The organism is Rhodococcus globerulus (genome assembly GCF_019334125.1).
Lineage (GTDB): Bacteria > Actinomycetota > Actinomycetes > Mycobacteriales > Mycobacteriaceae > Rhodococcus_F > Rhodococcus_F globerula.
Window position 1 is genome coordinate 1 of the sequence record NZ_CP079698.1, and the last position, 115,343, is coordinate 115,343.

Below are 115,343 nucleotides of genomic sequence, written 5' to 3' on the forward strand. Positions count from 1 at the left end.
AGTACTCTTTTCTAATTGGTGACTTTCGGGAGCGGGCTGTCGAGATGATCAGCCGCGATCAGTCGGTCGCCCACGAGTGAGAGAACCCAGGTGCTGCCCTTGCGGTTGCGCGCTGAGGGCAGTGTTACACCCGCTGATTCGCTCCACCAGGCCATCAGATCCGGAATGACGCCTCCTTGGCTGCATATGACCGGTGTGCCGCCTGCAGAGGCAATCTCGAGTACCCGCGCACGGGCAGCTTCTGGATCTTCCGCGTATCCTTCTTCGCTCAGAAGTGGTTCGATCCCGATCTCCACTCCGAGAGCCTCGGCGAGCGGCATCACAGTTTCGATGCAGCGAGTTCGGTCGGCAGAATAGACGGTGTCCGCACCGAAAATGCGTAACTGCGACGCCAAGGCCGCAGCCTGTTCCTTGCCTTTGGCCTCGAGGGGGCGAAGTGTGTCGTCGCCCTTGTACCGCTTGCGACTTCCCGCTTTTGCGTGACGGACCAGCAGCACGGTTCGGGTATCGGGTGGTGCGGAGACAAAGCGGCGCAGGATCATCCGATCCATCGGATACGAGAGATGGTCAGGGACTTCGTCGATCGGAAGCCAGTGCAGAACGTCCACTTCGCTGTTCGGACCAAAATCTCCGTCGACGGCTTCTGCGGCCCAATACTCGACGCGCTTGAGTTTGCGGTGCCCAGGAACCGGATAGGTGACACCACCGAGGTGACGTCCGAAGCGGCCGGTGATCGACGTTTCTTCCTGCACTTCACGCACAGCGGCCGTCAGGAATGTTTCACCCGGGTCGAGTTTGCCTTTGGGAAAAGACCAGTCGTCGTATTTAGGGCGATGAACAACGGCGATTTCGACGGCCTCCGGATTATCGGGAGCCTTTCGCCATAACACTGCGCCGGCGGCAAAGATATTCGCTTTGACAGGTTTGTCAGCCATGGCAGCGACCGTCAGGATCCGCTGGATGTGCGACTGCGCATCAACGCATGTTGATGCTCGCGTACATCTTCGCCGTGTTCGGGGGAGGCGACCCAACTTCCGTCGGGATGGAGTACCCAGCAACGGGTGCGTGGGTCGAGCGCGGAATCGAAGATGTCGCCCAACTGCTTCGCCAACTTGGGATCCGTAACCTGAACCATCACCTCCACTCGGCGATCGAGGTTGCGGTGCATCATGTCTGCGCTGCCGATCCAGAATTCGTCGGCGGCCCGGAAATGGAACATGCGTGAGTGCTCGAGGAATCGTCCGAGAATGGAACGTACTTCGATGTTGTCGCTCAGTCCCGGTACACCCGGCTTGAGCGCGCAGATTCCGCGAACCACGATCTCCACGGGCACGCCGGCCTTGGATGCCCGGTACAGCGCGTCGATAACCTGTTCGTCGACAAGTGCATTCGCCTTCATGCGGATGGCAGCGTCACGCCCGGCCAGCTTGTGCTCGATCTCGGCTTCGATACGTTCGACGATTCCGCGGCGCACGCCGTACGGCGCGACCAGAAGGTTGCGGTAGTTGGTCTTGCGGGAGTAGCCGGTCAGCGAATTGAAGAGGTCCGTGAGGTCGGCGCCGACCTCCGGTGCGGCTGTGAACAATCCGACGTCCTCGTACAACCTCGCAGTCTTGGGGTTGTAGTTGCCGGTACCGATGTGGCAGTACCTCCGGATAGTCGAGCCTTCACGCCGAACCACGAGGCATGTCTTGCAATGAGTCTTGAGTCCGACCAGGCCGTAGACGACGTGCACGCCGGCCTGTTCGAGTTTGCGAGCCCACTTGATGTTGGCCTGCTCGTCGAAGCGAGCCTTGATCTCGACGAGAGCGACAACTTGCTTGCCGGCTTCAGCGGCGTCGATGAGCGCGTTGACGATCGGTGAATCACCGGACGTTCGGTAGAGGGTTTGCTTGATCGCGAGAACCTGCGGGTCGGCGGCCGCCTGTTCGATGAATCGCTGAACACTGGTGGAGAACGAGTCGTACGGATGATGGACGAGTACGTCGCCGTCGCGCAGAGTGGAGAACACACTCTTGGGTGTTTCGCGTTCACCGAACGCCGGGTGCGTCGCCGGAACGAAAGGTGCGTCCTTGAGTGCCGGGCGGTCGACGGCGTAAACCTGCCAGAGGCAGGACAAGTCGAGCAGACCGGAAACCTCGATCACGTCGGCGGGGTCGACGTCGAGTTCACGAAGCAACAAGTCGAGCATGTGTTCGGTCATGTCGTCGGCAACTTCGAGACGGACCGGTGATCCGAAACGACGACGGGCAAGTTCACGCTCCAGCGCCTGCAGGAGGTCCTCGTCGCGATCCTCCTCGACCTCGAAGTCGGCGTTGCGTGTGATCCGGAAGGCGTGGTGCTCCACGATTTCCATTCCGGGGAACAGAACATCGAGGTGCGCCGAGATCAGCTCTTCCAACGGGATGAACGAGTCGATCGACGAGGTGGTGCTCTTGACGCGAACGAAGCGGCCGACGTTGTCGGGAACCTTCACTCGGGCGAAGTGCTCACCGCCCGTCAAGGAATCCTTCACCGTCACTGCGAGGTTGAGACTCAGCCCGCTGATGTACGGGAAGGGGTGCGCGTGGTCGACGGCGAGTGGAGTCAGAACGGGGAACACCTGTTCGGTGAAATGCACCGAGAGGCGTTCGTGATCGTCGTCGCTGAGGTCGGACCAGCGAACGATCGAGATTCCTTCTGCCGCTAGGGCAGGGCGAACGGAATCGAGAAAGACGTGTGCGTGCTTGTCGGCAAGTTCCTGTGTCCGCTGCGCGATGAGAGCCAACTGTTCGCGCGGTGAGAGTCCGTCGGCAGAGCGGACGGACAGACCGGTTTCGTCGCGGCGCTTGAGACCGGCAACACGAACCATGAAGAACTCGTCGAGGTTGGACGCGAAGATAGCGAGGAACTTTGCGCGTTCGAGGAGGGGGAGTGACTCGTCGGCTGCCAACGCGAGAACGCGGGCGTTGAAGTCGAGCCAACTGAGTTCACGGTTGAGGTAGCGGTCTTCGGGTAAGCCACCGAGAAGGACTGCGGGAATTGCCTTCGTGGCTGCCGGCGGCGCACTCGGTATGTGCGTCGGCGATCCACTGACCGGTGGTCGCGCCGAAGGCTGCGGTGTCGAAGGCTGCTGCCCGTCACCGGTTTTTGCGGTGTTGGTGTCGCCAAGTTCTGGCGGTGTGGTCTCTACGTTGTTTGCGGACTTGCGGTGCTCGAGTGCTTCGCCGTTGCTCACCTGTCGATCATCCCCCACAATTGCGCGCTTCGACAATTGATGATCGAAAAAGGTCAATGCGTTTTGGACGTGGCGCGATGGAAGCGTGTCAGCGACGCGAGTGTTGCCGGTCCGACGCCGAGTGCGCGGGCGGTGTCGAGATCTGTTGCGGTGTCGACGTCGGTGCGAAGGCCCGGCCACTCTCCGGTGAGACGCCTGGCGCCGGAATCCGTGTGGCCACGCGCGGATTCGGGGCCGAATCGTGGATCGAGCGGCAGATCGGGATCACACGAGAACAGGGCCGCGGTCCCGGTTCCGTGGTGATCGACGACGATGGAACGGCCACCGGCGCGGGCGGCGTCGAGGGCTTCGAGCAGTTCGTCTGGTTGGAGCGACGGAAGATCCGCTTGGATGACAACAAGATCCACAGTGCCATGTTCGGTGCGGATGTGCGTGGCCGCTGCGTCGAGGGCAGAGTTGAGTGAATTCTCGGTGGACCTACTCGAATCTGGATCGGCGTACACGTTTACTCCCGCGGCGTACGCGAGTGCGGCGACTGTCGGATCCGGAGTCACGACAGTGACGCCGTCGATGGCAGGTACACCCGTAACTGTGGTGAGAGTGTCGTGAAGCATCGCGAGAACAAGATCGGCACGGGCGTCGACGTCGAGTTCGGCGGCCAGCCTGGACTTCGCGGATCGGAGGTCCTTCACCGCGACAATGGCATGCATCGGGCGCGGACGTTCCGATCTGGTTGCGCTCGGCCTCGCACTGGTCATCCTTCGATCTTGCCAGTCGGTCGCCGACATGTCTGTCTCTGCCTGTCTCACCGGGGCGTCTGGCGACTCGAGTTCGGTCCGGGCGATAGTCTGTGCAGGCGATTTCATTGCCGGGTCGCAACACAACCGGCGTCTTGGCGAACGTCACGAGGGGTAGACGAGGTGACTGTGTGAGTAAGGCAGCAGTATTGGGTGCAGGCTCATGGGGAACGGCGCTGGCGAAGGTCATGGCCGAGGCCGGCACCGAGGTGACGATGTGGGCTCGCCGGAAGGAAGTCGCCGACAGGATCAACGCGACGCACGAGAACAGGGACTACCTACCCGGTATCGCGCTGCCCGAGTCGCTTCGTGCGACGGATCGTCACGAGGAAGCGATGGAGGGAGCAGACTTCGTCGTTCTGGCGGTCCCGTCGCAGTCGCTGCGGGGGAACCTCGAGCAGTGGAAGGATTCGATAGGTCCGAATGCCACCCTGTTGAGTCTGGCCAAGGGCATCGAAACCGGCACCTTGATGCGGATGAGCCAGGTGATCGTGTCGGTTACCGGCGTCGAACCCGGCCGTGTCGCCGTGCTGTCCGGACCCAATCTCGCGCGTGAGATCGCGAGCCGTCAACCGGCGGCGACGGTCATCGCCTGCACCGATTCTTCCCGTGCCTTGGCGCTTCAAGATGCTTGTGCCACAGGATATTTCAGGCCGTACACTAATTCCGACGTGATTGGCTGTGAAATCGGTGGCGCGTGCAAGAACGTGATCGCGTTGGCATGCGGCATGGCGGCAGGCAGCGGTTTCGGGGACAACACTGTTGCCAGCATCATCACGCGTGGGTTGGCCGAGACGATCCGGCTGGGCGTCGCGCTCGGTGGCCAGGCATCCACGTTTTCGGGGTTGGCCGGCGTCGGCGATCTCGTTGCGACGTGCACGTCGGAGCTGTCACGAAACCGGACGTTCGGTGAGCACCTCGGCCGCGGCGGCTCCATGGAATCGGCGCAGCAGGCCACAAACGGTCAGGTAGCCGAGGGCGTGAAATCGTGCACGTCCGTGCGCGCACTCGCTGCCGGATACGACGTCGAAATGCCGTTGACCGATGCCGTCCACCGCGTCTGCCACGAGGGGATAGCGGTCAGCGAGGCGATCGGTCAACTGCTCGGCCGGCGGACCAAGCCGGAATGACGTCAGCAGACGGCTACGGCGATTCCACCCGGTGCGTGAGCAGCGTCGGGAGTGCGCACAGCCCTGGTCAGCCCATGCAGTTGGGTCCGGTATTTGCTGCGCCGTACCAGCTTTCGGAGGACGAGGGGAGCGAGAGCGACACGTACGCCCGGGCATCGAATCCGGGGTGGCGTGGCCTCGAGGCGGCGCTCGGCATCCTTGAAGGCGCAGATCACGTCGTTGTCACGGGGTCAGGAATGTCGGCCGTCACGGTGACGTTGCGCAGCCTACTTCAGGCCGGCGATACCGTCGTCGTTCCGTCGGACGGCTATTACCAGGTGCGTCGTTACGCGGAGGAAGCCCTGGCTCTACTGGGCATCGGCGTTCGCGAGGTGTCGACGACGGGCATGGGTGATGCGAGTTTCGCGGAGTTGCTGTCTGGGTTGCCGGGCCGCGTTGTCGTTGTCGCCGAGACACCGTCCAATCCGATGCTCGACGTTGTCGATCTTCGGGCGTTGGCCGTGGTGTGCCACCGCGTCGGAGCAATCCTTGTGGTGGACAACACGACCCCGACTCCGCTCGGTCAACGTCCCCTGGAACTGGGAGCGGACGTCGTGGTGGCCAGCGGAACAAAAGCGCTGAGCGGGCACAGCGATCTGTTGATGGGTTACATCGCCACGTCCGACGCGGACATAGCCGCAAAGGTCGAGCGCGAGCGTCTGCTGTCCGGGACGGTGCTCGGTCCGTTCGAAACATGGCTGGCGCATCGCAGTCTCGGAACGGCCGGCCTGCGATTCGGCCGACACTGTGACAATGCTCAGGCGCTCGCCGACATGTTGTCCGGCCATCCGGCTGTCATGTCCGTCCGTTACCCGGGGCTGCACACCGATCCGTCGTACGTCGTTGCGTCGGAGCAGATGCACAGGTTCGGCGGTCTGGTGAGCATCGAATTGGAATCCGCGGCGGCTTTCCATTCCTTTGTCTCGGCAAGTGAACTTGTCACTTCTGCGACCAGTTTCGGTGGCATCCACACCACAGCTGATCGGCGAGCTCGGTGGGGAGATCAGGTCAGCGAAGGGTTTGTCCGGATCTCGTGCGGCATCGAGGACACCGAAGATTTGTTGACGGATATACAGCGCGCCCTCGGTGGACTGACGTCCGGTCGGTAAATTATCCACTGGCCCGAGCGCGTGCCGAAGTCGATTCGACGGTACGGTTTGACGCGTGAATAACAGCCGCACCCGGGTAGCCGTGATCTTCGGTGGCCGGAGCAATGAACATTCCGTGTCGTGCGTATCCGCCGGGAGCGTCCTCGCGCACCTCGATCCGGAACGCTACGACGTCGTGCCGATCGGCATCACCGCCGACGGGGCCTGGGTTCTCGGTTCCACCGATCCGGAATCGCTGGCCATCAACGGTCGCGAGTTGCCCACAGTCGACAAGGACGGGACGGCGCTGACACTGACTGCTGATCCGACGCGTTCCGGTGCGCTGCTGGCGCTCGACGGAACCGACGTGGGTTCTGTCCTGGCAACTGTCGACGTCGTATTTCCCGTCCTGCACGGTGCTTACGGCGAGGACGGCACCATCCAGGGTCTCCTGGAAATGGCCGGAATTCCCTACGTCGGTCCCGGTGTGCTGGCTAGCGCCGCCGGTATGGACAAGGAATTCACCAAGAAACTGCTTGCCGCCGAGGGGTTGCCGGTCGGTACGCAGGTGGTCCTGCGCCCGGGAACGGCGACACTGACCGACGAGCAGAAGGAGCAGTTGGGTCTACCGGTTTTCGTGAAGCCGGCTCGCGGTGGATCGTCGATCGGCATCACGCGAGTCACCGGGTGGGACGGCCTCGAGGGCGCGATCGCTCATGCTCGCCTGCACGATCCGAAGGTGATCATCGAGGGCGCGATCATCGGGCGGGAAGTCGAATGCGGTGTGCTCGAATTCCCCAGTGGTGACGTCAAGGCGAGTGTGGTCGCAGAGATCCGGATGCCCGCCGACGACGGTGACTCGGACGCGTTCTACGACTTCGACACCAAGTATCTCGACGACGTCTGCGAATTCGACGTCCCCGCACATGTGGACGCGGCTGTCAGCGATCAGATTCGCGAGTTGGCCGTGCGCGCGTTCACCGCACTCGATTGCCAGGGGCTCTCACGCGTGGACTTCTTTGTCACCGAGGACGGGCCGGTGATCAACGAGATCAACACGATGCCAGGATTCACGTCCATCTCGATGTATCCGAAGATGTGGAAAGCAACCGGAATCGATTACGGCACTTTGCTTTCGACGTTGGTCGACACTGCGCTCGCCCGCGGGACCGGATTGCGCTGACGGACGTGTTGCGCTGACGGACAGGGGCCGGGATTACCGGCCCCTCGTGTCACATCAGGGAACCGGGATCGGCGCCGGGTCGAGTGGCTGCTGCGGGATTGTCGCAGAGATGGTGTCCGAGATTTCCTGAATCGGAGTGGGGCCGGTGCCGTCGGGAACGGTGATCCCGATGTACTCGCCGCGGTCGACGGCAAACCAGGTGCTGGCCGCCAGGCCGATGTCGGTACCCGAGATCTGGAACCACTGGACGCCGTTGACTACCTGAAGTGCCGCGGCCTGATCGAATTCGGCGGGGCGGTCGAGTCCGCAGCGCAGGACGATCGGTTCACCCTCGCTGCGCTGCCACGCAACGGCGCCGGCGGGTGCGGGTTCGACAAGTTCGGCCTTGGTGAAGTCGCCGATGTCCTCGGGGAGAGCATCAAGCAGCGAAACGCACGTCTCGGACTCCGCGTTGGGTGCCGGAACCGGGCCGAGTGCCACCGGTTCGAGCGTCGGGTTCTTTCCGGCGACCACGGCGGCGATCACCAACCCGACGATCAGGGCCACTGGCAGTGCGATGGCGGTGGCAATCAATGCCGGGCTACGACGCTCGACCTCGTCGAGGTCGTTATCGCCATGGTCGTTCGTCTCGGGGGACGTGTTCTCAGACATGCTCAGTTCTTCGTTCGGTTCCGGGTTCGGTTGTTGCTGGGGAGCTCGCGTGCGCATCGGTAGAATTGCCACTGCTTTGACGGTACCGCAGGACGCTTTTGGTCCGATCTGCGCTGAGAAAAAAGGGAGTGCTCATCTCGTCATCAGGATCGACCTCGAACGAACAGGCATCTTCATCGCCCCGCACGGTTGCGCAGGTGGGGGAGTTCGACGTGATTGCCCGCTCCCTTGTCGGTCGTATTCAACCGCTGACGACGGAGTTGGGTCCCGGTGACGACGCGGCGATCGTCACCGCACCCGACGGCCGGGTTGTCATTTCCTCGGACATGCTGGTCGAGGGAAGGCATTTTCGGCTGGACTGGTCGCCGCCGCGCGACGTGGGACGTAAAGCGGTGGCACAGAATGCTGCCGACATCGTGTCGATGGGTGCGCGGCCGAGCGCCTTCACCGTGTCATTGGGCTGCCCACCGTCGACTCCGATCGACGTCATGGACGAAATCTCCGCCGGAATCTGGGATGCCGCAACGGATCTGGGTGCGGGCATTGTCGGCGGGGATCTGGTGCAGTCGCAGGACATTGTTGTCTCCGTGACGGTACTCGGAGATCTGGGTGGGCGGCGGGCAGTCACGCGGGCCGGCGCCCAGGTGGGCGACCGTGTTGCCGTCGCCGGATTGTTCGGTTGTTCGGCAGCGGGTTTGGCGCTGCTGCTCGCCGGCGATCGATCGTTCCCGGATCTTCTCGCCCTCCATCGTGTTCCGGTCCCGCCGTACGAGTCCGCATGGGCAGCGGCCGATACTGCTCACTCCATGACCGACATCTCGGACGGGGTTGTCGCTGATCTTCGCCACCTCGCGTCTGCGTCAGGAGTCCAGGTCCGCATCGATTCGGGTGCTGTGCCGACGTCGGCCGACGTACCGAAAGCTGCAGCCGCTCTGAAACTCGATCCGCTGGAGTGGATTCTCTCCGGTGGCGAAGATCACGGTTTTGCCGCGACCTTTGCAGCCGGTGAAGACCTGCCGTCGGGGTGGACGGCCATTGGGGAGGTCGTTGCCGGCGCCGGAGTTGTTGTGGATGGAGAACTGCGTGAATCCGGCGGCGGCTGGCACAGCTTTTCGGCCACGGGCACCACCGCGGTATAGGTTCTCCTCATGGCTGTTTATGCACTAGGAGACAAGGTTCCGGATATTCATCCGGACGCGTACGTACACCCGGACGCGGTGGTGATCGGCAACGTGAGCCTCGCTGCGGGAACGTCGATCTGGCCGCAGGCCGTACTGCGTGGTGACTACGGGACCATCTCGGTGGGTGTTGGATCGAACATTCAGGACGGCACCGTGATTCATTGCACGGTTACCGAACCCACGATTATCGGTGCGGGCTGTGTTGTGGGTCATAACGCGCATATCGAGGGTTCCACGATCGAAGAAGGGTGCTTGATCGCATCCGGGTCGATCGTGCTCAACGGTTCGGTGATCGGGGCTGGGTCGATAGTCGGAGCCGGCGCCGTGATCGCGCGCGGATTCGTAGTGCCACCGCGCAGCATGGCTTTGGGGGTGCCCGCCAAGATTCGCGAAGGCTACGAAGTTCCGCTCGGTCATCTCGAAGCGAATGTCGCGAACTACTCCGCCAATGCCGCGCACTACCGTGACGCGCTTCGCAGGCTCGACTGATGGACACCCACATCGAATCCGGCTGGGCCACAGCGCTGGAACCGGTTTCGGAGCAGATCGCTCTGATGCAGCAGTTTCTCGACAACGAGATCGCAGCAGGCCGCGAGTTTCTGCCTGCGCGCGAGAATGTGCTGCGCGCATTCACGAATCCGTTCGAGGACGTCAAAGTGCTTATCGTCGGACAGGATCCGTATCCGACCCCCGGTCATGCGGTGGGTCTGAGCTTTTCGGTTGCCCCTGATGTTCGACCCGTTCCCCGCAGTCTGGTCAACATCTACAAGGAATATCACCAAGATCTCGGTTTGCCGATTCCCGATGACGGTGACCTGACACCGTGGTCGAATCAAGGTGTGTTGCTGCTCAATCGGGTACTGACCGTAGCGCCAGGGGCAGCGGCGTCACATCGGAAAAAGGGTTGGGAACCTGTGACCGAACAGGCAATTCGCGCTCTGGTGGCTCGATCTGCCCCGATGGTTGCCATTCTGTGGGGTCGCGACGCCGCGACGCTGACCCCGCTACTAGGGGATACCCCCATCATCGAATCTGCGCACCCGTCACCACTTTCGGCGTCGCGTGGGTTCTTCGGTTCACGTCCGTTCAGCCGGGCAAACCAACTTCTGACGGACATGGGGGCCACGCCGGTCGACTGGGATCTGGGATCAACCGCGAGCGTGACCGAACCACTCTGGTGAGAGCGGTTCGGTCACGCGAGCCGAATCAAGCCTGCTTGGCAGCTACAAAATCGGGGCGTCGCTTCTCGACAAACGCGTCGACGCCCTCCCGGCCGACGGGACTATTGGCGGCAGTCTTGATGGACGCTGCTTCGGCGTCGAGTTGTTCGGAGAGCGTGTTGGTTCGTGACGAGCGCAACAGTGCCTTGATGCCGGCGTACGACGAACTCGGTCCGTGCGCAAGCGTGCGAGCGAGACGGGCCGCCTCTTCCTGAACCTCGTCGTCACCGACGAGGCGGGTGAGAATGCCGAGGCGAACAGCTTCGTCGCCGCCGATAACGGAATCGCTCAGAAGGATTTCGCGAGCCCGTCCCGCGCCGACGATGCGGGGGAGTGACCAGGACATCCCACCGTCCGGCGTGAATCCGATGGAAGGGTACGCGGGGCGAAGTTTGGTGCTGGTGCCGCCGATGGCGATGTCGGCAAGGCAGACCAGGCTCATGCCGGCCCCCGCTGCCCAACCGTGAATTCCGGCGACCACGGGAACCGATGCCGCATCCAGAGCACGCACGAAGGTGTGGAGATTCTGGGCAACTCCTTCGACGTACTCGCCGCGATCCGGCGCTGACGCGAAGGCCCGGACGTTACCGCCCGCACAGAAGTTGGGGCCTTCACCGACCAGGAGAATGCTGCCGATGTCGTCGCCGAACGATTCCAGGGCCACTGCACCCTGGATCATCCCTTCGTCGTCGAGGGAGGTGCCGTTGGCGGCGGTGGAAATGGTGATGCGGAGTACGCCTTCTTCGAGCGTTACTTTGCTGAGGTCATCGATGGAAGTCACCTCACGCACATTACGGGTCAGGTGTCCGGGTCGTCACAGGAGGGACCCCGGCACAGGCACAACAAAAGGCACGACAAAAACAGCTCTGCCCCCGACACCGAAGTGTCGGGGGCAGAGCTTGCAATCGTTGTGCTCGGGCAATCAGCCCCGAGCGACCTTGCCTGCCTTCAGGCAGGAGGTGCACACGTTGACCTTACGGGTGTTACCCGGGGCAACCTCGGTACGAACAGACTGAATGTTCGGGTTCCAGCGACGATTGGTACGCCGGTGCGAGTGCGAGACCGACTTACCGAAGCCGGGCCCCTTGGCGCATACGTCGCAGACGGCAGCCATAGTCGCGAACTCCTTGTTAGAAATGAATATTGAAGTGGTCACCCTACACAGTAGGACGGCCAGAATGACAATTCGAATATACGCTGTGGATCTTGCGATACCGAATCGGTCTCCGACCGCTTACGGTGCAGTCGAGCGTGACAACACAGAACACTGTTGTAGACGATGCACCGGAGTGCACTGTTTGCAGCAATATTTGGTGTAGCCCGTTCGAGGCAACCGTGTAACAGTAACTGTTGACCGGTGGATTGACCAAACCGGCCTGCAAACCGGTGATTACGGAGTGTGCCCGACTACCCTCGACAGCATTCGTTTCCGTCCCCGAGGAGGGGACGTTTCCGCAGAGGGGAATTGCCAGTGGGGGACGCGCACCACCAGAGAACGGACGGGACGGCCGACGGTCTCCTGCTGCGCCGGTGGGCGCGACGCTCGGTCGATTGCCTCGAGGAGCGGCGCGGAGAGATCAACAGCCTCAACGTCTTTCCCATCCCTGATTCCGACACCGGCACAAATCTGCTGTTCACGATGCGTGCCGCGCTCGATTCGGCCGAAGCGCTCGGCGGCGACGTCACCAGCGCTACCCGCACCGCCAATGCGCTGGCGCGGGGCGCCGTGGCAGGAGCCCGCGGCAATTCCGGCGTCATCCTGTCCCAGGTGATTCGTGGGATTGCCGAGACGGTGCGCGGTGAGCGGATCAACGGACTCGATCTTGCGGAAGCGCTGCAGACGGGTACCGAGCTTGCGTCGCGCGCGGTGACGGACTTGGTCGAGGGCACCATCGTGACCGTTCTCCGAGCGTCCGGTGAAGCGGCGGCGCAGTGCGTCGGCGTTGACCTCCAGTCTGTTGCGCTCGCCGCGGCAGATGCGGCCGCGAGGGCCCTGGTCAAGACACCGCAGCAACTCGACGTGCTGGCCTCGGCGGGCGTCGTGGATGCGGGCGGACTGGGCTTGCTGGTGATTTTGGACGCTCTGGTCGAGTCCGTGTCCGGGCACTCACCGGATCGGGCGGAACTGGGTGCCGGACGAAGCCGCGGTCTCATTGCGGAGGTCAGCAGACGCGACCATGACTGGGACCGGAAATCGGGTCCGCTCGAATGTGGCGACGATTCGGCGCAGGACTTCGAGGTGATGTACCTCGTCGACGAATCGGATGAGGATCTGATGGCGGCGCTCCGCACCCGGTTGGCGGTGCTCGGCGACTCGATAGTGATCGTCAGTGACGGATTCGGTGGCTGGTCGGTTCACGTGCATTGCTGTGATGCGGGCGCCGCAGTCGAGGCCGGCCTCGAAGCCGGCCGCGTGCACGGGATTCGGATCAGCAGTTTCCTCGTCGACGAACGTGATCAGTTGGTCGCCCGTCAGGAGATGCAGTTTCAGGGCCACGATGCGCGTGGTGTACTCGCCGTTGTGGCGGGGGACGGCGCCGCGGCACTGTTCGAGAGTGAAGGTGCCTCGGTACTGCGGTGCGACGAAGCGCCGGTGACCCGCGCACAGTTGCTCGGCCATATCCGCACCATGGATCGCACCGAGGTGCTGGTGCTGCCGAACGGCGCGCTGAGCGCTCAGGAATTGGTTGCGGTCAGTGCCGCGGCCCGAGATCCCCTGCATCAGGTGCTGCTGCTCTCGACATCCTCGATGGTTCAGGGGTTGGCAGCACTCGCGGTCCACGACGGAAGTCGCAACGTCGCCGACGACGGGTTCACCATGTCCGAGTCGGCTGCGGCAACTCGGTGGGGGTCTCTGCGGATCGCGGTGGAACGGTCGCTGACGTTTGTCGGAACCTGCGACCCGGGCGACGCCATCGGATTGATGGGCCACGAGGTGGTGGTCATCGGACCGGACGTCGAGGCGTCGGCAGCGCGGTTGATCGATCTTGCGCTGGGATCTGGTGGCGAATTGGTCACACTTCTCATGGGCGCCGACGCCGCCGACGGCTTGGCCGAGCGGATGGAAGCACATGTCATCAGCACCTACCCAGGCGTCGACGTGCTGATCTATCAGGGCGGTCAGCCGGGGGATCTGTTTCAGCTGGGCGTTGAGTGAGCGGTCGCCGGGGTGATCGTGTCGGGAGTTTTTGTGTCGGCGGCTACTGATATACGAATAGCTGTGCTTTTCGATCTGCTGCTTTTCGATCTGCGAGGAAACTGACATGGCAACGCTCGCCGACAACTTGGATCGGCTTCTGGGAAAGAAGACCGCGGACGCGTTGGCCGAGGCCTTCGAGATACGCACGGTCGAGGATCTCCTGCGCCACTATCCTCACCGGTACGCGTCGGCCGGTAAGGAACTTGCCGACAAAGAGCCCCCGGAGGGCGAGCACATCACGATCATTGCGCGGGTGGCGTCCGCGAGCGTGGTGAATATGAAGTCCCGGACGGGGCAGATGCTCAAGGTCTCGCTCACGACGGACACACAGACCGTCGACGTCACCTTCTTCAATCCGTACAAGGTGAAGCACGCCATCAAGCCCGGCGTGCGGGCGATGTTCTCGGGCACAGTCAAGTACTTCCGGAACAAGTGGAGTTTGACGCACCCCAGTTATCTGATCCTTCCGGAACCCCGTGCCGGGGAAGAAGATTCGGTGGTTCCTTTGAAAGCCGTCAAAGGGGCCGGCGATCTCGCGGGGCTGGCCCGTGCCAGTTCGGGGCCGGGCGCCGAACTCGACTACTCGATTTTCGAGCGTGAGTTCATCCCGCTGTATCCGGCGACGCGCGAGGTGGAGAGCTGGACGATCATGCGGTGCGTCCGACAAGTTCTCGATCAGCTTGATCCGGTTCCCGAACCACTTCCGGCCGAGACTCTCGCCGAACATCATTTTGTCGGGCTGGACGAGGCACTGAGGACGGTGCATCTGCCTGATACCAAGGACGACATAGAACGTTCCCGCGAGCGATTGCGGTTCGACGAGGCGCTGTCTTTGCAGTTGGTTCTGGCGATGCGACGTCACGACAATTCCGAGCGGGTGGCGCCGGCGTGCGTGCCTGTCACAGGCGGTATCGCCGAGCAGTTCGAGGCGATGTTGCCGTTCACCCTGACGGAAGGGCAGCAAGCCGTCGCCGCGGAAATCGCGGCCGATCTCTCGCAGACTCACCCCATGAGCAGACTCCTTCAAGGTGAGGTGGGCTCGGGTAAGACCATCGTGGCGCTTCGGGCGATGCTGCAAGCGGTTGACGCGGGATATCAATGTGCACTACTCGCGCCTACCGAGGTGCTGGCCAATCAGCATGCCCGATCCCTGCGCGCGATGATGGGGCCGCTCGCAACCGGGGGAGAGCTGGGCTCGGCCGAGCACTCCACTCGTATCGCCTTGCTCACCGGTTCACTTCCGGTTGCCGCAAAACGTGCCGCGCTTCTCGACGCGGTGACCGGTGATGCGGGAATTGTCATCGGTACCCACGCGCTCATCCAGGACAGTGTCGAGTTCTTCAACCTCGGCATGGTTGTGGTCGACGAGCAGCACAGGTTCGGGGTGGAGCAACGAGATCACCTCCGCTCGCGTGCTCGCGACGGCCTGAGCCCCCACCTGCTGGTCATGACTGCTACTCCCATTCCGCGCACCATTGCCATGACGGTGCTCGGCGATCTGGAAGTGTCCACCCTGCGCGAATTGCCTCGTGGGCGTAGCCCGATCAAGAGCAGCGTTGTGCCGGCAAAGCAGAAGCCCGCCTGGGTGGATCGGGCGTGGGCACGAATTCGCGAGGACGTCGCAGACGGGCGTCAGGCCTACGTCGTGTGCTCCCGGATCGGTGACGGCGAGCCTGCCGCTGGCGAGGACCAGTTCACCGAGGAGAAGCAACCCGAAACGAAGTCGGCAGTCGACGTCTTCGAGGAGTTGTCGAGCGGTCCGCTTTCCGAGCTGCGCGTCGGCCTCCTGCACGGTCGCCTGCCGTCAGATGAGAAAGACGTGGTCATGAGCGCGTTCAACGTCGGCGACATCGATGTGCTCGTCTGCACCACCGTCGTGGAGGTCGGTGTGGACGTGCCGAACGCGACGGTCATGGTGATCGTCGACGCGGAGCGGTTCGGCGTCAGTCAGCTCCATCAGCTGCGTGGCCGTGTCGGCAGAGGAAAGCACCAAGGGCTGTGCATTCTGGTGACGGGAAGCAACCCAGGTGGACCGGCGTACGAGCGGCTCTCTGCCGTTGCCGCCACCAATGACGGTTTCGAACTGGCACAACTCGATCTCGCGACACGACGTGAGGGAGACATCCTCGGAGCGGCCCAATCCGGCACCACGTCCAATCTGCGGCTGCTCTCACTCATCGCGCACGGCGACATTCTCGAATCCGCGCGAGACTTCGCGACCGGAGTTGTCGAACGCGACCCGACGCTCGCCCAGCACCCCGCACTTGCGTCGATGGTGAGCGCCGCTCTTGACTCCGATCGGATCGAATACCTCGAGAAATCGTGAGAAGTATGACGGCAAACTGAATACGAATAGCGGCAGGACCATCGGGTTTGTTTCTCGATTCAGTCTACGATGTGGGACGCCGCGTGCTTGTACACACGGAATTCGCGGTAGTTTTTCCCCATGTTCTCCAAAGTGCTCGTCGCCAACCGCGGCGAAATTGCGATCCGCGCCTTCCGCGCCGCCTACGAACTAGGTGCTGGAACTGTCGCGGTGTTCCCGTACGAGGATCGGAACTCGATCCACCGCCTGAAGTCTGACGAGAGTTATCAGATCGGGGAGAAGGGGCACCCGGTTCGGGCGTACCTGTCGGTGGAGGAGATCGTGGCCGCGGCACAAAATGCCGGCGCTGACGCGATCTACCCCGGTTACGGGTTCCTGTCCGAGAATCCGGATCTGTCGGCTGCGTGTGCGGAGGCGGGCATCAAGTTCGTCGGCCCGTCCGCGGAGATCCTCGAGCTGACCGGTAACAAGGCGCGGGCGATTGCCGCAGCGAAGGCTGCGGGTCTGCCGGTGCTGGCGTCGTCGGAGCCGTCGTCGGATATCGACGAGTTGCTCGCGGCAGCCGAGGACATGACGTTCCCGATCTTCGTGAAAGCCGTCGCCGGTGGTGGTGGCCGCGGTATGCGCCGCGTAGCCGAGCGATCACTGCTCAAGGAATCCATCGAAGCCGCGGCGCGTGAAGCGGAATCCGCCTTCGGTGATCCGACGGTGTTCCTCGAGCAGGCTGTCATCGATCCCCGCCACATCGAAGTCCAGATCCTCGCCGACGAGCACGGCAATGTTATTCACCTGTTCGAGCGCGACTGCTCGTTGCAGCGTCGCCACCAGAAGGTGATCGAACTCGCCCCGGCCCCGAATCTGTCGGAGGAGTTGCGGGCCAAGATCTGCGCCGATGCCGTGGCTTTCGCGAAGCAGATCGGTTACACATGCGCCGGCACGGTGGAGTTCCTTCTCGACACCCGTGGCAATCACGTCTTCATCGAGATGAATCCGCGAATCCAGGTGGAGCACACGGTCACCGAAGAGGTCACCGATGTCGACCTCGTTCAGTCGCAGCTCCTGATCGCGTCCGGTTCCACCCTCGACGACTTGGGTCTGACGCAGGACTCGATCAAGCTGCGCGGCGCGGCGCTGCAGTGCCGCATCACCACCGAGGACCCCGCCAACGGGTTCCGCCCCGACACGGGCCGGATCACCGCGTACCGCACCCCGGGTGGTGCCGGTATCCGTCTCGACGGCGGCGCAACTCTCGGTGCCGAGGTCGGCGCGTACTTCGACTCGATGCTGGTCAAGCTCACCTGCCGTGGACGCGACCTCGAGGCTGCCGTGGCGCGTGCGCGTCGCGCGGTCACGGAGTTCCGTATCCGCGGCGTCTCGACGAATATCCCGTTCCTGCAAGCAGTTCTCGACGATCCGGACTTCAAGGCCGGGCGGGTCACGACCTCGTTCATCGAGGAACGTCCCCATCTGTTGACGCAGCGCTCCTCGGCGGACCGCGGTACCAAGATCCTCACGTACCTCGCCGACGTCACGGTCAACAAGCCGCACGGCGAACGTCCTTCCGCGGTGTACCCGCAGGACAAGCTCCCCAAGATCGATCTCTCGACTCCGCCGCCGGCCGGTAGCCGCCAGCGGTTGCTCGAACTCGGTCCGGAAGGATTCGCGAAGGCGCTGCGTGAGCAGAAGGCTGTTGCGGTCACCGACACCACGTTCCGTGACGCACACCAGTCGCTGTTGGCGACCCGCGTCCGTACCAGCGGCCTGCTCGACGTCGCCGGTCACGTTGCCCGGTTGACGCCGGAGCTGCTCTCCATCGAAGCGTGGGGCGGCGCGACATACGATGTGGGACTTCGCTTCCTGCACGAGGACCCGTGGTACCGGCTCGCCGCACTGCGCGAAGCGATCCCGAACATCAACCTGCAGATGCTGCTGCGTGGCCGAAACACGGTGGGCTACACGCCGTATCCGGAAAAGGTCACCCGCGCCTTCGTGCAGGAAGCCACCGACACCGGTATCGACATTTTCCGAATCTTCGACGCGCTCAACAACGTCGACCAGATGCGGCCGGCCATCGACGCGGTCCGCGAGACCGGTACGGCCCTCGCCGAGGTTGCGCTGAGCTACACCGGCGACCTGTCGGATCCGAACGAAACGCTCTACACCCTCGACTACTACTTGAAGCTGGCCGAGGAAATCGTCAATGCCGGCGCACACGTCCTGGCGATCAAGGACATGGCCGGACTGCTCCGCGCCCCGGCCGCGACCAAGCTCGTGACCGCGTTGCGCTCCAACTTCGATCTGCCGGTGCACGTGCACACGCATGACACCCCCGGCGGACAGTTGGCAACGTACTTCGCCGCCTGGCAGGCGGGCGCCGACGCCGTCGACGGTGCTTCGGCGGCTCTGGCCGGCACCACCAGCCAGCCCGCGCTGTCGGCCATCGTGGCTGCTGCTGCGCACTCGGAGTTCGACACCGGACTGAATCTGCAGAACGTGTGCGACCTAGAGCCGTACTGGGAGGCACTGCGAAAGGTGTACGCGCCGTTCGAGTCCGGGCTTCCGTCTCCGACCGGGCGCGTCTACACGCACGAGATCCCCGGCGGCCAACTCTCGAACCTGCGCACTCAGGCTGTGGCTCTGGGCCTCGGTGACCGCTTCGAAGAAGTCGAAGCCAAGTACGCCGACGCCGACCGCATGCTCGGGCATCTGGTGAAGGTGACACCGTCGTCGAAGGTTGTCGGCGACCTCGCCCTGCACCTCGTCGGTGCCCGTGTTCCGTCGGAGGAATTTGCCGCCGACCCGGCCAAGTTCGACATCCCCGACTCGGTTGTCGGCTTCCTACGCGGTGAACTGGGCACCCCGCCCGGCGGCTGGCCGGAACCGTTCCGCAGCAAGGCACTCGAGGGCCGCGGCCCCGCGAAGCCGGAGACGCCGCTCTCCGCTGCAGACGAGGCGCTGCTCGAAGGCTCGTCGAAGGACCGTCAGGGCGCGCTGAACCGTCTACTGTTCCCCGGCCCGACCAAGGAATTCCTCGAGCACCGCGACAAGTACGGAGACACCTCGCGGCTCTCGGCGAACCAGTTCTTCTACGGCCTGCGCCGCGGCGAAGAACATCGCGTCGAACTCACACCGGGTGTGCAGTTGATCATCGGACTCGAAGCGATCTCCGAACCCGACGAGCGCGGCTACCGCACCGTGATGTGCATTCTCAACGGACAGTTGCGTCCGGTCTCCATCCGGGACCGGTCCATCGCCAGCGATGTGCCCGTGGCGGAGAAGGCCGACAAGAACAACCCAGGTCACGTGGCCGCACCGTTCGCGGGCGTCGTGACGCTCGCGGTGAAGGAAGGCCAGAAGATCGAGGCCGGTGACACCGTCGCCACCATCGAAGCAATGAAGATGGAAGCGGCGATCACCTCACCGCGCGGCGGCATCGTCTCCCGCATCGCGATCAGCGCAGTCCAGCAAGTCGAAGGCGGCGACCTCCTCGTTGTCGTCTCCACCGGGGAGAGCGCCGCAGAGTGACACGCATTATCTCGGGACTCGCAGGCGGTCGCCGCCTGCGAGTCCCGCCGAGCGGAACCCGGCCCACCTCGGACCGGGTCCGCGAGGCACTTTTCAGTGCGCTCGAAGCGCGTATCGACCTCGACGGCTGTGCTGTCCTCGACCTGTTTGCCGGTTCCGGAGCCCTTGGCCTCGAAGCACTCTCCCGCGGTGCGGAGCACGTGATGCTCGTCGAGTCCGACGCAAAGGCAGCAGCAGTGATCAAGGACAACATCGGTGTTGTCGGGCTGCCTGGCGCGGTCCTACGGGCAGCGCCGGTCGCTGCGGTCGTCTCCGGTCCGAGTGCTCGTGAATACGACATCGTCATCGCAGACCCGCCGTACGCGGTGACCGACGACGCGGTGGTGTCCATCCTCCAACACCTTCAGACAAACAAGTGGGTGGGGGAGGGCACGATCGTCGTTCTCGAGCGGTCGTCCCGATCACCGGAGACCGTCTGGCCGCACGGGTTCGAACCCGTCAAGGCGAAGAAGTACGGCGAGGCCAGGATCGAACTCGCAACCTGCTACGGTCTGGACTCATGACTGGCGCCGTTTGCCCCGGATCCTTCGACCCTGTGACCAATGGTCACCTCGACGTAATCGGAAGAGTTGCTGCGCAATTCGACGAGGTCGTGGTCACCGTGATGATCAACAAGAACAAGCGCGGAATGTTCACCGTCGACGAGCGTATCGAGATGCTCGAAGACGCGACGAGCCACCTGCCCAACGTTCGAGTGACGTCATGGCACGGGCTTCTGGTCGACTACGCGAAGCAGGAGGGCATCACCGCGATCGTCAAGGGTCTGCGCGGCGCCAACGACTTCGACTACGAACTGCAGATGGCGCAGATGAACAAGAAGCTCAGCGGTGTCGACACGTTGTTCGTCGCAACCAACCCCACCTACAGCTACCTGTCCAGCTCGCTGGTCAAGGAAGTTGCCACCTTCGGTGGTGATGTCGCTGACATGTTGCCCGCAAAAGTGCATGCCCGATTGCTCGACCGCATCGCTGAACGGGCAGCCGAAAACAGCTGATACCCGACACACCGCCCCCAGACGCACCTGGTGGGCCGATCTTCCGGCAAACTTGTCGACAAGGAACGGGCGCAGATCCAGGTGGATCGGTGACGATGTGGGCCGATAGTTGGCCGGTGAAGATTGGGGTTGCTTGTGTACCGGGTATTCGAGGCGCTTGACGAACTGGTCGCGATTGTCGAAGAGGCACGAGGCGTTCCGATGACTGCCGGGTGCGTCGTCCCACGCGGCGACGTGCTCGAACTGCTCGACGACGTCCGTGACGCTATTCCGAGTGAGCTGGACGACGCCCAGGACGTCCTCGACCATCGTGACAAGTTGGTCTCGGACGCGCGTTCCACGGCGGACAAAACCGTCAGCAGTGCCAACGCGGAAGCAACGTCGACGGTCGAGAATGCCCGCGACGACGCCGATCGCATCCTGTCCGACGCCAAGGCTCAGGCGGACCGCATGGTCGCCGAGGCCAGCGCTCACGCCGATCAGTTGGTCGCCGATGCCGAGGCTGAAGCCGAGCGCACGGTCACCGACGGTCGACGCGAGTACGACGCCGTCACTGCTCGCGCGCGCGACGAGTCCGATCGCATGATCGAAGCAGGCAAGGCGTCGTACGACCGCTCGGTTTCCGACGGAGCCGAGGAGCAGGCACGTCTGGTTTCCCAGACCGAGGTCGTCCAGACCGCGCGCGCCGAGTCGGCTCGGGTGATCGACGCCGCGCACGCGGAATCCGATCGGATGCGCTCGGAGTGTGATCTGTACGTCGACACCAAACTTGCCGAGTTCGAGGAGTTCCTCAACGGGACTGTTCGATCCGTCGGACGCGGTCGTCAGCAATTGCGGACGGGTTCGGGTGTGCCCGACTACCTCGACGACGATCGCCGCCAGGAGCGTCGCCGATAGGGTCCTTCACCGGATTGGGCCTGCTGTGCACTGTCGGGTATTGTGGGGTGGTTGCCCATCCAGTTTCAACAGTTAGGTGAGTTCTCTTTGTCAACGCATCGTCGTCATTCATCGCATCAGTCAACTGATGCGGGATTCTTGCTGGACACCGTCAAGTTAGGTCGGCGTCCAGGGTCGATGCGCACTGTCGAGAGAACGATCCAGTCGCCGAATCGCATCGGTCTCGATCTCATCGCGATCGAAGCAGGTTCGGACATAGATCTCGATCTTCGTATGGAAGCGGTATCCGAGGGCGTTCTCGTCACCGGTACCGTGCACGCACCCACTACGGGTGAGTGCTCGCGGTGTCTCGAGCCGTTCACGAGCGTTGTGGACGTCTATCTCACGGAGTTGTTCGCTTACCCGGACAGCGTCACCGAGGAGACAACCGAAGAGGGCGAGGTCTACCAGGTCGAAGACGAAGAAATCGATCTGGAACCGGTCATCGTCGATGCAGTCGGACTGGCGCTTCCGCTCCAGCCTTTGTGCAGTGACGATTGCCTGGGATTGTGCTCAGAATGTGGCATTCGCCTGGCGATTGCGGAATCTGGGCATGGGCATGACATACTTGATCCTCGCTGGGCTGGTCTCGCGGCCAAATTTGGCGTGGAATCAAACACCAGTGAAAATCTTGTGATCACCGAAGCCGAGGAGAAGTAGAAGTGGCTGTCCCCAAGCGCAAAATGTCGCGATCCAACACGCGGTCGCGTCGTAGCCAGTGGAAGACCACTGTGCCCACCCTCGTTACCTGCCCCAACCGTGGCTGTGGCGAGCAGACCTTGCCCCACATCGCGTGCCCGTCCTGCGGTACGTACAAGGGCCGCCAGGTAACCGCTGCTGTCTAGTTCTCCACGGAGAAAGACTATGACGAGCGACAATACAGTTTCAGCCGTTGGCGGCGAGGGCAATCACGACACGCTCCTCGCCGCTATCGGCGTCGATATAGAGCCTGGCCTCTTGACGCTGGCTCTCACCCACCGCTCGTATGCATACGAGAACGGTGGACTGCCGACAAACGAGCGCCTCGAGTTCCTCGGGGATTCCGTTCTCGGTCTCACTGTTACCGAAAATCTTTACCTGTCACACCCGGCCAAGTCCGAAGGTGACCTCGCCAAGATTCGTGCGAGCGTAGTCAACATGCACGCTCTGGCCGAGGTTGCGCGGACTTTGGGTGAAGGTGGACTCGGAGCGCATCTGCTTCTGGGCAAGGGCGAGGAAATGACGGGTGGCCGTGACAAGCCGTCCATCCTCGCCGACGGTATGGAATCCATTCTTGGCGCCATCCACTTGCAGCACGGAATCGATACCGCGCGCCGTGTGGTCCTCGACCTGTTCGACGACCTTCTGACCCGTGCTCCGCTTCTGGGTGCCGGTTTGGACTGGAAGACGAGTCTGCAGGAGTTGACCGCAGAACACAGTGCCGGTGTTCCCGTGTACGAGATCACGGCTACCGGCCCCGATCACGACAAGGAATTCACCGCCACTGTGCTTATCAGCGGCAATCCCTTGGGTGTCGGTGTCGGTCGGTCCAAGAAGGAAGCCGAGCAGAAGGCAGCAAGTACGGCATGGAAAGCGATGTCGGAGAAGGCTTCCGAGGGCGCTGCTGTAGCCGATGCTCCTGTCGATCTTGCCGGCTGAGTTCTTCTCTTGCCTGAACTTCCCGAAGTCGAAGTCGTTCGCCGCGGCCTACAGTCTCACGCTGTAGGTGCGGCGATCGAGGCTGTCGAAGTTCTCCATCCCCGCGCTATTCGCCGCCACGTTCTCGGGTCGGACGACCTGATCGGGCAGTTGACCGGACAGACCATCGCCTCGGCCGAGCGCCGCGGCAAATACCTGTGGCTGGTTCTGGAACCTGCCGGTGTCGGTGTAGTGGTTCACCTCGGGATGAGCGGTCAGATGCTCGTTCAGCCGCCCACTGTGGACTGGGAAAAGCACCTTCGTATCCGACTGGCTCTCGATTCCGGAGCCGATCTTCGGTTTGTCGATCAGCGCACCTTCGGTGGCTGGTCGATTTCGCCGTTGGTCGAGGTGGACGGGACGCTGTTGCCGGAGTCGGTCGCACACATCGCACGTGACCCGATGGACGAGGCATTCGATCTCGAATCGGTGGTGAGCGTTCTGCGCGGCAAGCACACCGAAATCAAACGTGCACTGCTCGATCAAACCGTGGTCTCCGGTATCGGCAACATTTATGCCGACGAATCATTGTGGCGGGCAAAGGTTCACGGCAACAGAATCGCCGAAACCCTGACAAAGCCCAAGCTGCGTGAGCTCGTGACGGCGGCCCGCAGTGTCATGGGTGAGGCGCTCGAGCAGGGCGGCACGTCCTTCGACGCGTTGTACGTCAACGTGAACGGCGAATCCGGCTACTTCGATCGCTCACTCTCGGCGTACGGGCAGGAAAATTTGCCGTGCCCGCGGTGTGGTGCGCCCATTCGGCGTGAGAAGTTCATGAATCGATCGTCGTTCAGTTGCCCGCGCTGCCAACCGGCACCCAGATCGCGGCGAAACGTAGCGTAGGTCGTCGCACTCGCCACTGCAGAAGGGTGGCAAGATTGCGGCATGGCTGAACAGATCGCTGACAACGCACCGGCACACACCGAACTCTGGGTCGAACGTACCGGCACCCGCCTCTACACCGGCAAGAGTTCGCGGGGCGCCGAAGTCCTCATCGGATCGGAATCGGTACCGGGTGTTTTCACACCGGGGGAACTTCTCAAGATCGCTTTGGCAGCCTGCTCGGGAATGAGTTCGGACTTCCCGATTTCGCGCCGTCTCGGTGACAACTACGACGCGACCATTCGAGTGTCGGGAACCGCGGATCGTGAGAACGAGGTGTACCCGCAACTGGACGAGGTTCTCGAACTCGACCTCAGTGAACTCGACGCCGACGCCCAACAGCGGTTGATCACGCTGATCGAACGATCCGTCGACAAGGTCTGCACTGTGGGGCGCACCCTCAAAGCCGGCACCAAGGTCACGTTGACCATCGACACGGACGCCTGATGCTGCGCGCCGGCAGTGTTGTCGCTGCGCTGGTACTGGGTTGTGCTGTAGCAGTGTCCACTCCGGCGGCAGCGGAGTCCACTGGGGCCGGCGACGGTTGTGGTGAGTGGAGGTCGACGCTCGTGACCTCCGGTGCGGGAATGCTCGAAAACCTGGAATTCGACAGGGCCGGGTCGATGGTGTTGTCGCAGTCGGCTCCCGTCGGCCCGGGAGCGCTGCTCACCGTGGCGCCGGACGGAAGCCGAAAGACTCTGGTGAGCAACGTGAACGGGCCGGGTGGGCTGGTTGCCCAAGACGGCGCCGTGTACTTCACCACCGGAAACACTGCAGTCTCAGGACTGTTCGGGCTCGCGGACGGAACTTTGGGCAGAGTCGACGTCGGGGACGGGTCGGTGACGACGATTGCCGACGGGTTGGTGATGCCCAACGGCCTTGTGCCGCTGGACGGCAATCGGTTCCTGACGACGCGTACATTGACACAACCCGGACTGACCGTGATCGGCAGTGACGGTTCGGCGACGGTGGTGCGCGAGGATCTCGGAACCGTCGACGGGTTGGCTCGATCGGGGCAGAATATTTTTGTGACAACAACATTCGACCTCACCACCGCAATTCACATTCTGAACGCCGACGATCTGGGTGGAACTGTGCGGACTATTGCGTTGCCAGGGTTCGGTCCCGCGAACATGGCCGACGATTTGACTGTCGGACCGGACGGAGCGCTGTACGTGGCGTTCAACGCCGGTGGCAAGGTTGTGCGTGTTGATCCGGAGTGGGGCACCTCGTGTGAGATTGCTTCCGGTTTGCCGTTGACCTCGGCGGTGAAGTTCGGCGCCGGACCGGGGTGGGATCCGAATGCGCTGTACACCACCAGTTTCCTGGGTGACGTGCACAAGCTCGATCGGGTCGGCGGTGTGTCATGAGTGAGCCGGTGCGGTTGACAGCGTGGGTACACGGCTTTGTCCAAGGCGTCGGGTTCCGGTGGTGGACCCGGGCGCGCGCGTTGGAATTGGGATTGGTGGGGTACGCGTCGAATCAGCGCGACGGCCGAGTACTCGTTGTCGCGGAGGGTGATCGGGAGTCGCTCGAAAGGTTGCTGGAGTCGTTGCGCTCGGGCACCACGCCGGGAACTGTCGACCTGGTTGTCGACAGTTGGGACGCCGCGCGGGGAGAGATGTCCGGGTTCGTCGAACGCTGACCGCGATGACGGTAAAGTTCTCCGCATGCATCTCAAGAGTCTGACGCTCAAAGGCTTCAAGTCTTTTGCGTCGGCAACGACTCTACGATTCGAACCCGGCATCACCTGCGTGGTCGGCCCTAACGGTTCCGGAAAATCGAATGTCGTCGACGCGCTGTCCTGGGTCATGGGAGAGCAGGGCGCCAAGGCGTTACGCGGCGGAAAGATGGAAGACGTCATCTTTGCCGGAACCTCCGGCCGCGCACCGCTCGGCCGCGCCGAAGTGACCTTGACCATCGACAATTCCGATGGCGCTCTTCCGATCGACTACACCGAGGTGTCGATCACGCGGCGTATGTTCCGCGACGGCGCAGGGGAGTACGAGATCAACGGCTCGTCGTGCCGGTTGATGGACGTCCAGGAACTACTCAGCGACTCCGGAATCGGCCGTGAAATGCACGTCATCGTCGGCCAGGGCAGGCTCGCCGCGATCCTGGAATCGCGGCCGGAGGATCGCCGCGCATTCATCGAGGAAGCGGCCGGCGTCCTGAAGCATCGGCGCCGCAAGGAAAAAGCCGTACGCAAGCTCGATTCCATGCAGGCCAACCTGGCTCGGCTGAGCGATCTCACCGCGGAATTGCGACGCCAACTCAAACCACTCGGACGTCAGGCCGAGGTTGCCAGGCGCGCCCAGACTGTGCAGGCAGATCTGCGTGATGCCAAGATGCGTTTGGCTGCAGATGATCTCGTGACCCGGCGCAATGCCCTGCAGGATCAAGCGCAGGATGAGAAGGCTGCGCGCGAGCAACACAATCAGGTGGCCGCCGCCCTCGACGAGGCCAACCTCGAACTCGGGCGCCAGGAGCAAGCACTGGCCCGCCTGACGCCCGGCGCAGAAGCCGCGGCGCAGACGTGGTTCCAGTTGTCGGCGCTGGCGGAACGAGTCAACGCCACGGTGCGTATCGCACGTGAGCGTGCGCGTCACCTCGACTCCGAACCGGTGGGCGTGCGTGGCCAGGATCCCGACGAGATGGAGGCGCGGGCCGAGCGAATGGCGGCTGAGGAAGCCGAGTTGATCGAAGGCGTCGAGATTGCTCGTGCTGCGGCCGAGGCGGCGCGCGAACAATTGGCAGCCACGGAAGACGCTGCGGCAGAAGCGGAACGGGCACACATGGCCGAGGTACGCGCTGTGGCCGATCGACGCGAGGGGCTCGCTCGACTGTCCGGGCAGGTAGACACCCTACGAACGCGCGTCGAATCAGCGGACGCCGAAGTTGCGCGGCTCACCGAATCGATCGACGAGTCCCGACGCCGCGGGAATGACGCGGAAGCCGAGTTCGAGACGGTGCAGGAAAGTATCGGTGACCTCGATGCCGGCGAGGTCGGTCTCGACACCAATCACGAGCGCGCCGTCGAAGCGCTCACGATCGTCGATGCGCGGGTTGCCGAGTTGCGCGCCGAAGAGAAGTCGAGCGGACAGCGCATCGCGTCGCTGAGCGCTCGTATCGAAGCGCTCTCGATCGGGTTGGCCCGCAAGGACGGCGCGGGGTGGCTTCTGGAGCGCCACGACGGCGTCACCGGCGCGCTGGCCGACATGATTCGGGTGACGCCGGGCTACGAGAGTGCAATTGCCGCTGCGATGGGGCCGGCCGCGGATGCTGTTGTCGCGCAGTCGAGTGACGCCGCACGATCTGCGGTATCGGCATTGGCCGAACACGACGGTGGGCAGGCGGCGTTGATTGTCCACGGGCCGAACGACGTGTCCGCTCCGGTCGACCTCGGTCCTGGCATTCGCCGGGCCGTCGACGTCATCGAGTGCGCGGACGAACTGCGAGCGGGACTCGACGCTCTCCTGGGCGACGTGGTCTTGGTCGACACCCTTGACGAGGCGATACGAGTTGTGGCTGAACACAGCATGATTCGGGCCGTCGACCGCTCCGGGAACCTACACGGCCGGGGGTGGTTCGTCGGCGGTTCCGATCGACGCCCGAGCACGCTGGAAACCCAAGCGTCCATCGACGCATCCGCAGCCGAGTTGGTGCAGACACAATTGCGGGCCGAAGAGTTGGATGCAGCTTTGGCCGGCGCCCTGTCTGAACAGGCAATCCGGCAGGAAACCGCAGAACAGACTCTTGCCGCACTCAACGAATCCGATGCGGCGATCTCCGCGATCTACGAACAGTTGGGCCGACTCGGTCAGGCGGTGCGCGTCGCGCACGAAGAATCGGAGCGACTGACGTTGCACCGCAGTCGCGCCGAAGCCCGTCGAGTCGAATCTCTCACTGCGCTGACCGAACTGGAGGAACGCCTGCGCCACGCGGAGGACAACGGCGGGCTCGAAGCCGGGGAACCGGAATCAACCGCCACCGACCGGGAAATGGCGGCGGCAGCGCTCGCGGAAGTACGCATCGTCGAAATGGATGCGCGACTGACCGTACGCACTGCCGAGGAACGCGCCGAATCCGTTCGCGGAAAAGCTGATTCGCTGCGCCGCGCGGCAGCCGCCGAACGCGAGGCGAGAGTGCGGGCAGAACACGCGTTGCGGGCACGGGCACACGCGGCCGCCGTGGCTGCGGCAGTCGCAGAATCCGGTCTGCGAGTGGTGAGCGAACTCGAGACCGTCTTGGCGGCAGCGGTTGCTCATCGCGACGACCTGGCGCGCGCCCGTACCGAATGCGTCGCCAAGCTCGACCAGGTTCGAGAGATCGTCAAGGCGCTGAACGGGCAGCTCGCATCGCTGACCGATGCCGTTCACCGCGACGAAGTTGCCAAGGCACAGGCAGCAATGCGCATCGAGCAATTGGAAGAGTCCATTCTCGAGCAGTACGGAATCGGACTCGACGATCTGATCGCGGAGTACGGCCCCGACGTCGAATTGCCGCCGACGGCTCTCGAGTTGGCGGAGTACGAAGAAGCCAAGGCGCGCGGCGAGCAGGTCACCGCTCCGGCGCCCGCTCCGTACGACCGCGCCACGCAGGAGCGTCGGGCCAAGCGGGCCGAGAAAGACCTCGCAACTCTGGGCAAGGTCAATCCGCTGGCGCTCGAAGAATTTGCCGCACTCGAAGAGCGGTACACATTTCTCTCCACTCAACTCGAAGACGTCAAAACAGCGCGCAAGGATCTCCTCGCGGTGGTCGCCGACGTCGACGCCCGGATCTTGCAGGTGTTCACCGAGGCCTACACCGATGTCGCCCGTGAGTTCGTAGGGGTCTTCGAGACACTGTTCCCCGGCGGCGAAGGCCGACTTGTCCTGACCGACCCGTCGGACATGCTCACCACCGGCATCGAGGTCGAAGCGCGACCACCGGGAAAGAAGGTCAAACGGCTCTCCTTGCTCTCGGGTGGAGAGAAATCCTTGACAGCGGTGGCCATGCTCGTCGCGATCTTCCGGGCCCGGCCGTCACCGTTCTACGTCATGGACGAAGTCGAAGCCGCTCTCGACGACACCAACCTGCGCCGCCTCATCGGGCTCTTCGAACAGCTGCGGGAAAAATCGCAGTTGATCGTGATCACGCACCAGAAACCCACCATGGAAATCGCGGATGCTCTCTACGGAGTGAGCATGCGCGGCGACGGCATCACGACTGTCATTTCCCAGCGATTGCGAGGGCAAGACCTCGCCGTTCGGTAAGCCTTGGTCACTTTCTGTTGCCGAGCCTGAAACAATGAGCCGGTGACTACCCAGGCTTGGATCATCATCGCGGCTGTCGCGGCCGTAGTACTTATTGCTCTTGTGGCGGGTTTCCTGCGCTACCGCAGCCGCCAGGTGTCGTTGAAGGCGCCCGAGACGAAGCCGGAGCTCGGTGCACCGGAGAAGGACAAGTCGGGCGGCTACAAAGCCGGCGGCGGGTTCAACTTCAGTGAGGGATCGACGGCAACGGCGCCACCGCCGGCACCGGCCCCGCCGGCAAAGCCGCCAGTTCCGGAGAAGCCAGTTCCGGAGAAGCAGGTTGAGCCGGAACCGGCGCCGCCCGTTGTTGTAGAGCCGGTTGTCGAAGCTCCTGTTGTTGAGGAACCAGTTGTTGAAGAGCCGGTCGTTGAGGCGCCCGTCGTCGAAGAGCCGGTGGTTGAAAAGCCGGTTGTCGAGGCGCCCGTCGTCGAGGAACCGGTCGTTGAAGAGCCGGTCGTTGAAGCGCCGGTTGTCGAAGAGCCAGTCGTCGAGGCCCCGGTGGTCGAGGCCCCTGTCGTCGAGACGGCGCCTGTTGCTCCGGTCGAGCCCGCCCCGCGGGTTCTCGACGAGATCGAACCGACCGAAGGCCGACTTGATCGCCTGCGCGGTCGACTGTCTCGTTCACAGTCGGCAGTCGGCAAGAGCTTGCTCGGTCTGCTCGGTGGTGGCGACCTGGACGAGGATTCGTGGGAAGAGGTCGAGGACACCCTGTTGATCGCGGACCTCGGTTCTGCGACGACGGAAAAGATTGTCGCCACGTTGCGGGCGCAAATGGCAGCCCGCAGTGTTCGGACCGAGGCCGAGGCTCGCGCTTTGCTGCGTGAGGTACTCGTCGCGGAGCTTCGTCCGGAACTGGATCGCTCGATCCGGGCGCTTCCGCACGACAACCATCCGGCGGTTCTGCTTGTCGTCGGTGTGAACGGAACCGGCAAGACCACCACGACGGGCAAGCTGGCCCGCGTATTGGTCGCTGACGGGCGACGGGTACTTCTTGGTGCCGCTGACACGTTCCGTGCTGCTGCGGCCGATCAGCTGCAGACGTGGGCCGAGCGCGTCGGCGCTGAGGTTGTTCGCGGAAAGGAAGGCGGCGATCCCGCTGCTATTTCCTTCGACGCCGTCACTCGTGGCATCGAGGAGGGCGTCGACGTCGTTCTGATCGACACCGCCGGCCGCTTGCACACCAAGACCGGTTTGATGGACGAGCTCGGCAAGGTCAAGCGTGTGATCGAGAAGAAGGCGTCGGTCGACGACGTTCTTCTGGTTCTCGACGCCACAGTGGGGCAGAACGGTCTCGCTCAGGCCCGCGTGTTTGCCGAAGTTGTCGATATCACCGGTGTTGTTCTGACCAAGTTGGACGGTACGGCGAAGGGCGGAATCGTCTTCCAGGTTCAGCATGAACTCGGGGTTCCGGTGAAGCTTGTCGGCCTCGGTGAGGGCGCTGACGACCTGGCTCCGTTCGAACCGGGAGCGTTTGTCGACGCACTGTTGGGCTAGCGCCCCCGTGCGCCTTTTCGGTAGTGCCCACTACCGAAAAGGCGCACAGGGATTCGAAGAATCCCAGTATGAAACTTACTTGCAACAAAGTTGGGTAATTGGTTCACGTCCGCGAAACGTAAGCGCGCCACGGACGAAACACCAGCCCAGCAGTCTTCTACTCAACGACGTGCCACCCGGCACGTGCGACTAGGAGGTAGTAAGTGAGTACCGACGATTTGTTGGCGAACTCCGGTAACGCCGCATGGATGCTGATGGCCGCATCACTGGTTCTGCTGATGACACCGGGTGTCGCGTTCTTCTACGGCGGCATGTCTCGGTCCAAGTCCGTGCTCAACATGATGATGATGTCCTTCGGTTCGATGGCCGTCATCGGTGTCATCTACGTGCTGTGGGGATGGTCCATGTCCTACGGCACCGAGAACATCGGTGGCATCTTCGCGAATCCCTTCGAGTTCTTCGGACTCAAGGACAGCATCACCGACGCGGACGGTAACTTCATCGCCGGTGCGTGGGGCTACCCCAATGTCATCGACATCGCCTTCCAGGTGACGTTCGCCATCATCACGACCGCACTTATCAGCGGTGCGTTGGCCGAGCGCGTGAAGTTCGGTACGTGGATGCTGTTCTCGGGCATCTGGGTCACGGTTGTCTACTTCCCGCTCGCTCACATGGTGTGGGGTGGCGGATTGCTCTCGGGTTCCGAGGACGGCATCGCCGCAAAGATCTTCGGCACCACCGATGACGGTGACGGCGGCCTCGTTGCCGCAGTCCCGCCGATCGACTTCGCCGGTGGCACAGTCGTTCACATCAACGCCGGTATGGCCGCTCTGGTTCTCGCTCTGATCGTCGGCAAGCGCGCCGGCTTCGGCAAGACCGCGTTCCGTCCGCACAACCTGCCGCTCGTCATGCTCGGTGCGGCTCTGCTCTGGTTCGGTTGGTTCGGCTTCAACGCCGGTTCCGCTTTTGCTGCCGACGGTTTTGCCGGTCTCGCCTGGGTCAACACCACCACCGCTACCGCCGCTGCAATCCTCGCTTGGTTGCTCACGGAGCGTATCCGTGACGGACATGCCACCAGCCTCGGTGCTGCTTCCGGTGCCGTTGCCGGTCTTGTTGCCATCACCCCGGCAGCTGGCGCACTGAACCCGGTCGGTTCGATCTTCCTCGGCGCAATTGCCGGTATTCTCTCCGCTCTGGCCGTCGGCCTGAAGTTCCGCTTCGGCTTCGACGATTCGCTCGACGTTGTCGGTGTTCACCTCGTCTCCGGCCTGTGGGGCACGATCGGTATCGGATTCTTCGGTACGTCGACCGGTCTCTTCTACGGCGGTGACTACAAGCAGTTGGTGGTTCAGATCGTGATTGCAGTTGTCGCTCTTGTCTTCACCGGTGTTCTCACCGCGATCATCGGCTACGCACTCAAGCCCCTCGGATGGCGCATCTCGGCCGAGGACGAGGCTCGTGGAATCGACGAGACCCAACACGCAGAGACCGCATACGACCTCGCGTGATCAGCACGTGATTAAAGTGAAATCGCAGCACTTCAGAGTTGGGAAAGGGATGAGCACATGAAGCTGATCACAGCAATCGTCAAGCCGTTCACGCTCGAGGACGTCAAAACCGCGCTCGAGCAGGCCGGGGTGCTGGGTATGACTGTCAGTGAAGTTCAGGGTTACGGTCGTCAGAAGGGCCACACCGAGGTGTACCGAGGCGCGGAGTACTCCGTGGACTTCGTACCGAAGGTTCGGGTGGAGGTCGTGATCGACGACGCGGCTGTCGACAAGGTGGTCGAGGTGATCGTAGAGGCTGCGCGCACCGGCAAGATCGGTGACGGCAAGGTCTGGGTCTCGCCGGTCGAGTCGGTCATCCGGGTTCGTACCGGAGAACGTGGTGGCGATGCACTCTGACCCGAATGGGTCCGGGAACTTCGGCCCTGGTTCCGTCGCTAAGGCGACGGGGCCAGGGCCGGTCTCGTCAGGGGGATCCGATGAAGCCGCGGACCTGGCCCGCGCACGCAAGGCACTACTCGACGGTGGACCCAAGAATCGTCGGCTCGACGCACCTTCGCTGCGACACGCACTGGTTGATCTCCACGAGTTCTGGCTGACCACCAAGGGCGCCGAATTGGGAATCAAGCCCGACTGCGGATTTGCGATTGTTGCTGTCGGCGGGCTGGGCCGACGCGAATTGCTGCCCTATTCCGATCTCGATCTGATTCTGCTGCACGACGACATGGATCCCGCCGTGGTGGCTCAGGTGGCGGAACGCCTCTGGTACCCGTTGTGGGACGCGCACATCAAGCTCGACCACAGCGTGCGGACGCTGCCGCAGGCCTTGCAGGTTGCGGCAACCGATATCACCGCGTCGCTTGGCATGCTGGAAGCTCGCCACATTGCCGGCGACATGGAACTCACCAATTTGCTGATCAGCGGTGTGCGACGCCAATGGCGGATGGACATTCGCTCGCGGTTCGACGATTTGATCGCGCAGACCCAGTCGCGGTGGGCGAGCAGCGGCGAGATCGCCCACCGAGCCGAGCCGGATCTCAAGAGCGGGCGCGGGGGACTGCGTGACGTGCAGTTGCTCAATGCCCTGTCCATCGCTCAGTTGACGGACGGCATGCCGGGGCTCGGTCCCAATTCGCCTGGCGGCGGTCTGGCACTGGCGCACCGGCGACTGCTCGACGTACGCACGGAGTTGCATCGCGTGGCCGGTCGGCCGCGGGATCAGCTGCGGGCGCAGGACGCCGACGAGATCGGCGCCGCCCTGCGGATCGGTGATCGATTCGATCTGGCTCGCCTGCTCAGCGAATCGGCACGCATTATCAGCTATTCGGTGGACGTCGGAATCCGTACTGCCGGAAACTCTTTGCCCAAGCGTGGGTTGTCGCGGCTCCGGCGGCCTCCGGTGCGTCATCCTCTGGACGAGGGTGTCGTAGAGCATGCCGGAGAAGTCGTGCTGGCGCGCGATGCTCGGCCCAAGAAGGACTCAGGGTTGATCATGCGCGTTGCGGCGGCTGCCGCAACCGGTGGGATGCCGATCTCGGCGTCGACGCTCAATCGCTTGGCGGACAACGCTCCTGAACTACGCGAGCCGTGGCCCAAGAACGCGGTCAACGATCTTCTGGTGTTGTTGGGGTCGGGTTCTCGGGCGGTGCCGGTCATCGAGGCTTTGGATCGCACCGGATTGTGGGGGCGACTGTTGCCGGAGTGGGGCACGATCCGGGATCTGCCTCCGCGTGACGCCGTCCATACCTGGACGGTCGATCGGCACCTCGTCGAAACCGCCGCATACGCAAGCGGATTCACGACGCGGGTCGCGCGTCCGGATCTGCTGATGCTCGGAGCCTTGATTCACGACATCGGAAAGGGGCGCGGCGGCGATCACAGTGTGGTCGGCGCGGAACTGGCCACGGCAATCGGAAACAGGTTGGGGCTCTGGCCTTCCGACGTCGCAATGCTGTCCGCGATGGTCCGATATCACCTGTTGTTGCCGGAAACGGCGACGCGACGCGATCTGGACGATCCGGCGACGGTGCAGGGGGTCGTCGATTCACTGGGCGGTGACGGAACGCTGCTCGACCTTCTTCATGCACTCGCCGAAGCGGATTCTTTGGCAACGGGTCCGGGTGTGTGGGGTGATTGGAAATCGTCGTTGATCGGCGAACTGGTGCGTCGATGCCGCTTGCTGATGGCGGGGGAGGATCTGCCCGCTCCGGATCCGCTCGATCCCGAGCAGTTGTCCATCGCCGAGGACGGCGGTGTTCACGTGTCGTTGTCTCCGGCCGAGAACGCGCATACGTATGTCGTCACGGTCATTGCTCCGGATGCACCCGGCCTGTTGTCACGGGCCGCGGGGATTCTTGCGTTGTCGTCGCTTCGCGTGCATTCGGCTTCGCTGGGCGCCCACGCGGGATCTGCGGTCAACTCGTTTGTCGTGACTCCGCGTTTCGGGGCGCCGCCGCAAGCCGCGCTGCTGCGACAGGAGTTGATCCGTGCATCCGAGGGCGAGCTGAACCTGCTAGAGCTACTCGATGCCAAGGAAGAGGAAACTCGGGCGCAGCAGTGGGAAGATCCGATTGCGCTGAGCAAGAGTTCGGCGATCCCGGTCCTGTACGCACAGGCACCGCCGCGGGTGATCTGGTTCGATTCGCCTGGTGAGGGTCAGGCGATCCTCGAAGTACGTACCGAGGATCGCGTCGGATTGCTGTGTCGTCTGGCCGCAGCTCTCGAACGCAGCGGCGCCGACATCAGATGGGCAAAAGTCGCGACCCTGGGCTCGTCTGTCATCGACTCGTTCTGCCTCGACTTCGGTGGGGCCGATTCGCGGGCCAGTCGTGAGCGCGTCGAGGCCGCCGTTCTGAGTGTTGTGCCGCTGCCGCAGCCGGAGAAAAAGCCGCAGTAGCGACACGCCTGAAAGCGGTTACGTCCGCATCGGCTGGGATCGATGCGGACGTAGCGGCTAGGCTGGTGCCCGAGAATATCCACGGCAAACTCGCACGACCTTCAGGAGCGCACTCGGTGTTCGAATCCCTTTCCGACAGATTGACCGGATCTCTCAAGGATCTGCGTGGTAAGGGTCGTCTGTCCGGCGCCGATATCGACGCGACCGCCCGTGAGATCCGCCTCGCACTTCTCGAGGCCGACGTTGCGCTGCCCGTCGTGCGCAGCTTCATCGCCAAGATCAAGGAACGAGCCAAGGGCGCCGAGGTGTCCGGTGCTCTCAACCCGGCGCAGCAGGTCGTCAAGATCGTCAACGAGGAACTGGTTCAGATTCTCGGCGGCGAAACTCGTCGGCTGCAGTTCGCCAAGAACCCCCCGACAGTCATCATGCTGGCCGGTCTGCAGGGTTCCGGTAAGACCACCCTCGCCGGCAAGCTGGCCAAGTGGCTCAAGGATCAGGGCCACACTCCACTTCTGGTTGCGTGTGACCTGCAGCGTCCCGGCGCCGTCACACAGCTGCAGATCGTCGGCGAACGCGCCGGTGCCGCCGTCTTCGCGCCGCACCCGGGTACGTCCATCGGCGGCGGCGAGAACGCTCTCGGCGTCTCCGCTGCCGACCCCGTCGAGGTAGCCCGAGCCGGCGTCGAAGAGGCGCGCAACAAGCAGTACGACGTGGTCATCGTCGACACCGCCGGCCGACTCGGCATCGACGCAGATCTGATGGAGCAGGCTGCCGGTATTCGTGACGCCGTCAACCCGGACGAGACAATTTTTGTTCTCGACTCGATGATCGGTCAGGACGCGGTCAGCACGGCCGAGGCGTTCCGTGAGGGTGTCGGCTTCACCGGTGTTGTCCTCACCAAGCTCGACGGCGACGCCCGTGGTGGCGCCGCGCTCAGCGTTCGTGAGATCACGGGCCAGCCGATTCTGTTCGCGTCGACGGGCGAGAAGCTCGAAGACTTCGACGTCTTCCACCCGGACCGTATGGCCAGCCGCATCCTCGGCATGGGCGATGTCCTGAGCCTGATCGAGCAGGCCGAGCAGGTCTTCGACGCCGAGCAGGCTGAAGCAACCGCCGCCAAGATCGGCTCCGGCCAGCTGACGCTCGAGGATTTCCTCGATCAGATGATGGCTGTCCGCAAGATGGGCCCGATCGGCAACCTTCTCGGCATGCTGCCAGGCGCAGGCGGAATGAAGGACGCGCTGGCCAACGTCGACGAGAAGCAACTCGACCGCATCCAGGCGATCATCCGCGGTATGACGCCCGCCGAGCGTGAAGACCCCAAGATCATCAACGCGTCCCGCCGTCTGCGCATCGCAAACGGTTCGGGTGTCAAGGTCTCCGACGTCAACCAGTTGGTGGACCGGTTCTTCGAGGCCCGAAAGATGATGGCCGCCATGGCCGGTCGCATGGGCATGCCCGGCGCCCGCAAGCAGGTGCGCAGCAAGAAGGGCAAGAAGGGCAAGAAGGGCGGCAAGGGTCCGACGCAGCCCAAGATGCGCGGAGGATTCCCCGGCATGGGCGGATTCCCGGGTATGCCCGGTGGCATGCCTGCCGGAATGCCCGACCTGTCGAACATGCCCAAGGGACTCGACCAGTTGCCACCCGGACTCGAAGGCATCGACCTGTCGCAGCTCAAGCTGCCCAAGAAGTAAGCCCGTGAGCGCCCTCCATCTGCGCGGCATCGGTCTGCCCGATGCTGCGCCCATCGAACTGTGGATTGTCGACGGCAGGATCACCTTCGAACCGGTCGCAGGCGCCGAGACGATTGTCGATGCTGGGTGGATCACTCCCGGTCTTGTCGACGCGCATTGCCATGTCGGTATTCGCTTCGGCGGGGGCGGCGGCGAGACCGTCGACGGTTTGATCGCTCAGGCACAGACCGAGCGCGACGCCGGTGTACTGCTGTTGCGTGACGCGGGATCACCCGTCGATACCCGATTCGTCGATGAGCGGGCCGATCTTCCCCGGATCATCCGTGCGGGTCAGCACATCGCTGCGCCCAAGCGCTACATCCCGGGGTTGCCGGTCGATCTCGACGACGAATCGCAGTTGCCTGCCGAGGTCGTGCGCCAAGCCAGGGCCGGTGACGGGTGGGTCAAGCTCGTCGGCGACTGGATCGACCGCTCTGTCGGCGACCTCGCGCCCCTGTGGAGCGACAAGATCCTGGTTGAAGCTATTGCGGCGGCTCACGCTGAAGGCGCCAAGGTCACGGCCCACGTTTTTGCCGAGGACGCACTTCCCGGCCTGATCAACGCCGGTATCGACTGCATCGAGCACGGCACCGGATTGACCGACGAGACCATCGAGATGATGGTTGCTCACGGCACCGCGCTGGTGCCGACACTGATCAACATCGCGACATTCCCCGGAATCGCCGACTCCGCGACGCGGTACCCGATCTACGCGGCCCACATGCGCGATCTCCACTCGCGGCGCCATCGGACGATCGGTGCGGCGCACGACGCCGGTATCCCGATCTACGCCGGCACTGATGCCGGAGGATCGATCCTGCACGGCCGGATCGCCGACGAGGTGGCTGAACTCCAGATCGCCGGGATGTCGTCACACGACGCGCTCGGTGCAGCCTGCTGGGACGCCCGGACGTGGCTGGGTGGATCCGGATTGGTCGAGGGTGCGCCCGCTGACCTGGTGGTATTCGACGAAGATCCGCGGGGAAACACCGCTGTGCTGGCGAAGCCCGCCCACGTGGTGCTCCGCGGCAATGTAATCGCCCGATAACGCTTGCCTGGATTTCATCCACAAGTCGGCATCTGGCACAATGGACGACTGTTCGTCGCAAACGGTTACGTACCGCTGCGACGGTCACAGGTTAGAGGCAAAACCGGGCCCCCAAATTCGTGGGGGTTGCTGAATTGCACGTGACACGCGCCGCACTGTTGTGCGCGCTGAAGGAGTACCGCAGCCATGGCTGTCAAGATCAAGCTCACCCGCCTCGGCAAGATCCGCAACGCTCAGTACCGCGTTGTCATCGCCGACTCCCGCACCCGTCGTGACGGCCGTGCGATCGAGACCATCGGCAAGTACCACCCCAAGGAAGAGCCGTCGCTGATCGACATCGATTCCGAGCGCGCTCAGTACTGGCTGTCCGTGGGCGCACAGCCCACCGAGCCCGTCGAGGCTCTCCTCAAGATCACCGGTGACTGGCAGAAGTTCAAGGGCCTCCCGGGCACCGAAGGCACCCTGCGTGTCAAGGAAGCCAAGCCCTCCAAGCTCGAACTGTTCCAGGCTGCACTCGCGCAGGCCGAGAACGAGCCGGTTGCAGAAGCAATCACCCCCAAGAAGAAGAAGGCTGCCAAGGCAGACGAGGCCAAGGCAGACGACGCCGCAGCCGACGCCGAGGCTCCCGCTGCAGACGCCGAGGCTGCTGACAAGTGAGTGCCGTCGTCGCTGATGCGGTAGAGCATTTGGTTCGCGGCATTGTCGCCAATCCTGACGACGTACGCGTCGAACTGATGACCGGACGCCGTGGACGTACCGTCGAGGTGCACGTGCACCCCGACGATCTCGGCAAGGTCATCGGCAGGGGCGGCCGCACCGCGACCGCTCTGCGCACCCTGGTCTCCGGTATCGGTGGCCGTGGCATTCGCGTCGACGTCGTCGACACCGATCAGTAGACGGCAGTAATTCAAGTGGAACTCGTCGTCGGTCGTGTCGCGAAGTCGCATGGCATCAAAGGTGAACTGGTCGTAGAGGTTCGTACTGACGAACCCGAAGAGCGCTTTGCCGTTGGAACTGTGCTGCGTGGGCATAAGCCACGCGAGTCCACTAGCAAGTCCTACACAGTAGAAGCCGCCCGGGATCATTCCGGGCGGCTCCTGCTGCGTCTCGAAGGCGTCAACGATCGCGGCGAGGCAGATGCCTTGCGTGGCACGTTGTTTGTCATCGACAGCAGTGAACTCGAACCTTCCGACGATCCGGACGAGTTCTACGATCACGAACTCGAAGGACTGAAGGTCGTTCTGACCGACGGTACCGAGGTGGGTTCTGTGATCGAGGTATTGCACTCCGCCGCAGGCGAATTGCTTTCCATTCGCCGCACCGGTGAGGCATCGGGCGAGTTGTTGATCCCATTTGTCGCCGCCATCGTGACCAAGGTGTCGATTGCCGACGGCCTGGTTGAGATCATGCCTCCCGAGGGTCTGCTGGACCCTGACTTCGGTGACAAGTCGAACAGCGACAGCGACAAGTCGAACTCAGATCGCGACTGATCGATTCATGCGTCTCGACGTAGTCACCATTTTTCCCGAGTACCTCGAACCGCTTCGTGCCGCCTTGCTGGGCAAGGCAATCGAACGCGGCTTGATCTCGGTTGACGTCCATGATCTGCGTTCGTGGACTCATGACGTACACAAGGCCGTCGACGATTCCCCGTACGGCGGGGGACCTGGCATGGTCATGAAACCCACCGTGTGGGGTCCCGCGCTCGACGACGTCCTCGGCCGCTCCGATTCTTCCGGCCCGGATGATGCCGACACCATTTTGGTGGTGCCGACTCCCGCCGGTGTTCCCTTTACCCAGGCAACAGCGCATCGTTGGTCGAAGGCGCAGCATCTTGTGTTTGCCTGCGGCCGGTACGAGGGCATCGATCAACGAGTCTTCGACGACGCGGCCAAGCGGGTTCGCGTCGAAGAAGTCAGCATCGGCGATTACGTCCTGATCGGCGGCGAGGCTGCCGTACTGGTGATGGTGGAAGCAGTAGTTCGCTTGATGCCCGGTGTGCTCGGCAATCAGCTGTCGCACCAAGAGGATTCGTTCTCCGACGGTCTTCTCGAAGGGCCGAGCTACACCCGCCCGGCGGTCTGGCGCGACCTCGAAGTTCCGCCTGTTCTGCTGTCCGGCGATCACGCAAAGATCAAGGCATGGCGCCATGAGCAGTCGCTTCAGCGCACCGCCGAGCGTCGTCCGGATCTGCTGCCCTAGCTGTTTCGCTTCAGCCAGGTGACGCTCGCGCCGTTGTCGAAGACTTCACTGGCCGTGGGCGTGAAAAGTATCGGCTCGAATGTACCGGCGATCATCGGTATCCCCGCACCCACGATGACCGGGTACCTTTTGATGATCAATTCGTCGATCTCCGGTAGCAGTTCTCCGGCAAGTATTCCGCCGCCGCACAGCCAGATATCTTGTCCTTCTTGGGCTTTGAGTTCCTTGATCTTCGTTATCGGGTCAGTGCGCACCAGGTTGACTGCCGGATCGGCGATATCCGGGAGTGTGGTCGATACGACGTATTGCCGAAGGTGCGCGTATGGACTGCTCACGCCGACGCTTCGTGCGGGCTCGTAGGAACCGCGGCCCATGAGGACGGTGTCGAAAACTCTGTTCGGTGGGTTGCCCATCCCGACGTGGGGCCGGATGTGCGTGGGTACGGTTTCTGGGTAACGCTCGTTCATCGACGCGGTCATCTGATCGGAGAGCGGAAAGAAATCGAACTCTCCTCCGGGGCCCGCGATGTATCCGTCCAGTGTTGTTCCGACGTAGTACACAAGCTTGCGCATGTACAACTCCGTTCGTAGTACTCTGTTTGTAGTGGTTTAATTTAGGGTCGTGACAGGAGCGGTGTCAAGTGCGAAAGAACCCGGAACGCCGGCTGGCGCTGATCGACGCTGCAATCGAGGTGCTGGCGCGAGAGGGCGCTAGAGGCTTGACATTTCGAGCCGTCGATATGCAGGCGGCCGTGCCGAATGGAACTGCGTCGAACTATTTCGCAAATCGCGACGACCTACTCACCCAAGCCGGTGGCCGGATCTACGAGCGACTGATACCGGACAACCTCGAGGCGATGATCGATCCCGTCAACGGCACCGATCGTGAGCGCCTGGTGACGCTCATGCTGGACGTGGTCGAGCGGGTCACCTCATTCGGGACCGGATTCCTCGCATTGATGGAGCTGCGCCTCGAGGCGACGCGTCGGCCTGATCTTCGAGCGGTTCTGACGGTCCGCATCCGAGAAGACTTCGAACTCAACGTCGCCAACCATCTGGCCTCGGGAGTGCCGGGTGATGCGATGACCGTTCGACTGCTCTACATGTCGTTGAACTGGCTGGTTCTCGATCGGCTCACACTGCCGAATCTTTTCGGGCAGGAGGACGTTCGTGCCGTCGTCGAGGCGGCGGTGGATCGGGCCTTGCCGCCACAGCGGTAGCAGGTCAGTGGTCGGTAACACGTCAGTGGTTGTCGGTGCTGCGCCGGAACGAGAAGTATCGATGCCCCAGAAAACTCACGCCTGCCACGATCAGCATCACCACTGCCTGTGCCGGTAGTGGTGGTGCATGGAGAACCGACACCGCAAAAGTCCCCAGGATCAGATTCAGTACCAGCCCACCGGAATTGACGACGATAAATGCCCCGAGGTCGCGGGCGAGGTGACCCCGGACGCGGAAGACCAGAGTTCGGTGCAGCACAAACGCGATCAGGACGCTGATGCTGTAGGAACCGATCAGCGCGACCGGGTAGAGGTTGTCGTTGCCCAACGCGAGCATCCAGATGACGAACAGCCCGTATCCGATGGCTGTATTCGCCACTCCCACAACGGCAAATGCGATGGGCTGATGTTTCACGATTCGCAGCAGCGGGCCTGGGTCGGCAACCGGGGCGGTGTCCTCGCTCACGATGCGTTGTTCGTTGCGTCGTCGATCCGGTCGCGTCGACGGCCGCGCAGATACATCCATTCGAGTACGCCGAGGCCGAGAATTCCGGCGACCATCGATGCGCCGCCGATCTTCCATCCCGGCGGACGCCAGGTGAGGACAAGTTCCGCGTCCTTTGTTCCGGCTGGAACATCCACGGTGACAAAGGACTTCGCAACAACGTCGATGGGAACAGGCTCGCCGTTCAGGGTGGCGCGGTAGCCAGGCCAGCCGAGACGGGCGAAGACGACCTTCCCGCCGCCGCTCGAGCTGACTCGAAGAGTGCTCGACATGTTCGTCTCGGCGACCGACGTCGCTTCCACCCCTTCGGTGTGCGAGATTCGGCCGTTGCGGGTGGAGACCGGACCGTCGACGCGTTCGAGTACCGAGATGTAGTTGTCGTGGCCGGGGTAGTCGACCCATTTCCAGCCGTCGGGGGCCGGCTGGTTACGAGCATCGGGATACAACGCGTTCTGCAGGACCACGCGGTCCACGTTCATGAGATCGACTAGGGTGCGGCCAGTTTCGGGTTCGACGGCGAAGACCCGTGCGAACGCGTCGGGGCACACGCTCATGTCCCACCGCATGCACAGGAGATTGCCGAAGTAGTAGTGCCCGTTGGGGGTGTAACCGCTGGTGTAGGTGAGTTCCAGATCTTTCGGATAGTTTCCGAAAGCCAGTGAGCCGTATGCGCCGTCGAGGGTGCGTTGGTCGGGGGCGATGAGCGCGCGATCGGCGAGTTGCAGTGTTGTTCCGTCGAAGTCGGGGAAAGCTGCTTTCATGTCCGAGCGCGACTCCGGCAGGTTCCAGCTCATCGGTGTCGGTTGCGCGGCGCGCACCTGGGCGTAAGCGATGGGGGAGACTGCGGCAATAGCGAGGATGCAGGCCGCGGCCGTTCCCTTCGTTCGGCCGAGCCAGACCATCGCGGCGCCGAGAGCAGCGACGGTGACGGCCGAGATCACGTGCCATTCCAGGAGGCTGGGTGCAGCCGACGCCGAGCGGATCAGGAGTAAGCCCACCAGGATTCCGGCGGCCGCGCCGCGGCGACGCCAGTTGTCGGTGGTGGCGTAGCGCCCGAGCAGGATGCACACCAGAAGTAGCAGTCCGATCGCCACCATCGGGAGCACCCGAGCGGGCCAGCGGAGGGGGCCGATGGTGCTGGGTCCGGCAGTCCACATGAGTACTGCCACCGTGAAAATTCCGACGGCCGTCAGTTCGCGTGCGGCGCCGCGAGCTTTGCCCCAGTCGATGAATGCAAGCGCAGGAATCAGGAACCAGGCGATGTAGACCATCGGCATGGTCTGGATGTAACCCCACCACGAAACAAACGCGGGCATCGTGCTCGGCAGGCTGGCGTTGAGGGATTCCGACCACGGTACGGCGAGGAAGGCGTCGTTCTTGACCTCGGATGCGCCGCGCCAGGTGACGTCGGCGGTGAGCAGACTCGGCAGGTAGGTTGCGAGGCCCGCCAGCGCGGCACACGCGGAGACTGCGAGGAGCCGCAGCGATGGCAGCCAGCGTCGTTGGTAGACCACTTCGCCGATGGCCACAGCAACGATCATCAGACCGGATTCGACTGCGGGAAACACGTATTGGACCGACATCGCGAGATACAGGAACACAAACGTCGGTATCGGACCGCTCTTGCCGCGGGAGTACCGGATCGCCGACGCCCAGGCCTGCACCATCCAGGCGGTGCCGGTAAAGGCCGTCATCCAACTGGCCTCGTCGAAGAACAGCAGGAAACCGGTGAAGGGAATCGAGACGCCGGCTACGGCCGCCCACGCGGGCTTGGAGCCGTACTCGAGGCAGATCCGAAATACACCGAGGCCGAGGATGATCGCGAAGATCAGCTTGACCAGCGTTGCGTACAACGCGAGGTTGTCGAAGGACGGCGCTATCAGGTCGATCAGCAGTTGTGGTGGGTTGAGAAGGCCGGCTTCCTCGATGGCGTAGTTCCCGGCCATCCAGTTCTCCGGCACCAGGACTGGTAGGTGGCCCTCGCGCAGATTTCGGCCCAACATCACCCACAACGGGGCGTACTGGGACTCGGTGTCATCGGTGTAGAAATGGCGTGCATTTGCCAGGACGACAGCGATGTATCCCGCGATAACACCGACCGCAGTACCGGCACCCCATTTGTACACGTCAGCTCTGGCGCGAATGCGAGTTTCCACCACGAGTTCCAGACCTTAACAGGATGGGGGAATCGTGCCATGACGCGTGCAGGTAAACCGTTGGCAAAGTACAAGAGTCGTACACGCGCGCGTGTTAAAGTTCGCGGCGGTGTGAGTCCGGTCGCACTGATCACTCGACCCTTCGTCGAGTTCCCGAAGGGAGCAGTAAGCGAGTGCACTCGATCTCCGTCGTGGTGCCTGTCTACCAGGGCGAACGCACGATTTCCGCGCTGGTCGACGAGCTGAACACTCTCACCGGTACCTGTGTCACTGCAGGTGGTGCCGAATTTTCGGTCGACGAGATCGTCCTTGTCCATGACAACGGGCCAGATCGCTCCGACGTCGTCCTTCTCGAGTTGGAACGCCGTTTCGACCACGTACGGGTGATTTGGCTGAGCCGCAACTACGGCCAGGACGCTGCAACGATTGCCGGTATGGCTGCTGCCCGCGGCGACTGGATTGTCACGATGGACGAGGACGGGCAGCATGACCCGGCGTCGATCAGCGCGTTTCTCGACACCGCACTGCGAGAACGTGCCGATCTTGTCTATTCGAAGCCGGTCAATACCCGCCCCCACGGATTCTTGCGGAACGTGACGTCGCGGGGCGCAAAGATGGTTCTGGCTACGGTGTTCGCGTTCCCGGCATCGGCGCAATTCGAGAGCTTCAGACTTGTTCGCGGCGACATCGCGAGACAACTTGCGGAGGTCGCTGCAAACGGTGCGTACCTCGACGTCGCTCTGACCTGGGTGGTGGGTAACACCGCCACCGTTCCGGTTAGCTTACGTGCGGAGGGCCGAGAGGAATCCGGCTACAACTACCGCCGGTTGTTCTCTCTGTTCTGGAAGATGGTGTTGTGCAGCGGAACCCGGGGTCTCCGATTGGTCAGCCTGCTCGGCGTGACTCTTGCGCTCGCCGGAGTGGTGGTCGCTGCGGTGATCTTCGTCCAGGCGGTGACCGGCGACAACAACGACCCTGAAGGCTGGGCATCGATGATCGTGGCGATGCTGCTCTGCTCGGGGGCAATTCTGTTCTCGCTTGGTCTCATTGCCGAATATCTCGGGGTTGCCCTGCATATTCTGGTGGGCAAACCCCTGTATCTCAAGGTCGATGCACCACGTCCGGGTGTAACTGAAATGGACGGTGTCACACGTGAACGCTGACCGCATCATCTTCAGTCGGCCCTACCGTGCCGCGAATGAATTGACCAATCTGGCAACGGTTCTGGAATCGGATCACATTCACGGCGACGGCACGTTCACCGCCTCGTCCACCGCAAAGATCAAGGCGATCACCGGCGCCAAGCACGCCCTGCTGACAACCTCGTGCACACACGCGCTCGAACTTGGTGCACTTCTGTTGGAGATCGGGCCGGGCGACGAAGTCATCGTTCCAAGTTTTGCCTTCAGCTCCGCAGCGACTGCTGTCGCGCTGCGCGGAGCAACCGTCGTGTTCGTCGACATCGATCTGGAAACCGGCAATATCGATCCGGTCGCCGTCGCCGACGCGATCACACCGCGCACCAGAGCCGTGCTGGTCATGCACTACGGCGGTGTGGCAGCCGAGATGGAACCGCTGCTGGCACTCGCGAAGGAACACGGCTTTGCGTTGATCGAGGACAACGCGCACGGACTGGGCGGCACGTGGCGGGGCCGAACACTCGGCACCATCGGCACCGTCGGCACTCAAAGTTTCCACGACACCAAGAACATTCATTGCGGCGAGGGCGGCGCGCTGCTGCTCTCCGACGACGCACTGATGGAGCGCGCCGAGATCATCCGCGAGAAGGGCACGAACCGTGCTCGTTTCCTGCGTGGTCAGGTGGATAAATACTCGTGGCAGGACATCGGCTCCAGCTATCTACCCAGTGAACTCAACGCGGCGGTGCTCGACGCTCAACTTACCGAATTCGACACGATTCATGCGGGCCGTCATCGCGTCTGGGACGACTACAGCGAGAACCTGTCCGATTGGGCGAAGAATCACGACGTTCAACTGATGACTGTTCCGGACGATCGTGAGCACCCCGCGCACCTGTTCTATGTCCGGCTGCCGAACGAGCGCAGCCGCGACGCCATGATCCGGCACATGGCCGAGCGCGGCGTAGTGGCACCCTTTCATTACGTGCCCCTGGACACGAGTGCGGCCGGACTGCGCTACGGCCGCACACCTGTGCCGTGCGTTCGTAGTCTGCAGTTCTCGACCACGATTCTGCGACTTCCGCTGTGGCCGATGCTCACAGCCGACCAGCAGGGCCGCGTTGTAGATGCTGCGGCGTCGTATCGCGTGTAGTTAAGACTTCTAGGGCCCGGACGCTTCCTGAACGGGCTTTTCGGTTGTGGGTGTGGAGGGCGACCATTCGTCCACCGTGCCGTCGGGGAAAATGATCTGCGCTACGCCCGTGATGGTGTCGCGGGCGTGGAGCGCACTCTCGTCGTTGGTGGCGTCTGTCATCGAGGTATCCGGGATGAGTCCGTAGTTGTCGTCGTCCTGATACTGAATATCCTCGCGCGTGGTGACAGTCACGATGAATCGGTTGTCCTCGCCGACGATGCCGGTGGTCAGATGGACCCACTGGTCGCTGACACAACACATCCATCCCTGTTTGACGGCAAGCACCGGTTCGTTGAAGAGAGCGTCCGGGAGGCCGAAGCGTTGGTCGTAGCCGTCGGCGGCAGTCGCCGTGGATTCGCGGAGGTGGTCGACGATCAGATTGATCCGGTCCGCCCCCAGCCCTGCGGTGTCGTCGAGGACTCCGTCGTAGAACGTGATCAGATCGCGCGCCGTAGTTTCGGTGTTCCACCACAAACCGTCGTATGGCGCGGTGGTGGAGGTCAACGAGTAGCGTTGCGCGACGCGGTTCACGAGGTCGGAGCCGCCGGCAGCGTCCCACAGGAGATTGGCGGCCGTGTCATCGGAAGATTCGAGCATGGCAACCATGAGGGCGCGGTCGTCGTCGCCGAGTGGGCGTTCGTCACGCGAATCTTGATAGAGCAGATCCTCGGCGATGAAAAGCTTTGCTACCGAGGCTGTTTCGATCTGCTGATCGCCGCCCACCTCGAGATAGTTGTTCGTGGTGCGGTCGAAGACGGCAATCGACGCCTCTGCGCCGCGATCAAGTGCGGCAGTACGGGCCTGTTCGAGTCGCACGTCAAGGGCCTGCGCGAGCGGCACGTTTGTATCAGGGAAGGGGGAGGTCTCGGTGGATGCTGCCTGGTTTGCGGCCGCGCTGCATGATGCCGCACAAGTAACTGCGGCAATCATTGCGATAACCCGGACGAACCGCGCAGTCATCAATTTCCCCCGGACTCCGGACACGGCGCTGTCTGCCGGTCTTCTTGTTCCAGGATAGCGGTAGGCTCGGTTCTCGTGATTCTCAAGACCGTGAACCAGCGCATTGCCGAGGAACTCGACGTCCGCGAAGGGCAGGTGGCTGCGGCCGTAGACCTGTTGGACGGCGGGGCCACCGTGCCCTTTATCGCCCGGTATCGAAAAGAAGTCACCGGCACTCTCGACGACGCTCAATTGAGACTTCTCGAGGAGCGGCTGCGCTACCTCCGCGAACTCGACGAGCGGCGCGACGCGGTTCTCGTCGAGATCGAATCCCAAGGAAAACTCGACGACGCCTTGCGTGGTCAGATCATGCTTGCCGACACAAAAGCGCGGCTAGAAGACATTTACCTGCCGTTCAAGAAGAAGCGCCGCACCAAGGCGCAGATCGCCCGCGAGGCCGGGCATGAGCCTGTGGCAGATGCTCTCATCGGGGATCCCACCACCGACCCCGCGCAGTATTCGGACGAGCAGCTCGACGGTGCGCGGTCGATCCTGGTCGAGCGCTTTGCCGAAGATGCCGATCTCGTCGGTGAATTGCGCGAGTTGATGTGGACTCGCGGACAGGTTGTCTCCGCGGTTCGTAAGGGCAAGGAAACCGATGGCTCGAAGTTTGCTGACTACTTCGAGTTCTCCGAACCCTTCGCAAAACTTCCGTCCCACCGAATCCTCGCGGTACTGCGCGGAGAGAAGGAAGAAGTGCTGTCGGTGACGATGGCACCCGATACCGCGGAACTCGCACCGGGGGAGCGGACGGTATACGAAGGCCGCATCGCAACCCGGTTCGACATTGCGGATCGTGGACGCGCAGCCGACGGCTGGCTCCTCGACACCGTTCGATGGGCGTGGCGGACCAAGTTTGCAGTCACCCTCGGCGTCGACGTCCGGATGCGGCTGCGTCAGTCTGCGGAGAAGGACGCCGTCGACGTGTTCGCGACCAACCTCAAGGACCTTCTGCTGGCAGCGCCGGCCGGCGCTCGTCCGACCATGGGTCTCGACCCCGGATTCCGAACGGGCACAAAGGTTGCCGTCGTCGACGGTACGGGCAAGGTGGTTGCGTACGAGACCATCTACCCGCATCAGCCCCACAACAAGCGAGACGCTGCTCTGGCCACACTGGCGAGCTTGGTAGCCAAGCACGGCGTCGAATTGATCGCCATCGGCAACGGCACCGCGTCACGTGAGACCGATACGCTGGCCGGCGACCTGATCACCAAGTCCGGCGCCACCAACCTCACCAAGATCGTTGTCTCCGAAGCCGGTGCGTCCGTGTACTCGGCGTCGGCATACGCATCTGCGGAACTGCCGGACCTCGACGTGTCCATCCGCGGAGCCGTGTCCATCGCGCGTCGCCTCCAGGACCCCCTCGCCGAACTGGTGAAGATCGACCCGAAGTCCATCGGCGTCGGCCAGTACCAGCACGACATCACCGAATCGCTCCTCTCTCGTTCACTCAACGCCGTGGTCGAGGATGCTGTGAACTCGGTGGGCGTCGACGTGAACACGGCGTCGGTCCCGCTGCTGGCCCGTGTCTCGGGTATTGCCGGTTCGCTGGCGGAAAGCATTGTGTCGCATCGAGATCAGAATGGTCCGTTCCGAACGCGCAAGGCGCTCAAGGACGTCTCGCGGTTGGGACCCAAGGCGTTCGAGCAGTGCGCGGGCTTCCTCCGCATCGCCGACGGCGACGACCCGCTCGACGCGTCGAGTGTGCACCCCGAGGCGTATCCCGTTGTCCGCAAGATCGTCGCGAGCGCAGGTGGTGACGTCAGCAGTGTCATCGGCAATGCGACGGCATTGCGCTCGGTGCGCGCCGCAGATTTTGTCGACGATCGGTTCGGCCTTCCCACCGTCACCGACATCATCGCCGAACTCGAGAAGCCGGGCCGTGATCCGCGTCCGGAGTTCAAGACGGCCACCTTTGCCGCCGGCATCGAGAAGGTCGCACACCTCAAGCCCGGAATGGTGCTCGAAGGCGTAGTCACCAACGTCGCCGCCTTCGGTGCCTTTGTCGATGTGGGAGTACACCAGGACGGTTTGGTCCACGTCTCCGCGATGTCGCACAGCTTTGTCAAGGACCCGCGAGAAGTGGTCAAGTCGGGTGACGTCGTCAAGGTCAAGGTGCTCGAAGTCGACGAGGCTCGCCAGCGCATCGCGCTGACACTGCGAATCGACGACGAAGTGGGTGCGCCGCCGCGAAAGTCCGACGGTCCTCGCGGTGGGCAGAACCCGCGTCAGGGTCAAGGCGGGCAGCAGCAGCGCCGCGGCGGTGGCCAGCAGCAGGGCGGTCGGGACAAGCGCCCGGACAACCGGGCGCCGGCGTCCGGGTCGATGGCCGATGCCTTGCGAAATGCGGGATTCGGCAAATAAGAGGGTTCGAATGATTCACCCCGCCCGGTTTGTCACAATTGAGCAGACCGGGTCGGGGGACTTCGTGGAGTGAGGGCAGTAATGGGCGAGTGGCTCGACCGCGAGATCGTCGCCCACGGCCGACTGCCGCTGTTGTTCTTTCTTCTCGGGTTTCTCGCTGCGTTCCTGTTCATTCGGCTCAGCGTGCGAATGATCCGCGCGCAGGTGAAGTGGTGGCCGGGCAACATCACTCCAGGTGGTCAGCACGTTCACCATGTGGTCTTCGGCGTTGTTGCCATGATCGCCTCGGGCGGCGCACTGATCGCGGTCTACGTGGACGGCTCCCAAACCACTGGCGCCGTCCTCGCCGCGATCTTCGGGATGGGCGCCGCGTTGGTGCTCGACGAGTTTGCGCTCATCTTCTATTTGAAGGACGTCTACTGGTCGGAGCAGGGCAGGACGTCGGTCGACGCGGTTTTTGTCGCCATCGCGGTGACAGGCCTCGTTCTGCTCGGCTTCCGTCCGCTAGAGCTGCTGGACTTGGCCGGCTTCCGCGAGGAAAGAAACCCCTGGATCAGATTGGCCTTCGTGTTTGTCGCTCTGATCAACTTCGGCCTGGCCGCGATCGTGATTCTCAAAGGCAAGATCTGGACGGGTCTCGTCGGATTGTTCGTCCTCCCACTGCTGATCATCGGAGCGATCAGACTCAGTAGGCCTGGTGCGCCGTGGGCGCGGTGGCGGTACACCCGCAAACCGAAAAGAATGAAACGGGCGCTCGAACGTGAACGAAAATGGCGACGCCCCGTTATCCGGGCCAAGATCTACGTCCAGGATCTGATCGCCGGGTCGCCGAGCGTCGAACATGCGATGGCTGCGGCGGAGGAGGAACTCGACCACACGATTCAACCGGCTCCGCCACCTCCGGTTTCGCCCTTACTGTCCGCGTCTGGCACAATGGACGGGTTGCCTGGACCAGGCAGCAGTACTTGATCTGGGCACGAACCAGTCGAGCGTCGTATCGGGCTTACCGAAGCGTCGCCGCTCGGTTCCTCTGCTCCTGCGAAATGCAAGGATGACACATGAACACTTTGGACTTCCTGGATAAGAAGTCGCTGCGCGACGACATTCCTGACTTCCGCCCCGGCGACACGCTCAACGTGAACGTCAAGGTTATCGAAGGCTCGAAGGAGCGCGTGCAGGTCTTCAAGGGCGTCGTTATTCGTCGTCAGGGTGGCGGCGTTCGCGAAACCTTCACCGTCCGCAAGGTTTCCTTCGGCGTCGGTGTCGAGCGTACGTTCCCGGTTCACAGCCCCACGCTGGCCTCCATCGAGGTTCTGACCCGCGGTGACGTTCGTCGCGCGAAGCTGTACTACCTGCGCGAGCTGCGCGGCAAGAAGGCAAAGATCAAGGAAAAGCGCTGATCTTTCTTATTGGCCCGGCACCGCGTACGCGCGGTGTCGGGCTAATCTGTTTCTGTGGCAGATTCTTCGAAGGAGCAGGCATTGTCGTCCGGACCCGAGAATCAGGATGGAACAGGTAATCCCGAGGAACAGAACACTCCTCGACCACAGACATCACACCGCTCACCCAAGAAACAACGATCGTTCTTCCGGGAACTCCCGATACTGATCGGGGTGGCGCTGGTTCTCAGCATCGTTTTACAAGCATTCGTCTTTCGCGTTTTCCTCATTCCGTCCGAGTCGATGGAACCGACCCTGCACGGCTGTGCAGGATGTACCGGTGACCGCATCGTGGTGGAAAAGATCGGATACCGCTTCGGCGATCCGCAGCCCGGCGACGTAGTCGTCTTCAAGGGCCCCGATTCATGGAACACCCACTACACCTCCACGCGGTCGGACAACGTCGTGATGCGCGGAATCCAGGAGGTCGGCTCGTGGGTCGGCCTGGTCCCGCCCGACGAGAACGACTTGGTCAAGCGCGTCATCGCCACCGGCGGACAAACCGTCGAGTGCTGTGACGAACAGGGCCGAGTCCTCGTGGACGGCAAACCGCTCGACGAGCCCTACGTCAAGATGGACTACCCGTTCACTCCCGGCGTCCAGGATTGCCAAACCGCTGTTCAATCCGGCAGATGCTTTGCTCCCGTCACCGTGCCCGAGGGACACGTGTGGGTGATGGGCGACAACCGGAGCAATTCCGCCGATTCGCGCGCCCATGTGCAGGACGAGCTCCAAGGGACGATCCCGCTCGACAACATCATCGGTCAGGCACGCTTCATCGTTCTCCCGCCTTCACGGATGGGTAGCATCAGTTCACCTGATCCCCAAAGCAATTGAGTGCAGAAGACCGTGAGTAGTTCGAGTACTTGGCCACCCCGAGTGGTCATTCGCAGATCAACAGGTTTGCGAACGATGGAGTCTGCGCTGTATCGAACGGGGATGGGTCCGGTTGCCGGTGTCGACGAAGCCGGACGCGGTGCGTGCGCGGGCCCACTGGTCATCGCGGCGTGTGTTCTGGCGCCGAAACCGCATGTGGCCCTTGCTCGTCTCGACGATTCGAAGAAGCTCACCGAACGCGCCCGCGAAGAACTCTTTCCGAAGATCAAACGGCTGGCATTGTCCTGGAGTGTCATTTCTGTCGAAGCCGAGGAAATCGATCGAATCGGCATCCACGTCGCCAACATAGAAGGGATGCGACGCGCTGTCGCCGGCCTCGAGACGCCACCCGGATATGTGCTCACCGACGGGTTTCGAGTTCCCGGCCTGCCCGCGCCGTCGCTTCCCGTTATCGGTGGTGATGCCGCAGCCGCGTGCATTGCCGCCGCCAGCGTGCTCGCCAAAGTGACGCGCGATCACGTCATGGAAGAGATGGACGGCACCCATCCCGGATACGGCTTTGCGATCCACAAGGGATACAGCACACCCGTGCACATGGACGCGCTCGACGAGCTGGGCCCGTGCCCGGAGCACCGGATGACGTACGCCAATGTTGTTGCTGCGGGACTCCGGGTGGAGCAGCGCGCGGGGCATACGGGATGATGAAGGTTCAGACGAACTGGGAGGACTGGCTAAACCGATGAGTGCCGAGGATCTCGAGAAGTACGAAACCGAGATGGAGCTGTCGCTCTACCGCGAATACCGGGACATCGTCGGACAGTTCTCCTACGTCGTGGAGACCGAACGACGTTTCTATCTCGCCAACACGGTCGAGTTGCTGCCCCATAATTCGGATGGCGAGATCTACTTCGAACTGCGGATGTCCGACGCGTGGGTGTGGGACATGTACCGCCCCGCGCGATTCGTGAAATACGTGCGCGTCGTGACGTTCAAGGACGTCAACATCGAAGAGCTGGACAAGCCGGATCTGCGCCTGCCGGACTGAGCTTGGCTCACATGGACTTTTGCGCACAATGACGGCCTCGCCGATTTTCGGCGGGGCCGTCATTGTTCTTTGTTCGGGTCAATCGCCCTTCACATTGACGATCTGACGCAGCGTGTGACGGATTTCCACCAAGTCCTTGGCATCGTCCATCACGACGTCGATGTCCTTGTACGCTCCCGGAATTTCGTCGAGAAACGCCTTCGAACGCTTGTACTCGATGCCGACCATGGCCTTGTCGAGATCGTCGATCGTGAACGTCCGCCTTGCCTTGTTCCTGGCGTAGACGCGACCGGCGCCGTGCGGGCTGGACTTGAACGACGGCACGTTGCCCTTGCCGACCACAACGTAGCTTGCCGTTCCCATGGACCCTGGGATGAGTCCTGGCACGCCCACGTCGGCCTTGATCGCCCCCTTCCTGCTCAACCACACACCGCGACCCATGTGGAATTCCTTCTGGGTGAAGTTGTGGTGGCAGTTGATCCTCTCGAGTTCCTCCACGACAGCCGGAACGCCGTCGCCCATGAAGTACGCGAAGTCCTTCACTACCCGATCCATCATTTCCTCCCGGTTCAGCAGAGCAAAATGCTGCGCCCAGTTCAGATCAGTGATGTAGCAGTCGAATTCGGGTGTCTTCTCGACCAGGTAGGCAAGATCCCGGTCGGGGAGGTCGATGTGCCAACGGGCGCACAGATCCTGCGCGACCTTGATGTGGTGCTGTGCGATCTTGTTGCCGACACCGCGGCTACCCGAGTGCAGGAACAGCCACACGTTGTCATTTTCGTCGAGGGTGACCTCGATGAAGTGATTGCCCGACCCCAGCGTTCCCAGCTGGAAACGCCAGTTGTTCTTGAACTTGTCGTAGAAGGGCAGGCGATCGCCGGCCATCGCCTCGAGCTCTGCGATACGGGTTTGCGCCGTCGCGGTCAGTGTTTTGTTGTAGACACCGGCAGACAGGGGGACCGAGCGTTCGATGCTGTGGCGAAGTGCGCTCAGATCGCGACCGGTCAGGTCCTGAGCGTTGTACTGGGTTTTGACTGCGATCATTCCGCAACCGATATCCACGCCGACGGCGGCAGGCATGATCGCGCCTTCCGTCGGGATGACCGAACCCACCGTCGCACCCGCACCGAGGTGCGCATCAGGCATCAATGCCAGATGTGGACGGACAAAAGGCATCTGGGACGTGCGCAACGCTTGCTCGCGAGTTTTCTCGTCGAGTATCGATGCCCAGTTCCACAGCCTTTCGGTGATCTTCTCCATCAGTTTTCTCCCACATAGTGCACGTCGAGGACCTGGTGGTCCTTGTGGTGTGCGGGATCAACCATGCGCGTCGAGAGGTGGTGTGTGCAACCGATTTTCAGGTCCGAAGACCGTCGGCAAGCTCGTAGATGCGGCCGACGTACTTCTCCTGGAAGGCTTTTCGGGCGGCTGCAGCTTGATGTTCTGCCCCCGCGTGCGTGTAGACGTACTCGAGATGGACCAAGCTTTCGCCGATGTCGACGCGGCGCTGGTCGAGCACCGCCAGCTCCTCGACCAGCCGCGCCAACTCGCAGGTTGCGTCCGTTGTTTCGTCCATGGCGGTCCTCGATGTGCTCGTCGATACGTCCTGGTCCCAGGCTAGCACTCTTCGAACAGATATTCGAAGGTGAGTTTTGTCGTCAGCTGCCGGGGATGAAGCCCGGGTATACGAAGTGGCCCGGTCCACCGCCGGGGAGACCGGATCCGGACACGTTGGGCACATTGGCTTGGAGGCGAATCAATTTGTGCGGATTACCGTACTGATCGGCCTGCCAGCATCCGGTCAGAACTCCGTGAAATGCCGTGCACACAATGCGTGTGCTGGTGCCGAACGGTGACGTGAGCCGGTCTTGATTAACAAATGGATTCCAGTAATTCGGATTCTCTGGAGTGAGGAAATTCGAGTTGTCGAACGGTACCGATGGGCTCGGGTACGGAGGAATTGGCGGCCACTCGTCCTGGGCCTGCGCGATCGCCGTGCTGCCGAGGGTAACTGCTGCCACTGAAGCTGCGACGACGGCAGCTTGGGCGAAATGGCGCATTCGCGGTTTTGTCATCTGTCGAGAATAGGGGCGACGCCGCACATGACCGGGCGAATCCAGGCCACAGTTCAATGTCGAAATGGGCATCAACGTAGAAATGGGCAGAGCTACCAGCATGCGCTGGCGGCTCTGCCCATTTCCTTCCCCGAACTGAGTTAGCTCAAATTGCCGATCACATTGCCCAGGACTCCGCCGATGACGTTGGTCATCGACCCCTGCGGATCGGTGAGGGAGCCGAATACCTGGCCCGATCCGGTGTTCACTGAACCGAAGCCCATGTCTTCGAGGCTGCCGGCGCCGGCCTCGACAGGATTCGGCTGCCGGATTGTGACGCACACGCCCATCGGGTTGATGTTCCAGTCGCCGGCCGCGAGCACGATGTTGGTGCCTGCGCCGCTGTCGAGCTTACTGCCGACCGTGGCATTATCGGGAACCTTGTAGGTGGTTTCCAGAGCGATGACGCCGCCGCCGGCCGTCGTCCACCCGCCGCCCTTGGCAACTACGGAAGTACCGTTGACGACGGCCGTGCCTGTGACATCTTCCCACTGTTGGTTTCCGATAAGCCATTTGACGTTAAGGCGAGCCTTGACCAACTGGAATCCTGCCGGGTGGAAATCGCGGATCTCGTTGACGAGTGCTCCCGAGCCGGACACCTTGGTGATGTAGGTGACTGTCTGACCCGGTGCGACGGTGCCGTCGCCGACAACCTCCTTGCTGACGGTGTAGTCCGTCCAGACGGAGCCGGGCCAGTTGTCGGTGACCGACTGGCTGAGCGCGCATGCGGGTGCGGCTTGTGCCACCGATGCTCCGAGTCCGACAGTGACGCCGGCGGCAAGGAGGATGAGAGACGTAGTGGTCGCTACTGCGTGGCGTAGTGAGCGGCGTGACATGTAGAACTCCATTCAGCGAAATGCAGCGGTCTTGTAGGTTCGAGCAAAAACTATAACCAGTTCTACTGGACCGACGTCCAGTTTTGGTGGGAATCGGAATATTGCCGGTATGCAACCGGACTTGTCGCTAATCGCCCACCTACAAATGGGTAGTGCCGGGCCCTCAGAAGATTCGCAATCGTCGGGAATCGCTACTCGGGGAAGTGGCGGTGTCGATACAGTCGCTCATCCTCTGGAGTCTGCTGTCCGAGTGACTAGCACATGAGGCACTGTTGTCCGAGCGAATGAATTGTTCGCGGTTTCGAACTCCGTACCCGATGCTCAAGGCGAAGTTTCAGGCCGAGTTTCAGGCGGCTGGGCATAAGTCACAGCCTGCGCAGGCTCTCGAAGCGAAGGTGGCTCAACTTGAGGATGAGCTCGCGAAAGTACGACAGACGAACCGCGTGCTCAATGTCCGGGTGCGCACCTACGCGACGATGATCGAGCAACTTGCGGTCGAACGGGACCAGGCAGAAGCTGAGCGCGACAGAGCACACGCGGCTCGCGACGAAACCCTAGCGAAGGTCACACCTATCTCCATTCGTCTCGGGTAGGTCTCACGCAGAGAGGCCACTCATCGATCCAGCGACTTTCTCATTGATGTTCAGCCAACGAAGAATTGACCGCCTCAAGAAGGGGTCACCGTATAGTTCCAGCTTATGGTGCTTGATTTCACAAAGTTGGCGGCGAAGGGTTCGATCTCGGGAATTACCGAGCCAGCCAAGTTGTTTGATGCTCTGCCGAACAAATCCGCTGGCTACGGCTACCTCCGGACAGTGCAAGGTGATGTCCTCAATGCCTGGTCGCCGCGTCGAAACGAGCGCGATTTGGTCGTAAAGACAAACACTGGTGGGGGAAAGACAGTGGTCGGCTTGATGATGCTTCAGTGCGGTCTAAATGAAGGAAAAGGCCCGGCTCTGTATTTGGCACCGGACCCGCACCTCGCCTCTCGTGTCATCGAAGAGGGCAACAATCTCGGACTGTCCGTGGTGAATGATCCCGAGAACCCCAAGTTCATCAGTGGTGAAGCAATCTGCGTTACGACGATGGCGACTCTGATCAACGGCAAGACTCGCTTCGGTCTCCGCGGGACTGGTACACGCACACCACTTGCTGTCCACTCAATCGTGGTCGATGATGCGCACGCTGCGCTGACTCAGATCGAAGAGCGCACGAGGCTCAGAATCCCAGCAACCCACTCGGCGTTTCAAGAACTCTTGGATCTCTTCGGCGAAGAGCTCCGGATCCAGGGACTGAACGCATACATGGATATTGCGGAGAACGACAGTGCCAGCAATGCCACACTGCGAGTGCCATTTTGGTCTTGGCGCACTAAGCAAGAGGACGTTCTCCGAATCATTCGCCCACATCGCACATCACCTGAACTTGAGTGGCAGTGGCCGTTGGTATCCGACCTGCTACCGATCTGCGAAGCTGTCTTCACAGCCGAAGCATTCGAGGTCATGCCGCCATGTCCTCCTATCGAAATGATCCCGAGCTTCGCGGAGGCGGAGCGGCGGGTTTATCTGACAGCTACGCTTGCCGACGACAGTGTGTTGGTTACAAACTTTGATGCGGACCCAGCGAGCATCGCCCAGGCGCTGGTTCCCAGTAGCGCGTCGGATCTTGGAGACCGGCTAGTGCTGGCCCCTCAGGAGCTGAATCCTGATATTTCTCACGACGACTTGCGCTCACTCGCGAGGGAGATTGCCGATGAGCGCAACGTGGTTGTATTGGTGCCCAGCCACTTCCAGGCCAGGCGCTGGTTCGATGAGCAAGATCTCACCGTGAGTAAAGCAGTTGAGATCGACGATGCGGTAGAGAAGCTCAAGGCAGGCCACGTAGGTCTCGTCGTTATCGTAAATCGATACGACGGAATCGACCTCCCGGATGACGCGTGTCGGGTGTTGATCATTGATAGCCTCCCGTTCGCGTACACGGGAAGTGAACGCCGTGAAGCCGTCGCGCTCAAAGACAGTGAAGCACTTGTGGCTCGGCAACTGCAGCGACTTGAACAGGGAATGGGGCGAGCAGTACGAAGTCGCGATGACCGATGCGCAGTCCTCTTGATTGGAGCGAAGCTGACACAACTCGTGGCCCGAGTTGATGTGGCTGACAGACTGTCTCCGGCTACCCGCGCACAACTGAGGCTCTCTCGAATCGTTGCTGGAGAACTGGAGCACGCTGACATAAGCGAACTGCGTTCGGTAATTGATCAGGTTGTCAACGGAGACAGTGGCTTCCGCACCGCTTCGCGCGAAGCCCTACTGGGAGTTTCCTACGATCCGTCAAACATATCTCCGGTAGCTCCATGGCTTCGAGCAGCATACAACGCAGCAATCTCTGGGCAATACCAGAAGGCTGCAGACGCAGCCAGGGAAGCAGTGCAAGCGGCGGTCGACGTCGGCGATACAAGACTTGCCGGATGGCTTGGGGAAACTTATGCCATGTATGTCCAAGCTGTTGACCCAGCGCAGGCACAGAAGGTGCTTGCTGTCGCGCACAGCAGGAACCATGCCGTACTGCGACCGCTCGAAGGCGTTGGCTACGAACGGATTTCACTCTCCTCAACTCAGGCCCGGACAGCAGTCGAATATTTGACATCGACCTACAGTTCGGGAGCCGAACTGGTAATCGGATTTGACGCCATACTTTCTGATCTCGCGTGGGACAACAGTCGAACCGAACAAGCCGAGGATGCGCTGGCCTCGGTCGGTCTTCATTTAGGTTTCGCCGCTCAGCAACCAGAACGTAACTATGGGATCGGTAGCGATGTGTTGTGGGCGCTAGGAAATCACTCCTACGCTGTAATTGAGGCAAAAACTGGGGCCAGCGCCGAGAAGATCTGGAAGAAGGACATCAACCAGTTGAACGGGTCTGTCACCTGGTGCCAGACGGAGTACGGATCTGACGCAACCGTACTGCCCGTAATGATTCACCCGAGTCGCAGTGTGGAGCGAACTGGAACGCCACCTGTGGGATGTCAGGTGATCACAACGAAAAAGCTCAAGGCACTGAAGGCCGCGATCAGGGACTTTGCACGCACCTTGGCATATGACGACGGATATCGCGATGTCGCCCGCGCACAAGAAACGCTTGAGACCATGAAACTGAATATTGAACAGCTATTCAGTGAGTTCGCCGAGAAAGCTGTGCGCGAGTCCAAATAGGGCCTAAGAATCATGCTTAGCTTCATACCTGGCCTCCAATCAGTACCCGGCTTGTGCCGAATACCAGGACTGTGTTGCAGCCGCGGGCTGATTCATGCTGAATCGCGCTCTCGCGGATACGCTTCAAGAAATTCCCGTCACCAGTACTGGGCAGCGCGACTAGGTTGCGCCGCGGTCGGACTGCGGCGCTGGAAAATCGGAGAAGGCACACCGTACCGCGGTCTTCAGCGGGCTTGATGGATGATTAACCGTCGCAGTTGCCAAGCTGCACTCGGCGATTGCTGCAAATCGAAGAGACGACCATCATGAACCCAGTGCCAGACGTCCTGCCCGGCTAGCCACTGACCTGCCACGTGTCACCAATTCGCGCAGCAGCCCGAATATATCCACACGCAATTAGTTCCAATGGCATGACCAGTTCCGTTGATAACCTCGTGACCCTAGCTGCGGTCCGCGAAGACCGATGATTGAACGAGCCGCTGAAAGGGTCGCGCACAGCATGAACGATGTATCTTCTATGACCTCTGTGACCGGGGCTGGGTCCTCACCAATGCCACCGATGACTTCGTCGTCGGTGGCCTTGACATCTTTGACCCCGAAGTACGAGGAGGTGCGACATAAGGCCTACTTGGACCGACTGCAGGAGGTGGTGCTGGATTCGAAGAATCTGAACATAGCGCTCACTGGACGCTACGGGTCGGGTAAGTCGAGTGTGCTTGACAAATTTGAAGAGAACAACAAGTCCACAACTTTGCGCCTGGCCATTTCCACCCTCGGCCCGAACGAGGAGGCCGCAACACCGACCAATCGGATTCAGAAGGAGTTGGTCAAGCAGCTCGTTTACAGTGCTTCCCCGAAGACCTTGCGCCATTCTCGTTTCCGTCGCAGCGTCAGTATCTCTTGGAAGCAGGCGTTGGCTGAGGTCTCGGTAGCGACGCTCCTTCTGGGGGCCCTCCTGATGCTCTTGGGCTGGTTGCCTGAGGTCTCAGGTACCAGCGCTGACCACCATCCACTCGTTAGGGTTCTCGCTTGGGTGGGTCTCGCAGCGTTGCTGATTGTTGTTGGCACCACCTTGCGGATGATGACTCACGATAAGTTTGTGGTATCTGACGTGTCGGCAGGCGGTGCCACGGTGACGTTGTCCGAACTTACCCCCACATACTTCGACGAGTACCTCGACGATATCGTCAACTACTTCGATGCTGAAGACATCGACATTGTCATCTTCGAAGATCTCGATCGTTTTGACGACCCGCATATCTTCGAGGCGTTGCGCGAGCTCAACACCTTGCTGAACAACACGAAAGTGCGGATTGCTCGAGAGGAGCCGCTTCGGTTCGTGTATGCGGTTCGCGACAGTCTTTTCGAAAAGCTCGGAGCTGATCTGCAACCCTCAGGTGACGACGCCGCCGTAATCGAGACTGTGCATGCTAATCGCACGAAGTTCTTCGACGTCGTAATCCCGGTGGTGCCGTTCATCTCGCATCGAAACGCTAGAGACCTCCTCACTGATCTGCTAGAGGAAGCAGGAATCACTGAGATCGACCGTCCACTGGTCAGTTTGGTCGCACAGCACTCCACCGATATGCGGTTGCTGCGCAACATGCGCAACGAGTACCTCGTTTTCTCTGAACGGCTCTTAGAATCCGGCCAGGTCGCCCCCGGTCTGACACCGAGCAACCTTTTTGCGCTGGTGGCCTACAAGAACTTTCACCTGGGGGACTTCGAGAACATCTCTCGGCGCACCAGCGACCTCGACGCACTCTACGACTTTCGCCGCGTACTAGTCGCCGATTCGATCGCCTCACTGGAGCGACGCAAACGTTTCCTCGCTTCTGGTAGAGAAAAACTGCGCATGAGAACGCCGTTGGCGCAAGAGCTTGGCAAGCGACTGCATGCGCTCGCTGAAGTTATCAGAGGTGTATCGCAGTTCAACGGCTGGCCGCGCCTTGACTACAAGGTGGCTGAACGAGAGTTCACATCCGAACAGATAGACACCTACGATTTTTGGCAGGCGATCGCGGAGGCAAACGAATTGCATATTCTGGTCTCCCACTTGGTCAACAGCTCGGGACAATTGATGGCTTCGATCAGCCGGACCGATCTAATATCCCTGATGCCAGAGGGTTTCGAATCGGGCCAGTGGGACGATATCGACGAGGAACATACCCGTTCCAAGCTCGCCGAGATCGACCGCGATATCGCATTCCTGCGTGCCGCCGACTTCTCCGACCTTGCCAACACGGCAACCTACACAGTGCCAGTGCCAGTGCCAGTGCCAGTGCACGTGTTATCTGGCAACGGCGAGGACTTGGACGTTGCCCAGGCGTCGACCGCGGAAACTCTGATGGAGAATCAAACGTTCGCTAAACTGATCGAACGGGTCATGAAGTCCGCGCTTGCGCGTGAGCTCGTCAATCGCGGCTACGTAGACCGCAACTTCGCGCTCTACTCCGCCCAGTTCTATGGCAACTTCACAGGGACCGACGTAGCGAACTTCATAATTCAGCACGTCGAGACGGATACGATGGAGGTCGGGTACCAGCTAGACCGCCCTGGTGCGGTCGTAAATCTTCTCGAAGAGGCCGGTGACGACTTCACCGAGACTGTCGTGGCTTACAACACGGATGTAGTCAACCATCTCCTCGCCACAAGCGACCCGCGTGCCAACAATGTGGTTAATCGCGTTGTCACCAACTTCGACGACAACGCACGCACGTTCCTGTCGTCCTATTTCACTTCAGGCACTCAGCGCGAGAAGCTCGCGTCTTGCATGGCGAGTCATCCCTGGCGTCAAGTCTTCGCGTACTTGTCAGGAGATGACGGAGTCCCTGCTGATGTTCGCCCCATACTCGTCGATGCGGCACTGAAAGCGGTCGGCGTCGACCAGCATTATTACCTGCCAATTGAGGTCGGCGACTTCATAGTCGAGCACTATCGCAGCATGTCCGCGTTCACCCAGCCTCAGGATGCCGCCGTCACCGGGAAGGTTGCGACAGTATTGGGCCGAGCAAATGTTCACGTACCTGAAATCGACGCCCTTGATTCTGCCATTCGTGAACTGGTGGTGAGCCGCAACCTATACGAGCTCACAGCTCGGAACCTTCGGACTGCCATTGACCCTCACAACACAGGCAGCACGAGAGACATCAGTTTCGATCGAGTGATTATCCGCGAGGACGTATACGAGTTCTGTGTCAGCCGTCCAGCCGACTATCTCACCGTTGTCGAGCAAGATGATGCGACGCCTTACATTATCGGCAGTCCTCAAACGCTTGCGCGAGTGCTGTCAAGCGTCGTCGATGTATGGAGCGACGAGCACCTAGTGAGCCTCACCAGCGCGGCAGCACCCGAAAGTCGTCTATCTAGATTGAGTGATGCTCCAACCTCCACTTGGCCAATCCTGGCAGACGCCAGGCTCTTTCATGCCTCGCTTTCCAACCTGGATGCTTATTGCAGGGAAATAGGGACGATCGACGCTCATCTCGCCGGGTTGCTCGAAGACGCTGGCACAATCGCCACCGCCGACCTGGAGGACGATGCCCAGGATTCCGGCGAGTCAATTGACACGACTGCAATCGTGATTGCAATCCTGAACGCGCACAACATATCTTCGCTCGCGAGCCGCATCTCACTTGTCCGCAGTATTGATGTGGACTTGCCGCTCATTGTTGGTGAAATCGAAGCCGAGGCAAGCGACTTACTCGCCGAACTCATCCGTCATGGAATTGTCCCTGATGAGTTTGAATCCTTCGCTCACTTCTACCCCGCAGGCTGGGCTGCGATCGGACCCGCTATCGCTATTTCTGACAACATCGCCAGCTTTCTGACACCTGGTCTCGTGCACGGCATGATCGCCGACATCTTTAGCGATGCCCAAGCCACGGCTAAGGTAGGACGCAAGATCATGACCGATGTCGCAGCGTACGTACCCGAGGACGATAGCGAGGGGCTCAACGCTGTCGCCAAGTTCGCAAGTGACCACACCATCCCATTAACACCCCAGACTGTGCTCCGGCTCCCCAGCGCGGGCGCGTCGAACCAAGGGCGCATACTCCGCTTACTGCAAACCGCTTCGCCATCCGCAACCGCGGGTGAGATTGTTGCGGTCTTCTCTGCGCTGGGCGGGGAGTACAGCAAAATATGTCGATCTGGTGCTGAATTCACAGTGCCCAACGACACCGTTCACTCGGATCTGCTCACTGTGCTAGAGCGCCAGAATGTGTGCACCTTCAGAAAGAAGCGAAGCATGAACCTGTATTCGGTGACCGTCAGCTGAGAGGGCGAGCGTCACTAGGGAGATGCTCGATTTCCGCGGAACTGACTTGCGCAGAATGGTTTTCACCGAAATCGGCGCGTGCAAGATCGAGTTGACTCCGGTTAGATCCTTTCCTCGGCCGCCCGCTGATGGTTTGGCGGAAGTCTTCGGATGGCGGATCGACTGAGATGACGCCCTGGCTACTAATTTGACCAGCGAAGCAGGTCGAGACTACAACACGAACAGACTAGGTAGAGAACTTTTGGTATTGACGGCGCAGCGCATCGAGCAGCAATGGGAGTAGGTGGCACCACGGTTGCTGTGTTGGCGTGCGGAGTGGACCGCGCCTACCCGTCCGGTCATGCTCGATTACTGCGCCAGATTGTGAGTTCCGGAGCGGTGGTGAGCGAATACCCGCCGGGGACTACTCCGGCCAAGTTCAGATTCCTTGCCCGGAATCGACTGGTCGCTGCGTTGTCCGACGGGGTGGTCGTGGTTGAAGCGGGATGGCGAAGTGGTGCGAGGAACACCGCTAATTGGGCGCGAAAATTAGGTCGCCCGGTAATGGCAGTGCCCGGACCGGTGACATCATCGTCGTCTGCCGGCTGTCACAGAATGATTCGTGAGGGAGAGGCATATCTTGTTGCGAACGCGGTCGACGTCGTAGAAGTTTCCGGACCGTTCGGTGTTCTGAATTCAGAGCAGGACGCTGCTGCGGTTCGCGACATCGACTCGTTGACCGGTAATTCTCGACTCGTGTACGAGGCATTACCAGGAAGCGGTTCACGAAGCACAAATGAGTTGTCCGAGGCATCTGGGCTGCTGATTTCCCAGGTTCGTGCAACACTTCCACTGCTCGAGTTGGAGGGTTTTATCGACTCTGACGGAAGCGGGTGGTTTCGTACGAAATAGGCGTTGTGCAGTGGGTCTATTTTTGGCGTGATGGTGTGATCGGTCATTTGCCAGATCGTTGGCACAATGTTGTGTAGCGTGTCGGTTGGTTCTTCGAAAGACTGTTTATCGGCACGTCAGAGCGGTGCGGTGGGGCGCTGCACCGAATGAGAGGGGCGGCATGTCAGGCCGGACTGTGCGGTAGGTTACGAATGCCGCTCGCGTGTCTCAGGAATGTCTCAGGTTGATGTGCTGATTTGCCGATTAGTCAGTATCGTCCAGAAAGGTGCGGGTTTCCATGTCGCGCCCGGTGGTCGAAATAGATTGCGCGCCAATGCTGTAGCGCTGGATCGAGGTAACTCGATGTCGCTAACTTATCGTTAATGCAAACCGCCGAGTCTGTTCGGTTTGTTTTTTGGTTCTGTGGGCATCTTTGTTATTGCTATGGAATTCTGTGTATTGTGAAGCGAAAGCAAATCGATCATTGAAAGAGGAGTGCAATGGCTGAGAAGCTGATTCGGCAACTCATTGACGACCTTGACGGTAAGCCGATCGACGATGGTTTCGGTGATCGAATTGAGTTCTCGTACCAGGGAACCGATTATGTGATCGACCTCCGGGCAACCAATGCGGAGAAGTTCGACGCAGCAGTCAAGCCGTTCGTTGATGCTGCAGCCAAGGTATCTGCACGTCGCGGCAAGAAGGCGCAGCTCCCATCTACGCAGGCTACATCGGGTTCTGGGCGTTCCAAGGAGACCTTGCAGGCTATTCGTGACTGGGCAGCAAAGAACGGTTACGAGGTCGCACCGCGCGGTCGTATCAAGGCAGAGATTATCGACGCATTCGATGCTGCTCACTAGAGCACATTGACCTTCGCTGGCACTTCACGGATTCCGTGGAGTGCCAGAGTTGTTTTTACTCTTTCTTTGCTGGCAGTGCCTCCGAATGAGCGAGTTGATCGCTGAAGTGAGGAATTGTCCTTTCTTTGGCAATGATTCTTCATTCGGGTTGGTCGGTTTTCAGTCGATTAATTAGGTCATCGGAATCGGTATGTATCGCTGAGCGACGCTCACTGGCGTGGGTTGTCTTGGAATCAGCTTTCGGCCGCCACGCTCGCCATCCTGTACTCTACTTAGGTAACACTAACTTTGGAAGGATGTGGCTGTGGCCAAGCCGACGACAACCCTGACAGTTTTGCGAACTCAGAAACTGACTCCACACATGGTCCGCGTGTTCCTGGGAGGTCCGGGATTCGACAACTTCGCACCTAGTGAGTTCAGTGATTCGTATGTGAAAATCGAATTCGAGACACCGGAAGGTCAGGCTCTTCGGACCTATACCATCCGAAGTTACGACAGTAGTGCTCGCGAGATCGCGATTGATTTTGTTGTTCACGGGGACATCGGGATCGCTGGACCGTGGGCCGCATCAGTGGAAGTGGGCGCGAAGATAACAATCCGTGGGCCCGGCGGTGCCTTCGCGCCGGCAGAATCAGCCGATTGGCACCTCTATGCAGGCGATGAAACCGCCATTCCGGCAATATCAGCTTCCGTCGAGAGACTTTCGGGCGACGCGATCGGGTATGTAGTCGTCGAAGTTGGTAGTGCCGACGACGAGATTGCTATCAATGCACCGAATGGTGTTTCTGTGAAGTGGGTCCATCGAGGTGCGTCCTCGGACGCTGTTTCAGCTGAATCCGCAGGCGACAATTCGCCGATTGTCACAGCAGTGAGAAACCTCGAATGGTTGCCGGGGAATCCGCAGGTATTCATTCACGGCGAAGCGCAGGCTGTCATGCATAATCTGCGCGCCTACGTCCGGAAGGAACGTGGAGTGCCGGCAGGTTCCGCGTCGATCTCGGGCTACTGGCGGCGTGGGCGCACGGAAGAGGGATTCCGGGTGTGGAAGTCGGAACTGGCAGCGGCTGAACGTTAGTTCGCGGCATCGGCCTTGCGGGCGAACAGCGCCAACGAGAGGGCTGCGAGTAACCCGAATGTCGGTATTGCGATGGCCATCGGTACGGCGGTATCCGGGCCCGCGATACCGACTAGTGGTGACACTGCTGCAGCCAATCCGAACTGACCCGCGCCCATCAATGCGGAGCCGGTTCCGGCTGCAGCAGTGACCTCGCCTTGTGCGAGCGCTGTCGCGTTGCCCATGATAAATCCGATGCTGGATACCGAAACGAACAGCGGAATGAGTAACGCGGCCGGGCTGGTTGAGCTGAAAAGCGCTGCAGTACAAAATAATACAGCTCCTGAGATTGTCAGCAGAGCAACTCCGAAGTTCAAGAGGTTGCGTGCGCTCAGGCGGCCGAGCAACCTCGCTGTGATTGTCGCCGCCACAACCATTCCCACTGCGTTCACCGCAAATACCATCGAAAACTGTGAAGGGGTCAAGCCCAGGACGTTCTGCACGACAAACGGTGAAGCGGCGATGTAGGAGAACAGGGCGCCGAACCCGAATATGAAGGCCAGCGCGTAGCCGAGATAACGACGGTTTCCGGTGACATAGCCTAGGTTGGCGACGAGCGCCTTCAACCCGCCGCCGTGTCGACGCTCTGGCGGCAATGTTTCCGGAACGAGTGTGAGCACGCCGGCAACCATGACTGCGCCTGCGGCTGTCAGCACCCAGAAGATGCCTCGCCAACCAACCGGACCGAGCAGTACTCCACCGAGCAGTGGGGCAACGACTGGAGCGACGCCGCCGATGATCATCATGATGCTGAACAGTTTTGCCGCTCCGTTGCCACGGGCGCGATCGGCGATGCACGCGCGTGCGAGCACGATCGCAGCCCCGCCACTGAGGCCCTGGATCAGACGTGCACCGATCAGGAATTCGATGTTGGGTGCTAGAGCGCATGCCGCGCTTGCCAGCGTGGTGATCGCCGCGGCGCCGAGCAGAAGGCGTCGACGCCCTATTCCGTCGGAGATCGGTCCGATGATCAGCTGGCCGATTCCCAGTCCGGCCATGAATGTTGTCAGCGTCAATTGGACACTGGCGGCGGATGTATCGAGTGATTCGGCCATGATGGGAAGTCCTGGCAGATACATGTCGGTCGACAGTGGCGCTATTGCTGAAATCAGGGCAAGGATGCATAGCATTTTCAAGGGAATTGCTCGGTTCACCGGCCAACCCTATCGGCGAGGGTGCTTGAAGTTTCACGCGAGGCAGGCAACCTTATGAAGATGAGTGACGAATTACCGCGAGCGCTGTCGATCCACCTCGACGCGTATGCGGAGCACCTGAGGCTGGGGCGTGGACGGTCGGAGCACACTATCCGTGCGTACGTCGGCGATGCACGCTCGCTGTTGGAACACCTTGCTGCGCAGTCGACTGGAACCGATCTGGATGCTCTGGACCTTCGGGTGCTTCGTTCCTGGTTGGCACAGCAGTCCGCTGCCGGGACCGCGCGGACAACGGTGGCACGCCGCGCGTCGTCGGCGCGCGGATTCACCGCGTGGCTTGCGCGGACCGCGCGCATCGAGGTTGATCCCGGGGTGCGACTCGCTGCGCCACCGGCTAGACGAACGTTGCCAGTCGTCTTACGTCAGAATCAGGCGATCGAGGCGATGGAAGCAGCGGAAAGTGGAGCGCAACAACATGATCCGATAGCTCTACGTGACCGGCTCATCGTGGAATTGTTGTACTCCACAGGAATTCGAGTCGGAGAACTGTGCGGCCTCGACATCGAATCGGTAGATGCGAACCGTCGATTGTTGCGAGTGCTCGGCAAGGGAAACAAAGAGCGTTCGGTGCCCTACGGCGTGCCGGCCGAATCGGCCATCGAACAATGGCTCGGGGTTGGCAGGCCACTGTTGGCATCGGAAAAATCGGGTAGTGCGCTGCTGCTGGGAAAGCGCGGCGGGCGGCTCGATCAACGCCAGGCGCGGTCGGTGGTGCACGAAACCGTCTCAGCTGTTCCGGGGGCGCCTGATCTATCGCCGCACGGTTTGCGGCATTCGGCAGCGACACATTTGCTGGAAGGTGGAGCTGACCTACGTGTCGTACAAGAGTTGCTGGGACACGCGAGTCTGGCGACTACTCAGTTGTACACCCACGTCTCGGTGGAGCGTCTGCGTGCAGTCCACGATCAGGCGCATCCGCGAGCCTGAAAAGCTCGTCGAACGAGAGTTCCTCCGAGCCATTTGGTAGCGTCGAGACTCGGAAGGGCGGACCATCGGCACGGTTGGCACAATCGCGCTGCACCGCTCGTTGCTACGCAATATCCGGGGGAATTGTGAATCGCACAGATGTCGAACACCTGCCACAGACCGGGGAACCGGCGTGGATTGCCGAAGTTGCTCCGGTTGTAGCTGCGCCTGCCGCGCCGTCCGAAGCGCGAGTGTGGCCGCAGGACTCCTGGTCGGCCCCGCCCCCGGTTTCGAACCAGATGAGCCAACAGCAAGTTACCAATCAAGATTTGGTAGCTGAAGCATTACTGAAGCGGTCCCGGCGAACGCCTCGCGGCGGGTGGCGACGTGGTGTTCACCGCGCGACCGGCGGATACGTCAACCTGGGGGAGTCCACCTCGGACCAGCGTCAACGCGCGTTGGTCGAGCGAATTGAACAACCGATACGGAACGACTACCGGATTGCACTCCTTTCTCTCAAGGGCGGCGTCGGAAAGACGACAGTCACCGTGGGTCTTGGATCGACCTTTGCTTCTCTTCGCGGAGATTGTGTTGTTGCCGTCGACGCCAACCCGGATTTCGGAACGCTGGGACAGCGCGTGCCGCTCCAAACCCGTTCAACTGTGCGCGATCTGATTGCATCGCGACCGGATATCAAGAGCTACTCGGACGTGCGCGCCCACACCTCCCAGGCGCCCAGTCGGCTCGAAGTTCTCGCGAGTGAACAGGATCCGGCGATCTCCGAGGCGTTCAGTGAGGACGACTATCGCCAGGTCATCGACATCCTGCAGGTGTACTACAACATCATCCTCACCGATTGCGGCACCGGCATCATGCATTCGGCCATGTCCGGGGTGCTCGATCTGGCCAACTCGCTGGTCCTGGTCAGCTCGCCCGCAGTTGACGGTGCACGAAGTGCTGCCGCCACTCTGGACTGGCTGCAACTACACGGATACGGGCATTTGGTGGAACGAACCGTAGTTGTCATCAGCGCCGCGCGGCCGGGTTCGAGCGTCATCGACATGGACGCGCTCACTGACTACTTCATGCGACGGTGCCGAGCGGTGACGGTTGTGCCATTCGACGAGCATCTCGCCGAGGGGTCGGTCATGGACCTGGAACTGCTCCGTCCGGCAACCAAGCGGGCCTTCATGGAGCTGGCCGCGATGGTGGCGGATGATTTTGCCGATGCGGCGGGCCGTCACGCTGTTGCTGAGTGGCGCTGAGCGTTCCCTAGCGTCCCAGCGGTTTGAGTCAGCGTCCCAGCGGTTTGAGTCGCAGCGGCCGGTCATGGATAAGGCCGAGCGGATCCAGGTAGGTGCGATCGCGTCGTAGCCCCCAATGGAGACAGGCGGCAACAGCGCAGCCTTCGTGCCCGGGCTCGAGAGTGCCGATCGCCGTCCCGAGGCCCACGCGGTCGCCCGCCGATACCACTGCGGTGACAGGTTCGTATGTGGTGCGCAATCCGCCGATGTGGTCGATGGACACCACTGGTTTGCCGGCAACCTGTCCGGCGAACACGACAACCCCGGGTCCGGCGGCAACTACGGCCTGTCCGGTCGAACCGGCCAGGTCGACCCCGCGATGTCCGGGCAACCAGTTCTTTTCGGGGTTGTCGAAGGTCCTTTCCACTCGCGGCCTTGGCATGAGTGGCCAATCGAATCGGTCTGCGGCGTCGGCGAGAGTCGGCCCGGCGCCGATCGTCACGGCAGTAACTCCGCACAGCACCAGGATTGTCCGGCGGATGGAATTCACTAGGGGCATCACTTCAGCCTGCACTGCGCATTCGCCGTGAAGGTGCAGATCAGGATGGTTTTCCACAGGTTCGGATTCCATCCACAGGTTTGATTCGGCGCTGGTGTTGTAGTGCTGGTTATGGCATTGCGAGGCAAGGACGTACACTTGTCGAGCGGTCTGTGTTCGCACAGTCCGACTTCGCGCGCCCGCGCACGTTTTTTCGGCCTTCGGCTGGTCCTGTATTTCCGGATACGGGTCCGACGGCCGTGTGGGCGCCAGGGCGCAGTGCCACCGGCACCGCGCAGCAACCGAATGTGAAAGAGAGAACAACAATGCCTGTTGTAACTATGCGACAGATGCTTGACAGCGGTACCCACTTCGGGCACCAGACCCGTCGTTGGAACCCGAAGATGAAGCGTTTCATCTTGACCGACCGCAACGGCATCTACATCATCGACCTCCAGCAGACGCTGACGTACATCGACAAGGCGTACGAGTTCGTCAAGGAGACCGTTGCCCACGGCGGCACCGTCCTCTTCGTCGGCACCAAGAAGCAGGCGCAGGAATCCATCGCTTCTGAGGCAACCCGCGTCGGGATGCCTTACGTCAACCAGCGCTGGCTCGGCGGCATGCTCACCAACTTCACCACCGTCCACAAGCGTCTCATCCGCCTCAAGGAGCTCGAGGCAATGGAGCAGACCGGTGGATTCGAAGGTCGCACCAAGAAGGAAATCCTCATGCTCACGCGTGAGATGACCAAGCTGGATCGCACCCTCGGTGGTATCCGCGACATGGCCAAGGTTCCTTCCGCTGTGTGGGTTGTCGACACCAACAAGGAGCACCTGGCAGTTGCCGAGGCTCGCAAGCTGAACATCCCGGTCATCGCGATCCTGGACACCAACTGCGATCCTGACCTCGTCGACTACCCGATCCCGGGCAACGACGACGCGATTCGCTCCGCAGCGCTGCTCACCAAGGTTGTCGCTTCCGCTGTGGCCGAAGGCCTGCAGGCGCGTGCCGGACTGAGCGCCGACAAGGACGCGAAGCCCGAGACCGGCGCTGGCGAGCCCCTCGCAGAGTGGGAGCAGGAACTGCTTTCACAGGCAGCTCCGGCCGCAGAAGCAGCTCCGGCTGCTGAAGCCCCCGCTGCAGAGGCTGAGGCCCCCGCCGCAGAGGCACCGGCCACCGAGGCCTGATTCGTCGAAACCGGCCCTGACCAGAGTTCCTGTGGTCAGGGCCGTTTCACCGTTAGGCCCGTGCTTCATATTTAGTCCCTGGTCCGAAACAGACATATGAGGAGGCTCGCTAACCATGGCGAACTACACCGCCGCTGACGTCAAGCGGCTCCGTGAGCTCACCGGCTCCGGAATGATGGCGTGCAAGAACGCACTCGTAGAATCCGATGGCGATTTCGACAAGGCTGTCGAGCAGTTGCGCATCAAGGGTGCAAAGGATGTCGGAAAGCGCGCAGAGCGCACCACGGCTGAGGGTCTCGTTGTCGCCAAGGACGGCGTCATGATCGAGATCAACTGCGAGACCGACTTCGTTGCCAAGAACGAAGAGTTCATCAAGCTGGCCGACGAGATCGTGACCGTCGCCGCTGCAGGTAAGCCTGCTGACCTCGCTGCCCTCAAGGCACTCGAGCTCGACGGCAAGACCATCGAGACCGTCATCGCCGAGCAGTCCGCGAAGATCGGCGAGAAGCTCGAACTGAGCCGCGTCGCAACATTCGACGGCCCCGTTGCCGTGTACCTGCACAAGCGCAGCTCCGACTTGCCGCCCGCTGTCGGCGTTCTCGTCGAGTACACCGGTGAAGGCGACGCTGCTGCTGAGGCCGCTCGCGGCGCTGCAATGCAGGTCGCAGCACTCAAGGCCAAGTACGTCACGCGTGACGAGGTTCCCGAGGAGATCGTCGCTTCCGAGCGTCACATCGCCGAAGAGACCGCCCGCGCAGAGGGCAAGCCCGAGCAGGCTCTGCCGAAGATCATCGAAGGCCGCGTCAACGGTTTCTTCAAGGACGTCGTACTGACCGAGCAGTCTTCGGTTACGGATTCCAAGAAGACCGTCAAGGCGATCCTCGACGAGAACGGCGTGACCATCAAGCGCTTCGTGCGTTTCGAGGTCGGCGCCTCCGCTTAATCCGGAGCCCGTGCACATGGACCCCGCCAGAAGAGCAATGCTCATCCGGCGGGGTCTACGTGTACCTGGGGCCTCCGATGAGGCAGGATAAGAGTGCCTTCGGGAGCAGTCCCGGAAGATTGTTGTGTCGCCGGATCAAGTCGGCGATCGAATAAGGACTTATGGCCTACGGGTCTTGTATCGAACTGAGGAGAACAATGTCCGAACCAGCCAACGAACGTCCAGGATTCAAGCGGGTCCTGCTCAAACTCGGCGGCGAAATGTTCGGAGGCGGCAAGGTCGGACTCGACCCCGACGTGGTCACGAAGGTGGCTGAACAAATCGCGGAGGTCGTTCGATCAGGCGTGCAGGTAGCTGTGGTCATCGGCGGCGGTAACTTCTTCCGCGGCGCCGAACTGCAGCAGCGCGGACTCGACCGCGCGCGTTCCGATTACATGGGCATGCTCGGCACGGTCATGAACTGCCTGGCTCTGCAGGATTTCCTGGAGAAGGAAGGCGTCGACACCCGAGTGCAGACCGCGATCACGATGGGACAGGTTGCCGAGCCGTACCTGCCCCTGCGCGCACGCAGGCACCTCGAGAAGGGCCGCGTTGTCATCTTCGGTGCGGGTATGGGAATGCCGTATTTCTCCACCGACACCACCGCCGCGCAGCGCGCTCTGGAAATCGGTGCCGAGGTTGTTCTGATGGCAAAGGGCGTCGACGGCGTTTTCACCGCGGACCCGCGTCTCGATCCGACGGCAACGATGTACGACCAGATCACGCACCGCGAGGTCATCGAGCGGGAACTCAAGGTTGCCGACGCCACTGCGTTCAGCCTGTGCATGGACAACTCGATGCCGATCATGGTGTTCAACCTTCTTACCGAGGGCAATATCGCACGTGCGGTGTCCGGTGAGAAGATCGGAACACTGGTCAAGTCGTGAGCGACTCCCACGATCCGCTCGAAAATTCGACAGTGAACGACATGAATCAGAACGACATGGAGGAACAGCCGTGATTGATGAAGCGCTCTTCGAAGCCGAAGAAAAGATGGAAAAGGCTGTCGCGGTAGCCAAGGACGATCTCGGCTCGGTACGCACCGGCCGCGCTAACCCGGGCATGTTCTCTCGTATCGTGATCGACTACTACGGTTCGATCACTCCGATCACGCAGCTCGCGAGCATCAACGTTCCCGAGGCGCGCATGGTGATCGTGAAGCCGTACGAGTCTTCACAGCTGAACGCCATCGAGACGGCCATCCGCAACTCGGACCTCGGCGTCAACCCGTCCAACGACGGCAGCATCATTCGCATTTCGGTTCCGCAGCTCACGGAAGAGCGTCGTCGCGAGCTCGTGAAGCAGGCCAAGTCGAAGGGTGAGGATTCCAAGGTCACGCTCCGCAACATTCGTCGCAAGGCGATGGACGAGCTCAGCCGGATCCAGAAGGACGGCGATGCAGGCGAGGACGAAGTCGGCCGCGCAGAGAAGGAACTCGACAAGACCACGGCCAAGTACGTGCACACTGTCGAGGAACTGGTCAAGCACAAGGAATCGGAGTTGATGGAGGTCTAGACCTCCTCGCTTTCGTGTTTGTCGGTCGGTAGCAGATCAGGGAGTTTGGGTGCACGCACAAGAGGGAACCGCCGGCGGTCCCGTCACGGACGGGCCGACGGGGGGCGCTGTTGGCGCGCAGCCGCCGAAGTCGAAGGCGGGCAGGAATCTTCCCGCCGCCATCGGCGTCGGAGTTGGTCTCGGCGCATTGGTCATCGGGACACTGATCTTCCTGCCGCCGGGCTGGATTGCCGTCGTGGCGATTGCGATGTTCATCGCGACGTGGGAAGTTGCGACACGGCTTCGGGAAGCGGACATCGAAGTTCCACGGATCCCGTTGCTTGTCGGCGGTCAGGCAACGATCTGGCTCGGCTGGCCATGGGGCCCGGTTGGCGTGATCGGCGCTTTTACCGCCACGGTTCTGGTGTGCATGGTGTGGCGCCTTTTCGATCACGGACTCAAAGCCACTCCGAAGAATTTCCTGCGGGACACGTCGATCACGGTGTTCGTGTTGGCGTGGATCCCGCTCTTGGCGTCGTTCGGCGCTCTGATGGTTCTCGAAGACGACGGACCCGGTCGCGTGTTCGTCCTCATGATCGGCGTCGTGTGTTCCGACGTCGGTGGCTACGCCGCAGGCGTTCTGTTCGGGAAGCACCCCATGGTCCCGGCGGTCAGCCCGAAGAAATCCTGGGAGGGTTTCGCGGGGTCGATGATCTTCTGCGTAATCGGCAGCCTGCTGTCGGTGACGCTGATTCTCGACGCCAATTCGATGATCGGTGTCCTGCTCGGCGTTGTTCTGGTCATCGTCGCCACGGTCGGTGACCTCATCGAGTCGCAGGTCAAACGCGAACTCGGAATCAAGGACATGGGCACGCTCCTGCCCGGTCACGGCGGCATCATGGATCGTCTGGACTCGCTGTTACCGTCCGCATTCGTGACCTGGTTGATCCTGTACGCACTCGTGTGATCGAACGCAGCGTGACACCGATTCCCAGTCCGAACATCTGGCATTGGCCCGACGTGTACGAGGTGGAGAATCGTGCGCAGGACGTCGACGGCGCAATCTGGACGGCGATGCGTGCGGCTGTGGACTGGGCGGATCGTGACGTCGTGGACGTCGGCTGTGGGGCCGGTTTTCATCTGCCAGAGTTCGCGCGCACTGCGCGCCGGGTGGTCGGGGTCGAGCCGCACACGCCTTTGGTGCGATTGGCCCAGGATCGAACTCGCGACGACGCGAAGATCGACGTCGTTGCCGGGTCTGCCGAGTCGACCGGTCTGGCGGATTCGTCCGTCGATGTCGTTCATGCGCGCACGGCGTACTTCTTCGGGAAGGGCTGTGGCCGGGGCATCGCCGAGGCGATGCGAATCCTCAGGCCCGGGGGCGCATTGGTGATTGTCGATCTCGATGTCGGTGCGTCGCCGTACGGCGACTGGATGCGGGCCGATCTGCCCAAGTACGACCCGGCCGCAGTGGAAGCATTCTTCGAGGCTCAGGGATTTTCACTGAGCCGGGCTGACACCCGATGGGAATTTCGGAATCGGGACGATATGCGCAAGGTTCTCGGGATCGAATTCACCGAGAAAACTGCAGCGCGCGCGTTCTCGTCGGTGTCGGGTTTGTCGTTCCCGGTGCGCTATCGCGTGCACGTCCGATTCAAGCCGCGATCGTTGGAATTGCTGTGAATCTCTTCAGAAAGTCGCACGTCAGGCGCTCTTCATGAGCATGAGCGCCTGACGCATTCTGCACCGATTCAGAACTATGCCGAAATTAGTTCTGAGTCGGGATGTGGAAGAGGGTTGCCAGGGCGTGAATCTTCTTTGCCTTGGCCAGCCGCGGCAGGTCACTGCCATCACGTACGCGTGAGCCGTCCTCACCGAGATCGTCGATGACGTCCTGGGCCCAGGCGGCGTCGGCAACGGAGGGGCTCAAACCTGTGTTGACGGGTTCTGTTTGTGCCGGCGTCATGCAGAGCTTGCCTGCCATTCCGAGTGACAGCGTGATCGCACAATCGCGCGACAGCAGATCAAGGTCGGTACCCAACGTCGGGCCGTCGATGGGAGCGGCGATCCGGGCGGCACGGCTCGCGATGGTGAGCCGTGAGCGGGGATAGGACATGGATGTGGGGGAGTCGTCCATCCCGGTGTCGCGGCGGAAGTCGCCACTACCGAATGCCAGTCGGAACGTGCCCTCGGTTCGAGCGATTTCCGGTGCTGCCTCCAGGCCGACTGCCGATTCGACGAGAGCAAGAATCTTCGTGCCCTCTGGGAGGCGTTCGGCGGTGGCGTCTACCTGCTGACCGCTTTCGGTCTTCGCGAGCATGACGCCTTCGAGTCCGGGAAGGCCGGACAGTGCTGCGAGGTCCTCTTCCCAGAACGGTGTGGTGGCGTCGTTGATGCGCACCCAGGCGCGGGCATGCCCGCTCAGGAACGCGACGACGTCTTCTCGGGCCTTCGGCTTGTGTGCCGGGGCGACCGCGTCCTCGACATCGAGAATCACGGCATCTGCAGCGCTGTTCAGCGCGGCGGTGAAGGTGTCCGGTTTGGACGCGGGGACGAGTAGCCAGGATCGCGCTTGTTCAGGTGCGATCCGCATGGTCACAGGTCTCTCCATGTGAGTGGTCACAGCAGGTCCTTTCCGGTGATTTGTACGACACCAATGATGCCTGGCAGACCACCGATCGACCCAATTGCGTAACTAGATTTCAGTCACAGCTGACGCTTGGCCGCGCGGCGAATCTGAACAATCCGGACACCGCCGGCAAGGGCCATGATGAGGGCGCCGGCAATCGCCGCCAGCAGGATGGTGATCCCGAGTGGGAAATCCAGTTGCCACGCCAGGATTTCGACCGACACGTTCTCGAGATTCTGCAGGATGAAGACAAGTAGCAGGATCAGCACAATTGCACCGATGACCAGGCCAACCCACGTTGTTGCCGCGCGAGTTCGGTCGGTGACGGCAGTTCCGGTGGGAGTCGGCGTGGGTTCTACTGGCGGCGCCGGGTCGTGTTTCTCCACGGCCGCCGCGTCATCGGTGGCGGGGAGTTGTGGGTCGGATCCGAACCCGTCGGCGGGTCCGTACACGGGTGCGTTCGAGGGATCCTCTGGTGTGCTCGACATGAGTTGATCATCACGCAAGAAGCACGAACATGCACGGGTTCTCGGCGCTCAATCGGGCCGAAGTAGGGGTGAACGCCAAATCAATGGGAGAATGGTGTAACTATGGCTGCCTCTCTTCCCCTCGTTTTCAATGCACCCAAGCGCGGAATGCCTCCTCGGCACCTCGCTGACCTCGACTCCGACGAGCGCAAAGAGGCGGTCAAGGAGCTAGGGTTACCGGCATTCCGGGCCGATCAGATCGCCCGCCAGTACTACGCCCGCCTCGAAGCTGATCCCGAGAAGATGACGGATCTGCCCGCAGCGGTGCGCGAGAAGGTGGGGGACTCGCTCTTCCCGAGGTTGCTGACACCCGTCAAGCATCTCGCGTGCGATGCCGGCGATACTCGCAAGACGCTATGGAAGGCGCACGACGGCACGCTTCTCGAGAGCGTCCTCATGCGGTACCCGGATCGCGCGACGCTGTGCATCTCCAGCCAAGCCGGCTGCGGAATGGCCTGCCCGTTCTGCGCCACCGGTCAGGGCGGCCTCGATCGCAACCTGTCGACGGCGGAAATCGTCGACCAGGTTCGCGACGCTGCTGCTGCCATGCGCGACGGTGAAATTGCGGGCGGACCCGGCCGCCTCTCCAATGTCGTATTCATGGGCATGGGTGAACCGCTGGCCAACTACAAGCGTGTCGTCGCGGCCGTGCGTCGCATCACGTCACCGGCGCCGGACGGACTCGGACTGTCTCAGCGATCCGTCACCGTGTCGACGGTCGGCCTGGCCCCGGCAATCCGCAAACTCGCCGACGAAGGCCTGAGCGTCACGCTGGCGGTGTCCTTGCACACTCCTGACGACGAACTGCGCGACACCTTGGTACCGGTCAACAACCGGTGGTCGGTGGCTGAGGTTCTGCAGGCTGCGCGGTACTACGCAGATCAGACCGGCCGCCGTGTGTCGATCGAATACGCGATGATCAAGAACGTCAACGATCAGCCGTGGCGCGCGGACATGCTCGGAAAGAAACTCAAGAAGGCACTCGGAGGACTGGTTCACGTCAACCTGATTCCGCTGAACCCGACTCCGGGAAGTGAATGGGACGCGAGCCCGAAGGACGTCGAGCGGGAGTTTGTTCGCCGCGTCATCGCGCAGGGTGTGTCCTGCACGGTCCGCGACACCCGCGGCCAGGAAATCGCTGCCGCCTGTGGTCAGTTGGCTGCTGAAAACTGAAGTACCGCAACAAAAAACCTCCACGAACTCGAAGTTCGTGGAGGTTTTTTGTCTGCGTTGGTTATCGCGGGTGGCGACGGACGATCACGTCACGGATCAAGACGATCGCCATCAAAGCGGCGGTACCGATCAGCCACAGGTCTTCGACCTTGCCACTGTGATTGCCGATGATCATCAGGAGCAGGAATGCCGTGAAGAACCATCCGGCGATACGGAAAGTCTTGAGGCTTTCACCACTCCACCCCCATGCGGCAGAGGGAACCTCGGCCTCATCGACATGTGAGACCACGACGGGGGCGCTGGACTTGACGTCCAACTGGGTATCGGCCACGGTCGATCCTCCTGCTCAATAGGTTGCACTACTGCTCAATATGGTGACATACGACCGACCGTCGTACGTAGTGGGGCGTCGATAAGGTTGTTCTCAGGTGTTATCGGCAACAATGGATGCGTGCAGGAAACCACACCCACCCGCGTCCTTCTCCTCGGCAGCACCGGTTCCATCGGTACACAGGCCTTGGAAGTCATCGCAGCCAACCCCGAACGGTTCGAGGTGGTCGGCTTGGCTGCGGGTGGCAACAACGTCGAGTTGTTGTCCGAGCAGATCAGGGCGACCGGCGTTACCGAGGTTGCGGTGGCGAATCCGGACTCCGCCGCCGCGCTCGACGGCGTAACTGCTCGATCGGGCCCGTCGGCCGCGGCGGAACTGGTTCGCGCCAGTGGAGCCGACGTTGTCCTCAACGCGTTGGTGGGATCACTAGGTCTGGAACCGACGCTGGCCGCTTTGGAGTCTGGCGCGCGACTGGCGCTGGCCAACAAAGAATCGCTGGTTGCCGGCGGCGCATTGGTGACCAAGGCCGCCGCACCCGGTCAGATCGTTCCGGTGGACTCCGAACATTCGGCACTGGCACAGTGCCTTCGCGGTGGCACAGCAGACGAGGTGTCTCGCCTGATTCTCACCGCATCCGGTGGTCCGTTCCGTGGATGGAGTGCCGATGCTCTTGAATCCGTGACACCCGAGCAGGCCGGTGCCCATCCCACGTGGTCGATGGGCCCGATGAACACACTCAACTCGGCGACGTTGGTGAACAAGGGGCTCGAATTGATCGAGACCAACCTTCTGTTCGGGATCGACTACGACCGCATCGACGTCACTGTCCATCCGCAGTCGATCGTGCACTCGATGGTCACGTTCTTCGACGGCTCCACCTTGGCGCAGGCCAGCCCGCCGGACATGAAACTCCCCATTGCGCTGGCACTGGGGTGGCCCGATCGGATTTCCGGTGCGGCATCGGCGTGCGATTTCACGAAGGCATCCTCATGGGAGTTCGAACCCCTCGATGAGACGGTCTTTCCCGCAGTCGCGTTGGCTCGTAGCGCGGGCAAGGCGGGCGGCTGTTTCACCGCGATCTACAACGCCGCCAACGAAGTTGCCGCGCAGGCATTTCTCGACGGCGTCATCACGTTCCCCACAATCGTCCGGACAGTGTCGGCAGTTCTCGACGACGCGTCGGAGTGGTCCGCAGAACCGACTACCGTAGACGACGTTCTGGCCGCAGACGGCTGGGCACGCACACGCGCGCGTCAGCTCGTGAAGCAGGAGGGCTAGAGCTTCCATGGTTTTTGCATTGGGCGTCATCCTGTTCGCCCTCGGAATCGGCGTGTCCATCGCCCTGCACGAAGCCGGCCACATGTGGACGGCAAAGGCGCTGGGCATGAAGGTCCGCCGCTACTACATCGGCTTCGGTCCCAAGATCTTCTCCTTCCGTCGGGGTGAAACGGAGTACGGCCTCAAGGCCTTGCCGCTCGGCGGTTTCTGCGACATCGCCGGAATGACGGCGCTCGACGAGATGACGCCAGAAGAAGAGCCGCACGCCATGTACAAGAAAGCGGCGTGGAAGCGCGTCGTTGTCATGTCCGGCGGTATCGCGATGAACTTCATTCTCGGACTGTTGCTGATCTACGGTTTGCTCCTCGGCTGGGGCACGCAATCCACGGATCCTGCTCCGGCTGTTGTCGAGAAGCTCTCGTGTGTCGCGCCGACGCAGTACGGCCAGGACCAGAATTGGGCGTTGGCGCCGTGCGAGGGAACCGGCCCTGCCGAAGCTGCCGGACTTGCCCCTGGTGATCGCATAACCGCGGTCGACGGAACACCGGTCGAGACGTTCAAGGAAGTGTCAACCGCAATCCGGGATACCTCCGGCACGGTGGATCTCACCGTCGAACGTGACGGCCAGATACTTCAGATTCCGGTTGCCGTGACCTCTGCCGAACGTTATGTCACGGGCGCAGGTAAGACGACGCCTGAGCTCACCAAGGTCGGGGCCGTCGGGATTGTCGGAATCGAGCAGGCACGGGAGAGCTACAACGTGCTCACGGCTGTTCCGGCGGCCTTCGACTACACCGGCACGATCATGGTCGAGTCGGTGAAGGCGTTGGCAGATATTCCGTCCAAGGTCGGTGCGCTGTGGGAGTCGGTCACCGGTGGTGAGCGGGCGCAGGACACACCGATCAGTGTCGTGGGAGCGAGCGTGATCGGTGGTGAAGCTGCGGACCGCGCTGAGTGGCCGACATTTGTCCTGCTGCTCGCCTCGATCAACTTCTTCCTCGGCGTTTTCAACATCCTCCCGTTGCTGCCACTCGACGGTGGACACATCGCGGTGGTTTTCTACGAGAAGATTCGCGACTGGTTCCGGGCCCGGCGCGGACTTATTGCCGGGGGACCGGTCGACTACACCAAGCTTCTCCCGATCACTTACGTCTTCATCGTGATCGGTGGCGCGTTCATGTTGCTGACACTCACAGCTGACATCGTCAATCCGATCAAGATTTTCTAAGGCTGTGTGATCAGCGCAATCGTTTCGAGGCGCTCGCACAACCACGGCCCGGCTAAACTTGCAGTGAAGCTATGAAAGTAGGCACAGACGTGACCACCCCCATCGGTTTGGGAATGCCCTCCGCACCCGCAGCGATTCTCGCTCCGCGACGCAAGACCCGTCAGTTGAAGGTCGGCAACGTGGGTGTGGGTAGCGATTTCCCCATCTCGGTGCAGTCGATGTGCACCACGAAGACGCACGACATCAACGCGACGCTGCAGCAGATCGCCGAACTGACCGCTTCCGGTTGTGACATCGTGCGCGTTGCCTGTCCACGCCAGGAAGACGCGGACGCTCTGGCGACCATCGCGAAGAAGAGTCAGATTCCGGTCATCGCGGATATTCATTTCCAGCCGCGCTACATCTTTGCCGCCATCGACGCCGGATGCGCCGCCGTCCGCGTCAACCCCGGCAACATCAAGGAATTCGACGGCCGTGTCAAAGAGGTAGCCAAGGCTGCCGGTGACGCGGGAATCCCGATTCGTATCGGCGTCAACGCAGGCTCGTTGGATCCTCGATTGATGGCGAAGTACGGCAAGGCCACTCCGGAAGCACTCGTCGAATCCGCGCTGTGGGAAGCCGGGCTGTTCGAGGAACACGGTTTCGGTGACATCAAGATCTCCGTCAAGCACAACGACCCCGTTGTGATGGTCGAGGCTTACCGTCAACTCGCTGCAAAATGCGACTACCCGCTGCATCTCGGTGTTACGGAAGCCGGTCCGGCATTCCAGGGCACCATCAAGTCCGCAGTGGCGTTCGGCGCTTTGCTGGCAGAAGGTATCGGCGACACCATTCGTGTGTCACTGTCCGCGCCGCCGGCTGAGGAAATCAAGGTCGGCAACCAGATCCTGCAGTCCTTGAACCTGCGTCCGCGCAAGCTCGAAATCGTGTCGTGCCCGTCCTGCGGACGTGCACAGGTCGACGTCTACACGTTGGCCGATCAGGTGTCTGCTGGTCTCGAAGGCATGGAGATCCCGTTGCGCGTGGCCGTGATGGGCTGCGTTGTCAACGGACCAGGAGAAGCCCGCGAAGCCGATCTCGGAGTGGCGTCCGGCAATGGCAAGGGCCAGATTTTCGTGAAGGGTGAGGTCATCAAAACGGTGCCCGAAGCCATGATCGTCGAGACTCTCATCGAGGAGGCTATGAAGATCGCGGAAGCCATGGAAGGTGAATCTCCCGACGGCGCACCGGTTGTCACGGTGAGCTGATGAACCTGTCGACACTGTGAGTTGAGCAATAGCCGGATGAAACCTTCCCGCAAGTTCCCGGTTCGTGGCAATCTGGGTGCACAAGTCTGCACGGCGCGGGCGCACTGAGAGCGGAGGGGTCAATCAATGCTGAAACTCCTCGGAGCCAAGCCGGTCGGGGGCCGCGATCTCGACGACGTTCGTCGTGTCCTCGACGCCGACCCCATTGCGTCGTGCATGATCGCTTCACGCGTCGAGGAATGCGGCGTTGATCCTCGCATGATCCACGGCGAACTGTGGAGCCGCGGCGGCCCGTCGTCGTCGTTGTGTTTTGCCGGCGCCAATCTTGTGCCTCTTCGCGGAGACATCGACAGCATCCGTGCGTTCGCGGATCGGGCGTGCCGGATTCCGCGAATGTGTTCGTCGGTGGTCGGCCGGGCCGAATTGGCCTTGCCGCTGTGGGAGATGCTCGAGTTGGATTGGGGGAGCGCGCGGGAGGTGCGGGCCGAACAACCTTTGCTCGCGGTGTCCGAACCCCTTTCATGTTTGTCCGATCCGTTGGTCCGGCAGGTCCGGCCCGACGAACTCGACATCTATCTACCCGCTGCCGTCGCCATGTTCATCGAAGAAGTGGGCATCGATCCCCGGACGAACGACGGCGGACGTGGATACCGTCATCGTGTCGCGAGCTTGATCGCGTCGGGCCGAGCGTGGGCAAGAATCGACGACGGCCAGGTTGTCTTCAAGGCCGAGGTGGGTTCCGTGTCGTCACGGTGCGGTCAGATCCAAGGGGTGTGGGTCAATCCCGAATTCCGTGGTCGTGGATACGGAGTGACGGGGACGGCCGCAGTCGCCGAATCGATCATGGCAACCGGCAGGGTCGCGAGTCTGTACGTCAACAGCTTCAACACGGTGGCACGGTCCACGTACGCGCGGGTCGGGTTCCGGCAGGTCGCAACATTTGCGACCGTTCTCCTCGATTGAGTCGTGCCTCCGCTGCGTCGAGTTTGTGTCGACTTAGTATGGGGTCCGATGAACACTCGGACTTTCACGCGTAGCCGCTCCGCCCAAATCCTGGCGTCCTGCACTGCTGTTTTGCTGGCGGTGGGGGTTAGCTCATGCACTCCGAAGCCGGCGGGGCCGGAACCTGTGGCTCAGCAGTTCTTGAGTGCGTTTGCAGACCGGGATATCGAGGAAGCAGCGGGGTTGACGGATCGACCTGACGCGGCCGGGGCTGTGCTGAACGATACGTGGGACGAGTTGCAGGCCGAGTCGATGACGGCGGAGACCACCAAGGTCAAGATCGACGGCGATACCGCGACGGTTGGCTACACCTACGTCTGGCACCTCCCGAAGGAGCGTGTCTGGACGTACGACGGTGAAATGCAGATGGGCCGCAAGGACGGAGGCTGGTCCGTCCGTTGGAGTTCCACCGACGTCCACCCGAAACTCGGTGACAAGCAGACCATGTCGTTGCGGTCGAAACCGGCGCCCCGGGCTCGCGTCAACGAGCATTCGGGAACCGATGTTCTGGTTCCGGGAATCGTGTACCGGGTCAAGTTCGATCGCTCGAAGAGTTCCGACGTCGTCGGTGCGGCAAACGCCTTGGCCGCGACCTTGGCTCAGTTCGATTCCACGCTGTCGGGCCAGTCGATCGCAGAGTCGTCGACGGCTGTGAAGGGTGACTACCTGGTCACTCGTTTGCGTAGCGACGACTACGAGCGGGTAGCGGCGCAGTTGGCCGGGATTTCCGGGGTGAGCGTCTCCGATGAATCGGATCTGGTGTCCACCGATCCGGAGTTTGCACCGGACCTGCTGGGGCAGATAAAGAAGACGATCATCGACGAGGTGGACGGCAAGGCCGGGTGGAGTGTCGTCACGGTCAACCAGAACGGCGTCGATACCGATATCTTGACGGAGACTGCGCCGCAACCGGTTCCGTCGTTCACCATCAGTCTCGACCGCAATATTCAGATCGCCGCGCAACGTGCCGTCAATGTGAATGCGGATCAGGCGATGATGGTGGTGATCGAGGCTTCCACCGGCGCGATCCTGGCGGTAGCCCAGAACAAGGCGGCGGACCGCGACGGTCCGGTCGCGACGACGGGCCTGTACCCGCCCGGTTCCACGTTCAAGATCGTGACTGCGGGTGCCGCAATTTCCGGTGGGCAAGCGAGCCCGGAGACGATGGTACCGTGCCCCGGTCGCATCGAGATCGGTCAGCGAAGTGTCCCGAACTACAACGAGTTCTCACTCGGGACGGTACCGATGGCAACGGCGTTCGCCCGTTCGTGCAACACAAGTTTCGCGAAACTGGCCAGTGAGATGGAACCCGATGCATTGACCACTGCGGCAGCGCAGTTCGGTATCGGCCCCGATTACAACATCGTGGGATTGCCGACCGATTCCGGTTCGGTCCCGCCCGCGCCGGATCTGGTGCAGCGCACCGAGGACGGCTTCGGGCAGGGCTTGGTGGTCGTGAGTCCGTTCGGTATGGCATTGGCTGCAGCGACGGTGGCCCACGGGTCCACTCCTGTGCCGCAACTGATTTCGGGTCGGGAAACCGTCATCGACGGTGACCGCACGCCCATCAGTCCGGAGATGGTCGATGGTTTGCGCGGCATGATGCGCTTGGTGGTTACCAGTGGTACGGCTGAGCGCGTCGAGGATCAGGGTGAGGTGTACGGCAAGACCGGTGAGGCCGAGGTCGATGGCGGCTCGCATGCATGGTTCGTCGGGTATCGGGGTGACTTGGCTTTTGCGACTTTGGTTGTGCGCGGCGGAAGTTCGGACAATGCCGTCGGCGTAACGCGGGACATGTTCGCAGCTCTCCCGGAAGGTTACTGACCTTCAGCGTTCTGCGAGATGCTCCGGGTCGATTTCGGGGCCGCCTCGCCCGGATCGCTTGTTCACGGCGTAGGTGACGAGCCAGAGAACTGCTCCGATCCCGAGGAGAATCCCGGCGATCTGATATTGCACGACGGGACGGTCGGCGATAGGCGTGACCAGAAGGCCTGAGGTGATGGCGCCGAGGATCGGAAAGATTGTCGGAACCCGGAAGTGCTTGTGTTCCACGGGATGTCTGCGTAGCACCAGAACTGCGATGTTGACGATGGTGAAGACGCACAGCAGCAGTAGTGCGGTGGTTCCGCCCAGTTCCGGAACCTCGCCGACAAAGGTGATCAACCCGAATGCGACAAGCGTCGTGAAGATGATGGCGACATAGGGTGTGCGCCTGGTGCGGTGGACTTTGCCGAACGCCGACGGAAGTATGCCTTCGCGACTGATTCCGTACAGGAGTCGCGATGCCATCAGCATGTTGATCAGTGCCGTGTTTGCCACGGCGAACATCGTGATGAACGCGAAGATACCAATGGGGAATCCGGGTGCCCCGGCCTGGACCACTTTGAGGAGTGGGGTGTCACCTTCGCCGAGCTCGCTCGGGCTTACCAAGGCAATTGCGGTGATGGAGACCAATATGTAGATGATTCCGGTGATCACCAGCCCGGTGAGGAGAACCTTCGGGAAGATCCGGGTCGGTTCCTTGCATTCTTCGGCCATGTTCACCGAGTCCTCGAAACCGACCATCGCAAAGAACGCGAGCGCGGTGCCGGCGATCACCGCGGAGAGGGTGCTGCGATCGCCGGTGTCGAATGTGGTGACTCGCGCGAAATCGCCGTCGCCGACGCCGAGTGCCCACAGACCGATCATGATGATGATCAACAGTCCGGACAATTCGATGCAGGTCAGCACTACGTTTGTCTTGACGCTTTCGCTGACACCGCGGAAGTTGACGATCGCCACTACCGCCATGAAGGCGATACCCAACAGCGTGATACCTATTCCGGTGGTGAAGTCGAGGTCGAATGCCTCGACAAAATTGGCTGCGAATGCCCGCGATGCGGTGGACGCGGATGTGATCCCGGAGCACATGACGGCAAAGGCAACCATGTACGTCAGGAAGTGGATGCCGAATGCTTTGTGTGTATACAGTGCTGCGCCTGCGGCTTTGGGATACTTGGTCACCAGTTCGAGGTAGCTGAACGCGGTGATCATCGCGATCACGAACGCGACGAGGAACGGTACCCAGACTGCGCCGCCTACCTGATTGGCGACCTTTCCGGTGAGTGCGTAGATACCAGTGCCCAGGATGTCTCCGACGATGAACAGGAGAAGCAGGCCGGGGCCCATGACGCGTTTGAGGCTCGGTTGTTCCGAGGATTGCCTGTTGTCCATGGTTTCCGACATCAGCGTCACCCTTCGTTGCGAGCGCTCTCGGCCATCCAGCCGTACATGCTCCTGGGCTGCGCCCAGTTTTACGGCAGTATGCCCAATCGTCGTGCCGTCACTACTGCTTCGTGGCGCGAGCTTGCGTCGAGCTTGCCCATTGCGCTTCTCAGGTAGCTCTTGACGGTTTCCGCGCTGACTGAGAGACGCTGTGCTGCTTCGATGTTGGTACATCCAAGGGCGACCTGTGAGAGGACGTCGATTTCGCGTGGCGTCAGGGTCACGGCCGAGGCCATGTCGCGGTCAGCGGGGCTAAGGATCGATGCGAGACGTTGCGAGAGTCCGCGGAGTTTGATCTGCAGATCGGTATCCGTGACGCTGTTTGCGACACTGCGCAGTTCGGCGTGCACGTCGCGGATCTCTTCGGTGGACATGCCGTCGCTGCTTGCGGCGGACGCGGCTTGCAGGAGCTGGAGGCGGCGGTCGACTTCGTCGCGGATCGCGAATTCCATCCCCAGTCGACGGGAGGCGGACACCATGACGTCGCCGGCGCGGTCGCCGAGTGGGGCGCTCTCACGGATTGCGGCATACAGCACAGCCCGAGATTTGCCGGCAACCATGACCGGAACGGCAATGATGGAGTGCAATCCCTCGCTCAGCACCGGTCGATCGAAGTGATGAGTGATGGATTGGGAGTTGCCGTAGTCGTGAACCAGGATCGGTGCTCGCTGCGCGACGGCGCGGCCACCCATGCCGGAGCGCGGCGGGATGGCGAGGCCCTTGAGGTTGTTGGTGCGCGTGCCGACAAATTCGGTGAGGTGCAGGGTCTCGTCCTGTACTTCACCGCCGAACAGCACGGGAACAACGCCCTGAGCGGCGATCGAACGGAGTTCGCTCCGCATGGCGTCCCCGTCTCGGGGGCGTAGAAGTGACGATGAACTTCGGGTCACGCCGCACCCCTTTCCGGGGGTAGTGAAGTTTCCTTGTGAGCTTGATCATAAGTGGTGGACACTGCGTATGACGAGTCGGTGATCAAACCCGCCGACCCACAATACGACCATGAAAAAGGAGCATGTTGATGAGCACCGATCCCACGGCGCGGGTGCGTGAGCTTTTGGATCAGTACGACACCCCCGAGGCCAGCGCCGCAGAACTGCTCTGCGACCGGCACCCCGCGGACGGCGTTGCCTTCACCGTTGTCGAGGCAGACCTTAGCTCAGTGGACCTCACGTACGGGTACCTACGTGAGCAGTCCGCCCGGTTTGCCGCGGCACTGTCGGACCTCGGAGTCGAACCGGGTGACCACGTCGCGACGCTCATGGGCAAGTCCGCCGATCTGGTGGTCGCGTTGCTCGGTATCTGGCGCCGCGGCGCAGTTCACGTACCGTTGTTCACCGCGTTTGCCGCTCCGGCAATTGCGTTCCGCTTGACTGCCAGCGGCGCGAAGGTCGTCATTTCCGACGCGAATCAGCTGGAGAAGTTGGTACCGGGTGAAGACATTCCCGCCGACGCCCCGTGGCGGATCATCGTCGCGGGTGGCGCTGTCGGCGACGAGTTGGACTTCGGCACCCTGGTCGCGGCGCAGGACGCCGAGGATCCGAAGGGCGCTGCTCAGGCTGTCGGCGGCAACGGCCCGATGGTGCAGTTGTTCACGAGTGGCACCACGGGAACACCGAAGGGCGTGCCGGTTCCGGTGCGTGCGCTGGCGTCGTTCCACGCGTATCAGGAGTTCGGCCTCGACGTCCGCGGCGACGACGTGTTCTGGAACGCCGCTGATCCGGGCTGGGCGTACGGCCTGTACTACGCGTTGCTCGGACCGTTGGCCGCAGGCACTCGAAGCCTGCTACTGCACGCCGGTTTCTCCGCGCCGTTGACGTGGCAGATCATCGAGAAGTTCGGTGTCACCAATTTTGCCGCAGCACCGACGGTGTACCGCAGCCTGCGCGCTGACAAAACACCTGTCCCCGCCGGTATCTCCTTGCGGCGCGCGTCGTCCGCAGGTGAGCCGCTGACGCCGGATGTTGTTGCGTGGTCCAAGGATTCGCTGGGCGTCGAGGTTCGGGATCACTACGGGCAGACCGAGCACGGCATGTTCATCGTCAACGCGTGGGCCGACGGTCTGCGTGAGGACGTACGCCCCGGTTCGATGGGTCTGCCATTGCCGGGCTGGTCCACCGCTGTGCTGGAAGACAATTCCGACGACATTGCTCCGGCCGGGACACCGGGCCGGGTGGCGATCGATACCCACAACAGTCCACTCATGTGGTTCACCGGGTACGTCGACGCACCGGAGAAGACGAAGCAGCGCTTCACCGAAGACGGACGCTGGTACATCACCGGCGACGCGGGCATGACGGATGAGGACGGTTTCTACTTCTTCTCCTCGCGTGACGACGACGTCATCATCATGGCGGGCTACCGCATCGGCCCCTTCGACGTGGAAAGCGTGCTGGTCATGCACGAGCACGTCATCGAGGCTGCGGTTGTGGGTATGCCGGACGAGTTGCGCGGAGAAGTTCTCGAGGCGTTTGTCGTTCTGCGCGAAGGCGTCGATGGTGACGACGATTTGGAGAAGGAACTGCAGACCCTGGTGAAGAAGAAGTTTGCCGCTCACGCCTACCCGCGTACGGTGCACTTCGTTCCGAGTCTGCCCAAGACGCCGAGTGGCAAGGTTCAGCGGTACATCTTGCGTAAGGGGTAATCCCACTGTGCGCCTTTGTTAACCGCGGGCGGTTGACAAAGGCGCACAGCAGGTTTTCAGAGTCCGAGTTGATCAGCAGTTTGTTCGGCCAGGGCAGGGCCGAGCGTCATTCCGCGTCCGCCGGGACCGGCAACCACCCAGATGTTGTCGGCAGCTTGCGCGCGGTGAACCAGTTGTGTGGGATCGAGGCATTGGCTGTACACGCCGGCCCAACGCTTGACGATCGGTGGAAGATCGCGTCCGAGAAGGGTTTCCACGACGCCGGACAGGTGACGATACGGCTCCTCGTCCACGTCGAAGTTGAAGGGCTCCTCGTACTCGTGGGTGTCGCCGATCGTGAGCCCGCCGTGCAGGCGCTGGACACAGAGGAGTTGCATGCGGTGCTGTTCGGCAGTCGGCTCCTGAGTCTGGACTTTGTGGAGGCGCTCCAGTGCGGGGCCCGCAAAGCCGGGGTAATAGCGGAAGCTGTCACCGTCGGCGATTGCGGTGGTGAGCTTTTCGCCGAGCGGCGCTGTCTGCATCATCTGCAGACGCACTCGGCGAAGGGGAAGGTCTCCGGCCAGGTCGCGGGCCAACCCGCCCAATGTGGCTCCGGGGCAGACGATTACCAGGTCTGCGTCGTAGCTGCGTCCGTGGTCGTCGCGAATGTGGACGCCGGATTCGGTGGTGGTGATCTCGCGGGCTTCCGTGCCGGCGTGGAATGTGTATCTTCCGGTGGCGCCGAGGTAGCCGCGGATTGCCGGGAGCGCTTGGCGCGATTCAACGGCTGCGTCGAGAGTGCAGTGCAAGCCGCCGAGGAACTTGCCTTGGAGTGCGGGGTTGATGACGCGAACTGCGTCGGCGTCGAGAAGCGAAAAGCCGCGGTTCTCGGCGTCTTCTCGCCCAAACGCTTCCTCGGCTACCGCAACTTCCTCCTCCGTGCGCATCAGGGTGATGGAGCCGGCCGCGCGGTATCCGATTCCCGGGATGCGAACGGCTAGATCGGCCCATAGTTCTCGCGATCGGAGAGTGGCCTCGAGTTCGTGAGGCGCTCGCCCGGATACCCAGACCAATCCGAAGTTTCGTACCGTTGCACCACGGGCTTCGGGTTCACGTTCGAGATGGATGACGTCGTGTCCGCGGCGGATGGCCTCGTCGGCGTGCGTCGTTCCGAGTATCCCGCCACCGACAATCAAAATTTGCATGAAGCGATCATGACCTTTGGTCTAGACCAGCAAGGATCATCGAAACGAACAACAGGTTAACGATTGGTATAGACCAGTCACGGGGCGTCCATCGGTATGTCGGCAAGAAGTGCGGTACCGCTGCCGGCTCGAGAAATGATTTCCAACTGGCCGCCGAGGGCCTCGACGCGATCCCTGATTCCGGTCAGTCCGGACCCTTTGGCGGGGTCGGCACCTCCGGACCCGTCGTCGCGGACCGAGAGTTCGAGGTGGGTGCCGGTTGTTCTGGCCTGCAGGTGCACCCCCGACGCGCGGGCATGTTTAGCTGCGTTTGTCAGGGCTTCCGCTGCGACGTAGTACGCCGCTACTTCCGTGGATTCCGGCACTCGCGGGTCGAGGTGCAGATCCAGATCGACGGGAATCGCGGAGCGGCGGGCAAGGGCTTTCAGTGCTGGGCCGAGACCTCCCTTGGACCGGATTGCAGGATAGATTCCGCGTGAGATTTCTCGGAGATCGGCGGAGACATCGTTGAGTCCTGCCACGATGTCGGAGATCTGTTCCTTGAGCGCGGCCGGTTCGGTATCCGCCGACGCTTCAGCGGACCGGAGCGCGAGTCCAAGCGAGACGAGGCGCTGTTGTGCACCGTCGTGCAGATCGCGTTCGAGTCTGTGCCGTGCGTCGTCGGCGGCGGCGACGATCCGGGCGCGCGACGCGGTCAGTTGTGTGTGGGCTTGAGCGTTGGCGATTGCGGTTGCCAACAGATCAGTGAAGTCGCCGACGCGTGCTTCGGTGTCTGGCGGTAGGGGATCGGGGCCGGTTGACCCGACCACCGCCGCGCCCCACAGGTTGCCGTCGACGACGATCGGCACGCCGACCTCCGAGTTCTGCGCCGAGTCGATCCGAGCGCAGTGGCCGGAACGGAAGACTCGTGCCGCAATACTTTCGCCGTCGACGGGGTGGGGTGCGCCCCGCGCAGACCCACCGACCGGTTCTGTGTTGGAGGCCACCAACATGGACATACCGTCAGGACTGAAGCAATACAAACCGGTCGATCGATTGCCCAGTATTCGGGTCAATTCCGCTGCGACGGAAGCGCATACGTCCGACGGGGAAGTGCCGTGCGCAATCAGGGTCGCAACGCGTCGGAGTGCGGCCTGTTGCTCTACGAGAGCCCTGAGCTCCGCATGGCTCGCTTCGATCATCTGTTGGGCCACGCGGCGCTCCGTCACGTCGCGGCCGGCCGCATAGAGCGAATCGCGCGCCGGGACGGTGTTCCATTCGATCCATCGCGCGGAGCCGTCTTGGCAGACGAGTCGGGATTCGAATTGTGCAACTGGAAGACCTCGGGCCAGATCGTCGAGAGCCTCGATGGTTCGTGCTCTGTCGGCAGGATGGACAAGATCCAGGAAGGGTCGCTTCAACATTTCCTGTGACGTGTACCCGAGTGCCTTCTCGAACGCCGGGTTCACTCGCTTGCAGAAACCGTCGATGCCGCCGATGCAGAGCAGATCGGACGAAAGATCGAAGAACTTCTCGAGATCGTCGACGCCGACCGCGGATGCGTGATCGCTCGATTTGCGATCACGAGTCGAGCGCAGCAACTCCGTCAGGCGGCCCAACAATCCGACCGTCTTACCCGGGGCGATTCTCGTCCGAAAAATATCCATGAGTAACCCGTTGCGACAAAAATTGCCGCGGCCATACCGCCCAGCGCTGACGAGGCATCGGTTTCCTGCTTCAGTCTACGGCGACGGCAGGTGACTAAGCCATCGCGCGTGCGCTTGGAGACTCGAGCAGTCAGCATGCTTGGAGGTAGGTGACAACAGCGAGTACTCGGCGGTGGTTTTCACCGGTCTCGGTGAGTTCCAGTTTGGTGAGAATGCTGCGGACGTGTTTCTCGACGGTGCCCGGCGTGACACACAGCCTGTGGGCGATACCCACGTTCGAACGTCCTTCAGCCATCAACGCCAGCACTTCCCGTTCGCGCGTGCTGAGGGCGGCAAGTGGGTCGTTTCGTCGGCGAACCGTCACCAACTCCCGAACCAAGGCGGGGTCGATAACTGCCGCGCCCTTGGCAATTCGCTGGAGGGTCTCGACAAAATCGTCCACGTCGGTGATGCGGCTCTTGAGCAGGTAGCCAATCCCTTGACCGCTTGCGAGCAACTCCATTGCCTGCTCGACGTCGGCGTGCGCCGACAGGACCAGGATGCCGGTTTCCGGGAGTTCGTCGCGGATCACCTTGGCCGCGTCGAGTCCTTCGGTCGTATGAGTCGGTGGCATTCGGATGTCGACCACCACGAGATCCGGCGACATTTCCCGGACCGAATCCAGCAATTGCTCCGCGTCGCCGGCCTGACCCACAACGTCGACGCCCGAGCGGGTCAGCAGGCTTGCGAGACCTTCGCGGAGTAGGACGTCGTCCTCGGCCAGCACCACCCGGACTGCGCTGCGGCCGTTGCTGTCTCTATCTCGATGTGGTGCAACGAAACTGAAATCTGTCATCGTCGACTCCGAGACTCCCGGTCCATGACTGGGTGTTCACCCAAACGTCGCCGGGCCGATCAACTTCGAGCCTACCGAGTTGCGGTCTGCAGGTATACGCGAGGACGGCGATGTTGCTCCGGGGCGACTCGGTGGTGGCATTGAAGGTAGCGGGAATGGCGGCAGTGGGGGCAGTCGGTAGCGCAGATGGGCGTCAGCGGTGACGACATCGGTACGTGTGCCGACGATTCTGGGAGTCAGAAGTAATTTCGGGAGGCAACATGACCACATTGCAAGGAGCACCTGTGCCGTCAGCGCACTACCGACAAGCGTGACGGTCGTGGTCGGAAGATTGGTCTCTCGTGATCGCGACGTTCTTCCTCAGGAGGCACAGTTTCGTTATCGACAAGCGGAGCCTCGCCAGTGATAAGGATTGCGACAATGACGAATCGAATGGCGTATCAACGGATTGTAGGTACCAGATCGCACATAGAATTCCTCAATATCTTGGACGAGGAAGAATTCGATAGTCCGGATCGGACTATGGGAATTCTTCGAAACTGGGCACGCCAGTATCTCACTGAGCCACACCAGGATTTGGGGCGAGCAGGTCCGGTGTGCCCATTTACCGGTCCATCGCTGGAACGACGCCTTTTCTGGGCAGGAATCGTCCAAGGTGACAACATAGATTTTTCCTTGATGACAAAGATCGCGCAGGACATGGCCGACATATTTCCGGAGCTGAGTCCCAGTGACGGGAAAGATGCAATATTCAAGGCGATTCTGGCGATATTTCCGGATCTGACTGATTTCTCGATCATTGATGCGGTTCAGTCGTATGGAAAGTCGACCTTCATCAACAAAGGCCTGATGCTGGGACAGTTCTATCCAGGGTGTACCAGGCCCGGTTTATGGAACGACGACTTCAAACCACTGGATGCACCGCTTCCGATGCTGGCGGTGAGGCACATGGTCAGCACGGACTACCCGTTCCTGACCGAACGTTCCGAATGGATGGCTGCGTATTTGAAGCGGTTTGCGCCGACTGTCCCGCCGCCTGCCCGCGCCTACATCGTCTCGAAACTGGAGTCTTAGCACGACGCGCTGGAGTTCGAACAATGGGCAGGAGTGCACCGTGAATGAATTGCACGATCAAGTTGCTGCGGCGGTCGAAGAATTCCAATTCCCGGTCGTTGTTCATGACCACTCCACTTTTGATCTTCCAGTTTTATCGCCGAAAGATGTTTCGAGGACACTCGGGATTCCGCTGGGGCGGATCACGAAATCGATCCTGTTGCAACAACAGTCCGGAACCCGTCTTGTCCTTGCGGTGTGCCCGATCGATCGGCGGATCGACATGGCGTCGATTTCCCGTCATCTGGGGTTGGGTCGGCTGGAAGTGGCGGGTGAGGACAGCGTCTCGAAGAAATGTGGATATCAACGTCTCGGAGTGTCGCCGCTCGGATTGCCGCGCGACATTGTGGTTGTCATCGACACATCTCTGATGGCCTACTCCACTGTCGTGGTCGGCGGCGGGAACGTCGGCGTCGAGGTCGAGCTGAGTCCGTGGGATCTTGCCGAAGCGTGCGATGGACAGAATGTGGAGATAACTGATGGATGAGATTCGACTCAGTAGCAACGACGCCCGCGTTCCCGAATCGGACGTGGATCCCGAACTTACTCCCGCCGATTCACCCTCAGATCCGTTTCCGCTGTCGTCTGCTCAATACGGTGTGTGGCTTGCGCAGCAACTCGTTCCGGAACTGCCGCACTGCATCGCCGAATACGTCGAGTTCCACGGAGAACTTGATCTTGCGCTGTTCCGCTCGGTGGCGGTGACCGCTGGGCGCGAGGTTCAGTGGGCCTTCCTCCGACTGATCGAGGTCGATGGCGAGCCCCGCCAAATTCTTGATCCCAGTCAGGACAAGGAACTGGGATTTGTCGACTTTCGTGGTGAACGCGACCCGGTCGCGGCAGCACAAGCCTGGATGCGCGACGAATACACAACGCCGACGGATCCCATGCGTGAGCGTTTGATCGCGTCCTCGCTGCTGCAAGTCGGCGATGCTCATTACCTCTGGTACGGCCGGGCTCACCATGTAGCGCTCGACGCCTATGCCGCGGTGACGATGGTCAATCGCATGGGCGTGATCTACACAGCTGCTGTGGAGGGGCGTGAACCGCCGCCAAACCCGACGGCAGACCTGCGCACCTTGTACGAACTCGACTGCGCGTACCGCGCTTCAAGCCGCTTCGAGTCCGATCGCGCCTACTGGTCCGAGCGACTGGGGGGCATGGCGGAAGGCTCGAGTCTCGCCGAGCGATATGCGATTCCGGTCGCCACCGACACGCTGGTCGCGTCGTCGTTGGAGGAGAATACTGTTGCGCGTCTGACGGATTCGGAAAGACACGCGAGCGGAACGTCGGCGGCCACCATCATTGCCGGGTTTGCCTGCTACCTCTCCCGGATGACGGGGCACACCGATGTCTGCGTGCAGATCCCCGTTTCCGGCCGGACAACCGCTGTGCTCCGCCGATCAGGCGGAATGCTCGTCAACATCGTTCCACTGCGGATTGATATCCGCCCCGACGACACTGTTGGCGAACTGGTCGATCGTGTCCGACTCGAGTTGACCGGTGCACTGCGCCATCAGCGCGGCAATCTCGAAGAGATCGCCCGTGGCTTGAGTGCCGGTGCGCGGCGTTCCATGGCCACCGGGCCGATCGTCAACGTGATGCTGTTCCGTCAAGAGATCAACTTCGGATCGGTGCGCGGTGAGTTCCACGTGCTGACGTCAGGTCCGATCGACGATCTGCTGGTGAATATCTATCAAAGTGGCACTCCAGTAAGAACATTCGTCGAGTTCCGGGGAAATCCGGGTCGCTATACGGAAGGCGAGTTGCAATGCCATCATCGCGGCTGCGTCGCAGTTGTCGAGGAGTTCGCCGCGGCCGGCCCGGCGACACCGATTTCCACAATCCATGCTGCCAGCGCGGTGGTGGGCAAGCGCCGGATGGAAACAGTGCAGCACCTGGACTATTGGCGGCGCAGCCTGGCAGGTCTCCCGGCGCGGTTGGACCTGCCGACGGATCGGCGTCGCTCGACCGATAGTTTCCCGTTGTTGGAATCGCGCCAGGTCGAACTGGGTGCCGAGTTACATCGCCAGCTTGAATCCATTGCCCGCGAGCGCGGTTCGACAGTATTTGCGGTGATGCATGCGGGTCTGGCGGTACTGCTGGCTCGATTGGCTGCCGCCGACGACATCGCGGTGGGAGCGCCGGTTCGCAGGCGGAATGAGGCAGCTGACCCAGTCGTCGACGCGGTTGTCCTGCGGACTCGAGTCGATCCGGACATGTCCTTTGCCGACCTGGTAGATCAGGTAAAACGATGCGAGCGTGATGCATTCGCTCATGCCCAGGTGCCGGCGGAACGGGTCGCGGAGGCTGTAGGTTCGACTCTTTTCCACGTAATGCTGGGCGTCCGTGGCTGTGAGCCGACCACGGCGGCGGATGTGGCTCTCACCGCGCCCGATGCATGGAATCAGTCACGGAACTGCGACCTGAATATGACGGTAGGCGAAAGGTTTACCGATTCCGGTCGACCTTCGGGCGTACAGGTGGATCTCGGGTTTGCCACCGACGTGTACAACCCGGAAACAATCGATATTCTCGCCGAGCGTCTGGTGCGTGTGCTCGAGTGTGGCGTCGCGAATCCTGAGGTTCGGATCTACGAGATGGATCTGCTTTTGCCGTCGGAGCATGAATACCTGACACCGGTACGGGGTGGGGCCGCACTGCCACCACGGAGTTTGCCGCTGCTTTTTGCAGAGGCTGTCGCTGCCGATCCGACCGCGATTGCTCTTGTGGGCGGCGATTGCACACTGACGTACGAAGAGCTGGATCGCCGATCGAATCGCCTGGCCCACTATCTGATCGGCCGTGAGATAGGACCCGAGTCGGTGGTGGCTATCGGACTGCCACGGTCGATCGACTCGGTGATGGCGTTATTGGCCGTCACGAAGAGCGGTGCGGCGTTTGTTCCGGTGGATCCGGGATACCCGTCGGCGCGACTCGAACACATGCTCGTCGATTCCGGGGCGGTACTCGGTGTGGCGATCACCAGCTATGCCCGAAAACTGCCTCAGACGGTTCCGTGGCTGGTGCTCGACGACCAGGACACCGCTACCGAGATCGTGGGTTCCTCCGCTGCGCCGGTGACCGACGGGGAACGGACAGCGACTCTCGACATCGACCACCCGGCATACGTGATCTACACATCCGGGTCGACCGGGATTCCGAAAGGGGTGGTGGTGCCGCACCGTGGGTTGCTCGACCTGATGACGGAGCAGTGCACACGATTCGAGACGGGGCCGCACGCGCGAATATTGCACTGTGCGTCTCCGAGTTTCGACGCGTCGGTGTTCGAATTGATGTGGGCCTTGGGGTCGGGAGCCCGATTGGTGATCACGCCGCCAACCACATACGGCGGTGACGAACTCACGGCGCTGCTCGATCGCGAGAAGATCACACATGCCGTCCTCACACCTTCCGCGCTGGCATCACTGGACCCGCGGGGGCGAACCTCGCTCCAGTGCCTTGTTGTTGCCGGGGAGGCATGTTCGCCGGAATTGGCGGGTCGGTGGTCAGCCGGCCGGTTGATGTTCGACGCCTACGGCCCGACCGAGTCGACGGTCATGGCAAATGTCGGGCCGATCGAGTCGGGTAGCGAGCTACTGACACTGGGAGGTCCGATCCGCGGTCTCGCCGAAGTAGTCCTCGACGATCGGCTGCGACCCGTGCCGGTCGGAGTGGTCGGGGAGTTGTATCTGGGCGGCGTCGGCTTGGCGCGCGGCTATCGGAACCAGACGGGAACAACAGCGTCGAGGTTTGTTGCCGATCCGTTCGGACCTCCGGGGCGCCGTAGGTATCGCACCGGGGACATGGTGCGATGGCGCCATGATCAGGAGGGACGTCTGACAATCGAGTACTTGGGCCGCAACGATTTTCAAGTGAAGATCCGCGGTTTCCGGATAGAACTCGGCGAGATCGATGCGGCATTGACCGAACATCCGAGCGTGGCATTTGCGGTTACACTCGGACACACCGAACCCACTGGAAACACCGAACCCACTGCAAACACCAGCTTGGCATCGTATGTGCTTCCCGCCGGTGACAACAACGTCGACCCAACTGAATTACGAACCCACGTCCGGGGATTGCTGCCCGACTACATGGTGCCGGCAACAATCACCGTGCTCGACGCTATCCCTCTGACCCCGGTCGGCAAGCTCGATCGCGGCGCCCTGCCAGAACCCGATGTCGGGGCATCAAGATCCGAGTTCCGGCAGCCTCGAACCCCCATCGAAGAGACCATCGCCGGTGTGTTCGGCGAGGTGCTGGGTATCGAGCACCTCGGCGCCGATGCACACTTCTTCGACCTCGGCGGAAATTCTCTGAGCGCGACCAAAGCTGTGGCGCGGATCAATTCAGCGCTCAACGAGGGAGTGAGCGTGCGGGACCTGTTCGACGAACCTACCGTGACGGCGCTCGCAGGCTGGATCGAGCGCACCGACGGACGGACGTCCGCGGGGCCCGCTTTGACGGCAGGTGTGCGACCCGAGAGAGTTCCGGTGTCCCTTGCCCAGCATCGTATGTGGCTGGTCAATCAATTGGACACATCGTCGCCCGCGTACAACATTCCCATCGCGCTCCGCCTGACCGGAGAACTGGATACGGACGCCTTCCGAGCGGCGCTGACAGACGTCGTCGAGCGTCATGACACCCTTCGCACGGTGTACCCCGGATCGTCGGACGGTCCGCACCAGGTGGTCGTTCCGACAGGGCAAGTGCTTCGGGATTTCAGTCCGGTCGACGTGGCAGGTGAGAGCGAATTGCTCGGGCGCATCGAGAGGCTTGCGTCGTCCGGATTTGATGTCACAGAAGAAGTTCCAGTACGAATAGCGTTGTTCAGGGATGGCCCAGAGCGGTACGTGCTGGTGATTGTGGTGCACCACATCGCTGCCGACGGTTCGTCGATGCCGCCGCTGGCCCGCGATGTGATGACCGCGTACACCGCGCGGGCGAACCGGCGAATCCCGGATTGGGCGGCGCTTGCGGTGACCTATGCCGATTACACCTTGTGGCAGCGCCGCCTGCTCGGCGTCGAATCCGATCCGGGTTCACTTGCCGGCGAGGAGCTCGCGTACTGGCAACAGGCGCTGTCGGGGTTACCGGCCGTCCTGCCGTTGCCGACGGATCGAGTCCGCCCGACGTGGCGGCAGATGCGAGGAAGCTCAGTGCACTTCGAGATCGCTGCGCAGTTACATCGCGCCCTGCAACTTCTTGCGCGCAAGCATGATTCGACGATATTCATGACCATGCATGCGGCGCTGGCCATCCTGCTCAGCCGGTTGAGTGGGAGCGGCGACATTGTGGTGGGAACTCCGGTAGCCGGGCGTGGTGAGGCTGCACTCGACGATATGGTGGGCATGTTCGTCAACACAGTGGTGTTGCGGACGGCAGTAACATCCGGGTCGTCGTTCGAGAAGGTGCTGGCGACGGTCCGAGAGAGCGATCTGGGGGCGTTCGCACACGCCCAGATCCCGTTCGAGCAAGTGGTCGAGGCAATCGATCCGGTCCGCTCGACCGCACACTCACCGTTGTTTCAAGTGATGCTCGAGTTCAGGAATGCCGCGTTGCCGGAACTGGCGCTCCCGGAATTGACCGTCGAACTTCTCGAAGTGGACGTCGAGGTCGCCCGGTACGACCTGCACTTGAGTCTCGCCGAGGACTTCGATCCCGGCGACAATTCTCCCGCCGGGATGTCTGCGTCCTTCGGTTTTGCCGTCGACATTCTCGACCGGGATACCGTGCAGGGCTTTGCGGATCGATTTGTACGCATCCTCGAGGACATCGTGACTGCGCCGTCAACCCGAGTGGGGGATATCAGTCTCCTCTCGCCGGCGGAATGTGCTGAGTTGGTTCCGGTGTCGGGTGTTGCGGGTGGTCGGGTGTTGGTGTTGCCGGAGTTGTTGGCTGTGGGGGATCCGAACGCACTGGCTGTTGTGTGTGGAGATCAGCGGTTGTCGTATGGGGAGTTGGATGTTCGGTCGAATCGGTTGGCGCGGTTGTTGATTAGCCGTGGTGTTGGTTCGGGGTCGTGTGTTGCGGTGGCGTTGTCGCGGTCGGTGTTGTCGGTGGTGGTGTTGTGTGCGGTGGCGAAGTCGGGGGCGGCGTTTGTTGCGGTTGATCCGGGGTATCCGGCGGCGCGGGTGGAGTTCATGCTTGCTGATTGTGGTGCGGTGCTGGGTGTTACGTCTTCGGAGCATGGTGGGGTGTTGCCGGGTTCGGTGCCGTGGGTGGTGCTCGATGATCCCGAGTTCGAGGGTGCGTTGGCGGGGTTTGATGCTGGGCCGGTGACGGATGTGGATCGGGGCGGAACACTGCGTCCGGATGGGGCGGCGTATGTGGTGTATACGTCGGGGTCGACGGGTGTGCCGAAGGGTGTGGTGGTGACGCATCGGGGTTTGGCGAATTTGGTTGTGGATCAGTGTGTTCGGTTCGGTTTGGGTGCCGACTCGGTGGTGTTGCATGGCGCGTCGCCGAGTTTTGATGCTGCGGTGCTCGAGCAGTTGTGGGCGTTGGGGTCTGGTGGTCGGTTGGTGGTGGCTCCACCGGGGGTGTTCGGTGGGGAGGATCTTCGGGAGTTGTTGGTGCGGGAGAGGGTTTCTCATGTTGCGTTGACGCCGACGGTGTTGGGGACTGTTGATCCGGCTGGTCTGGAGGATTTGTCGACTGTGGTGGTGGGGGGTGAGGTGTGTTCGGCGGAGTTGGTGGCGCGGTGGGCTCCGGGTCGGGTGGTGGTGAATACGTATGGTCCGGCGGAGGCGACGGTGCAGTCGAATGCGAGTGTGCCGTTGGTGGTGGGGGATCCGGTGACGATTGGTGGGCCGATTCGGGGTGTGGCGGAGGTTGTTCTTGATGGGTGGTTGAGGCCGGTTCCGGTGGGTGTGGTGGGGGAGTTGTATCTTTCGGGTCCTGGTTTGGCGCGGGGGTATGTGAACCGGGCGGGGTTGACGGCGTCGAGGTTTGTGGCGGATCCGTTTGGCGACTGCGGGCGGAGGTTGTATCGGACGGGGGATGTGGTTCGGTGGCGGCGGGTTTCGGGTGGGGGTCTCGCGTTGGAGTTTGTGGGTCGTGGTGATTTGCAGGTGAAGGTGCGGGGTGTTCGGATCGAGTTGGGGGAGGTGGAGTCGGCGCTGTTGGGGTGCGAGGGGGTGGTTCGGGCTGCGGCTGCGGTGCGGGAAGATCGGTTGGTCGGGTATGTGGTGCCGGAATCGTCTGTAAGCCTGGATATTTCGGTGATTGTGGATTGTGTGGCAGGGCGGGTGCCTGCGCAGATGGTGCCGGCTGCGGTGGTGGTGGTTGGCGAGTTGCCGGTCACTCCTAACGGAAAGCTAGACCGCGAGGCCTTGCCCAAGCCGGATCTTTCTGCTGTTCGGGCGGAATTCCGAGCTCCGGTATCCGAGATGGAATCGGCGTTAGCAGGGTTGTTCGAGGAGGTGCTCGGACTCGAATCGGTAGGCGTGGAGGATTCGTTCTTCGCCCTCGGCGGCGACAGCATCGTTTCGATTCAATTGGTCTCACGGGCAAAGGCGACCGGAATAGTTTTCTCACCGCGAGATGTGTTCGAGCGTAAAACAGTGGCTGGGTTGGCGGAGATTGCTGTCTTCGGTGACGGACTGGAGGCAGCCACGTTGGAAGAATTGCCTGGGGGCGGGGTCGGCGAGGTTCCGTTGACGCCGATAATGCGCTGGCTCCTCGAACGGGGCACGTCGGGGTTCACTCGCTTCTCACAGGCGCTGATGCTGAATCTGCCGGAGGCAATAGACGAACAGAGCTTGGCGAGCACGGTGCAAGCGGTGCTCGACCATCACGACATGCTGCGCTCTCGACTACGGAGGCAAGCCGACGGTCATTGGACGTGGGAGGTGTTGCCGGAAGGAGGGATTCGAGCGGACCGCCTCATCTGCCGGGTACCGATGAGAGGGAAGCCGGGAAGTTCCCAGTTCAATAACCTCGCGTCTGCGGAGTTGGATGCTGCGGCGGACCGGCTTGATCCCGGTGCCGGTGTGGTGATGCAGGTGGTGTGGTTCGAACCTGTGGAGGATGGCGCGCACGGCTGTGTTCTTGTGGTGGTACATCATTCGGCTATCGACGGTGTGTCCTGGCGAGTGTTGGTGCCGGATCTGGCGATTGCGTGGTCGCAGATCGTGGCTGGGGTGGAACCAGAGTTGCCGGCGGTTGGAACGTCGATGCGTCGCTGGGCTCATGGGCTTGTCGAGGAGGCCCGTCGGCCGGAGCGAGTAGCGGAACTCGACCGGTGGCGAGCGATGACGGCCGGCGACGATCCGGTGATCGGGTCGCGGCCCCTCGACCCGTCGGTCGATGTGAACAGATCGACGGATCATGTTTCCGTGGAACTGCCCACCGACGTGACAGAAGCCTTGCTGACCACAGTTCCTCAGGCGTTTCACGGTGGGGTCAGCGATGGGTTGCTGGCTGCGTTGGCAGTCGCGGTCACGCAATGGCGGCGAGATCGCCGACCGATGTCGGCAGGTGCCCCGATTGCCACGACGCTCATTGCGCTCGAAGGCCATGGACGAGAGGAGACCGCGGTCCCCGGTTCGGATCTGGGTCGTACCGTCGGCTGGTTCACCACGAGTTTTCCACTGCGCCTGGATCTTGCAGACATTGATCTCGACGACGCCTGCGCAGGTGGCCCGGCATTGGCTGCCGCTGTCAAAACTGTCAAGGAACAGATCCGGGCGGTACCCGATCACGGGATCGGGTACGGGTTGTTGCGGTATCTCAACGAGGACACCGCTTTTGAGATGCGGGAGCTCGCAACACCGCAGATCGGATTCAACTATCTGGGGCGCGTCGGAGCATCAATCCCGGACGGAATCGGATGGTCGCCACTAGATGATAATGGCAGGCTCGCGGGCTCCGACCGTGGTGGTGCTCAGGATCCTGACATGCCGATAGCGAGCGTCCTGGAGATCAACGCCGTGACTCTCGGTAGCCAGGGCAAGCCCCGATTACGTGCGACGTGGTCCTTCCCAACGGGGGTGCTGACTGTCGACGAGGTGAGCGAGCTGGCACGGTTGTGGACCGAAGTGTTGACCGCGCTGGCCGACCATCCCATCGGGGGGCGGACACCGTCGGACCTGGCCTTGGTCAGTCTCGGCCAAGGTGAGATCGACGTGCTCGAGGACAGGTATCCCACATTGAGTGATGTGTGGCCGTTGTCCCCGCTTCAGTCCGGTTTGCTGTTCCATGCCCTGTTGTCCGAGGAGTCGGTAGACGCGTACGTCGTGCAATTGACCGTCGAATTGCGGGGTGAGGCCGATTCGGAGCGTTTGCGTCAGGCGGGTCAGGTGGTGCTCGATCGCTACCCGAATCTGAGGACGGCATTTGTCTCCGACCTCGAACCCGGGCCGGTGCAGGTGGTCCAGGAACACCTGACGGTCGTGTGGTCGGAGATGGACCTCTCGGAACTCGACGAGGAAGCGCGCCGCCTGGAATTGGATCGGGTGATGGCCTCTGACAGAGCACACCGTTTTGATCCCACGCGTGCGCCGCTGCTGCGCTGGTTGCTCATCACTACAGGTCCGCAGAGCTACCGGCTCGTAATGACCAATCATCATCTGCTGCTCGACGGTTGGTCGACGCCACTCTTGTTGCGTGAAGTGCTGCTGGCTTATGCCGCAGGTGAAGATGCCTTGCCCAGGGCGTACCCGTACCGCGACTACCTGGCGTGGATCAACCGGCAAGATACCGCTAGATCTGTGGACGAGTGGGTCAAACGACTTGGCGGCGCCCCGAGCCCTACCCTGGTCGCACCTGCCGATCCTGGTCGTCGGTACAGCGAGTCGCGGGATGTGTTCGGTGAGTTGACCGAGGAGCAGACTGCGGGGTTGATGTCGTTTGTTCGGGGTCGGGGGGTGACTGTGAATTCGGTGATCGAGATGGCGTGGTCGATTGTGTTGGGTGGGTGGACTTCTCGTGATGATGTGACGTTCGGTTCGACGGTGGCTGGTCGTCCTCCGCAGGTTGCGGGTGTGGAGTCGATGATCGGTTTGTTTGTCAATACGGTGCCGGTGCGGGTTCGGTTGGATCGGGGGGAGACCCTTGGTTCGCTTCTCGGCCGGATTCAGGCTGAGCAGGCTGGGCTTTTGGATCATCAGTATGTGGGTTTGGCGGATATTCAGCGGGCGGCGGGGCCGGGTGCGGTGTTCGACACGATGACGGTGTTCGAGTCGTATCCGGTCGATCGTGGTGGGTTGACTGCGGAGACGGATATTGCGGGTATGCGGGTGGTTGATGTGAGTGGTGTTGACGCTGCGCACTATCCGATCGGCGTCGTTGCGCACCTGGACAACCGACTACACATCAGAATCAAGTATCTACCGGAACTTTTCGACAACGACCCGATGAGCAGTGCTGTGCAGCGAGTTCTGCGTGTCATCAACACCACAGTCGCAGATCCTGACCTACCACTTGCAGCGCTGGACGTGCTCTTGCCCTCGGAGCGGCGGGAACTGGCTCCAGTTCAGGGTGGTTTGCCCGCGAAAGAACATGTGCTTCCGGAATTACTGTCGGCTGCGCGGGACCCGAACGCACTGGCTGTCGTGTGTGGTGATGAGCGGTTGTCGTATGGGGAGTTGGATGGTTGGTCGAATCGGTTGGCGCGGTTGTTGATTAGCCGTGGTGTTGGTTCGGGGTCGTGTGTTGCGGTGGCGTTGTCGCGGTCGGTGTTGTCGGTGGTGGCGTTGTGTGCGGTGGCGAAGTCGGGGTCGGCGTTTGTTGCGGTTGATCCGGAGTATCCGGCTGCGCGGGTCGAGTACATGCTCACCGATTCTGTGGTGACGGTGGGGATAACGAATTCGGATTGGCACAATCGATTACCTGGATTTGTGGACTGGGTGGTGCTCGACGATCCCGAGTTCGAGGGTGCGCTGGCGGGGTTTGATGCTGGGCCGGTGACGGATGTGGATCGGGGCGGAACACTGCGTCCGGATGGGGCGGCGTATGTGGTGTATACGTCGGGGTCGACGGGTGTGCCGAAGGGTGTGGAGGTGCCGCATCGGGGTTTGGCGAATTTGGTTGTGGATCAGTGTGTTCGGTTCGGGCTAGATGCCGACTCGGTGGTGTTGCATGGCGCGTCGCCGAGTTTTGATGCTGCGGTGCTCGAGCAGTTGTGGGCGTTGGGGTCTGGTGGCCGGTTGGTGGTTGCTCCACCGGGGGTGTTCGGTGGGGAGGATCTTCGGGAGTTGTTGGTGCGGGAGAGGGTTTCTCATGTTGCGTTGACGCCGACGGTGTTGGGGACTGTTGATCCGTCCGGGCTTGTGGATTTGTCGACTGTGGTGGTGGGCGGTGAGGTGTGTTCGCCGGAGTTGGTGGCGCGGTGGTGTTCGTCGGGTCGGGTGGTGGTGAATACGTATGGTCCGGCGGAGGCGACGGTGCAGTCGAATGCGAGTGTGCCGTTGGTTGTGGGGGATCCGGTGACGATTGGTGGGCCGATTCGGGGTGTGGCGGAGGTTGTTCTTGATGGTTGGTTGCGTCCGGTTCCGGTGGGTGTGGTGGGGGAGTTGTATCTTTCTGGTCCTGGTTTGGCGCGCGGGTATGTGAATCGGAGAGGGTTGACGGCGTCGAGGTTTGTGGCGGATCCGTTTGGCGACTGCGGGCGGAGGTTGTATCGGACGGGGGATGTGGTTCGGTGGCGGCGGGTTTCGGGTGGGGGTCTCGCGTTGGAGTTTGTGGGTCGTGGTGATTTGCAGGTGAAGGTGCGGGGTGTTCGGATCGAGTTGGGGGAGGTGGAGTCGGCGCTGTTGGGGTGCGAGGGGGTGGTTCGGGCGGCTGCTGCGGTGCGGGAAGATCGGTTGGTCGGGTATGTGGTGCCGGAATCGTCTGTGACCCTGAATGATTCGGCTGTGATTGTGGATTGTGTGGCAGGGCGGGTGCCTGCGCAGATGGTGCCGGCTGCGGTGGTAGTGGTTGACGAGTTGCCGGTCACCCCTAACGGAAAGCTGGACCGCGAGGCCTTACCCACGCCGGATCTTTCTGCCGTTCGGGCGGAATTCCGAGCTCCGGTATCCGACATGGAATCGGCATTAGCAGGGTTGTTCGAGGAGGTGCTCGGACTCGAATCGGTAGGCGTGGAGGATTCGTTCTTCGCCCTCGGCGGTGACAGCATCATGTCGATTCAGCTTGCTGCGCGGGCAAAAGCTCAGGGCGTGGTCATCTCCCCGCGGGATGTGTTCGAGCGTAAAACAGTGGCTGGGTTGGCGGAGGTAGCAGTTGAGGCGGGTGGGGCCGACGTAGCGAAGTTGGAGGAAATGACGGGCGGTGGTGTCGGTGAGGTTCCGTTGACGCCGATAATGCGGTGGCTCGTCGAGCGGGGTGGCTCGGGATTCAATCGCTTCTCGCAGGCAGTGATGCTGAATCTGCCGGAGGCAATAGACGAACAGAGCTTGGCGAGCACGATACAAGCGGTGCTCGACCATCACGACATGCTGCGGGCTCAATTGCGTCCCGACACACATGGATCGTGGGGCTGGAAAGTCCTGCCCGTCGGATCAATTCAAGCAGAGAAGATAATTCGGAAAGTATCGACCGGGCGTGGCGGCGCCGATTTCCGTGAGGTGACTGCATACGAGTTGGACGCTGCGGCGGACCGACTTGATCCCAGCACTGGCACCGTAGTGCAGGTGGTCTGGTTTGATCCCCCACATTCCGGCGATCAGGGTTGTGCGCTGGTGGTGGCTCACCATACGGTCATCGACGGGGTGTCGTGGCGGGTATTGATACCTGACCTGGCGATTGCGTGGTCGCAGATCAGTTCCGGTAGATCACCGGAACTGGAACCGGTCGGGACGTCTATGCGTCGTTGGGCCTACGGGCTTGTGGAGGCGGCTCGTCGACCGGAGCGGGTAGCCGAACTCGCGTTGTGGCAATCGATGGCTAGGGGCGAGGACCCCATGATCGGGTCTCGGCCCCTCGACTCCTCAATCGACGTGAGCACCACCGCGGACACCATCGAGATTGACTTACCCCCGGAAGTGACGGAGGCACTCCTCACCACAGTTCCGGAAGCGTTCCACGGTGGTGTGGTCGACGCTCTACTGGCGGCACTCGCCGTCGCGGTCACGACATGGCGGCGTGAAGACAGCCCCTCCCTTGCGGATGTGTTGATCGGGCTCGAGGGTCATGGGCGCGAGGAAGGTGCGGTCCCCGGCTCGGATCTGAGTCGAACCATCGGCTGGTTCTCCACGAGTTTCCCACTGCGGTTAGATCTTTCGGACATCGATCTCGACGATGCGTGTTCGGGTGGCCCGGCCTTGGGTGCTGTTGTCAAATCTGTCAAGGAACAGCTTCGGGCGGTACCCGATCACGGGATCGGCTACGGGCTTTTGCGCTATCTCAACGAGGACACCGGACTGGTGTTGGGGGAGTTGCCAACACCGCAGATCGGCTTCAACTATCTCGGCAGGGTTGGCGCCGGTGCTGTATCGAACGGGTCCGGGGCGGCGTGGATTCCGATCAACGGAGACAGCGACCTGGGTGGTGCACAAAATCCGGATACGCCGTTGCCGGCTGTGCTCGACATCAATGCTCTCACCGTCGACGGCGAAGACGGCAGGCCGAGACTGCGCGCAATCTGGTCGTTCCCCACAAGGATACTGGGCAAGGGCGATGTTCAAGTGGCCGCGAGGATGTGGTCCGAAACGCTGGCAGCGCTGGCCGCCGACTCGGGTCACCCGGGTGTTGGTGGCCGGACTCCGTCGGATCTGGCCTTGGTCAGTCTCGGTCAAGGTGAGATCGATCTGCTCGAGGACAGGTACCCCGCATTGAGTGATGTGTGGCCGTTGTCCCCGCTGCAGGCAGGTTTGCTATTCCATGCGTTGGCGTCCGAGGGATCGGTGGACGCCTATGTTGTGCAGTTGGTTGTCGAATTGCGGGGTGAGGTTGACTCGCAGCGATTGCGCCGTGCCTGCCAATCGGTGCTCGATCGCAATCCGAATCTGCGGACCGCCTTTCGCACCGACGTCGGATCTCAGCCGGTGCAGGTGGTGCACGATTTTGTCGAAGCACCGTGGTCGGAGATCGACCTTTCCGGATTGGACTCCGGCGCCCGCGCTCGTGCCTGGGATCACCTGATGGCGGAGGATCGCGCTACCCGCTTCGAACCGACTCGAGCTCCGCTGTTGCGGTGGAAGTTGGTCAGCACCGGCCCGGGAAGCTATCGCCTGGTGATGACCAATCATCATCTGCTGCTCGACGGTTGGTCGACGCCACTGCTTCTGAAGGAAGTGCTGGTGCTTTACGCAACCGATGGCGCGGCGCTGCCCCGGGTACGTCCCTATCGGGACTTTCTAGCCTGGATCGCCGGGCAGAACAAGACAGAGTCACTTGACGTCTGGGCCAAGGCATTCGACGGTGTCGACGAGCCGACGTTGGTTGCGCCTGCCGATCCTGGTCGTCGGTATCGCGAGTCGCGGGATGTGTTCGGTGAGTTGACCGAGGAGCAGACTGCGGGGTTGATGTCGTTTGTTCGGGGTAGGGGGGTGACTGTGAATTCGGTGATCGAGATGGCGTGGTCGATTGTGTTGGGTGGGTGGACTTCTCGTGATGATGTGACGTTCGGTTCGACGGTGGCTGGTCGTCCTCCGCAGGTTGCGGGTGTGGAGTCGATGATCGGTTTGTTTGTCAATACGGTGCCGGTGCGGGTTCGGTTGGATCGGGGGGAGAGTCTTGGTTCGCTTCTCGGCCGGATTCAGGCTGAGCAGGCTGGGCTTTTGGATCATCAGTATGTGGGTTTGGCGGATATTCAGCGGGTGGCGGGGCCGGGTGCGGTGTTCGACTCGATGACGGTGTTCGAGTCGTATCCGGTCGATCGTGGTGGGTTGACTGCGGAGACGGATATTGCGGGTATGCGGGTGGTTGATGTGAGTGGTGTTGACGCTGCGCACTATCCGATCGGACTGGTCGCTCACGTCGACGCGGTAGTACACCTGACAATCAAGTTCCTCCCAGATCTCTTCGACCACAACGTGATAGACGAGATGATGCAGCGAGTCCTCCGTGTGATCGACGCAGCGGTTACCGACCCGGACCTGTCAATCGGCGCGCTGAACGTACTCTCGCCGGCGGAATGTGGTGAGTTGGTTCCGGTGTCGGGTGTTGCGGGTGGTCGGGTGTTGGTGTTGCCGGAGTTGTTGGCTGGGGGGGATCCGAACGCACTGGCTGTTGTGTGTGGTGATGAGCGTGTGTCGTATGGGGAGTTGGATGGTCGGTCGAATCGGTTGGCGCGGTTGTTGATTAGCCGTGGTGTTGGTTCGGGGTCGTGTGTTGCGGTGGCGTTGTCGCGGTCGGTGTTGTCGGTGGTGGCGTTGTGTGCGGTGGCGAAGTCGGGGGCGGCGTTTGTTGCGGTTGATCCGGGGTATCCGGCGGTGCGGGTGGAGTTCATGCTTGCTGATTGTGGTGCGGTGCTGGGTGTTACGTCTTCTGAGCATGGTGGGGTGTTGCCGGGTTCGGTGCCGTGGTTGGTGCTTGATGATCCCGAGTTCGAGGGTGCGCTGGCGGGGTTGTCTGCTGGGCCGGTGACGGATGTGGATCGGGGTGGAACACTGTATCCGGATGGGGCGGCGTATGTGGTGTATACGTCGGGGTCGACGGGTGTGCCGAAGGGTGCGGTGGTGCCGCATCGGGGTTTGGCGAATTTGGTTGTGGATCAGTGTGTTCGGTTCGGGCTAGATGCCGACTCGGTGGTGTTGCACGGCGCGTCGCCGAGTTTTGATGCTGCGGTGCTCGAGCAGTTGTGGGCGTTGGGGTCTGGTGGCCGGTTGGTGGTTGCTCCACCGGGGGTGTTCGGTGGGGAGGATCTTCGGGAGTTGTTGGTGCGGGAGAGGGTTTCTCATGTTGCGTTGACGCCGACGGTGTTGGGGACTGTTGATCCGTCCGGGCTTGTGGATTTGTCGACTGTGGTGGTGGGCGGTGAGGTGTGTTCGCCGGAGTTGGTGGCGCGGTGGTGTTCGTCGGGTCGGGTGGTGGTGAATACGTATGGTCCGGCGGAGGCGACGGTGCAGTCGAATGCGAGTGTGCCGTTGGTGGTGGGGGATTCGGTGACGATCGGCGGGCCGATTCGGGGTGTGGCGGAGGTTGTTCTTGATGGGTGGTTGCGGCCGGTTCCGGTGGGTGTGGTGGGGGAGTTGTATCTTTCGGGGCCGGGGTTGGCGCGCGGGTATGTGAACAGGGCGGGGTTGACGGCGTCGAGGTTTGTGGCGGATCCGTTTGGCGGCTGCGGGCGGAGGTTGTATCGGACGGGGGATGTGGTTCGGTGGCGGCGGGTTTCGGATAGCGGTTTGTCTCTGGAGTTTGTGGGTCGTGGTGATCTGCAGGTGAAGGTGCGGGGTGTTCGGATCGAGTTGGGGGAGGTGGAGTCGGCGTTGCTGGCCTGTGTGGGGGTGGTTCGGGCGGCTGCTGCGGTGCGGGAAGATCGGTTGATCGGGTACGTGGTGCCGGAATCGTCTGTAATCCTGGATACTTCGGTGATTGTGGATTGTGTGGCAGGACGGGTGCCGGCGCAGATGGTGCCGGCTGCGGTGGTGGTGGTTGGCGAGTTGCCGGTGACGCCGAATGGGAAGATCGATCGGGATGCATTGCCCACACCTGACTTCGAAGCCCAGCGCGCAGAATATCGGCCGCCTCGAGAAGGCGTGGAAGCCGCGGTCGCCGCGGCGTTTGCAGATGCACTGGGTATATCGCGAGTGGGCGCCGACGACAATTTCTTTGCACTCGGAGGCAATTCGTTGACAGCCACCGCAGTGGCTGCGCGATTGCATCAATCGATTGAGGCCGAAGTGCCGGTTCACTGGATTTTCACCGAGTCGACGCCCGCGACGTTGGCGCACCGAATTGCGACGTGCACAGCGGAGACGAACGACGCGGTCGGGGTAATGCTTCCCCTGCGGGCCACGGGGAATCGTGAACCGCTCTTTTGTGTCCATCCCGCGATCGGGTTGGCGTGGTGTTTCAGTGGATTGGTGCAGTATGTGGACAGTGACCGCCCGATCTACGGAATCCAATCACCAGCACTGACAGATTCGTCCGTGCATTTCGATTCGCTCGACGATCTCGCGGCCCGCTACGTCCGTGAGATCCGATCCGTGCAGCCACACGGGCCCTATCATCTGCTCGGATACTCTGTGGGTGGCCAGATCGCACATGCAATGGCGGACAGGCTTCGTCGTGACGGTGACGACGTTGCAACGCTCGCGATGATGGACAGTCGCTTGATGACCGAGATTGACGCTCCGATGCCGTCTGTCGCGCGATTGGTCGCCGAGTTCGCCGAGGTTGATTTACCCGATGCGCTCGAGGAAGACCCCACATTCGATCAGGTCGCGGAGTTGCTGCGCCGCAAGGGCGGATTCTTTTCGACACTGACGGCCGATCACCTCGGGACTTTGTACCGGCAGTACTGCAAGCTGGTCGATGATGCCGTGGCGCACCACCCGTCGAACCTTGATCTCTCCGATCTTCTCTACTTCAGCTCTGTGGAATCGCGCGAAGCCGAAAGGAATGGCGGACCCGAAGGCTCGATCGGGGCAGCGGACTGGAAGGACTACATCGTGGGCGACATCCACGAGTACAAGATCCCCACGACGCATGAGCAGATGACGAGCCCTCCGGGTTTGGCAGTCATCGGTCCGATCCTGAATCGCCACCTGGCGTCGGTTGGCCTAGTGACCGGCGCCGAGTTCGATGAGGACAACACCGGCGGCAATCAGGGCAATTCCCGCCGCCATGAGCTTCGTCAGGGCTTCGCGAAACAGGATTCGGCACGCGAGGGCAGTTAGCGCCACCCCGCAGGCCGTCCAGATTCCGTACGCCACTCCGAGGGCAAGGCCGGCGTCGAGCGCGAGTGTCAGAAACGCGAAGGAGGCCACATAGCCCACGCCCACCACGACGAACCATTTCTTGTTGCTTCCAGTTTGCGAAGCCATGCGCAGCGCCAGGGTGGCGGAAACCTCGGACAGGATCGCCGCGGTCAGAAATATCCAGGTCACGCCGGGTCACCCGATTCGCGGGTAGCTGCCGCTTGCGAGCCGAGTTCGACACACAAGACTCCACCGATGACCAAGGCAATGCCAAGCCCCATCGTCACAGTCAAAGGATCGCCGAAGAGAATCGTTGCGAGAATTGCGGTCAGAACAACTCCGGTCGCTCCCCAGATTCCGTATGCAACACCAAGTCCCATACCTGCGCGGAGAACGAACGACAGCGCGGTGAAGGCTGCCACGTATCCCACAGCGACCACTACGTACCAGGCAGGGTGATCGAGAGCGGCGCGCAACGAAAGCGTGGCGGTGACCTCGGTCACGATTGCGGCAATCAGTAGTAGCCATTTCTTCACAAGCCGTGATTCTGTCAGAGCAGTAGCCGCTGCTCCGACGGAGAACTTGCGGCGACGCAGATTCTCGACTGCGTCACTCCCAGGTGCAGCGCCTGGACTCGGTGATCGATCGCGCCGCGCCCCCGTCCGGCAGAGGTTCCCTTGACAGCGAGTACCTGGCAGCGGCCCACGCCGTCGTCCAACGGAATGTTCGAGCTGTGTACGGGCTGGACGACACACAACCGGCTTCGGCGGCGCTCAGATGTGGACGCGGATCCTGCAGCCAACGACTTGCCGTGCTGGAGACGCTGGACCGCAGTCGCGGGAACTGGAGTGCGTCCGGCTAGCGCCGTGGTCGAGGTCTAGGCTGTTCTGCATGTCTGTGCGCACACCGTTGGTCCCCGGAACCGTCTCACCCGTCCTTGCTGTGCCCTCGAAGATCGAGCGGCCCGAGTACGCGTGGAAGCCGACAGCCAAGGAAGGCAACGAGCCTTGGGTCCAGACGCCGGAGACCATCGAGGCGATGCGCGTCGCGAGCAAGATCGCCGCGCGGGCGTTGCAGGAAGCGGGCAAGGCCGTTGCACCTGGCGTCACGACTGACGAGCTGGACCGCATTGCTCACGAGTACATGATCGATCACGGTGCGTACCCGTCGACGTTGGGCTACAAGAGCTTTCCCAAGTCCTGCTGCACCTCACTGAACGAGGTGATCTGCCATGGAATTCCCGATTCCACGGTCATCCAGGACGGTGACATCGTCAACATCGACGTCACCGCATACATCGGCGGCGTGCACGGCGACACCAACGCCACCTTCCTTGCCGGTGATGTATCCGAGGAGCATCGACTTCTTGTCGAGCGCACCCACGAAGCCACGATGCGGGCGATCAAGGCCGTCAAGCCGGGCCGCGCGCTCAACGTGATCGGTCGAGTCATCGAGTCTTATGCTCACCGATTCGGATACGGCGTCGTGCGTGATTTCACGGGCCACGGCATCGGCGAGACCTTCCACAACGGCCTCGTGATCCTGCACTACGACGAGCCTGGCGTCGAAACGATCATCGAACCCGGAATGGTCTTCACCATCGAACCGATGATCAACCTCGGTGGCATCGACTACGAAATCTGGGAAGACGACTGGACCGTGGTCACCAAGGACCGCAAGTGGACGGCTCAGTTCGAACACACCCTGGTTGTCACCGACAGCGGTGCCGAGATCTTGACTCTGCCTTGACCCTGCGCGGTGCCCTGCTCGTAGCGGGTACGACCTCCGACGCGGGCAAGAGTGTCCTTGTCGCCGGGTTGTGTCGGATGCTGGCGCGTCGCGGTGTACGCGTCGCGCCCTTCAAGGCGCAGAACATGTCCAACAACTCCGTCGTCACTCTCGACGGCGGGGAGATCGGCCGTGCTCAGGCACTTCAAGCCCGTGCCTGCGGTCTCGAACCGAGTGTGCGGTTCAACCCGGTACTGCTCAAGCCGGGAAGTGACCGGACATCGCAGCTGGTCGTTCGTGGCAAGGCGATGACAACTGTCGGTGCGCGGGACTACATGCAGCACCGTGCTTGGCTGCGCGGCGTCGTCGCCGAGGATCTGGCGTCGTTGCGTAGCGACTTCGACGTCGTGATTTGTGAGGGTGCCGGTTCACCGGCTGAAATCAATTTGCGGGCAACCGATCTCGCGAACATGGGATTGGCGGAAGCGGCTTCCATTCCGGTAATCGTGGTCGGCGACATCGACCGCGGTGGGGTGCTGGCTCATCTTTTCGGAACAGTCGCGGTTCTCTCGCCGAGTGATCAGGCCTTGATCGCCGGCTTTGTGATCAACAAATTCCGTGGTGACGTCGGGTTGCTCGAGCCAGGACTCGAACAACTCCGCGAACTGACCGGACGCCCGACGCTGGGTGTCATCCCGTTTGCCGACGAACTGTGGCTCGACGCGGAGGATTCGCTGGGAGTCACCGGTAATGCACCGGTGGGTCGCCCCGGACAGCCCGTCGGTTCGGCGTGGTTGACGGTCGCGGCAGTTCGGTTGCCGCGCATTTCCAATTCGACGGACGTCGAAGCTCTCGCCTGCGAACCGGGGGTTGCGGTTTCGTGGGTCACCGACCCGGCACGTATTCGCGACGCAGACCTCGTGGTGATTCCAGGCAGCAAGTCCACCGTGAGTGATCTCGAGTGGTTGCGCAGCACGGGCCTGGCCGACGAGATCATCGCTCGAGCAGGCCGCGGGCAAGCCATCCTGGGAATCTGCGGTGGTTATCAGATGTTGGGCAAATCCATCGTCGACGACGTCGAATCAGGATCGGGCACTACTGCCGGACTTGGATTGCTCGAACTCGACATCGAATTCGCTTCGGACAAAGTGCTGGCTCAGGTCGACGGTCACTACGACGGTATTCCGGTGTCCGGGTACGAGATTCATCATGGACGGGTGATCCGCAACAACGATCTTCCGTTGTTGACCGCTGCCGACGGTTCGCCGGAAGGAAGTGTTCGAGGGTCGGTTCGCGGCACCCACTGGCATGGACTTCTGGAAAGCGACGCCTATCGCCGCACCTTCCTGACGGACATTGCCGGTGTGGGGTTTGTCGTGGCGCCGGATACCTCGGTGGCTGCGGTTCGTGAACAGCAACTCGACCTCCTTGCGGACCTCGTCGAGAAGTACCTGGATAAGGACGCACTCGAGGAACTGATCGGCGGGGGAGTCCCGAATGGATTGCCCGTCATCACCTCTCACGTGAATCGCGTCTGACGCTCGCTAGGTTCCTACGCGGTGATCGGGACAGCCGTTCCCGTTACAGCGATGCCTCCCTGTACCGGAATATCGACGAGTAGGACGCTCGGACGGCCGACGTGTCTGCCCTGGTGGATTGTGATGCGCCGAGGAGTGTCAGCG

At 61.7% G+C, this 115,343-nt stretch carries 92 protein-coding genes and 1 pseudogene (1 of these 93 running past the window's edge); 65 read left to right on the plus strand and 28 right to left on the minus strand.

Translation table 11 applies throughout. From position 1 onward, the window contains the following. Positions 1 to 11 precede the first annotated feature (11 nt). The 3 genes from KYT97_RS00005 to cofC all read right to left on the minus strand — a co-directional run bounded on the left by KYT97_RS00005 (position 12) and on the right by cofC (position 3,975). Positions 12 to 935 carry an NUDIX hydrolase gene (locus tag KYT97_RS00005; protein ID WP_033236576.1) on the minus strand — a complete coding sequence of 308 codons (924 nt, stop codon included), beginning with the start codon at positions 933 to 935 and terminating at the stop codon, positions 12 to 14. Between the two features lie 11 nt (positions 936 to 946). Beyond that, positions 947 to 3,055 carry an RNA degradosome polyphosphate kinase gene (locus tag KYT97_RS00010; RefSeq protein ID WP_230590374.1) on the minus strand — a complete coding sequence of 703 codons (2,109 nt, stop codon included), beginning with the start codon at positions 3,053 to 3,055 and terminating at the stop codon, positions 947 to 949. Between the two features lie 215 nt (positions 3,056 to 3,270). Then, a complete protein-coding gene (gene cofC / locus KYT97_RS00015) occupies positions 3,271 to 3,975 on the minus strand; it encodes a 2-phospho-L-lactate guanylyltransferase (protein ID WP_033236612.1) in 705 nt (234 codons plus the stop codon). A 170-nt stretch (positions 3,976 to 4,145) separates the two neighbouring features. On the opposite strand from cofC, the gene KYT97_RS00020 reads away from it, so the two are divergent. The 3 genes from KYT97_RS00020 to KYT97_RS00030 are packed head-to-tail and all read left to right on the plus strand — an operon-like array spanning position 4,146 to position 7,454. Further along, complete coding sequence (locus tag KYT97_RS00020) at positions 4,146 to 5,144, plus strand: NAD(P)H-dependent glycerol-3-phosphate dehydrogenase (RefSeq protein ID WP_219111532.1); 999 nt, start codon at positions 4,146 to 4,148, stop codon at positions 5,142 to 5,144. After that, positions 5,141 to 6,292: a cystathionine gamma-lyase gene (locus tag KYT97_RS00025; RefSeq protein WP_219111533.1), complete on the plus strand. Its 1,152-nt coding sequence runs from the start codon at positions 5,141 to 5,143 to the stop codon at positions 6,290 to 6,292. The genes KYT97_RS00020 and KYT97_RS00025 overlap by 4 nt, the downstream gene beginning before the upstream one ends. 55 nt (positions 6,293 to 6,347) lie before the next feature. Then, entirely contained in the window at positions 6,348 to 7,454 is a 1,107-nt protein-coding gene (locus tag KYT97_RS00030) for a D-alanine--D-alanine ligase family protein (protein WP_095885955.1), read from the plus strand. Positions 7,455 to 7,508: 54 nt separating this feature from the next. On the opposite strand, the gene KYT97_RS00035 is transcribed toward KYT97_RS00030, so the two are convergent. Then, the gene (locus KYT97_RS00035; RefSeq protein ID WP_219111534.1) at positions 7,509 to 8,105 is read right to left on the minus strand and encodes a DUF3515 domain-containing protein; all 597 of its coding nucleotides are present in this window, start codon (positions 8,103 to 8,105) and stop codon (positions 7,509 to 7,511) included. Positions 8,106 to 8,233: 128 nt separating this feature from the next. Between KYT97_RS00035 and KYT97_RS00040 the strand changes: the two genes are divergently transcribed. Genes KYT97_RS00040 through KYT97_RS00050 form a run of 3 tightly spaced genes read left to right on the plus strand, consistent with a single transcriptional unit; the run spans position 8,234 to position 10,467 of the window. Next, positions 8,234 to 9,244: a thiamine-phosphate kinase gene (locus KYT97_RS00040; RefSeq protein ID WP_425332395.1), complete on the plus strand. Its 1,011-nt coding sequence runs from the start codon at positions 8,234 to 8,236 to the stop codon at positions 9,242 to 9,244. Between the two features lie 9 nt (positions 9,245 to 9,253). Further along, positions 9,254 to 9,775: a gamma carbonic anhydrase family protein gene (locus KYT97_RS00045; protein ID WP_138872999.1), complete on the plus strand. Its 522-nt coding sequence runs from the start codon at positions 9,254 to 9,256 to the stop codon at positions 9,773 to 9,775. Next, a complete protein-coding gene (locus KYT97_RS00050) occupies positions 9,775 to 10,467 on the plus strand; it encodes a uracil-DNA glycosylase (protein WP_219111535.1) in 693 nt (230 codons plus the stop codon). Before KYT97_RS00045 ends, KYT97_RS00050 begins: the two co-directional genes overlap by 1 nt. Before the next feature lie 25 nt (positions 10,468 to 10,492). Here KYT97_RS00050 and KYT97_RS00055 read toward each other — a convergent pair whose 3' ends face one another. Both KYT97_RS00055 and rpmB read right to left on the minus strand, forming a co-directional pair. Continuing rightward, the gene (locus tag KYT97_RS00055; protein WP_219111536.1) at positions 10,493 to 11,287 is read right to left on the minus strand and encodes an enoyl-CoA hydratase-related protein; all 795 of its coding nucleotides are present in this window, start codon (positions 11,285 to 11,287) and stop codon (positions 10,493 to 10,495) included. Between the two features lie 141 nt (positions 11,288 to 11,428). Beyond that, positions 11,429 to 11,620, minus strand: coding sequence for a 50S ribosomal protein L28 (rpmB, locus tag KYT97_RS00060; RefSeq protein ID WP_003942669.1), 192 nt, complete (start codon positions 11,618 to 11,620; stop codon positions 11,429 to 11,431). 357 nt (positions 11,621 to 11,977) lie between these two features. On the opposite strand from rpmB, the gene KYT97_RS00065 reads away from it, so the two are divergent. From KYT97_RS00065 to trmD, 24 genes are all read left to right on the plus strand, one after another. Continuing rightward, positions 11,978 to 13,663, plus strand: a complete 1,686-nt coding sequence (locus KYT97_RS00065; RefSeq protein WP_245005978.1) for a DAK2 domain-containing protein — start codon at positions 11,978 to 11,980, stop codon at positions 13,661 to 13,663. A gap of 106 nt (positions 13,664 to 13,769) precedes the next feature. After that, positions 13,770 to 16,031: an ATP-dependent DNA helicase RecG gene (recG, locus tag KYT97_RS00070; protein WP_219111538.1), complete on the plus strand. Its 2,262-nt coding sequence runs from the start codon at positions 13,770 to 13,772 to the stop codon at positions 16,029 to 16,031. A 120-nt stretch (positions 16,032 to 16,151) separates the two neighbouring features. After that, a complete protein-coding gene (locus KYT97_RS00075; RefSeq protein ID WP_219111539.1) occupies positions 16,152 to 19,556 on the plus strand; it encodes a pyruvate carboxylase in 3,405 nt (1,134 codons plus the stop codon). Continuing rightward, entirely contained in the window at positions 19,553 to 20,119 is a 567-nt protein-coding gene (rsmD, locus tag KYT97_RS00080) for a 16S rRNA (guanine(966)-N(2))-methyltransferase RsmD (RefSeq protein WP_033236567.1), read from the plus strand. Before KYT97_RS00075 ends, rsmD begins: the two co-directional genes overlap by 4 nt. Continuing rightward, positions 20,116 to 20,610 (plus strand): pantetheine-phosphate adenylyltransferase, encoded by a 495-nt coding sequence (coaD, locus tag KYT97_RS00085; protein ID WP_033236566.1) that lies wholly within the window; start codon positions 20,116 to 20,118, stop codon positions 20,608 to 20,610. Before rsmD ends, coaD begins: the two co-directional genes overlap by 4 nt. A gap of 135 nt (positions 20,611 to 20,745) precedes the next feature. Then, the gene (locus KYT97_RS00090; RefSeq protein WP_033236565.1) at positions 20,746 to 21,507 is read left to right on the plus strand and encodes a DivIVA domain-containing protein; all 762 of its coding nucleotides are present in this window, start codon (positions 20,746 to 20,748) and stop codon (positions 21,505 to 21,507) included. Positions 21,508 to 21,645: 138 nt separating this feature from the next. Then, on the plus strand, positions 21,646 to 22,206 hold the full coding sequence (locus tag KYT97_RS00095) for a YceD family protein (RefSeq protein WP_033236564.1): 561 nt from the start codon (positions 21,646 to 21,648) through the stop codon (positions 22,204 to 22,206). A gap of 2 nt (positions 22,207 to 22,208) precedes the next feature. Continuing rightward, positions 22,209 to 22,391, plus strand: coding sequence for a 50S ribosomal protein L32 (gene rpmF / locus KYT97_RS00100; protein WP_007729318.1), 183 nt, complete (start codon positions 22,209 to 22,211; stop codon positions 22,389 to 22,391). A 19-nt stretch (positions 22,392 to 22,410) separates the two neighbouring features. Continuing rightward, complete coding sequence (rnc, locus tag KYT97_RS00105) at positions 22,411 to 23,184, plus strand: ribonuclease III (RefSeq protein ID WP_033236563.1); 774 nt, start codon at positions 22,411 to 22,413, stop codon at positions 23,182 to 23,184. Positions 23,185 to 23,193: 9 nt separating this feature from the next. After that, positions 23,194 to 24,066, plus strand: coding sequence for a bifunctional DNA-formamidopyrimidine glycosylase/DNA-(apurinic or apyrimidinic site) lyase (gene mutM / locus KYT97_RS00110; protein WP_033236562.1), 873 nt, complete (start codon positions 23,194 to 23,196; stop codon positions 24,064 to 24,066). 42 nt (positions 24,067 to 24,108) lie between these two features. Continuing rightward, positions 24,109 to 24,552, plus strand: coding sequence for an OsmC family protein (locus tag KYT97_RS00115; RefSeq protein ID WP_033236561.1), 444 nt, complete (start codon positions 24,109 to 24,111; stop codon positions 24,550 to 24,552). After that, complete coding sequence (locus KYT97_RS00120) at positions 24,552 to 25,475, plus strand: SMP-30/gluconolactonase/LRE family protein (RefSeq protein WP_219111540.1); 924 nt, start codon at positions 24,552 to 24,554, stop codon at positions 25,473 to 25,475. The genes KYT97_RS00115 and KYT97_RS00120 overlap by 1 nt, the downstream gene beginning before the upstream one ends. After that, on the plus strand, positions 25,472 to 25,750 hold the full coding sequence (locus KYT97_RS00125; protein WP_095885959.1) for an acylphosphatase: 279 nt from the start codon (positions 25,472 to 25,474) through the stop codon (positions 25,748 to 25,750). Before KYT97_RS00120 ends, KYT97_RS00125 begins: the two co-directional genes overlap by 4 nt. A 25-nt stretch (positions 25,751 to 25,775) precedes the next feature. Next, complete coding sequence (gene smc, locus KYT97_RS00130; protein WP_116103112.1) at positions 25,776 to 29,360, plus strand: chromosome segregation protein SMC; 3,585 nt, start codon at positions 25,776 to 25,778, stop codon at positions 29,358 to 29,360. Between the two features lie 42 nt (positions 29,361 to 29,402). Then, positions 29,403 to 30,893 (plus strand): signal recognition particle-docking protein FtsY, encoded by a 1,491-nt coding sequence (gene ftsY, locus KYT97_RS00135; protein ID WP_219111541.1) that lies wholly within the window; start codon positions 29,403 to 29,405, stop codon positions 30,891 to 30,893. 248 nt (positions 30,894 to 31,141) lie between these two features. Next, positions 31,142 to 32,401 carry an ammonium transporter gene (locus KYT97_RS00140; RefSeq protein WP_045067926.1) on the plus strand — a complete coding sequence of 420 codons (1,260 nt, stop codon included), beginning with the start codon at positions 31,142 to 31,144 and terminating at the stop codon, positions 32,399 to 32,401. Positions 32,402 to 32,458: 57 nt separating this feature from the next. Beyond that, complete coding sequence (locus KYT97_RS00145; RefSeq protein ID WP_033236555.1) at positions 32,459 to 32,797, plus strand: P-II family nitrogen regulator; 339 nt, start codon at positions 32,459 to 32,461, stop codon at positions 32,795 to 32,797. Then, on the plus strand, positions 32,787 to 35,294 hold the full coding sequence (locus KYT97_RS00150) for a [protein-PII] uridylyltransferase (RefSeq protein ID WP_092808602.1): 2,508 nt from the start codon (positions 32,787 to 32,789) through the stop codon (positions 35,292 to 35,294). Before KYT97_RS00145 ends, KYT97_RS00150 begins: the two co-directional genes overlap by 11 nt. A 116-nt stretch (positions 35,295 to 35,410) precedes the next feature. Continuing rightward, positions 35,411 to 36,988: a signal recognition particle protein gene (gene ffh / locus KYT97_RS00155; RefSeq protein WP_033236554.1), complete on the plus strand. Its 1,578-nt coding sequence runs from the start codon at positions 35,411 to 35,413 to the stop codon at positions 36,986 to 36,988. A 4-nt stretch (positions 36,989 to 36,992) separates the two neighbouring features. After that, a complete protein-coding gene (locus KYT97_RS00160; protein WP_172937858.1) occupies positions 36,993 to 38,075 on the plus strand; it encodes an amidohydrolase family protein in 1,083 nt (360 codons plus the stop codon). A 186-nt stretch (positions 38,076 to 38,261) separates the two neighbouring features. Continuing rightward, positions 38,262 to 38,732, plus strand: coding sequence for a 30S ribosomal protein S16 (gene rpsP / locus KYT97_RS00165; protein WP_033236552.1), 471 nt, complete (start codon positions 38,262 to 38,264; stop codon positions 38,730 to 38,732). After that, entirely contained in the window at positions 38,729 to 38,971 is a 243-nt protein-coding gene (locus KYT97_RS00170) for an RNA-binding protein (RefSeq protein WP_033236551.1), read from the plus strand. The genes rpsP and KYT97_RS00170 overlap by 4 nt, the downstream gene beginning before the upstream one ends. 15 nt (positions 38,972 to 38,986) lie before the next feature. Continuing rightward, the gene (rimM, locus tag KYT97_RS00175) at positions 38,987 to 39,565 is read left to right on the plus strand and encodes a ribosome maturation factor RimM (RefSeq protein WP_219111542.1); all 579 of its coding nucleotides are present in this window, start codon (positions 38,987 to 38,989) and stop codon (positions 39,563 to 39,565) included. Between the two features lie 7 nt (positions 39,566 to 39,572). Beyond that, positions 39,573 to 40,277 carry a tRNA (guanosine(37)-N1)-methyltransferase TrmD gene (gene trmD, locus KYT97_RS00180; RefSeq protein ID WP_033236549.1) on the plus strand — a complete coding sequence of 235 codons (705 nt, stop codon included), beginning with the start codon at positions 39,573 to 39,575 and terminating at the stop codon, positions 40,275 to 40,277. Here the strand turns inward: trmD and KYT97_RS00185 are convergent. Then, positions 40,274 to 40,849 (minus strand): dihydrofolate reductase family protein, encoded by a 576-nt coding sequence (locus KYT97_RS00185; RefSeq protein WP_219111543.1) that lies wholly within the window; start codon positions 40,847 to 40,849, stop codon positions 40,274 to 40,276. The genes trmD and KYT97_RS00185 overlap by 4 nt on opposite strands. A gap of 68 nt (positions 40,850 to 40,917) precedes the next feature. Between KYT97_RS00185 and KYT97_RS00190 the strand changes: the two genes are divergently transcribed. Beyond that, the gene (locus KYT97_RS00190) at positions 40,918 to 41,496 is read left to right on the plus strand and encodes a TetR/AcrR family transcriptional regulator (RefSeq protein WP_219111544.1); all 579 of its coding nucleotides are present in this window, start codon (positions 40,918 to 40,920) and stop codon (positions 41,494 to 41,496) included. 22 nt (positions 41,497 to 41,518) lie between these two features. Here the strand turns inward: KYT97_RS00190 and KYT97_RS00195 are convergent, their stop codons facing one another. Both KYT97_RS00195 and KYT97_RS00200 read right to left on the minus strand, forming a co-directional pair. Continuing rightward, positions 41,519 to 41,962 carry a GtrA family protein gene (locus KYT97_RS00195; protein WP_033236546.1) on the minus strand — a complete coding sequence of 148 codons (444 nt, stop codon included), beginning with the start codon at positions 41,960 to 41,962 and terminating at the stop codon, positions 41,519 to 41,521. Beyond that, positions 41,959 to 44,157, minus strand: a complete 2,199-nt coding sequence (locus KYT97_RS00200; RefSeq protein WP_219111545.1) for a hypothetical protein — start codon at positions 44,155 to 44,157, stop codon at positions 41,959 to 41,961. Before KYT97_RS00200 ends, KYT97_RS00195 begins: the two co-directional genes overlap by 4 nt. A gap of 173 nt (positions 44,158 to 44,330) precedes the next feature. Between KYT97_RS00200 and KYT97_RS00205 the strand changes: the two genes are divergently transcribed. Then, positions 44,331 to 45,320 (plus strand): glycosyltransferase, encoded by a 990-nt coding sequence (locus KYT97_RS00205; protein WP_033236544.1) that lies wholly within the window; start codon positions 44,331 to 44,333, stop codon positions 45,318 to 45,320. Then, positions 45,310 to 46,449 (plus strand): dTDP-4-amino-4,6-dideoxygalactose transaminase, encoded by a 1,140-nt coding sequence (rffA, locus tag KYT97_RS00210; protein ID WP_219111546.1) that lies wholly within the window; start codon positions 45,310 to 45,312, stop codon positions 46,447 to 46,449. The genes KYT97_RS00205 and rffA overlap by 11 nt, the downstream gene beginning before the upstream one ends. A gap of 9 nt (positions 46,450 to 46,458) precedes the next feature. Here the strand turns inward: rffA and KYT97_RS00215 are convergent, their stop codons facing one another. Then, positions 46,459 to 47,451, minus strand: coding sequence for a serine hydrolase (locus KYT97_RS00215; protein WP_033236542.1), 993 nt, complete (start codon positions 47,449 to 47,451; stop codon positions 46,459 to 46,461). A gap of 75 nt (positions 47,452 to 47,526) precedes the next feature. On the opposite strand from KYT97_RS00215, the gene KYT97_RS00220 reads away from it, so the two are divergent. The 6 genes from KYT97_RS00220 to KYT97_RS00245 all read left to right on the plus strand — a co-directional run bounded on the left by KYT97_RS00220 (position 47,527) and on the right by KYT97_RS00245 (position 53,175). Then, on the plus strand, positions 47,527 to 49,854 hold the full coding sequence (locus tag KYT97_RS00220; RefSeq protein ID WP_219111547.1) for a Tex family protein: 2,328 nt from the start codon (positions 47,527 to 47,529) through the stop codon (positions 49,852 to 49,854). Positions 49,855 to 49,935: 81 nt separating this feature from the next. Beyond that, positions 49,936 to 50,823, plus strand: coding sequence for a hypothetical protein (locus tag KYT97_RS00225; RefSeq protein ID WP_033236540.1), 888 nt, complete (start codon positions 49,936 to 49,938; stop codon positions 50,821 to 50,823). 89 nt (positions 50,824 to 50,912) lie between these two features. After that, positions 50,913 to 51,254 (plus strand): 50S ribosomal protein L19, encoded by a 342-nt coding sequence (rplS, locus tag KYT97_RS00230; protein ID WP_033236539.1) that lies wholly within the window; start codon positions 50,913 to 50,915, stop codon positions 51,252 to 51,254. A 54-nt stretch (positions 51,255 to 51,308) separates the two neighbouring features. After that, positions 51,309 to 52,130 carry a signal peptidase I gene (gene lepB, locus KYT97_RS00235; protein WP_116103125.1) on the plus strand — a complete coding sequence of 274 codons (822 nt, stop codon included), beginning with the start codon at positions 51,309 to 51,311 and terminating at the stop codon, positions 52,128 to 52,130. Positions 52,131 to 52,142: 12 nt separating this feature from the next. Next, positions 52,143 to 52,832, plus strand: a complete 690-nt coding sequence (locus tag KYT97_RS00240; RefSeq protein ID WP_095887784.1) for a ribonuclease HII — start codon at positions 52,143 to 52,145, stop codon at positions 52,830 to 52,832. A 37-nt stretch (positions 52,833 to 52,869) separates the two neighbouring features. Continuing rightward, positions 52,870 to 53,175, plus strand: coding sequence for a DUF2469 domain-containing protein (locus KYT97_RS00245; RefSeq protein WP_003942715.1), 306 nt, complete (start codon positions 52,870 to 52,872; stop codon positions 53,173 to 53,175). 78 nt (positions 53,176 to 53,253) lie between these two features. Here the strand turns inward: KYT97_RS00245 and KYT97_RS00250 are convergent, their stop codons facing one another. The 4 genes from KYT97_RS00250 to KYT97_RS00265 form a co-directional block, all read right to left on the minus strand. Continuing rightward, positions 53,254 to 54,435, minus strand: a complete 1,182-nt coding sequence (locus KYT97_RS00250) for an RtcB family protein (RefSeq protein WP_219111548.1) — start codon at positions 54,433 to 54,435, stop codon at positions 53,254 to 53,256. Positions 54,436 to 54,532: 97 nt separating this feature from the next. Continuing rightward, positions 54,533 to 54,751: a hypothetical protein gene (locus KYT97_RS00255; RefSeq protein WP_033236535.1), complete on the minus strand. Its 219-nt coding sequence runs from the start codon at positions 54,749 to 54,751 to the stop codon at positions 54,533 to 54,535. An 82-nt stretch (positions 54,752 to 54,833) separates the two neighbouring features. After that, positions 54,834 to 55,250 (minus strand): hypothetical protein, encoded by a 417-nt coding sequence (locus KYT97_RS00260; RefSeq protein WP_033236534.1) that lies wholly within the window; start codon positions 55,248 to 55,250, stop codon positions 54,834 to 54,836. 140 nt (positions 55,251 to 55,390) lie between these two features. Then, the gene (locus tag KYT97_RS00265; RefSeq protein WP_219111549.1) at positions 55,391 to 56,125 is read right to left on the minus strand and encodes a hypothetical protein; all 735 of its coding nucleotides are present in this window, start codon (positions 56,123 to 56,125) and stop codon (positions 55,391 to 55,393) included. 317 nt (positions 56,126 to 56,442) lie between these two features. Here KYT97_RS00265 and KYT97_RS00270 point away from each other — a divergent pair, with 317 nt between their 5' ends. The 6 genes and pseudogenes from KYT97_RS00270 (at position 56,443) to KYT97_RS00295 (ending at position 66,418) form a co-directional block, all read left to right on the plus strand. Then, the gene (locus KYT97_RS00270; RefSeq protein ID WP_219111550.1) at positions 56,443 to 56,718 is read left to right on the plus strand and encodes a hypothetical protein; all 276 of its coding nucleotides are present in this window, start codon (positions 56,443 to 56,445) and stop codon (positions 56,716 to 56,718) included. Positions 56,719 to 56,823: 105 nt separating this feature from the next. Beyond that, on the plus strand, positions 56,824 to 59,334 hold the full coding sequence (locus KYT97_RS00275; protein WP_219111551.1) for a helicase C-terminal domain-containing protein: 2,511 nt from the start codon (positions 56,824 to 56,826) through the stop codon (positions 59,332 to 59,334). Between the two features lie 559 nt (positions 59,335 to 59,893). Then, positions 59,894 to 63,613 (plus strand): YobI family P-loop NTPase, encoded by a 3,720-nt coding sequence (locus tag KYT97_RS00280; protein ID WP_219111552.1) that lies wholly within the window; start codon positions 59,894 to 59,896, stop codon positions 63,611 to 63,613. A gap of 240 nt (positions 63,614 to 63,853) precedes the next feature. After that, a pseudogene (locus KYT97_RS00285) lies at positions 63,854 to 64,504 on the plus strand (DNA-processing protein DprA); the annotation flags it as partial. A gap of 479 nt (positions 64,505 to 64,983) precedes the next feature. Then, complete coding sequence (locus KYT97_RS00290) at positions 64,984 to 65,343, plus strand: histone-like nucleoid-structuring protein Lsr2 (RefSeq protein WP_033236528.1); 360 nt, start codon at positions 64,984 to 64,986, stop codon at positions 65,341 to 65,343. A gap of 304 nt (positions 65,344 to 65,647) precedes the next feature. Beyond that, the gene (locus tag KYT97_RS00295) at positions 65,648 to 66,418 is read left to right on the plus strand and encodes a siderophore-interacting protein (RefSeq protein ID WP_219111553.1); all 771 of its coding nucleotides are present in this window, start codon (positions 65,648 to 65,650) and stop codon (positions 66,416 to 66,418) included. Here KYT97_RS00295 and KYT97_RS00300 read toward each other — a convergent pair. Then, positions 66,415 to 67,587 carry a multidrug effflux MFS transporter gene (locus KYT97_RS00300; RefSeq protein WP_116103136.1) on the minus strand — a complete coding sequence of 391 codons (1,173 nt, stop codon included), beginning with the start codon at positions 67,585 to 67,587 and terminating at the stop codon, positions 66,415 to 66,417. The genes KYT97_RS00295 and KYT97_RS00300 overlap by 4 nt on opposite strands. 78 nt (positions 67,588 to 67,665) lie before the next feature. Here KYT97_RS00300 and KYT97_RS00305 point away from each other — a divergent pair, with 78 nt between their 5' ends. Beyond that, entirely contained in the window at positions 67,666 to 68,598 is a 933-nt protein-coding gene (locus tag KYT97_RS00305; RefSeq protein WP_095885986.1) for a tyrosine recombinase XerC, read from the plus strand. 278 nt (positions 68,599 to 68,876) lie between these two features. Then, entirely contained in the window at positions 68,877 to 69,842 is a 966-nt protein-coding gene (locus tag KYT97_RS00310; RefSeq protein ID WP_371851314.1) for a MinD/ParA family ATP-binding protein, read from the plus strand. Between the two features lie 28 nt (positions 69,843 to 69,870). Here KYT97_RS00310 and KYT97_RS00315 read toward each other — a convergent pair whose 3' ends face one another. Then, the gene (locus KYT97_RS00315) at positions 69,871 to 70,380 is read right to left on the minus strand and encodes a M23 family metallopeptidase (protein ID WP_116103181.1); all 510 of its coding nucleotides are present in this window, start codon (positions 70,378 to 70,380) and stop codon (positions 69,871 to 69,873) included. Between the two features lie 305 nt (positions 70,381 to 70,685). Here KYT97_RS00315 and rpsB point away from each other — a divergent pair, with 305 nt between their 5' ends. From rpsB to KYT97_RS00345, 6 genes are all read left to right on the plus strand, one after another. Beyond that, positions 70,686 to 71,549, plus strand: coding sequence for a 30S ribosomal protein S2 (rpsB, locus tag KYT97_RS00320; RefSeq protein WP_033236523.1), 864 nt, complete (start codon positions 70,686 to 70,688; stop codon positions 71,547 to 71,549). 115 nt (positions 71,550 to 71,664) lie between these two features. Further along, the gene (tsf, locus tag KYT97_RS00325) at positions 71,665 to 72,492 is read left to right on the plus strand and encodes a translation elongation factor Ts (RefSeq protein ID WP_033236522.1); all 828 of its coding nucleotides are present in this window, start codon (positions 71,665 to 71,667) and stop codon (positions 72,490 to 72,492) included. A 197-nt stretch (positions 72,493 to 72,689) separates the two neighbouring features. Beyond that, positions 72,690 to 73,418, plus strand: a complete 729-nt coding sequence (pyrH, locus tag KYT97_RS00330) for a UMP kinase (RefSeq protein WP_033236521.1) — start codon at positions 72,690 to 72,692, stop codon at positions 73,416 to 73,418. A gap of 70 nt (positions 73,419 to 73,488) precedes the next feature. Continuing rightward, a complete protein-coding gene (gene frr / locus KYT97_RS00335) occupies positions 73,489 to 74,046 on the plus strand; it encodes a ribosome recycling factor (protein WP_033236520.1) in 558 nt (185 codons plus the stop codon). 49 nt (positions 74,047 to 74,095) lie between these two features. After that, on the plus strand, positions 74,096 to 74,992 hold the full coding sequence (locus tag KYT97_RS00340; RefSeq protein ID WP_033236519.1) for a phosphatidate cytidylyltransferase: 897 nt from the start codon (positions 74,096 to 74,098) through the stop codon (positions 74,990 to 74,992). Positions 74,993 to 75,003: 11 nt separating this feature from the next. Beyond that, on the plus strand, positions 75,004 to 75,708 hold the full coding sequence (locus KYT97_RS00345; protein ID WP_165826301.1) for a class I SAM-dependent methyltransferase: 705 nt from the start codon (positions 75,004 to 75,006) through the stop codon (positions 75,706 to 75,708). Positions 75,709 to 75,793: 85 nt separating this feature from the next. Here the strand turns inward: KYT97_RS00345 and KYT97_RS00350 are convergent, their stop codons facing one another. Together KYT97_RS00350 and KYT97_RS00355 are read right to left on the minus strand one after the other, a co-directional pair. Continuing rightward, entirely contained in the window at positions 75,794 to 76,636 is an 843-nt protein-coding gene (locus KYT97_RS00350; RefSeq protein ID WP_116103141.1) for an HpcH/HpaI aldolase/citrate lyase family protein, read from the minus strand. Between the two features lie 95 nt (positions 76,637 to 76,731). After that, positions 76,732 to 77,142: a LapA family protein gene (locus tag KYT97_RS00355; RefSeq protein WP_219111554.1), complete on the minus strand. Its 411-nt coding sequence runs from the start codon at positions 77,140 to 77,142 to the stop codon at positions 76,732 to 76,734. Positions 77,143 to 77,244: 102 nt separating this feature from the next. Here KYT97_RS00355 and rlmN point away from each other — a divergent pair, with 102 nt between their 5' ends. Further along, a complete protein-coding gene (rlmN, locus tag KYT97_RS00360) occupies positions 77,245 to 78,354 on the plus strand; it encodes a dual-specificity RNA methyltransferase RlmN (RefSeq protein WP_033236517.1) in 1,110 nt (369 codons plus the stop codon). Between the two features lie 61 nt (positions 78,355 to 78,415). Here rlmN and KYT97_RS00365 read toward each other — a convergent pair whose 3' ends face one another. After that, the gene (locus KYT97_RS00365) at positions 78,416 to 78,685 is read right to left on the minus strand and encodes a DUF2631 domain-containing protein (RefSeq protein ID WP_033236516.1); all 270 of its coding nucleotides are present in this window, start codon (positions 78,683 to 78,685) and stop codon (positions 78,416 to 78,418) included. Positions 78,686 to 78,805: 120 nt separating this feature from the next. On the opposite strand from KYT97_RS00365, the gene dxr reads away from it, so the two are divergent. The 5 genes from dxr to KYT97_RS00390 all read left to right on the plus strand — a co-directional run bounded on the left by dxr (position 78,806) and on the right by KYT97_RS00390 (position 85,264). Further along, positions 78,806 to 79,963 (plus strand): 1-deoxy-D-xylulose-5-phosphate reductoisomerase, encoded by a 1,158-nt coding sequence (gene dxr, locus KYT97_RS00370; RefSeq protein ID WP_219111555.1) that lies wholly within the window; start codon positions 78,806 to 78,808, stop codon positions 79,961 to 79,963. A gap of 7 nt (positions 79,964 to 79,970) precedes the next feature. Beyond that, on the plus strand, positions 79,971 to 81,191 hold the full coding sequence (locus KYT97_RS00375) for a M50 family metallopeptidase (protein ID WP_219111556.1): 1,221 nt from the start codon (positions 79,971 to 79,973) through the stop codon (positions 81,189 to 81,191). A gap of 89 nt (positions 81,192 to 81,280) precedes the next feature. Continuing rightward, positions 81,281 to 82,438 (plus strand): flavodoxin-dependent (E)-4-hydroxy-3-methylbut-2-enyl-diphosphate synthase, encoded by a 1,158-nt coding sequence (gene ispG / locus KYT97_RS00380; protein ID WP_092808598.1) that lies wholly within the window; start codon positions 81,281 to 81,283, stop codon positions 82,436 to 82,438. A gap of 126 nt (positions 82,439 to 82,564) precedes the next feature. Beyond that, positions 82,565 to 83,401, plus strand: coding sequence for a GNAT family N-acetyltransferase (locus KYT97_RS00385; RefSeq protein WP_033236513.1), 837 nt, complete (start codon positions 82,565 to 82,567; stop codon positions 83,399 to 83,401). 48 nt (positions 83,402 to 83,449) lie between these two features. Further along, positions 83,450 to 85,264, plus strand: coding sequence for a penicillin-binding transpeptidase domain-containing protein (locus KYT97_RS00390; protein ID WP_219111557.1), 1,815 nt, complete (start codon positions 83,450 to 83,452; stop codon positions 85,262 to 85,264). A 3-nt stretch (positions 85,265 to 85,267) separates the two neighbouring features. Here KYT97_RS00390 and KYT97_RS00395 read toward each other — a convergent pair whose 3' ends face one another. After that, positions 85,268 to 86,665 (minus strand): APC family permease, encoded by a 1,398-nt coding sequence (locus KYT97_RS00395; RefSeq protein WP_045067932.1) that lies wholly within the window; start codon positions 86,663 to 86,665, stop codon positions 85,268 to 85,270. Between the two features lie 68 nt (positions 86,666 to 86,733). Continuing rightward, positions 86,734 to 87,546: a LuxR C-terminal-related transcriptional regulator gene (locus KYT97_RS00400; protein WP_045067230.1), complete on the minus strand. Its 813-nt coding sequence runs from the start codon at positions 87,544 to 87,546 to the stop codon at positions 86,734 to 86,736. Positions 87,547 to 87,722: 176 nt separating this feature from the next. Between KYT97_RS00400 and KYT97_RS00405 the strand changes: the two genes are divergently transcribed. Then, positions 87,723 to 89,345, plus strand: a complete 1,623-nt coding sequence (locus tag KYT97_RS00405; protein WP_045067933.1) for an AMP-binding protein — start codon at positions 87,723 to 87,725, stop codon at positions 89,343 to 89,345. 56 nt (positions 89,346 to 89,401) lie between these two features. Here the strand turns inward: KYT97_RS00405 and KYT97_RS00410 are convergent, their stop codons facing one another. The 3 genes from KYT97_RS00410 to KYT97_RS00420 all read right to left on the minus strand — a co-directional run bounded on the left by KYT97_RS00410 (position 89,402) and on the right by KYT97_RS00420 (position 93,010). Next, on the minus strand, positions 89,402 to 90,529 hold the full coding sequence (locus tag KYT97_RS00410; protein WP_045067231.1) for a TIGR03364 family FAD-dependent oxidoreductase: 1,128 nt from the start codon (positions 90,527 to 90,529) through the stop codon (positions 89,402 to 89,404). Between the two features lie 77 nt (positions 90,530 to 90,606). Beyond that, positions 90,607 to 92,175, minus strand: a complete 1,569-nt coding sequence (locus tag KYT97_RS00415; protein ID WP_219111558.1) for a sensor histidine kinase — start codon at positions 92,173 to 92,175, stop codon at positions 90,607 to 90,609. A 130-nt stretch (positions 92,176 to 92,305) separates the two neighbouring features. Continuing rightward, positions 92,306 to 93,010 carry a response regulator gene (locus tag KYT97_RS00420; RefSeq protein ID WP_219111559.1) on the minus strand — a complete coding sequence of 235 codons (705 nt, stop codon included), beginning with the start codon at positions 93,008 to 93,010 and terminating at the stop codon, positions 92,306 to 92,308. A 420-nt stretch (positions 93,011 to 93,430) separates the two neighbouring features. Here KYT97_RS00420 and KYT97_RS00425 point away from each other — a divergent pair, with 420 nt between their 5' ends. The 3 genes from KYT97_RS00425 to KYT97_RS00435 are packed head-to-tail and all read left to right on the plus strand — an operon-like array spanning position 93,431 to position 111,912. Then, positions 93,431 to 94,084 carry a DUF6875 domain-containing protein gene (locus KYT97_RS00425; protein ID WP_095885994.1) on the plus strand — a complete coding sequence of 218 codons (654 nt, stop codon included), beginning with the start codon at positions 93,431 to 93,433 and terminating at the stop codon, positions 94,082 to 94,084. A 40-nt stretch (positions 94,085 to 94,124) separates the two neighbouring features. Further along, positions 94,125 to 94,610, plus strand: a complete 486-nt coding sequence (locus tag KYT97_RS00430) for an aminoacyl-tRNA deacylase (protein ID WP_219111560.1) — start codon at positions 94,125 to 94,127, stop codon at positions 94,608 to 94,610. Beyond that, positions 94,603 to 111,912, plus strand: coding sequence for a non-ribosomal peptide synthetase (locus tag KYT97_RS00435; protein WP_219111561.1), 17,310 nt, complete (start codon positions 94,603 to 94,605; stop codon positions 111,910 to 111,912). The genes KYT97_RS00430 and KYT97_RS00435 overlap by 8 nt, the downstream gene beginning before the upstream one ends. Here the strand turns inward: KYT97_RS00435 and KYT97_RS00440 are convergent. From KYT97_RS00440 to KYT97_RS00450, 3 genes are read right to left on the minus strand one after another with little or no spacing between them, the layout of a single operon-like run. Continuing rightward, positions 111,796 to 112,122, minus strand: coding sequence for a DMT family transporter (locus tag KYT97_RS00440; protein ID WP_219111562.1), 327 nt, complete (start codon positions 112,120 to 112,122; stop codon positions 111,796 to 111,798). The genes KYT97_RS00435 and KYT97_RS00440 overlap by 117 nt on opposite strands. Further along, positions 112,119 to 112,469, minus strand: a complete 351-nt coding sequence (locus tag KYT97_RS00445) for a DMT family transporter (RefSeq protein WP_219111563.1) — start codon at positions 112,467 to 112,469, stop codon at positions 112,119 to 112,121. The genes KYT97_RS00440 and KYT97_RS00445 overlap by 4 nt, the downstream gene beginning before the upstream one ends. Positions 112,470 to 112,483: 14 nt before the next feature. Further along, the gene (locus KYT97_RS00450; protein WP_219111564.1) at positions 112,484 to 112,735 is read right to left on the minus strand and encodes a hypothetical protein; all 252 of its coding nucleotides are present in this window, start codon (positions 112,733 to 112,735) and stop codon (positions 112,484 to 112,486) included. Positions 112,736 to 112,824: 89 nt separating this feature from the next. Here KYT97_RS00450 and map point away from each other — a divergent pair, with 89 nt between their 5' ends. After that, complete coding sequence (map, locus tag KYT97_RS00455) at positions 112,825 to 113,682, plus strand: type I methionyl aminopeptidase (protein WP_219111565.1); 858 nt, start codon at positions 112,825 to 112,827, stop codon at positions 113,680 to 113,682. A gap of 2 nt (positions 113,683 to 113,684) precedes the next feature. Then, complete coding sequence (locus KYT97_RS00460) at positions 113,685 to 115,199, plus strand: cobyric acid synthase (RefSeq protein WP_219112748.1); 1,515 nt, start codon at positions 113,685 to 113,687, stop codon at positions 115,197 to 115,199. Positions 115,200 to 115,213: 14 nt separating this feature from the next. Here KYT97_RS00460 and KYT97_RS00465 read toward each other — a convergent pair whose 3' ends face one another. Then, on the minus strand, positions 115,214 to 115,343 hold the 3' portion of the coding sequence (locus KYT97_RS00465) for a PhzF family phenazine biosynthesis protein (protein ID WP_219111566.1). Its footprint extends 731 nt past the window's final position; 130 of the gene's 861 nt are visible here — the last part of the coding sequence; its start codon lies beyond the right edge, outside the window — the gene reads right to left on this strand; its stop codon occupies positions 115,214 to 115,216.

Bases quoted from the DNA above. Each gene is read 5' to 3' on its own strand.
- KYT97_RS00410 (WP_045067231.1), bottom strand. From the start codon at position 90,529: ATGCAAATTTTGATTGTCGGTGGCGGGATACTCGGAACGACGCACGCC.
- KYT97_RS00315 (WP_116103181.1), bottom strand. From the start codon at position 70,380: ATGCCCCTAGTGAATTCCATCCGCCGGACAATCCTGGTGCTGTGCGGA.
- pyrH (WP_033236521.1), top strand. From the start codon at position 72,690: ATGTCCGAACCAGCCAACGAACGTCCAGGATTCAAGCGGGTCCTGCTC.
- KYT97_RS00275 (WP_219111551.1), top strand. From the start codon at position 56,824: ATGGTGCTTGATTTCACAAAGTTGGCGGCGAAGGGTTCGATCTCGGGA.
- KYT97_RS00225 (WP_033236540.1), top strand. From the start codon at position 49,936: ATGGGCGAGTGGCTCGACCGCGAGATCGTCGCCCACGGCCGACTGCCG.
- KYT97_RS00215 (WP_033236542.1), bottom strand. From the start codon at position 47,451: ATGACTGCGCGGTTCGTCCGGGTTATCGCAATGATTGCCGCAGTTACT.
- KYT97_RS00415 (WP_219111558.1), bottom strand. From the start codon at position 92,175: ATGGATATTTTTCGGACGAGAATCGCCCCGGGTAAGACGGTCGGATTG.
- KYT97_RS00435 (WP_219111561.1), top strand. From the start codon at position 94,603: ATGGATGAGATTCGACTCAGTAGCAACGACGCCCGCGTTCCCGAATCG.
- KYT97_RS00385 (WP_033236513.1), top strand. From the start codon at position 82,565: ATGCTGAAACTCCTCGGAGCCAAGCCGGTCGGGGGCCGCGATCTCGAC.
- KYT97_RS00350 (WP_116103141.1), bottom strand. From the start codon at position 76,636: ATGGAGAGACCTGTGACCATGCGGATCGCACCTGAACAAGCGCGATCC.
- KYT97_RS00045 (WP_138872999.1), top strand. From the start codon at position 9,254: ATGGCTGTTTATGCACTAGGAGACAAGGTTCCGGATATTCATCCGGAC.
- KYT97_RS00270 (WP_219111550.1), top strand. From the start codon at position 56,443: ATGCTCAAGGCGAAGTTTCAGGCCGAGTTTCAGGCGGCTGGGCATAAG.
- KYT97_RS00355 (WP_219111554.1), bottom strand. From the start codon at position 77,142: ATGTCGAGCACACCAGAGGATCCCTCGAACGCACCCGTGTACGGACCC.
- KYT97_RS00300 (WP_116103136.1), bottom strand. From the start codon at position 67,587: ATGCTATGCATCCTTGCCCTGATTTCAGCAATAGCGCCACTGTCGACC.
- coaD (WP_033236566.1), top strand. From the start codon at position 20,116: ATGACTGGCGCCGTTTGCCCCGGATCCTTCGACCCTGTGACCAATGGT.
- KYT97_RS00245 (WP_003942715.1), top strand. From the start codon at position 52,870: ATGAGTGCCGAGGATCTCGAGAAGTACGAAACCGAGATGGAGCTGTCG.
- map (WP_219111565.1), top strand. From the start codon at position 112,825: ATGTCTGTGCGCACACCGTTGGTCCCCGGAACCGTCTCACCCGTCCTT.
- KYT97_RS00120 (WP_219111540.1), top strand. From the start codon at position 24,552: ATGCTGCGCGCCGGCAGTGTTGTCGCTGCGCTGGTACTGGGTTGTGCT.
- KYT97_RS00140 (WP_045067926.1), top strand. From the start codon at position 31,142: ATGCTGATGGCCGCATCACTGGTTCTGCTGATGACACCGGGTGTCGCG.
- rnc (WP_033236563.1), top strand. From the start codon at position 22,411: ATGACGAGCGACAATACAGTTTCAGCCGTTGGCGGCGAGGGCAATCAC.
- KYT97_RS00115 (WP_033236561.1), top strand. From the start codon at position 24,109: ATGGCTGAACAGATCGCTGACAACGCACCGGCACACACCGAACTCTGG.
- KYT97_RS00305 (WP_095885986.1), top strand. From the start codon at position 67,666: ATGAAGATGAGTGACGAATTACCGCGAGCGCTGTCGATCCACCTCGAC.
- KYT97_RS00420 (WP_219111559.1), bottom strand. From the start codon at position 93,010: ATGACAGATTTCAGTTTCGTTGCACCACATCGAGATAGAGACAGCAAC.
- KYT97_RS00050 (WP_219111535.1), top strand. From the start codon at position 9,775: ATGGACACCCACATCGAATCCGGCTGGGCCACAGCGCTGGAACCGGTT.
- KYT97_RS00310 (WP_371851314.1), top strand. From the start codon at position 68,877: ATGAGCCAACAGCAAGTTACCAATCAAGATTTGGTAGCTGAAGCATTA.
- rpsP (WP_033236552.1), top strand. From the start codon at position 38,262: ATGGCTGTCAAGATCAAGCTCACCCGCCTCGGCAAGATCCGCAACGCT.
- KYT97_RS00290 (WP_033236528.1), top strand. From the start codon at position 64,984: ATGGCTGAGAAGCTGATTCGGCAACTCATTGACGACCTTGACGGTAAG.
- smc (WP_116103112.1), top strand. From the start codon at position 25,776: ATGCATCTCAAGAGTCTGACGCTCAAAGGCTTCAAGTCTTTTGCGTCG.
- rpmB (WP_003942669.1), bottom strand. From the start codon at position 11,620: ATGGCTGCCGTCTGCGACGTATGCGCCAAGGGGCCCGGCTTCGGTAAG.
- recG (WP_219111538.1), top strand. From the start codon at position 13,770: ATGGCAACGCTCGCCGACAACTTGGATCGGCTTCTGGGAAAGAAGACC.
- KYT97_RS00260 (WP_033236534.1), bottom strand. From the start codon at position 55,250: ATGACAAAACCGCGAATGCGCCATTTCGCCCAAGCTGCCGTCGTCGCA.
- KYT97_RS00185 (WP_219111543.1), bottom strand. From the start codon at position 40,849: ATGCGCAAGCTTGTGTACTACGTCGGAACAACACTGGACGGATACATC.
- KYT97_RS00375 (WP_219111556.1), top strand. From the start codon at position 79,971: ATGGTTTTTGCATTGGGCGTCATCCTGTTCGCCCTCGGAATCGGCGTG.
- KYT97_RS00255 (WP_033236535.1), bottom strand. From the start codon at position 54,751: ATGGACGAAACAACGGACGCAACCTGCGAGTTGGCGCGGCTGGTCGAG.
- cofC (WP_033236612.1), bottom strand. From the start codon at position 3,975: ATGACCAGTGCGAGGCCGAGCGCAACCAGATCGGAACGTCCGCGCCCG.
- KYT97_RS00425 (WP_095885994.1), top strand. From the start codon at position 93,431: ATGACGAATCGAATGGCGTATCAACGGATTGTAGGTACCAGATCGCAC.
- KYT97_RS00265 (WP_219111549.1), bottom strand. From the start codon at position 56,125: ATGTCACGCCGCTCACTACGCCACGCAGTAGCGACCACTACGTCTCTC.
- KYT97_RS00035 (WP_219111534.1), bottom strand. From the start codon at position 8,105: ATGTCTGAGAACACGTCCCCCGAGACGAACGACCATGGCGATAACGAC.
- KYT97_RS00145 (WP_033236555.1), top strand. From the start codon at position 32,459: ATGAAGCTGATCACAGCAATCGTCAAGCCGTTCACGCTCGAGGACGTC.
- KYT97_RS00250 (WP_219111548.1), bottom strand. From the start codon at position 54,435: ATGGAGAAGATCACCGAAAGGCTGTGGAACTGGGCATCGATACTCGAC.
- KYT97_RS00280 (WP_219111552.1), top strand. From the start codon at position 59,894: ATGACTTCGTCGTCGGTGGCCTTGACATCTTTGACCCCGAAGTACGAG.
- tsf (WP_033236522.1), top strand. From the start codon at position 71,665: ATGGCGAACTACACCGCCGCTGACGTCAAGCGGCTCCGTGAGCTCACC.
- KYT97_RS00395 (WP_045067932.1), bottom strand. From the start codon at position 86,665: ATGTCGGAAACCATGGACAACAGGCAATCCTCGGAACAACCGAGCCTC.
- rlmN (WP_033236517.1), top strand. From the start codon at position 77,245: ATGGCTGCCTCTCTTCCCCTCGTTTTCAATGCACCCAAGCGCGGAATG.
- rpsB (WP_033236523.1), top strand. From the start codon at position 70,686: ATGCCTGTTGTAACTATGCGACAGATGCTTGACAGCGGTACCCACTTC.
- trmD (WP_033236549.1), top strand. From the start codon at position 39,573: ATGCGTCTCGACGTAGTCACCATTTTTCCCGAGTACCTCGAACCGCTT.
- KYT97_RS00125 (WP_095885959.1), top strand. From the start codon at position 25,472: ATGAGTGAGCCGGTGCGGTTGACAGCGTGGGTACACGGCTTTGTCCAA.
- KYT97_RS00075 (WP_219111539.1), top strand. From the start codon at position 16,152: ATGTTCTCCAAAGTGCTCGTCGCCAACCGCGGCGAAATTGCGATCCGC.
- KYT97_RS00005 (WP_033236576.1), bottom strand. From the start codon at position 935: ATGGCTGACAAACCTGTCAAAGCGAATATCTTTGCCGCCGGCGCAGTG.
- KYT97_RS00150 (WP_092808602.1), top strand. From the start codon at position 32,787: ATGCACTCTGACCCGAATGGGTCCGGGAACTTCGGCCCTGGTTCCGTC.
- KYT97_RS00405 (WP_045067933.1), top strand. From the start codon at position 87,723: ATGAGCACCGATCCCACGGCGCGGGTGCGTGAGCTTTTGGATCAGTAC.
- KYT97_RS00025 (WP_219111533.1), top strand. From the start codon at position 5,141: ATGACGTCAGCAGACGGCTACGGCGATTCCACCCGGTGCGTGAGCAGC.
- rplS (WP_033236539.1), top strand. From the start codon at position 50,913: ATGAACACTTTGGACTTCCTGGATAAGAAGTCGCTGCGCGACGACATT.
- KYT97_RS00390 (WP_219111557.1), top strand. From the start codon at position 83,450: ATGAACACTCGGACTTTCACGCGTAGCCGCTCCGCCCAAATCCTGGCG.
- KYT97_RS00400 (WP_045067230.1), bottom strand. From the start codon at position 87,546: ATGCGGAGCGAACTCCGTTCGATCGCCGCTCAGGGCGTTGTTCCCGTG.